Origin of the sequence: Paenibacillus amylolyticus (genome assembly GCF_051136285.1) — a bacterium.
Taxonomy (GTDB): Bacteria; Bacillota; Bacilli; order Paenibacillales; family Paenibacillaceae; genus Paenibacillus; species Paenibacillus amylolyticus_F.
Genome location: NZ_CP194938.1, coordinates 1,038,087 through 1,153,429, shown reverse-complemented (window position 1 = coordinate 1,153,429; position 115,343 = coordinate 1,038,087). Strand labels below are relative to the sequence as shown.

Here is a 115,343-nt window from a genome sequence, read left to right as displayed (position 1 = left end):
CTTCATAGCATAGACCATCCATGTAATTCAAGCAATGAAGTTTTCATTAGAGTGGCTATATAGAACGGCACAAGGGTGGCCCATATTGCACAACAATTGAAGGATAGTGTACACTCGCTTAATAGAGTAAGACTAGGGCGTGTCTTGAAACCTACTGAAGTGCATCTTTTACCGCCTTTTCGCCCCCTGCTGCGTCACTTTCCCTTGACGTGCCCCGGCACGCCTGCGGAAAACTTCCTAGCTTGGAACGAAAATTCAGCAAAATCTGCTTCTTTCAGCGTTTTCAGACACACCCTAGGTTACATGATTGGCAGAGAGGTGTGTAGATAATGAATAACATCAATGAACAAGGAAAAAACATTCCTGTATATATCCTGTCCGGTTTTTTGGGCAGCGGCAAAACAACATTGCTCGTAAAACTCATCGAATACTGGAAGCAACAGAATCTGCGTCCAGCTGTTGTGATGAATGAGCTGGGTGAAGTGAATCTGGATGGTCAGATCGTGGATGAGGAAGTGCCCATGACAGAAATGTTGGGCGGATGTATCTGCTGTACCGTACGCGGTGATCTTGGTCTTCAACTTGCTGAACTTATTCAGGAAGAGTCACCGGATGTTATCGTAATCGAGGCAACAGGTGCGGCGAATCCAATGGAGATTTTGGATGCGGTAACGGAAACTTCGTTATATATGCGTTTGGAGCTGAAAAGTTTGATCACCGTGGTGGATGCGGCTCATTTGTCCGGTCTGTATAATGAGCAAAAAGGTAAAACCTTCAAACTGATGCAGGAGCAGATTCGCTGTGCTTCCGTGCTTCTTTTAAATAAAACAGATCGGGTTCAAGCAGAGCAGCTTCAGGAATTGGAACAGCTTTTGAACAAATGGAATGGCTTTGCCCCTGTAATTCCTACGGTAAAATGCGACGTACCAATGGAACATTTGCTCCACAGCGGTGTTGACGTACACATCCAGCGGTCAGGGACAGCGGGTGACGAGTCAAACCTTGTGGTAGAGCCTCATGTGCATACAGAGGCATGTCGTACGCACGGATGCAATCATGCCCATGATCACACGGGTCATCGTGACGGTGACCAACACGAGCATTCATCCAAGCCTCACACCTCACATGAACATGTTATGGTATATACCCATTATTTCAACAAGCCTGTGAACAGCGAAGCGTTCGAACAGTTCGTGGCTGCTTTGCCGCGTGATGTATACCGCGCGAAGGGGATCCTTTCATTTAGTGATACCGCAAGCCGATTCTGGTTTCAATATGCCTATCGTGAATCGGATTACATGAAGATCACACCCCAAGGTGATGTGCCTAATGTAGCTGTATTTATTGGTGAGCATTTTGATCAAACTACCATTCGTGAACAACTACTGGAAATGGAAGCGGTAAAACAAGACTAGGCTAATGGTTCAAAGTTCCTCCCTGATGGGTATTAAGAAGCATAGCAAACTTTGCCTGGGAGGTAACTTTAAATGACACAACAACAATACCAACAATGTATCGATGCTTGCCTGGAATGTATGAATGCTTGCAACGTATGTTACATATCGAGCCTGAAAGAATATGATTTGGCGATGCTGCGTGATTGTATCCGCTTGAACCGGGAATGTGCTGACATATGTGCATTTGCTGCACAAGCCATGACTCGTGGAAGTGACTTTATTAGTGAAATTTGTGAACTGTGTGTCAAAGCCTGTGAAACCTGTGCAGCCGAATGTGGAAATCACGGGCATGCTCACTGCCAAGCCTGCGCGGAAGCTTGCCGCAAATGTGCAGAAGCTTGCCGTTTAATGGCAGTGGTTGCTTAATCAATCTGTACAATTAGACGAAATAACAGGCTTGCTAATCCTTACCAGGATAAGTATAATGATCTGAAATGATTGAAACAGAAATATCCGTGATCGGGAGAGTAACCCAGATTCAGGCCATGACAGCGAGCCGGGGCAGGTGTAAGCCGGTATGTGTTAATCTGCGTGAAGCGCACCCGTGAGATGGTTATCCGAAGCCATATAGCACTCCAATTGGAGCATGTCTGATGGATTTGAGGGTAATCCGGGATGCAACCGTTACTTGCACCGAGCGGAACAGTTCTATCTGACTATGCAGTTTGATGCATTTCAGTTGAATGTTCACTTAGAGTGGTACCGCGGGAACTGTGAACACAGCTCTCGTCTCTTATTGTTGAAGAGACGAGAGTTTTTTTGCGTTTATTTTAGATGATATACCATTTGGAGAAGGGGTGTTGGATGTGTTAATGAAACAGGCTGCAGTTCAGATTGCCCCGTTGACGGGACTAACAGAGGAAGAAGTATTGAGATTGTTGGAGGTTCCGCCGCAAGAGGAGATGGGAGATGCCGCATTTCCTTGCTTTACGTTAGCCAAGACGCTAAGGAAAGCACCGGCCGCTATTGCCAGTGAGATTGCAGCTGCACTTCAGGATGCTGGTATGCTTGCTGCGGCTGCGGGGCCTTATGTGAATATCCATTTTGACCGGGATGCTCTGGCATTACCATTGCTTGAGGAGATCGGTAGCGAAACATTTGGTAAACTACAGCTGGGACAAGGCTCACGTGTTGTGATAGATATGTCTTCGCCTAACATCGCCAAACCTTTTGGCATTGGACATTTGCGGTCCACTGTCATTGGTGCTGCATTGTATCGTCTTTATAACGAAGCGGGTTACACCTCCATCAGTGTGAATCACCTGGGGGACTGGGGGACTCAGTTTGGCAAACAAATCGCGGCATATAAACGGTGGGGAAATGAAGAAGCGCTGCAAGCAGATCCCATCCGTAATTCTCTTGAGCTATATGTTCGTTTCCATGATGAAGCAGAGCAAGATCCGTCTCTGGAGATCGAGGCAAGGGACTGGTTCCGCAAGCTGGAGCAGGGAGATGAGGAAGCACAGCAGTTATGGGCTTTCTTTGTAAATGTGAGTATGCAGGAGTTCAACCGGATGTATGAACGTTTGAATGTAGATTTTGATCATACGCTGGGTGAGAGCTTTTATAATGACAAAATGGGCGCAGTTGTCGAGGAGCTTCAAGCCAAAAGGCTGCTGGAGGAAAGTGAGGGTGCGCTCGTTGTACGGTTGGATGAGGAGAACATGCCGCCATGTCTGATCATCAAAAAGGATGGAACTACAATCTACCCAACCCGGGATTTAGCAACAGCGCTCTATCGTCATGATGTGATGCGGGCAGAACGGTTGCTATACGTCGTTGGTGGGGAGCAAAAGCTACATTTCCATCAGGTGTTTACGGTATTGTCCAAGATGGGCTATGACTGGGCAGCGAATTGTGAGCACATTCCGTTTGGTTTGATGCGTTTCGAGGGAAGGAAGATGTCCACACGTCGAGGGAAGGTTGTCTTTTTGCAGGAAGTATTAGATGAAGCAGTCGCTCGTGCCTTACAGATTATACAGGAAAAAAATCCGAATCTGGAACAAGCAGAGCAAGTCGCTGAAGCCGTTGGTGTGGGGGCTATTGTCTTTGGTGATCTACGTAACAACCGGATGAACGATATCGATTTTTCGCTGGAAGATGCGGTGAGTTTCGAAGGAGAGACCGGGCCTTATGTGCAATATACCCATGCCCGGATTCAAAGTGTGCTGGCCAAAGCCGCCAATGTGTTGAGTGAGGAACAGGAAAGTATGAATAACCATCCAGCGGCTGTTGTCGGAAATACGTCGTGGGCATTGTTGAAGTTACTTAGTGACTATCCGTCCTATCTGGAAAAAGCAGTGCTTCGCAACGAACCTTCGGTCATTGCAAAGTACACGATTGACGTTGCACAGGCTTTTAACCGCTTCTATCACGCCGAACGGATTGCGGACGCACCAGCTGACATCAAAGCTTTTCGGGTGAAGCTGGCAAAATACACCGCCGAACGTCTGGCTTATAACTTGTCCTTACTGGGTGTGCATGCTCCAGAACGGATGTAATCGATTGCTTAGTATTATTGCCGAGTGTTCGTTTGGGTATGATACACCCTAAGAAAATCCGAAGTTAGACGCCGCCCTTTCCGGCAACTTGAATGTTGTTTGCGGTTTGGTTACGATAGAGGCATAATAAACAGTCAAGGTGCACGGATGGAAAGGAGCGCTCGCATATGCATAACACGGATTTCCAGAATGATTTCATGCTGGACAGCGAACACTCCAAGGAACTGTTTGCCTATTACGGCTTGGCCGTATATTATGGACAGGCGCTGGAACAGCAACTTGTTAATCTAATTTTGTTAACTAAAATATCGCAGGGCAAGGTCGTATCCGAAGAAGATCTGGAGGAATTGTATGAGCGGAAAATGAGCAGTTCACTGGGACAACTCATTCATGAAGCACGCCATCATTTTCCGTTTTCGGAAGAAGAAACAAACCAATTGAATGAATTATGGCAGCAACGGAATCGGATCGTGCATCATTATTTCAAGGAACGCATTCATGAAACCTTCAGTCCGGAAGGTCGGACACGTATGATCAAGGAATTGGATGATTTCAAAGAACGTGCACAGGAACTGGAGATGACGCTCCAGCATTATATAACTGCCTGGATCGCAGCATTGGGATTAAATGATGAGTCTGCAGCGGCAAGGGCTGCTTTGGAACGAATGCATGCGGGAAGTCTACAAGAACGGAAACTGGATGAGGACGCATGAGAACCAGTCATCCCGTCCAACGTATATATAAATGTTGAACTGAGAGGCTGAAATTAAACTTTAAAGAGGAGTCCGTAGATTATAATAAAACCCGCTTTGACAGTAACCGGAAGGCTGCTGCACAGAGCGGGTTTTATGTGTTGGATATGTGGCTGAAAATAATATATCTGTTGCGTAACATTTGTTGAATCAAATTAGATTCAAACAGGGTTAAGCATTTCCGCCTGCGAGCGATGAAGTAGCTGCGCTGAAGGATTCTGTTGAACGGGCGGAATCATCGTTAGATGTTTCTCCTTGAGCCCCCTGTTGTAACTGATACATCTGATAGTAACGACCTTTCAGTGCCATCAGCTCCTCATGTGCGCCCTGCTCCACAATTCTTCCACGATGCAGAACGAGAATTTGATCTGCGGAGCGAATCGTTGACAGACGGTGAGCAATGATAAAGGTGGTGCGTCCTTTTTTGAGGACCTCCAGTGCGTTTTGAATCAGTGCTTCCGTTTCGGTATCAATATTGGCGGTCGCTTCGTCCAGAATGAGGATCGCTGGATCAAAGGCGAGTGCTCGGGCAAAAGAAATTAACTGCCGCTGTCCGGCAGATAACGTGCTACCTTTCTCAACAACCGGCTCGTCAAAGCCTTGTGGCAGATGGGCCAGAATACGCTCTGCCCCAACATCACGCAAGGCTTGCTCAATGCGTTCCCGGGAGATTTTTTCATCACCCAGACTGACGTTGGAAGCAATCGTACCTGTGAAGAGATAAGGGTCTTGCAACACAATGCCCATATGCTCCCGAATCCACTGTTTAGGTAGCTCTGTGACATGTTGTCCGTCAATTGTAATTTTACCTTTTTGCGGATCATAGAACCGGAACAGCAAGTTAATGATCGAGCTTTTACCTGAACCAGTGTGACCGACCAGGGCTACTGTCTGACCTTGTGATGCTTTGAACGAAATATTGTTCAGCACATAATCTTTTTTATAAGCAAACGACACATCGTCAAACACTACATTTCCTTTGTATCTCGGCATCGATCCGTCTGTAACCGGTTCTCCTTTCTCATCCATTAGCTCAAATACACGGCCAGCGGAGACAAGAGAGGAATCCAGGTTTGCGAGCTGGTTCACCATACCGATAATGGGTTGGAACAAACGTCCCAGAACATCAACAAAGGCATATAACACACCAAGTGAAATAATACTTGTGCCGGTTATTGTACCTGACCCAAAGTACCACAGAACAACGGCAAAGGCGATATTCCGCAGCACATTCACCAGGTTATGTGAGGTGAATGCGTTCAGATTCAGCATCTTGTTCTGATGTTTCATATAGTCTTCATTCAGCTCTTCGAATTCTTGCCGGGTTTGTTTCTGACGGCGGAACACTCGAATGATGGACATGCCCTGAATGGATTCATTAATGATCGCATTAATCTCACTCAGCCGCGAGCGGATGATCGTGTTGTAACGAGTAGCGAACTTGCGATACAGCACAATCCATGCAATGAGCATTGGCACAACGAACAGGGAAATCAGACCCAGGCGAATATCGAGGATGAATAGAGCAACGTATACCCCTGTAATCGTAATAATGCCAGAGAAAAAGTTGGACAGCACGGCAACAAACAGATCTTTAACCGCCTCGGTATCATTGGTGACCCGGGATACGACTTTACCTGCGGGCAGGTTATCAAAAAAGTTCACTGGTAGCCGCTGAATGTGCGCATACACATCATTGCGAAGCCACTGGATAACCTTGTTGGCAGAAGATTGCAGCCAGAAGGTTTTACCGAACTCCATAATAACGGAGATCACAAGAAAGATCAGATAATACACAATCAATTGATAGATGCTTGGCATCTCAGGTTTGTAAAAGGCAAAGAGTTCGCCGGCAGACAGCGGTACAGCCGCGTATTGCCCAGTGACTTCACCCGCGCGAGTTACCGTCAAGGTTCCGTTTGTATACGAACGGTCACCTTCTGGAGCACTGACCGGCTCGTTAACGAAATAAAAGCTTTTGCCAGCTTGCAATACCCGGACCTCGGCTCCTTTTGTTTCATCTGGTGCAAACAATCCTTCGCGTTTATAGTTTTTTCCTTGGTAGACCGCTGCTTCATTCGAAGTGGCTGTCTCATAAAACGGCTGCTCAATGGCGAGCAAATGATTATCAATCATGGATTTGGCGATAAAGGGCCCGGCGAGTTCAGCCGCAACACCAATCGTCAACATGATCAAGGCAGCGATGAATGTACCTTTGGCTTTCAAGGCATATTCCAGCAGCCTTTTACCTGTATTGGACTTCAATGAGTTAACCTCCTACGTGGACAGATTGGACTCCACCTGCTGCCGTTCATATTGTTCACGGTACCAGCCGTTCTTGGCGAGTAGTTCCTGGTGAGTGCCTTCTTCCGTAATTTTACCGTGCTCCAGCACGATGATCCGATCTGCGTGTTCAATGGCGGACAGGCGATGCGTCGAGATCAATGTTGTTTTACCTGAGCGTTTGTTGCGGATATTTTCGATGATTTTGGCTTCTGTACGAGCGTCAACGGCGGATAAGGCATCATCCAGAATGAGGATATCCGGATCAGCGATAAAGGCCCGAGCCAGGGATACCCGCTGTTTCTGTCCACCGGACAGGGCGATACCCTTCTCACCTACGAGTGTATCGAGGCCGTCAGACAATGTTCCGAGATCACCGTCAAATGCGGCCGTTCGAATGGCTTCCATAATGACATCATCAGACGCATCCGGCTTACCGTATTGAATGTTCTGACGAACCGATTTGGAGAACAACACTTGCTCCTGCGGCACATATCCAATCCAGCTGTGCAAGTCATCCTTCGCAATATCTTCGATCGAATGTCCCGAAATACTCAGTGTACCTGAACCAGCAGGATATTCATGAAGTAGCTGTTTCAGCAGTGTAGATTTTCCGCTTCCCGTACGTCCTACAATGCCAAGTGTCTGCCCACGCTGTAGTGTAACGTTGATATGACTGAGATTATCTACAGTGGAGCTCGGATACCGGAAAGTCACATCTTTCATTGAAATTTCGTCTGGCTGCGTAATGTGAACAGGGTTTTCTTTATCCTGAACAGCGGGTTCAACCGATAACGTTTCGTTCACCCGATCCAGGGAGGCGCTACCACGCTGCATCAGATTAATTAATTCGCCGATGGCAAACATCGGCCAGATCATCATCCCCAGATACATGTTAAACGATACGAGGTCTCCCAGGGTGATTTCATTGTGGAATACAAGATAAATACCATAGGCCAGTGCAATGACATAACTTAGGCCTACGAATAGTCGAATGGTTGGTTCGAACAAGGCATCCATCCGGGCAACTGCGAGGTTTTTGCGATATACATCTTCTGTAACGTCGGCAAATCGTTTCTCGTCCAGACGCTCCTGAACGTATGCGCGTACAACTCGGATGCCTGCAATGGACTCTAACACCTGATCATTCATATCACCGAATGCATCCTGTGCCAATGTATAACGTTGATGCACAGCTTTACCATAGATCATCATGGCGATGGCGATAAAAGGCAGGGGCAGAATCGCAGCCAAGGTTAGCTTCCAACTGACGAGGAAACCCATGGCGAACAGTACAGTTAAGAGAAATGCTGTTGAGTCTGTTAAGGTGAGCATGCCGAAACCGGCAGTCGTAGCAATGGAACGAAGATCATTGGTGGCACGAGCCATGAGATCACCGGTTCTGTTTTTTTCAAAAAAGGGCGGTGTCATCCGCAGCAAATGATCCATGAAGCGGGAGCGCAACAAGCGTTCTACAAGATTGGCTCCGCCGAATAATCTGTGCATCCATATGTACGTTGTCAGATAGATAATGATGACCGTGCCAAGAATAAGTGCAATGTAAAGCGTTAATGAAGCGCTTGTAATGGAGCCGCGCACGATCTCATCGATGGCGTTCCCCAAAAGGCGTGGGGGCAGCAGTTCAGCAATGCCCACAAGGATGAGCAAAATGACACCAATGAGGTATCTTTTGCGTTCCAGCCTGAAGAACCAGGCCAGGTTTTTAAGTACAGAGAACAAGTGTTATCCCTTCCTTTCAATGTCCAAGAAATGCAGATTTTCGCTCAGTTTGGCTATAAATGCTCACAAAAAAAGACACACCGCACGCAGGCGGTATGTCTTGGTTCTTCATACGGCAGCATGGACTCCGAGAGCAGAGCCGCCGCCGTACATAAGATATTGTGTGCAAACTAGGCAGGGGTCTGATAAAAAAGAGACACCTGAAGTGCTGTCTTATGAACGGAAAAATGATTTCGGGGATACTCCGGTATTTAATTGTGTATGAATGTGAACCAACTTATGTCTTTTAAACACCGTAATCACCCTTTCTTGTTAATGGAAATAAATGCAATGTAAACCTCGCATGTTTGCATCTTACCACCGGATTTTACAATCTGTCAAACATTTTTCACAATATCATAAGCGTATGTATGATTAGCATGGTTTGTGTTTAAGACGCTCTAGCGATATGATGTAACATATATATACAAAAGGAGCTGACATCATATGAGTACCATACATGTATCCGATCAAGCTGCTCGCTGGTACAAAGAAGAATTGAACCTGAATGAGGGAGACAGCATCCGCTTTTTTGCCCGTTACAGTTCTGGTGGAGGTCTTCATCCGGGTTTTTCATTGGGAATCGCCGTTGAAAAACCTAGACATCCTGCGGATCAAACGGAAGTATCCGGTATCCAGTTCTTTATGGAAGATCACGACTACTGGTATCTGAAAGGGCATCAGCTACATGTTGATGTCGTCGATGAAGGCCAGGATATTGAATATCGTTACACTGAAGTGTAGTTAACACTAGCTAATATTCAAACTTCATACACTTGAAACAACGAACATGCAGATGAGTGCGCAACTGAATATACCGTTCAATACACAGATCAACAAACCGATTAACAAACCGATTAATACACACCACTAGATGGCGAATCCATCATTGTCTATGCGCTGCTCATTACATTCTAACGATCACAGGAAGCGCTATTTGCTCGTTTTTCAGCTATTCTGCATTCTAACGATCCGTACAGACCTTATTTCCTGTGAAAGTGATGTTTTGTTTTTTCCTCGGTTTGAGCGTAAATAAGCTCTCTGGTGATCGTTAGCAGCTGGAATCATAAAGTCAGGCTTGGTTAGGGAGCATCGTGACTGGAGCTAGTTAGGGTTCGTAGCACCATCTTTTTGAAGAGGGAGGGATGAGGAGTGGATCTGCCAGCGCGGGATATAGGCCAATATATTGCCAAACGTGCGAATATAATGGTGAAAGCGGCCGTGATGGCCGCGAACGAACAGGGTAAGCTACTACTCATCCAACATGCCGAACAGGGGCATTGGCGATTGCCTGTTGGAGAGATGCGCCCTGGTGAGACCATCGAAGAGGCAGCGCATCGTGAACTTTGGGAAGAGACCGGGTGGACAACAGAGCTGATGAGTTTTGAAGCGTTGTACTCTGGCCCGGAATTGCGGAAAGTGCATGCGAACGGGGATGAGGAATACTATGTCATCGCCTTGTTCAAAGCCCGAATTATTCAGGATAATCTTGTGGAAGCGCGTGTAAACAGCGATGCTGGTTTGAAGTTTTTTGATTCGAACGCACTGCCTCCAATGAATAACATTAGCCAAACGCTACTGGAACAGTCCGGCTTGAAGTAATTTTGTGATATTTGTAAATAAACGCTCGATATACTTCTCCTCGGAGCAGCACGAACGAATACTGAAGTGACAGGATGGAACTTCAGTTCATATTTTGGTGAACGCATTGTGAAACTACGGTGTGTACAATATGCAACTGAATCGTGTAAACCCAAAAAAAGACCTCAACTGCCACTACATAGTGGAAGTCGAGGTCTTTTGATATTTTTGCGTATATGTGTTCCAAGGATTATACCTGATCCAGTGGCTCATCGTCCATGGCAAAATCGAAATCATCAATATCAAACACCTGTACGGGTGATTCTGACTCAATGATTCGGGCAATGAGTTCCACTTGATCGGTCAGGATCGGAATACCCAGACGCTGTGATGTGAGGATCAGCTCTGTCTCGATCGGGTCAAAATACTCTCCATATTGGGCGGTATCCATCGCGTTAACAATTGTAATGGAGGCTTGATCTCCAAACAGGATAGAAGGGCTTTTTGCCCACGGGACAGCCAAGGCACGTTCAATCTTTTTCTTATTCAACGGCTCCTCAAAGTAGGAGATCAATTCATTGATTTTGGTTTTAACGTGCTGGTCATCTGTGGGATTATCCATCATGGGATCAGCACTGCTCTGAAATTCGTATAGTTCAAGGATGGTGGTGTAAGGAACAATATATTCTACTGGCGCCGGCGGCGAAAGTAATTGACCGTAGATGGCCACCATCACGGCTTCGGTAACAAAGGGACGTGACATGGTTCCTGAATCCTCCTGAGGACGATAAACGTCGTGAAGTGCTGAATGAATTCATCTGACAATAAAAGAAAGATGCTCATTGCCTGTTGCAGATGCATGTACCGGATTGCATGAATAGAAGTATAGCACACAACAGTGGGGAATACAGCCAATTTGCAAAGGCATACATACTTCCTGTGCAGATCAGGATTTGCCTAAAAGCAGGGACAGGATACCCGCCGCAATCAAAGGGCCAACAGGAACACCTTTGAACAAGGCAACACCAAGAACGGTACCGATCAAGAGGCCTGCTACAACCGTTGGCTGTGTAGTCATCAGTGAAGCCCCGCGTCCACCTAGATAAGCGACAAGCAGACCAACTCCGATCGCGAGCAGTGACTTCCAGTGCAGGAACGATTCACCGATGGTCTGCAGACTCATCTTACCGCTGGCGAGAGGAGCCATTACGCCAATCGTCAGAATGATGATGCCAAGTGTGAGCCCATATTTTTCAAGCCACGGAAAGGCTTGATTCACATTCAGCACACGAAGCAGCAACAGAAATACCATCGCGACAGTTACCGGTGTATTACTGCTAATGATGCCAAGCGCCGCAAACACAAGCAACAGGAGGGAGGTCATGTCCATCGACTTCATTGCTCCTCAGACTTAGCGTAATTTTTGCCGTTCAGATCTTCTGTTTTGCTAACAATATGTTCGGCAATGTATCGTCCATGCCAGCGGCCTGACTCGATAAATACTTCATTGGCATTACGCCCGGAAGCGATAACACCGCCCACGTAGATGCCAGGCACACTGCTTTCCATTGTCTGTGGATTGTATAATGGCTTATCCATATCTTCAGACATCTGTGCACCAATGGAAGTTAATAACTGACGGTCTGGTCTGAAGCCGGTCATGGCGAGCACAAAGTCATTCTCCAGTTCAGTCTCAGAGCCGTCTGTATGAACAATACGGATCGAATCATCCAGAATTTCGTTGACACGGGAGCCAAGATGCAACGTAATGTGATTTTTCTGAACCATACTTTCGAATAACGGACGAACCCAAGGTTTGATATGCTCCGACAGACCCGTGCCGCGGTAGACCATATCAATATGAGCACCTACCCGAACAAGCTCCATAGCGGCATCGACAGCTGAATTACTTCCGCCGATGATGGCTACACGTGTGCGGGTGTACGGATGAGCTTCGCGGAAATAATGAGTCACTTTATCCTTGTCTTCACCAGGGATGCCAAGGTAATTCGGGTGATCAAAGTAGCCAGTAGCTACGACGACATGGCGGCCTTTATGAATAATGACTTCACCACGCCGATTCACCGTATGTACCTCGAAAGTGTTGTCTTCTTTACGCTGGATCTCACGGGCTTCCTCATAATTATGAACACGCAGGCCGAAATGTTCGGCTACTTTGCGATAATAGGCTAATGCTTCATAACGAAACGGCTTTTCGTTCGGGGAGCTGAACGGCACGTTTCCAATCTCAAGCAGCTCAGCAGTACTGAAAAACTGCATGTGCGTTGGATACAGATAGATGGATTGTACGATATTGTGTTTCTCAATAATGACAGCGGACAATCCTACCCGCTCACATTCAATGGCTGCAGATAGACCGCATGGGCCTCCGCCAATAATAATGACATCTTCCATGTTCTTAATCCTCCTTCATACAAGCAATATAATCCTACCGTAAATAACACTTCAATGCCAGTTCTGACGCGGACTGCAATGTGATAAAAATTCAAACTTTTAATTTGATTGACTTCCCAAAGAGGAAAGGCTAATATCTAATTAGATGATCATCTAATATTGATTGAGGTGTATAACGATGCAACTGGAGAAAATTGTGGCCTATCACAAAGCTTTGGCCGATCCAACCCGGCTTCGGATGTTGTTGCTGCTCTCGGAAGGAGAACTGAATGGACAAGGGCTGGCGGAACGACTCAATCTGTCGCAGCCGACGGTGACACATCATGCTGCGAAGCTGAGAGAAGCTGCACTCATTCAGGAGCGGCGAGAGAAAAATACGGTTTATTTTACATTGAACCCTTATTTTATTCGTGAACATGCCCAGGCTTCGGTTGATTTTATATTCAAAAGAAAGGAGAAGCCTGAGATGACAGATGTGAATGAGACCCTTAAAACGTCCATCATGAGAAACTTTTTCTCCAAAGATGGCCGGCTGCGTCAGATTCCTGCACAGTATAAGAAAAAGCTGGTTGTGCTTGAATATTTGGTGGAGCAATTAGAGTTTGGACGCAAATACAGCGAGAAAGAAATCAATACGTTTATTCAGAACTATCATGAGGACTTCGCAACCCTTCGTCGGGAGTTTGTTATGCATCAGTTTATGTATCGGGAAGACGGAGTGTATGAATTGAATCCTCGAGAAATGTGGGCGAGATGGGATCAGGTCAAATAAAGAGAGTACAGCAGCAAAAAAAGAATGGGCTTGACAAACGCGAAGCAGACTGTGTAACATGATGGCATATTCTACAAGGGAGGCGATGTTAATGACAAATCTAACGGCAGTATACGTGGAATTGAATAGGAACAGCGTCTCCGGAACGGATCAAGGTTTATCAATTTTGCTATAGCTGGATAGAGATATCCAGTCTTGGCGAATGATGAGTATACCTTCAGACAACGCCACGGGTGACGTTTCCCGTGGCTTTTTTGTATGCCTGTAAGGGGAAGATTCAGGACATTTGCATAACGGATGGGTAAATAATCGTTATTCAACTTGCTCTGAAAACTTTCTTTTATTCGTGTAACTACGTATTTCCACGGGTGTAAACAACCTTGTGGTTTTTTTGTTTAGATCTGTAATCGGAGATGTTGGAAGAAGTCGTAGACGCAAGAATGAAACGAAAAAAGTGAGATAACCATCTGGGAGGAATATTTATTTTAAATCAACGAATTGAAAAGAAGAGTATCGAAAACTATGGCTGGTCTGCGTCCTGGGAGAAGCGGTGGTCTGAGGAACAATGGGGATCGGAATCCAGACAACCTGCCCGAATTATTGCGGATCACGGGCATATGCTGCGTCTAATTACAGTTGACGGAGAATGCTGGGGCAAAGTGTCAGGAAAACTTCGGCATGATAGTTTGGAGACTGGACTGGCACCAGCTGTAGGCGATTGGGTAGTCGTGACACGTGAGTCAGGTGGGGAAGTGATCATTCATCATCTGTTGCCACGTCAAAGTCGTGTGTCCAGACAGGCGGCTGGACCTGTAACGAAAGAACAGCTCATTGCTGCGAACGTAGATACACTTCTGATCGTTACAGCGCTTAATTATGATTTTAACCTTAGAAGACTTGAAAGATATGTGTTGATGGCTTGGAATGGGGGCGTTAGACCCGTCATTGTTCTGAGTAAAAGAGATCTCTGTGACGAAGTGCAGGAACGAATCAGTGAGGTAGAGGGTATAGCACCAGGCGTGGAGGTACTGGCAATCTCGGCGGTGGAAGGACAAGGGAAAGAACTTCTGGAAACTTATTTGAAACCTGGGGTAACCGTAGCGCTCACGGGTTCTTCCGGAAGTGGTAAGTCTACACTGGTTAACTGGATGATGGGTAAGGATGTGCAGGCTACACAATCCGTTCGTGAAGGAGACAGCCGCGGAAGACACACAACGACACACCGGGAAATGTTTGTATTACCGCAGGGAGCTGTCTTGATCGATACGCCGGGTATGCGCGAACTTCATCTCTGGGACGAGGGAGAAGAAGGCCTTTCCCAAGCTTTTGGAGAAATTGAAGAGTTGTCTGGTGCGTGCAGATTTATGGACTGCAGTCATACGAAGGAAGATGGCTGTGCAGTTAAAGAGGCTATTGAAAACGGTGAACTGGATGAGAAAAGGTTGAATAATTTCCTCAAGATGCAGAAGGAATTGCAATATCAGCGGCGCAAGGAAGAGGTGGCTTCGAGAAAACGTACAGCTTCAAGCAAACCGGTCAAATCACGTAAGCTGAAGCATGCAAAGCGGGGCAAGGATTGGGAACAGGACTGAGTTGAGGCGGGGCATCCGCAATTGTCTTGCATAGGATAAGGCAGGAGGGATGTCGTGATGCCGAATTACAGAATAATCGTGGATTTGTCTGACCATATGTTATATCTACTGGATGGAGATCAAGTCGTGAAGGGGTATCCCGTAGCCATAGGCAAGATGCTTACCGGTACTCCAAACGGTGAATTTACTATTATCAACAAACAAGAGAATCCAGGAGGACCTTTTGGTGTGCTCTGGATGGGTTTGTCCAAACCGCATTACGGTATTCATGGAACCAATGAACCATGGTCAATCGGCAAATCCGTATCGCATGGCTGTATACGCATGTACAATTCGGATGTGCTGAATTTGTCCTCCAAAGTATCTGTGGGAACACGAGTTACAATCCGGCCTTAGGTCGGATTGTGCTTCTTTAATAGTGATAGTGAAAGTGAATCCAAAAAAATCTGGGGATACCAGCTACCCTCAAGGTTATTCTGTCATCGGAGTGGACTGTGTAAAATCTTTAGTTCAACTTATATAGACTATTTAATGTGAAAAGAATTCAGCTCAAAAGAAAGGGAGTAGAAAATGATGCGAATTAGACTGGCGCGTGAAGGGGACGCACAAGGGATCGCATATGTACATACAGAGAGCTGGAAAACAACATACCGGGGAATCGTGCCAGATGATGTTTTGGATCATTTGACTACAGAATCCCGATTATCCCAGTGGGAGCAGCAGTTACAATCTAGCGAAAAAGATCAGATTTTGATCGTCGCTGAGGATCAGGATGGGAAGATTGTCGGTTTTGCCTGCGGAGGTAAGGAACGCGAAGCGTTACCCTATGATGGCGAGCTGTACGCCATTTATTTGTTGCATTCTTATCAGAAGTCTGGAATTGGCAGACAACTCGTCAAACAGGTAGTTCATCACCTCAAGACATGCCAGATGCGGAGTATGATCATTTGGGCTCTGGAGCAAAATCCGGCGTGCCGTTTTTATGAAAAATTGGGGGGCATTCCTGTCGATACAAAGTGGGTTCGTGTTGGAAATATAGATCTGGCAGAGGTCGCCTATGGTTGGTCTGACCTGACTTCTTTTCATCATAGTTTAGTCCAAATGATTGGCATATTGTCCAAATCTGAGCCGCATTGAGGTTGCGCTAACCGTTTGTCTAACTTCGAACCAGGTTAATGAATGAGACATTCTTTATATATGTACATTCGAATCTTAAGATCGGAGGCGTACGTAATGACTTTAGCAGAGAACCAACATAGTGAGGCTCATGTCATGTTTGGTGGAGAGAAATCATCTGGCATCGGTCGTTTTGGCGGAGACTGGGCGATTGATAAGTTTACACGTACACGCTGGATTAGTTTACAACATTAATTTCGGGATTATCCGGGCGTGAAATAAGTCGAATATGCATGAATGGAGAGATGTAGTCATTTGCTAATCCGAGTCAGTTCGGAATGAAGCGACAGGTGGTGCGTGAAGTTCGTCTCAACACTGTGAGGAGAGGTTTTTGCATCATTTTACAACGGATGAAAATACGGCTCACAATCGAATGAAAAACTGTTTGGGCAAGTCTTCTTCTGGTTATTTATGGATACACGGAATGAAATTCTCCGTAAATATCATGGCAAAGGGGCTTGGAACTCATGTCCATTGACCGCTTTATTTTGAGGAAATTAAATACCTGTCAGGAAGAACATACACGTGCCAATCTGGTTAGATTGTTTGTCATTCGTATTCGCAAAGCCGAGATTGCGGAAGAGCATGATGCGTCCTATGTGCTGGAGAAGTTGCAGTAATGCAGAATTCGTAAAGCAATCAGTCACATGAGGGGAGCTATGGCGAAGGTAGTTCTCCTCTAATGATAACTGGGTGTAAAAGAACATGAAAAAGGAAGCTTGTCCCAGGAGGGAAGCTTCCTTTTTCATGGTAACGCATAAACGCTGGAAAATGGGCTCTTCTTCAATATAACGATAGAGCAAGAGAGTCATTTTCACTGCGGCTGTGAAGAATAGCTTCGCCGCCAACAATTTCAATACTAATCAAAGAGCGCAGACATTTTTGCAAAGCGCGTTTACCGTTACTGATCTTATGCTCAAGAGCACTGCTAAGCAATCTTAATGTTTTTTGCACAGGCTGTTTGTTTTCTTGATTGAAATATACAGGAATTGATTTGTCTTGAAAAGTTATTAGAGTTCTCACTTGAAATCACCTCACGGGAGTTATTTCATACAGGTAATATTAAATACCAATGCTTAAAATTACCTTAAAATCAGCTTATGAAAACATAAAGGTGGATAAAGTTTGAAAAGTGTTCACAATTCAATTGTGGACGAAGCAATAAAAGTCCCGAATTATCCGTTTTATTTTTCTATTAAATGGGAAATGGAATGAAATTTTCGCATCGTGGCAAATTTTAAATTGAATTATGACACGAAAGTTCTGAGTCTAATGGACGATATTTTGATGTATACGTGGGTCATATGTAACAAAATTACAGCGAATGCGTTGCAAACAAGGGTTTTATATAAGAAAATAGGATGGAATACCGTTTCACTCGCATTTTTTTGATTTAATCTGACATTAGGACAATTTACATATGAGACCTTGGGAGGGATTCACATGATTCTAACCGTGTATTCCGGCAGGGAGGAAGACGAATGGTTCGACATTGAGGTTCCGGATGAATGCACCGTTGAACATCTAAAGACATTACTCGGTGTGCGAATATTCGGACAGGCACCTGGAGATGGCATTCAGTATATATTGGAGGCTAAATTTCCGGAGGGACTGTGGTTTACTCCTCATAACGCTCAGCAGTTAATGGAGACAGGGCTTCGCCAGGGAAGCTGTGTGCGTGTACAACGCGCATTTTCAACGACTTCTGAAGAGGCGCCGATCTACGGAAGACGTTCGTTATTTCAGCAGGAGAGCAACGAATAAGGTTATACAGCGTATCATTAATTGAACAATTAAAAGGAGGTCTTTTCTTCGTGAATGTGTTATATCAGCGTTCTCCGAGAATGACACCGGTTTTGAAGGAAGAAAGCCTCGAAATCCTCAGGCCACCTGCAGAACCGAACAAACCTACGTTTTCCATGATTTCAATTGTTGTTCCCGTTATGATGACGATGGTCAGCATCGGTTTCTACGTATACATCAATATGACTGGCAAAATGAATAACAGCAATTATATGATGTTCCAGATGATGACGGTTATGATGATGCTTACATCATATACCATCCCGTTCTTTGTATATCTAAGCAATAAGAAATCGTATCGCAAAAAGATTGAGGAACGCAAAGCGATGTATCTCGCACAGCTGGATAAACATCGTGAGGAGCTGAAGGAAGCACAGGCTGAGCAGGTGAAAAGCCTGCATGAGATTCATGGTGATCCGTCTGTATGCCTGCAGGTTGTAAAGAACCGGCATAGCTCCCTCTGGGAGCGTTCTCCGGAAGATGAAGATTTTTTACAGGTGCGTGTGGGGACAGGAGAAATTCCGTTTCGTATCAAACTCCAGGTTCCACGCATTGATGGCTATGAGAAGGATGAATTGATTGAGGCTGCTCATGGACTTGCTGCTGAATTTCAGACGGTCCCCGATGCTACGATAACCCTGCCTCTGTTCGAATCCAAGGTAATGGGACTTGTGGGTGAGCGGGAAGAAGTGATGGCTTCCCTACGAGTTATTGTCTCTCAACTCACGGTAAGACACTCACCGGATGAACTGAAGCTTGCTGCATTTTATGAAGAAAAGGATACCAAGGAGTGGGAATGGCTCCGCTGGTTGCCTCATATCTGGGATGAGGATCAGGGACAGCGTTATATGGCCGACAGGCACAGCAGTGCGCATCAATTGGCGGACAGCTTGTTTTCCGTGTTGAACCGCCGTCGTAATAATAAGGAAGAGCGCTACAAAAAAGCGGTGCAAACTCCTTGTTATGTTGTTATTCTTTCGGACACTCAGCTAATTGAAGAAGAACCTTTACTTCCTTTGCTACTGGAGGCTGCGCAAGAGATTGATGTATGCACGATTGTACTGGCGAATCGTAAGCAATCACTGCCCATGCACTGTCAATTAATTATGGAGGCGTCCAAAGACAAAGGAGTCTACATTAAAAAGACGGAAGATGCGGATGTCATCTCACAAACGTATAAGCCGGATGTGATCTCCAAGGAGATGGCAGAAGCTCTATCCCGTTATATGTCACCGATTCGCCTGAAACGTTCCTCCGCTTCAGAGATTCCGCAAGTGCTCCCGTTATTCGATATGCTCAGCACTTCACATGTGGAGGATCTGGACGTGGTATCTCGCTGGGGACAAACCAGATATCCGGATACATTGCCTGTACCCATGGGGGTAAGAGCTGGTGGTAAAAAAATCTCCATTAATTTGCACGACAAAATTGAACGGCAAGGGCATGGGCCGCATGGTCTGATTGCGGGTACAACCGGTTCGGGTAAAAGTGAGGTCATCCAGTCTATCGTTGCTTCACTGGCTGCCGAGTTCCATCCGCATGATCTGGCTTTCATGCTGATCGATTACAAGGGCGGGGGCATGTCCAACACCTTTGTTGATCTGCCACATGTCGTAGGTACCATTACGAATCTGGATGGCAATTTGATTGAGCGGGCCAATGTTTCGCTTCGAGCAGAACTGGTCAGAAGACAGAAAATTCTAAATGATGCAGGCAACCTGCAGCATATTGATGAGTATTATAAAATTTTGCGTTCCAGACATGAACAACCACTGCCACATCTCGTTATTATCATTGATGAGTTCGCTCAACTGAAACGCGACCAACCGGAATTTATGGATGAGTTGATCAGCATCGCAGCGATCGGCCGAACGCTCGGCGTTCACCTTATTCTGGCAACACAAAAGCCTGCGGGCGTCGTCGATGATAAAATATGGAGTAACTCCCGTTTCCGCATCTGTCTTCGTGTACAGAGTGAGGGAGACAGCAGAGATATGATTAAAATTCCGAATGCTGCCTGGATCACCAAGCCGGGTCGAGGTTATTTTCAGGTCGGAAGTGACGAAGTTTTTGAAGAAATGCAATTTGCCTGGAGTGGTGCACCTTATAACCAGCAGGAGGATTCAACAACGGTGCTGCCTGTGATGGAAGTGCGCCTGAACGGGAAACGTGAGCCTCTGCTGACGGGAGAGCGAAGAGCTGTTCTCAAGGGAGAGGATGTGCCGAAGCAGCTGCAAGTGTTTATTGATTATGTTGCCAAAGCAGCTACAGATGCAGGAATAGAACGTTTACCTGGACCATGGCTGCCTCCGTTGCCTGAGACGCTGGAACTGGATAGTCTTCAGGAGTGGCAGGAAAAGGAGAAAAGGGAACCTCTGCTTGATGGTGGCGCTAATGGTCTCAAACCTTTGGTGGGTATGCTGGACGATCTGCCGAATCAGCGTCAGTTGCCCCTGGCACTGCCTGTGGATCAGGGTCATCTTGTCGTGTACGGCATGCCGGGCCTTGGCAAAACGACCTTTGTTCAGACGTTATTAATGTCTCTTGCATGTACGGAGCGCACAGAGCCATGGAACGGATACATTATTGATATGGGCCGTATGATGAAAGATTTTGCGGGTCTGCCGCAGATCGGCGGAGTGATGATGGCTGAGGAGGAAGATCGAATCAAGCGGTTGTTCCGTTATATTCTGAAAATTTCGGCACAGCGCAAAGATATGATCTCGGAAGCTGGGGTAAAAACGATCTCGGCTTATCGCCGGACGGCTCATGCAGCAGTACCACAGATCGTGGTGGTTATTGATGGATACATGTCCTTCCGCAATGCTTATCCCGATGAAAATGAATCGCTTGAGACCATCCTGCGAGAAGGTGGAAGTTTAGGTATTACCTTTGTGCTGACCGCTAATCGGGTCACGGATATCTTTGAGAAATTCAGAAGTAATATTCAGAACGCTATTTCATTTGAGTTGTCTGATCCGAGTGATTACTATTATGCTGTGGGACGTCCTTCCAAGGCTCCTAGCCAGCTGCCTCCTGGCCGAGGTCTTGTGAAGGGGCAAGTCCCTCCACTGATGTTCCAGGCTGCGCTGCCTTCTTCCGGAGCGGATGAGGGTGAACGCTCATCCGCATTGCGGCGGACAATTGCAGCAATTCGTCAAGGATGGACAGGGGAAGAGGCGCCGCAAATAGCACCGCTACCGGAAGAAATCATGCTCAAAGACCTGCTTGTTCGTACAGGTTCATTCGGTAAAGTATGGGAGACTTCAACGGTGAATGTACCTGTAGGTCTGCTTACGGATGATTTGGAGCCGTTTGAGCTTAATTTGCGTGAAGGGCCGCACTTTATGGTGACAAGTCCAATGGAGGGCGGTAAGACGACTTTCTTGCAAACCTGGATGTTGTCACTGGCCTATCATGCTTCACCTGAGGATGTGCATATATACACGGTAGATATGAGGTATGGCTCAGGTGGTTTGGGTGAAATCAGCAGTTTGCCCCATGTCCGCGGACATGTATCGAGGGAAGAACAGCTTGCGCCTGTCATTCAGGAGTTGTACGATGAAGTTCTAAAACGAGGTGAAATTACGGGTGGGCCGGAAATCGTGCTGGTTATAGATGATGCGGACACCTTATCCAAACAGCTCACTGATTTTATTGTAAAAGATCAGCTCGGAGTTGTTGTTCGTCAAGGCAGGGATCGGGGGATTCATGTTATACTCTCCGGAGTTCCGGCAGACTTCCCAACGTTCGGTTCCGATTGGGTAAGTGATGTAAAAGCGTCTCAAAGCGGATTGCTCTTAGGGACTTTAGACCCTAATGATCTCTCGTTCTTCCGTATACCTTATTCGGAATCCGGGGGGACCACAGGTGGGCTGAAGGTACTGCCACCGGGTCAAGGTTATTATATAAAACGCAAATATTCCAGGGTTAAAGGTGCAGTTCCGTGCGATAGCGGCTGGAATATGAATAATTGGATTACAGAAATTCGTGACCGATGGCATGTTGTAGTTTGAGGGGAGGTGGCTCATAATGTTGACGGTTCGTGATTCTATGCAAAAGGTAGTCACGCTTCAGATTAAGGAACTATTTTTCCTTGCTGGCATCCTCGGTTCAGATCGATTGCTCGGCGTGGAAGATCCGTTCCGCGGTTATATGGCAGAAGATATTGCCATGGAATGGGAGCGTGTCAAAACCTCCTTGCTGGACAAAGGTTACTTGATTCAGGATCAAGATACCAATGAGCTGATCATGACACCAACCGTTTTTTCCAGAGTAGCCATTGCCGGATTGTCCGACAGAGCATGCTGGCTCCGCTATACGATTAGCGGCAAGTCGTATGAAAGTTATATACACTGCACGGATGAACGGGTTGTTGAAGTAGCCCGCGCTTTGGATGTCCCTGATTCGTTCCGTCTAAGTGATCTGGGGAATGTTCGTGAAGCTATTGATGTTCTGATTGAACGCATGAAGTGGAGTGGTCATTCTCCAGTGGAGAAACCGGCATTGATGTGTTCCAAGAAGAAGTTTTATGATGTCATGAATGGACTGAAAGGCTGTGAAGTACAGACCGTGGCTGAGGAATTGTCACAGGAGACAAATGATCCGGAAGGTTCTTTAGCATTAGCACGTTGTCTGGTTGGCAAGCAATCTGACGGAGAGCTTAGATTACTTGTATGGGGGCAGGAGGGTTGGCAGTCACAATCGGCGGCATTTACCGCCAGTGCAGCCTCCAACTGGTTATTCCGGATGAGTACAAAGGCTTCGGATGACTGGCTTGTTGCAGCGCTGACAACAAAAGAACAGTTTCACGAAATGCTGCTGGACTGGCTTAAACAGCCTGCAGGGGAAGAGGAAAGGTGATGGTAAATGCGCATTCGTGTGGAACCGGATGTGCTTCGGGCACTGAGCAGGCAGATTCAGTATGCAGCGGAGCAAATACAGCAAAAAATGACAGTGTTGGATCAAGCGATACATTCGCTGGATTGGGATATTGAGTCCCGTGCAGCGGTGATGAGCGAATGGAATCGCAGCAAACGACTGGGGGAGGAAGCCCTTCGTCGTTTGATGGACTTAAGTGTACAGCTTGGACGCAAGGCAGTGTTATTCCAACAAGCAGACATGGAATATCGTTCCGTGCTGAGTCATGTTAATGTGGCCTATGGTAATGCGGTCAATATGCTGAATGTTCTACAGAACAGCCAAAGCGGGGAGATCCTGCCTGCTCACGCTGCTGATTTGGCTGTTGTATCTGACCCTCTCTCCGCTATGGCGGCTGTCTATCGGATACAGGACAGTGCTCCACCTGATGGTTCTCCAGCTACACTTGTTCAGGCTATGCAGCCTGAGCCTGTTGCCTGGAGATTCAGAGACCCTTCTTTTCGAGAGAGAAGAGGCACTGAACCTGTAGTTTCATAGATTACCTGACAGATGTAGTGCAGCTGAACAAAAAATAAATTGTAAATAGTCTGTTAGTTGAAGTTTCACAGGCTAAAAATGGGGTAATTAGGATTAGGTCCTTCGGCTTTTGTCCGAGTGATCCTTGTATAGTACAATTTGGACAAACAAAATAATTGCACACATCAAGGAGGAATTTAACAATGGCAGGACGTATTTTAGTTACCCCAGAACAACTAGATCAGGTTTCCAACCAATTTAAACAAAGTGGAGAACAAAGTCAGCAGATCGTATCTTCATTGACTCAATCCATCACAAGCATGGAAGGACAATGGGAAGGTATGACGAAGCAACGTTTCTTCCAGGAGTTCCAAGAAGCAAGTAAACAAATGCAATCTTTTGTTCAAACATTGAACAGCATTAGCGTAGAGCTTTCAGCAATCGCGAACAAATTCCGTACAGCAGACCAATCTCGTTAATCTGCTTTACATAGGTCAGGACGATGCGGCGTTTGATATCGCCCTGAATGTATGCGGGCAAGAAGCTGAAGATTGTACAATTACGGCAAAAACCGGGTGGATTAACACCCGGTTTTTGCCGCAACTATGACATAAAGAATGAGAGGGATGAGCATGTCTTTTCAACCGAATCCCGGGGATGAAGTGGTAATTAATGATATTGTCTATACAATTGGTCAGCATCCGGCTGCGCCGGGTCTTGCTTATGCCCAAGCCGGAAGGCAAGGAATTGTCTATCAATTAATTCCCCGCCGTGGTTCCATTCATGGGGCAAAAGCACTAAAAGTATTTTTTCCAAAATTTCGTATCCCGGCGATGGTCTATCAGTCCGAGCATATGGAGCCATATAGTGAACTGCCAGGCCTGCAGGTATGCAAGCGTGAAGTGCTCACTCCGGAAAGAAACGGAGCGCTTATTGGAGAACATCCTGATCTGTTGTATGCGGTACTGATGCCATGGGTGCAGGGTTTGACCTGGTTCGATGTGATCAGTGATCAAAAGCAACTGACGGCGGAGGAAAGCCTGAAGCTTGCCAGAGCACTTGCAGGTACAGGTTCTGCAATGGAGCAGCGCGGACTCGCACATTGTGATATGTCCGCACCCAATGTAATGATTCCGTTTTTTTCCGAAGTGCAGAACTCAGCATTGACTTCTGCGGTTGAACTTGTGGATGTGGAGCAGATGTATAGTTCCAAAATGGATCGTCCGGATGCATTGCTTGCAGGTTCGCCTGGATATGCAGCCCATCGAACGGTGCATAGTGGTCTGTGGAGTTCTTATGCAGATCGATTTGCCGGTGCTGTTATTATCGCAGAAATGCTGTGCTGGTCTGACCCCGTCATTGTAGAAAAAGCCTGGGGAGAAAGCTATTTTGATCAACATGAGATGCAAACTTCGAGTGAGCGTTATTTTGCGATGAGCAGTTCCCTTGAGCAACGCTGGGGTTCCAAATTATCGGATCTGTTTATTCGGGCGTGGGAAAGTCATGATCTGAGCAGCTGCCCAACATTTGGGGAATGGTACATTGCCCTTGCAGCTACAAATACTCAGCAGGCAGATGCTCACATGGCTGCTCTGGCAGAGGCGGAAGCAGATATGGCGGCTTCGTCAGAAGCGGATGAGCTGGCAGTTCAAGCGAATGAAGAAGCATCAAAGGACGTAAAACAAGATGCTGTGGCAGGCAATACATTAAGCGCAAAACAAGCCAAGGATCAGGAAGCGGTTGTGAACCGTCTGTTTTTGCAAGCGAGAGCGCTGGAGGATGAAGACAAACCTGCCGCTGCGCTGGAGGTTTACCGTTCTTTATATCACTTTATTCCGGATAACAGTGCGATGCAGACGGAAGTGGACGCAGCGATCAAGGAACTGGATGCGAAAATGAACGCGAAAAACGAAAGCGCAGAACCAGTGCCGATTCCTTTTTACCGATCCAGAAAATTTATGATCTCCTCGGCGGTACTTATTGTTCTGCTTGCTGGGGGCGTACCTACAGTTAAAATTCTTGCCGACCAGTCTGAGGTGAAACAGCAGGAAGCTGCGCGTCTGGCTGAAGCAAAAGCGATAAAGGATGCAGCAGACGCCAAGATCAAGCAGGAAGAGGCGGAAAAGCAAAAGGCGGCGGAAGCGGCGAAGCTTGAGGCCGAGGAAAAGAAAAAGCTTGCGGAAAAGAAGAAACAAGAGGAAGCAAGCAAAGCTTTGAAGGCTAAATACGACAAGCAGGCTAAGTACGAGGCCTATCTGGCAAAGCAAGAGCAACAGAAAAAGGAATCCGCGCGAAAAGCACTGCAGTCCAAGTATGAACAGCAAGCCAAGTACGAAGCTTATCTGGCCTGGAAGAAAGAAAATGATGCCAAGATTGCCAAGCAGAAGGCTGCCGCCGAAGCGCAGCGGAAACAGCAGTTGGCACAGAAGGAAGCTCTTAAGAAAAAGCGTGCTCAAAACGTCGTGACACTGATTGCAAGTTATAACAAGGCTTATAATGCACAAAAAGGCAGAAAAACAAGCAATGCTCTCGCGTATGCCCGCGATTTCAAAAACCTCTATAATACGGATGCTTCGTATTTCAAAGGTGTAGGAAAAGTGGCTGCACGGATGAGTGCAATCAACAAATTTTTAGGCAATTCGAAGTATTCGCTGCCTGACCTATAAACCAAATCTATATTGAATAATAGAGGTGACATACTCTAGATGAATTACACAATTCAAGCATCACAGCGAACACCTGCACTTATTATTTATTTAATTGATATTAGCGCCTCCATGAATATGGTTCTGGAGAATCGTCGCCGGATTGACATCGTGTATGATGCATTATCTTTGGCGATTCGCCAAATGGTGTTTCGTTCCACCAAAGGAAATCGGCTGACGCCGCGTTACCGTATTGCCATTTTGGCTTATAGTGATGATGTGTATGATGTATTAAACGGAATTAAAGGGATTGATGAAGTTGCAGCTGTAGGTTCGTTGCCGGATCTGACACCGAGACGTTTTTCGGATTCGGCAAAGGCGTTTTTGCAGGCAGAGAAAATTTTGCAGGCAGAAATACCGAATATGCAGGACTGTCCTGCTCCGCTCGTCTGTCATATGACTGATGGTGTAGCGACTGGAGAAGACCCGGAGCCGATTGCCAAACGCATTATGGGCATGAGTGTACCGGATGGTAACGTACTGGTTGAAAATATTTTTATAAGTGATCACCTGCTTGAAGCTCCTATTGCGGAGCCTAGACGCTGGAAAGGGATTTCTCCAGAAACCAATCTACAGGATGAACATGGGGAGAAATTGCGCAATATGTCATCCGTGCTGCCTGAAAGCTATCGGGAAATGTTGGTGGAGGCGGATTATTTGCTTGCGCCGGGGGCACTTATGATGCTACCTGGTACTTGCGCAGAACTGGTTTCTATCGGATTCCAGATGTCTGCTGCGACACCTGTAAGATAGGAGGGGAATCATGCGAGTGATGCGTATGGCGACATTGTCTACCAGTGATCGAGGAGGTCATGCCGAACAACGGCATGACAATTTTCGCTATGTAAGCGTGCAGACCGGAGAACAACCGTTAACTCGTTACCAAGGCAAGCTGAAATGCAGATATGGGTATGGACGTGCAGCGGAAACCGTAAATCAAGGTGATGCAGGGCAAGACTTTGTTGCAATCCGCATGCAAGGCAATGTCTGTCATTTTGTATTGTGTGATGGAGTCGGCATGAGTTATCTGGGTGATTTTGCTGCACGTTTTCTCGGTAGTGCCCTGCTGGAATGGCTGGAAACGACGTCATCCTTGACAGCAGAAGGAGTCGAACGGTTCCTGCAACAATTAACGGGGTCTGCATCCGAACAGCTGGAACAATTGCAGCCGCTCGATAACTCGCCGCTTTTGCTGCGGGAGGTACTGATGGAGAAGCGAAGTCAGGGAAGCCAGGCCATGTATGTATGCGGACGCATTGAACTTACTTCTGGAGGACGCAAGAGCCGAGTCTGGCTGGCTTGGCAAGGAGATTCCAGGATCCGGCTTTGGCGTAATGGTCAGGAGCAGTCGGAGCAATTCCAAAAGCATTGCAAGACCAATGAACGCTGGTCTACACGAGAAGGTTCCGTCGGTGGCAACCCGCATGTGTTTGAAATGAAAGGTTCAGGAAGTGAATCCTTTCGCCTTCAGCTCTATACGGATGGACTGAATGATCTCGATGCTGTCGGTACATATATTCCAGACGAGCATATTCAGGTGCTGCTGGACGCTGCCCACACGGGTGGACTTGAGGATGATGCCGCTTTTATCGAATTGGAGTGGTAAATGCAGTTGTGTGACAGGATCGTTCACTCTAATGAGTCGCTGTATGTGACTGTCGGGAAATGAAAAAAGTTGCGAGTGTTGATTTAAAAGCTGCTCGTTTTGGGTAATCTTGTGAAGAAATGATTGAACTCAAGTTGGATCGAATCTTCTTACATAATTTCCAAATCGAAGGAGTGAATGGGCGATGACACAACACAGCAGCAGGTCACAGTTTCAGGGCAAGGTGGCTATCATTACGGGAGCAGGTTCGGGAATCGGTAAAGCAACGGCACTCAAGCTGGCGAGTGAAGGGGCGCATGTTGCCCTGTTTGATCTGGTGAATGATCGGATTTCACAGACGGAAGCGGAGATTAATGCGATCCATGAAGGAGCTGCGCGAGCATTTGATGTGGATATTTCCGATCCGGCGCGGGTTGAGAAGGCTGTGCTGGAAACGGTGGAACTGTTCGGTGGGCTGGATATTGTTTTTGCCAATGCAGGTATTAACGGGGTGTCTGCTCCAATCGAGGAGATTCAGGTGCAAGACTGGCAGCAGATTATTACGACGAACCTTGACGGAACGTTCTTCACAGTAAAATACGCACTGCCTCACTTGAAAAAGCGCGGTGGAGGCAGCATTATTATTACGAGTTCCATCAATGGTAATCAGCGTTTCTCCAGCTTTGGCATGTCGGCTTACAGTACGTCAAAGGCAGGACAGGTTGCTTTTGCCAAAATGGCGGCTTTGGAGCTGGCGAAGTTCAAAATCAGAGTAAATGTGATCTGTCCAGGTGCGATTGCCACGAATATTGATCAAAGTACGGTCAAGACGGACGATCTGCAGAATATTATCATCCCGATAGAATTCCCCGAAGGACAGCAACCACTTGCTGACGGGCCAGGACAGCCCGAGCATGTTGCCGATCTGGTCAGTTTCCTCGCTTCCGGTTCATCGAAACATATTACTGGGGCAGAGATCGTGATTGATGGTGCGGAGTCTCTGCTCAGTTGATCTGGAAGATGATGAGACAGTAATCGGATGAGACACCGATTGTTTATAAATAGATGACTGGCTCATGAGCTGAATGTTAAGTGACTCGATGAGTGTAGGTAAACCTATAAAAGTTATCGATGTTGTACAGTCGTTCCTTCGGGACGGCTTTTTTTGTTATAATGCTAACATTCGAATATTGAACTTATAGCTTTATTAAAGTGCCAGGACATCCAATAGGAGCGATGATATGTACACTGATTTACCAATACAAGCGGTTATTCCGGAATTGCAGCAATGGTTCCGTGATCAGGACACAGGTGTTTTGATTGCAGAGCCGGGAGCAGGAAAGACAACGGTTGTACCCCTCGCGATGCTGAGGGAGCCTTGGCTGGATGGCAAAAAAATCATAATGCTGGAGCCGCGCAGGCTCGCAGCCCGTTCCGCTGCGTCGAGAATGGCAGCAACGCTGGGTGAAAAGACAGGACAGACGATTGGATACCGCGTACGGATGGACACCCGGGTAAGTCCAGCTACACGTATCGAAGTGGTCACTGAAGGTGTGTTAACACGTATGTTGCAGCAGGATCAGGGACTTGAGGATACGGCGATGATTATTTTTGACGAGTTCCATGAACGGCATCTGCATGGGGATCTGGGACTGGCTCTGGCGCTGGAATCCCGAGCGATGCTGCGCCCTGATCTGAAACTGCTTGTGATGTCGGCTACGCTTGATCCGGTTCCGGTCTGCAGTTTACTGGGAGAAGAAACCCGAGTGGTGAACTGTGCCGGGCGCACATTTCCGGTGGAGACACGATATGTTCCCAAACCTGCGGCAGTTGAACTGGAGAGTTGGACAGCTCGCACGATCATACGTGCATTGAACGAAGAAGAGGGAGATGTCTTGGTTTTTCTTCCGGGTGCACGGGAAATTCATCGCACCGAACGGGAACTGTTACAAGTATTGCAAGCTGCACTTCCTGCACAGGTGAGCATACATACGTTATATGGCAGTATGTTTGCGGAGAAGCAGGATGAGGCGATCCGGCCTGCTGTAGATGGCTGGCGCAAGGTCGTGCTGTCCACCTCCATAGCGGAGTCGAGTCTTACCCTGCCGGGGGTAAAAGTAGTGGTGGATGCCGGTCTTAGCCGGGCGTCGGCTTTCTCGCCAAGGACAGGTATGAGCCGGCTTGTGACACTGCCGGTATCCAAGGCGTCCGCCGATCAGCGTCGCGGACGTGCGGGGCGTATTGCCCCGGGGGTGTGTTACCGGCTATGGAGCGAGGAGGCTCATGGAGCGCTGCCTGAAGCAGCACGCCCGGAGATTACCTCCGCGGATCTTGCGCCGCTGGCGCTGGAGCTTGCCGCTTGGGGTGTCCAGTCCCCGGCCGAGCTGCGCTGGCTGGACACACCGCCTGATGCGGCTTACGCTCAGGCACAGGCGCTGCTGCGCCAGCTGGGCGGCTTGGATGACGCAGGCCGCATCACGCCCTTTGGGCGGCGGATGAACACGCTTGGCGTTCATCCACGGCTGGCCAGCATGCTGCTCCGCGCGGCGGAGCTTGGGCTGGCCAGCTACGCCAGCACGCTGGCGGCACTGCTGCAGGAGCCGGTTGGCTCCCGCAGCAGCAGCGCAAGTGCTGGCGGCGCGGGCACGGACTTGCGCCCGCGCGTGGAAGCGCTGCTGGCCGCAGGCCGCAGCAGCGCCATGCCGCAAGCGGCAGCAGCTGGCGCAGACGGCGCTGCCGTGCGGCGCATGCTGCAGGAGAGCCGCCAGCTATGCTCGGCGCTCGGCAGCCCGGCGGCCGATCCGGTGCGGCCGGATGAGGACAGCTGCGGATTGCTGCTGTCCTTTGCGTATCCGGACCGGATCGGGCAACGCCGGGAGGACGGCCGCTATCTGCTGAGCAGCGGCCGAGGGGTTCGGCTCGCGGCAACAGAGTCGCTGAGCCGTTCGGCCTATCTGGTCGCAGCCGAGGCAGACGACCAGGGCGCAGATGCGCGCATCCTGCTGGCTGCGCCGGTGCAGGAGCAGACGATGCTGCGTTCCGCACAGCATCTCCTGCATGAAGAGGTGCTGGTGGCTTGGGATCGCACAACGAAAAGTGTACGGGCACACAAGCGGCAGCGTATCGGAGCGCTGATCATCAAGGAAAGTACGATTGTGAAGCCACCAGAAGATCAGGTGCTGGAAGCCCTTTTATCGGGAATACGTCAGGAGGGATCGGACATCCTGCCATGGAGCAAAACATCCCGCCAACTTGCGGATCGCATGCGTTTTCTGCATCTGCACTTGCCGGACTGGCCTGATCTGATTGAGGATCACTTGACGGATGAGCTGTCCGAACAGCTTGCACCTTATTTAACAGGCATGCGCTCCGCGACTGATCTGAAGAGGCTGTCGATGCATGACGTGCTTCTAGGCGGACTCAGCTGGACGCAGCGACAGCAGCTCGATGAAGAGGCTCCCACACATATTCAGGTTCCAAGTGCTTCACGTATTCCAGTAGATTACAGTAATCCGGAAGATCCCATCCTGGCTGTTCGATTACAGGAGATGTTTGGTCAACATGAGACACCACGCATCGGGGGCGGTCGTGTTCCGGTCACACTTCATTTGTTATCCCCAGCGCAGCGTCCTGTTCAGGTTACACGGGATTTAGCCAATTTCTGGCGCGAGACCTATTTTGAAGTGAAAAAAGATTTGAAAGGACGTTATCCGAAGCATTATTGGCCGGATAATCCACTTGAAGCCGTTGCAACGAATCGGGCAAAACCGCGGTAAAAGATACACTTCCGCCTCTTCATTTTCCGTCCTTATGGCAGCTCGTTCTTTTGACCCAAATTAGTATTTATGCATATCATTATCGGCCTGGGAACGTTTGAAAGAAGGAGTGACGGGTAATAACATAGCGAAGCGAACCACTCAAAATCATGAGGAGGTATTCACTATGAAGAAGAAAATCGTAGGTGTGTTTAATACAGAGCGTGAGGCATCACAGGCTATCGAAAGTTTGAAAGCAGAAGGTTTTACGTCCGATGAAATATCTGTTGTTACGCAGGATAGAGATGAGCTGAAGGCCATCCGGGAAGAGACCGGTACGAAAGCGCCAGAGGGGGTAGCGGCAGGAGCGGCCACTGGCGGCGTGCTTGGAGGCGTAGCGGGATTACTCGCTGGAATAGGTGCGCTCGCGATTCCGGGGATCGGCCCGATTCTGGCTGCAGGACCCATTGCAGCGGCCTTTACGGGTGCAGCTGTAGGTGCAGGAGCCGGTGGACTCGTTGGTGGACTTGTCGGGCTGGGCATTCCAGAAGAAGATGCGAGAGAGTATGAGGAGTATGTGCAGAACGGTAAAATTCTGTTGCTGGTTGACTCGTCCGACCGGGATAGTACGGTATACGATGTGTTCAACATGAAGCGTCAAACTCATTCGAACATCGACCCCGTACACGGTGAAGATGTGAACGTGGCTGAGGTTCGTTCCGATCTGGATATGGAAGAGCGCCGGTTGGATGCGCAGGCCAAAGCCGCTCGTTTCGGCAACAACACCTTTTTATAAAACCGATTGACTACAGCCGGTCTCCTCTGAGGAGGCCGGTTTTTGACCCATCAAATACATACAACAGCACGGCAAGCACGATTGCAATTGCCAGGATAAACAAGAAGGGTAGGTTGAGTGATTTGCCTCGCAAAGAACGGATTACTGAAATTGAAACACTAAGAGGAATCGCTTTTGCAGCCGTGGTGCTGCAGCATTCCATTGCCCATTACTCCCTGGTTCCGCAAGCGGGACTTCAGGATGGCATCGTGCTGGCTTTGTTACTGATGCTCGCCAAGTTTGCGGTACCGCTGTTTATATTTATAACCGGGATGGTGCTGTTCTACAACACACGAGATCAGTTGCATTATGGCCAGTTTATGCGCAAAAGAGTAATGGACGTGATTTTACCCTACGTCGTCTGGTCTCTCATTTATTTTATACTTGCTCCGCGTAACTGGACAGAATTCGGCTGGCAGGACATTCCTGACCTCGCTCTGAAACTGGTGACAGGTAAAACGGCTTCGCATTTCTGGTATATTATTATGCTGATTCAGTTTTACGCGTTATTTCCGTTATTTCTGCGCGGTATCCGGTATGTATACCATCGTTACCAAGCCAAGGGGCGAATGATCGCATTGCTGGTCTCAGGCGTCTTGTTTCTGGTTCTATCCGATCAATTAAGGAACATTGCCGGATGGATGGAACAGCTGCAAATCCCCGTGTTAACCGATGCTTTTACAACCTATGCAGACCGTAATTTTATCTACTTTTTCTTTTATTTTGTACTTGGTGCTGCAGCCGGCCTGTCCGTACAACGCTGGAATGAATGGATTATTCGTTTGCGCTGGGTGTACTGGCTGGTGTTTATCACCCTGGGCCTACGGTTTATTTATCTATTAATGCTGGAGTTTCAGCAACCCGAAGGACTTCAAATCCGTTTTTATACCGTCAGCCTGATCAGGCCCGATATGATTCTGTTCCTGGTTGCTTCGATTATGGTTATGTACCAACTCGCTGGCAAGCTTCATCAACATCAAGTTCTCCATTGGTTGGGATGGATCGGTGGCATGTCGTATGGAGGTTATCTGATGCATATGCTGGTGCTCCGTTACAGTTACATTCCAGACGAATGGTTATACGTGGCGTGGGGATGGAACCCATCGGTACGCATGATCGTCACTTGGCTTGTGGCACTTGGGGTGTCTTGTATGCTGACCTGGCTGATCTCGCGTCTGAAATGGGGGAAATGGATCGTGGGCGTTGTGCCCAAGCACACGCAAGTCAGTAAAACAACTGTTTCGACCCGAAAGTGAATATATCATCATATGAAAAATTCACAATAATAAACGTCTTTGCTTTCTTACTCCAGCCGTTTTAATCCGTCTTTCATCTTGCTCATTCTCTATAGCATCCCGTCACAAGGGCAAGATCAGGAGCAAGATGGCAGGATCAGAACATATGTTTTATAATGAGAGATAGACAGGTTCTGACAGGAGGGAACGAGCATGGCTTTTATGATTGCACAGCGGGCATTTATCAAGGTTTATCTTATAACGATGGTGGAGCAGCACAGAGGCTATGGCTACGAGATGCTGGAAGCAATGAAGCAGGAATTCAAAGATTATGGGTATGTGCCGCCTCAAAGTGAGGTATATCGTGCTTTGCATGAGCTAGTCCAACAGGGAATCTTCTATCGAACCAAAAAATTAAAGGGCAATGATCCCAAAGTGGATTTTCAGGAGATCGTTCTCTATCACTTCACGGATGATGGTGCCGCCAAAGCAGAATTATACAAGAAACAGGTGAAAACCGATCTGGATCGTTGTCTCGGCATTTTGCACAAGGCAGAAGAGGATAATTACGGTACGAAAGGAAGATGAGCATGAACAGACCTCTGCAGTGGGGTGTACTGGGAACTTCAACGATTGCCAGAAATGCAGTCATTCCTGCGATTCAGCAGTCCGAACGCGGTGAAGTGCTGGCGATTGCCAGCCGCTCGAAGGAAAAAGCGGAAACGCTGGCTGAAGAGATGAATATCGCCAGATCCTATGGCAGTTACGAAGAACTTATTGCTGATCCGGATATCCAGGCCGTGTATATCCCTTTGCCGAACCATATGCATAGGGAATGGACCATTAAAGCTGCTGAGGCGGGAAAACATGTGCTATGTGAAAAACCTGCGGCTCTGAATGCCAAGGAATCCATGGAGATGATTGAGGTATGTGAACGTCATGGAGTTTTGTTCTCTGAAGCTATTATGTATCGTTATCATCCGAAGCATAGACGTGTGCAGGAGATTATCGAGAGTGGCGAGATTGGAACGGTCAGAGCCATTCATGGCAATTTTACGTGTAATACCGCAGATGACAGGGGAAATGTGAGGTTCAAAAAACATATGGGCGGCGGCTCCATCTTTGACCTCGGTGTATATCCAATCTCTGCTGCCCGGATGTATCTGGGACAGGAGCCAGAGGCCGTTACCGTTCATGCGCTATTCTCGGAGGAACATGATGGCGTCGATATGATGGCATCGGGATTGATCGAGTTTCCGGACTCGGTTGCCCTGACCTTTGACTGTGGCATGTGGGCTTCCGGACGGGCCGAGATGGAGATTCTCGGAACCGAAGGACGCATTGAGCTGCCCAAAGTATTCGGTTGGGAGAATAGTGATATTCCGCCCCAGATTATCATTCATACCGATTCGGTGAGCCGGGAGGAACGGGTTTCGGTATCCAACTCGTATGTGCTTCAGGTGGAGACGTTTGCGACGGCAGCCCTTGGGGGAGAACCGTTGCCATTCGGTCCGGACAACACCATTCGGAACATGCGTGTCATTGATGCCTGTCTGGAATCTGCTCGCATGCGTCAACGGGTGCTGGTGGATCAGAGTCCGTTCTGAATAACTACTGAAGCTGGTTGTAACGATACGACATTGGACTTAAGGCTGATACATGGAAGGCTAATCCATAAAATACATGACTTTTAGAGGACTCCATCACTATTATAACTATTGATGAGAGTCTTTTTTGTATGCTTAGATCAGCTGGACAACGCAGCCTAGCCTATTTTCAATCCAACGTTAAAAATATTTTCACGTTTGTATTGATTTTTGCGCAAACTACGTTAAAATAATATTAACATGAAAAATATTTTAACGTTGAGGAGTGGAGAGATATGAACGAAGGTGCTGTGGTTGGGAAACAAGGATTGGGTGAATTAATTCGAATTAAACCGTACATGCAGTTTATGTTGAGCAGAATGGTGTCCCGTTTGGGTGATTCCATCGATTCGATTGCGTATAGCTGGATGGTATACATTCTGACAGGTTCGAAGGTGCTGATGGGCACACTGCTAGCCGTTAATTTTCTGCCGAATATCCTGTTTGGTCTGTTCGCTGGTGCACTGGTTGACCGGTTATCTCCGAAGAAAGTCATCGTGATGACCAACACCGGACGTGGCGTCTTGGTTGGCATTACAGCTCTTTTATTCGCCCTTGGTCAGCTCGAAGTCTGGCATCTATTCCTAATCACGATCCTTAACTCCTTGCTGGAATGTTTTACGTCACCCGCTGAGGTGTCCAGTGTTCCGAGGTTGCTGCCTCAGTCGATGCTGCTCTCCGGTAACGCGATTACCTCATCGGCTGCCCGGCTGGCTGAACTGGCGGGGCTTGCTGCCGCAGGTCTCTTGATTGCAACCGTGGGTATTGCCTGGACGATCTGGATTGACGCGGCATTGTTCGCGCTGAGTGCACTCTTTATGAGCCGGGTAGTCTATCCAGAATGGATGTCACCACGAGCAACGTCTTCTGCCGCCAAAAGTCTAATCTCCGAGATGGCGGAAGCTTTTCATTTTCTGCGTAAACATGCTTTGTTACTGGTCTCCTCGGTGCTCTTCGCTTGGGTTAACTTCTGTCTAATGCCATATAATGTGCTACGTACACCTTACGTTATGGAAATACTGCAAGCGGGTGCGTGGGGATTAAGTGTGCTTAGTGGACTTTTGGTTGGGGGGATCATACTTGGGGGTCTATGGATGTCACAACGAGGAGCCCATTATCGGAAAAGCGTGCTGGTCATCACCGGTATTGTGATGCTTGGTTTCGGTTACGCAATGACAGCACTTCCGGCTTACATGACGGCATTCCAGCTTCCAGTTGCAGGGCTGTTCTGTCTGCTTATGGGTTTTGGTGTTCCGCTTGCGACAACGCCACTGATTTCTTACCTGATGGAGGTCACACCTTCCCATATGCTCGGCAGAGTATCTGCGTTGCAAAGTATGCTGGTATTAAGTGTTTCCCCACTCGGCAGTATTCTTTCAGGCTTTCTAGCAGACTGGTTTTCGATGCCTGTTCTCTTCATTCTCTTTGGTGTTTTGCTCGGTTTGTCAGCGATTTTGCTACTTGCCAGCAGAAGTTTTCGTCAGGAGATGTGAGTATATACTTTTGACCGGAGTCCTGTCCGAACGGTATAATAAAGGGAACGAAGGGCAGGCAGGTACCCCGGAAATGAGGAACCAGATATGCAGCAGTATAAAGTGCTTTCAACGATTGAAGAGATCAAAATTTATTCTGATCCGTACCGGATACAGATTATGAATATGTTTCACCGGCAGGGCAGACCTTCCACCGTCAAGGAAATCGCGGATCTGATGGGAGAGGTGCCTGCGAAGGTGCATTACCATGTGAAAAAGCTGGAGAAGATCGGCCTCCTCAGCATGGTATCGACTCGTGAAATCAACGGCATTATCGCCAAATATTATGAACCCTTCTCGGGTGAAATCCATCTGCGGCACAAGGATGAAGCGGATGAGAATTCACCGCTAAAACAGGTTTTTCGCTCCGAGACATTAAAGCTGCTGAACGAGATGTTTGAGCAGAGTCGCCAGCGCTTCATGAATCATGCAGAGCATGATAAGGATGATAAGCGTTTTATATCCGATATGAGGTTATATGCAACAGCGGATGAAGTAGAGGAGTTATATCAGAACATTGTGGAGCTTTGCAAGCCCTATTTAACCAAAGAGGGGCAGAAATCCGATCATCAAGTTTTCCAGTTATTCACGGCAATGTCCAAAGAGGAGCAAGCTGAACCGCAGGCTGGTTCCGGGTCTAAGAAGAAGAAGGCAACGGTACAGAAAAAGGACAAAGAGTCTGCTTCCAAGGCGCCTGCAAAGGCATCCACAACATCAGACATAGCGCCCGGTACAACCGAGTAGGGCGAAGAGATCTAAACGTTTTGGAAGCCGCAAGGCTTCGGATTCTTCAGATGAATAGCTGGAATAGCTGTATCAAACTTATACAGATTAGTTCTTTCTAATCCAGGATATAAGCGACCGAGTGAGAAGTAGGAACAGTAAATTCATTAATAATGTAGGAAGATCGTTGAACATAGGGCAGCATGTGATAGCAAAAAAGCCGCCATTGGCGGCTTTTTGTTATTAAATTGCGAGAGTCTATTTTATGGCAGCGTGTATCATCAAGTTTCTCCAGACCATTGGATGTCCCAGCACACGGGGAACAGTCTAAGCAATCTGAACAATCTTAAATAACATGTTTACAATAATCACTCTGCTTAGCAACCTCGGTGACCCAATAATTTGCACAATCTGGTTTAGGCAGAATTACTTGCTACTTTACATGTTCTCGTCGTAGTTCTTGACATCACGTTTGGCGGCCATCGCAGGGGAATTGGATGTACCATACTCCTCGACCGCTTCCCATGCCTCAGCTTGGTCAAACTTGCCAGCATTACGCTGTCTCCCTTCACCGGCGCCACTTGGCGGCATCGTCATGACTTCTTCCTCAACAGGACGATCATTGCTTACGTCCCGATTAGGAGTATCATCGATGCAATAGGCTGTATAAGGTATGGCTTGCAGACGTTCAAAAGGAATCTCCTTGCCACACGTAACACAGGTTCCATATGTGCCTTCTTCCATACGTTCGAGGGCATCATTGACCTGATTAAACTCATTGGTTAATGTATCGTCGATAGCAAGGTCACGGCTTCGTTCAAATGTCTCTGTTCCTGCGTCTGCCGGATGATTATCATAAGAGGACAGCTCACCTGTGGAATCTTTGAACGACTCTGCTGGTGCACCGTCCTCCATGCTGGATTCGAAATGACGTTGCAGATCCTCACGCTGTTCCAGTAACGCTTGCTGCAATTCTTTACGTTGATCCTGGGTTAATGTACTCATAAGGACATGCTCCTTTCCCACTTGAGGGGTTTGTAGTGACTTCTTACCCGAAAAGCAAGTGAAGCAATCATTTTGAACGGGATCGGGCTGTTTCGTTTTATATCTGATGAATTATGTGTTATAAAAAATAGAGAGAGAAATTGCCGTGTGTTCTCTTCCAAGGAATAGAACCGCTGCTCGGCTATAATGGAGGGGTGTCAAGATGGATGAACATATGAAACGAAGATTGGACAAACAGAGACAATTGTTCAAACAACTGGGTATACAGCTGGATGCTCTATCTATTCATGAGAAACAGTTCAATTATAAACTTCGTGGTTATGACCCGGACGAGGTAGATGCGTACCTGGATCTGGTGATTAAGGATTACGAGCGCTTTTATGCCAATATTGCGGATTTAATGGATAAATGGCAGGAACAGCAGCTGACCATTCGCGATCTGAAGAATTCGGTCAAGCCTGTCGAGGATCCCAACAAGATTGATCGTAAACAACTGGATGAGATTGTGAAGCAACTGGAATATACAGTGCGGCAGCTCAAAGTCAGAGCACGTCCTGAACAGGATCTGTTTAGAGAATAACGCTGGCATATCCGGGATTATATTAAATAAAGGTGGTTAACCATGAGTACTCATTTTTCGGTCAGTGTGCATTGTTTGTTGTTATTGTCTATCAGCGCGCCTGAACGAATTACGTCTGCTGAAATTGCGGGCAGCGTAAATACCAATCCTGTCGTTGTCAGACGTATACTGGGAGGAATGAAAAAGGCAGGCTTGGTCAACTCTTCACCAGGCACAAGAGGATTTTATCTGGCGAAGCCATCCAGTGAAATTACACTTGACATGATCTATCAGGCTGCCAAGGATGAGGGGCCGTTGTTCCCGATTCACGGAAGCTGCAATCCCAATTGCGAAGTGGGCATTCAGATGGATGGTCTACTGACGAATTTGTATCAGATCGCAGAGTCCAAAGTGGAGCAGTTTTTTGCAACGATTACACTTAAAGATATGGAGCGTACTTGCTCACAGCAGATGCAAGCTGCACAATTAGAGGCGAATCAGGAGTCTAACTAGGAAGGTGGTTTTCACATGAAAATCATAGTCATCTCCGACACACATCTACCCAAAAGAGCACGGACTTTGCCAGCACCCTTGGTTGACGCATTGTCAGGTGCGGATCTTATTCTTCATGCGGGGGACTGGTCAGATTGGAGCGTGTATGAGCTGCTAAGCCAATATGCTCCGGTTGAGGGCGTCGCAGGTAACACAGATCCATCCGAGATCGGGGAGAAACTTGGCTTTTCCCGTATTGTTGAGGCAGAAGGGCTGAGGCTGGGACTTGTGCATGGTCACCGTGGGTCAGATGGTACAGAGCAGAACGCCATTCAGACCTTTGATGGAGAGCGTCTGGATGCGGTGATTTACGGACATTCACATATTCCGGTAATGCATACCGTAGATGACCTGCTTGTATTTAATCCGGGTTCACCTACAGATCGCCGATTCCAGAAGCGGTTTTCGTTCGGAATTATGACGGCAGAAAATGGGAAACTACAGGCCGAGCATGTGTTTTTTGACCGGGAATAGATCGTGTTTTTATGGATAAACTGCTTAAACAACACTTGAATATCGTTCATATGAAGAGCGTCTCTGATCAGAATGGATTTCTGATTTGGAGATGCTTTTTTTAATTGGGCAACATGATTGGGATGTTCAGGGTTATCTCTGAATGGGGAATATGTGCGGATTGTTATCTGTCATTCATCTGTTTGCATTCTGCTCTATGGCAGTGTCTAAGAGAGTGATACAATGCGTTTACGACATAAAATGAATGCGTTTACATAAAGGGGAGGTTCAAGAACATGAAACTGTCCATATTCACCGTTGCTGTCCCTGATCTGGATGCAAACGAGCTGGCTTCCGCAGCGGCGGCAGCGGGAATCGATGGTATGGAGTGGAGATATCGCGGAATACCGGAGGATGCGTTGTCTGAACAGCCTTCGTTCTGGAGAAACAATCGTTGCTCTATTGATCCGGACAAGTGGCAGGAGCAGGTTCCGGTTTTTCGGGAAGCAGCCTTGGCTCAAGGTAGACAGTCAATTGCCCTTGTGCCGTATCTGAATTGTGGGGACATGGCTGCAACCGAGCAAGCATTCCAGGCCGCTTCTCAACTTGGTGCTTCCATGATGCGTGTCGGAGTTCCCGGTTATGACCGGAAAACAGCCTATCCAGAGTTGTATGCAAAGGCCGTTCGTTATCTAAACGAAGTTCAGGATATGGCAAAACAGTACAACATCAAAGCGATCATTGAAACACATCATCAAACCATTGCGCCCACCGCATCCCTTGCGTACCGCCTTGTACAATCTCTGAATCCCGAACATGTTGGCGTGCTCTATGATCCAGGTAATATGGTGCATGAAGGATACGAGAACCATCGGATGGGACTTGAACTGCTTGGACCGTATCTCGCCCATGTGCATGTGAAAAATGCAGGATGGTACAAGGAGAACTCCGGGAACACATCAGATCAGAGGGCGTTGGCTGCAAGCAATGACTCTGAACAATCCTTGAGCACATCTTGGCAATGCCACTGGGCTCCGCTTACGGAAGGCATGGTGGACTGGGTGCAGATGGTACGTGATCTGAGAGCGGTTGGATATGACGGTTATTATGGCATTGAAGATTTTAGCGGAGCTTTGGATTCCAAAGCAATGTTGCAGCATTTTGCCGACGTTTTTGCTGAAATTGAGCGTCGCGTACACGAGGAGGAACAAGCATGAGTATCGTTCGAGTAGCGGTCATTGGTATTGGAAATATGGGAGCGTCACATGCCAGAACATTGGTGGCTGGAGAAGTGCCGGGCGCCGAGCTGGTGGCCGTCTGTGATGTGAGAGAAGAGATGGAGAGCTGGGTAACGAGTAATCTTCCGTCCACCGTAACCTATTGGCAGGATGCAGAGCAGATGATGAGTTCGGGAACGATTGATGCTGTTATTGTGGCTACACCGCACTATGATCATCCTGAACAAGCGATTCAGGCATTCCGGCATGGTTTACATGTGATGATCGAAAAGCCAGCGGGTGTCTATACAAAGCAGGTACGGGAAATGAACGAAGCCGCAGCCGCAAGTGGTAAAGTGTTCTCCATCATGTACAACCAGCGGACGAATCCGCTGTATATCAAGCTGCGAGACCTGATTTCATCAGGTGAGCTTGGTGAAGTGAGGCGTACCAACTGGATTATTACCAACTGGTATCGTTCTCAAAGCTATTATGATTCCGGCGGCTGGCGTGCAACATGGGCAGGCGAGGGCGGCGGGGTACTGATTAACCAAGACCCGCACCAGCTGGACTTGTGGCAATGGACGATTGGTATGATGCCTGTGCGTATGCGTGCCTTCTGCTCCTTCGGCAAATACCGGAACATTGAAGTGGAAGATGATGTGACTGCCTATGTGGAATATGAAAATGGAGCGACCGGTGTGTTTGTAACCACCACGGGTGAAGCACCAGGAACGAACCGCTTTGAGGTCAGCGGCGACCGTGGCAAAATCGTCATCGAAGACGGACGGCTCACCTTCTGGCGGCTACGCGAATCGGAGCCGGAGTTCAATCAACGTTTTACCGGAGGCTTCGGACAACCCGAATGCTGGAAATGTGACGTGCCTATTACGGGCATAGAGACAGGTCATCCGGGATTAATCCGTAACTGGGTTGATGCCATTCGCACAGGTGCACCGCTGATCGCTCCCGGGCAGGATGGCATTCATGGTTTAACGTTATCCAACGCGATGCTGCTGTCCACATGGACGGATAACTGGGTCGATCTGCCGATTAATGAGGAGTTGTTCTATGAGAATCTGCAGGAGCGCATTGCCAATTCAACAACGAAGAAAGACAAGGCATATGCGGGTGGTCAGCCTGCTGATTTGAGCAAGACATTTAAATGATGATGTAGATAAGTTCAACTAGAGATTTACACGGAACACTCCGATGACAGAATAATCTGGAGAGTAGCGGTTATCCCCAGATTTTTTCTTTCCACTCCGTTTCCGTGTAAATGAAAAGACATACTTATTGATGGGTTCTGGGATATCAAAAGGCTTGATCAAAATACATTAAATACAATAAAAAAGAGGATGGGATAACATGGCGAAAGACGGAATGTTCTATGCACCTAAAAGTGCTACAAAAGAGGTTGTATGCGAACCAGGTGAATTTACTATCGCAGCTGTGGCTTTGGATCACGGACATATCTATGGGATGGTAGGCGCATTGCTGGATGCTGGAGCTACGCTCAAATGGGTGTACGATCCAGACCAGGCTAAAGTGGATGCATTCCGTAAACAGTTCCCTCAGGCACAAGTCGCCACATCGGAAGCGGAAGTGCTCGCGGATGATGAGGTGCTGCTTGTAGCAAGTGCGGCTATTACGTCAGATCGTGCACCACTTGGCATGAGAGTCATGGCGGCAGGTAAGGATTATTTTACAGACAAAGCCCCGTTCACCACGATGGAACAATTAGAACTGGCGCGTGAAGAAGTGAAGCGCACTGGCAAAAAATACATGGTGTATTACAGTGAGCGTTTGCATGTAGAAAGCGCGATCTATGCAGGGCAGCTCATCGAACAAGGTGCTATCGGCAAAGTAGTTCAAGTCATGGGCACAGGGCCACATCGCTTGAATGCCGGAGGACGACCGGACTGGTTCTTCAACCATGAGCAATATGGCGGCATTCTCTGCGATATCGGCAGTCACCAGATTGAGCAGTTCCTGACTTTTGCGTCGTGCAGTGATGCACAGGTAGCCTTCAGCCGGGTCAACAACTTCAATCATCCACAGTACCCGGAGTTGGAGGATTTCGGTGAAGCTTCCCTGATCGGTGATAACGGCGCATCCGGTTACTTCCGCGTAGACTGGTTCACACCGGATGGCCTTGGCACATGGGGTGATGGTCGTACCGTGATTCTAGGCACCGACGGTTACATCGAGCTGCGCAAGTACATCGATATTGCCCGCGAGTCGGAAGGAGATCAGGTATACTTGGTCAACCATGAAGGCGAGTTCAGATATAACGTCAAAGGCAAAGTCGGTTATCCATTCTTCGGTCAGCTCATCCGCGACTGTATAGATCGTACCGAGAACGCAATGACACAAGAGCACGCGTTCAAGGCAGCAGAGCTCTGCCTGATCGCCCAGCATAAAGCCATGAGCGAACGCGTGGTATGGAGTGTTGGTGGCAAGTAAGGTTTAGGAGTAGGGAGTAAGATGTTAGGTATTAGGCAGTAAGGCTTTAAAATAAGTCAGAGCAGTCCCGTTGTAACTGTATATTCGCTTGATAGTAAGACTAACAAGCGAAGCAGTTGTGGGACTGCTTTTCTCTATTTGTCACTTCGCAGATGGAACAAATTGGGTTATATTAGATGTAGTTCGGATATGAGTTTGAGATGAGCGGTATATACGAAGTTCGTAGATATGATGTTATAAGAAATTGGCGCAAGATATTAAGAACCGGGGTGATACCTATGAAGTTCATATTGATATTTGGCCCACAGGCCGTTGGAAAGATGACGGTTGGTCATGAATTAACGAAAATAACGGAATTGAAATTGTTTCACAATCATATGTCGATCGAGCTATTTCATCCCTTTTTTGGTTTTGGTAGTGAAACTTGGAGGTTATCAAGTATTGTAAGAAGAGAGCTTTTTGAATCGTTTGCAAGCAGCAACCAGTATGGACTTATTTTTACTTACCTTTGGGGGTTTGATCTTCAGAAGGACTGGGAATTCGTCAAGCAAACATGTAACTTGTTTGAATCGAAAGGGGCAGGAATTTATTTTGTTGAATTAGAGTCAGATATAGAAGAACGATTAAAACGAAATACAACGGCGTTTAGACTCGATCAAAAACCAACAAAAAGAAATATTGAACATTCAAAAATGGACTTAATCAAAACGATGGAAGAACATCGACTCAATTCAAAAGAGGGAGAAATTACTAGAGAGAACTATTTGAGAATCAATAATACAAATTTAAGTGCAGATGAAGTCGCAAGATTAATTAAAGATGAATTTAATTTATAGTACGTGTGAGTAATTTAAGAAGGCGCCAACATCTTATAACATAATATTCACGCTGCGGGCATACGCCCTTGGTCCGGCAGGAGCCGGACACCCAGCATACGCTGGGTCGTGAATACAGGAACGTTATAGGAAATCATCAGATATACAAATCTCATGAAAAGAATGTCAAATTATTAAGGAGGATATATGAAGATAACTATTGAAATGAGCGAAGCAGCTTATGAAGTAGCAAAGAAGGTGTATTCCCAGCAAATTACAAGAACTGAAGGAAAGATAGAAATTAATAAGGTCACAGGCATGAATGAAGGATCAGCACAAGCATTTATTACTATATTTTTGGCGATGATGAATGGAGAAGTTTATAAAAGAGCATTCAATAACGACACCAATAAATTATTATTTGAAAGTATAAAAAGAGATTATGGAAAAGAATATTTTATAAAGGCTTTAGATGCTTCTCAAAAGCATGTGGACTATTATTCAACACTAGGTAAAGGAACTCTATCAGGCCTTCAAAGCATAATAAATGAAATGCGATCTTAAAGCAGGAAGTGAATGCGCAGAAGTCGTTGACATCCTATAACATAATATTCACGCTGCGGGCATACGCCGTTGATCCGGCATTTGCCGGATACTCGACATGCGTCGAGTCGTGAATGCAACAACGTTATACGAAAGACTGCAAATTTGATAATACAGAGGAGATTACCATGAAGCTAGAAAGATGGATTGAAAATAAATTAAAGAGTAATAAGATTAAGATCTCGAAAACTTTACGACGTACTTTTGAAGAATATGAATTAGTTGAAAAGAAAAACGGACTCAATGTAGGAAGTGCATCTCTAGCGAATGGGTTTGAAACACTTAACACTGAGCTTATAGATTTAATCACACAATTTGGGAAGTTGAAGTTAATTAGAAAAAAGGAAATTATAAATCTAGAGCAAACTTTGAAAAAATATATTGACGAAAGCTCAAAAGACATTAAAAACTTTATTGATAATAAGACGCATTACGTGGTCGGGATTTCACCGTTGGAAGAAAAAATTAAAGATTCCTATGGAATAATTGAGATTAATTGCGAAATCATAAACCAGGAGAGAAAATATAAACTAATAAGTTTCTGGTGGAATACTTCAAAAATCTTGATTACTGCAATTGTGGCTGGTTTTATTGGAGCATACATTAAAGGGGTTTTTGAGTAACGCTAAGAAAAACAGTTCTTCGTATAACACAGCATTCCTACTGCAGGCATTCGCCCTTGATCGTCAAGAGGGATTTCAAAGAAGTTAATTCAGGCGATACATTCAACCAGCTAAGTCTGACGACCCGTTCCCTACGGTCATTTAAGCCGCTTGAATGTCAGGAATGCCAAACGTTATACGACAGAATCAAATGAAAAGAGAGCCGTTTGGCTCTCAATTAGAAGTTATATTTAATTCATTATGTAATTGAAGAGCATCTTTAAAACTTTGCAAGTAGATTTCACGTTCTAGGATTGTTTGAACTGAGAGGTCTGCATCATCGTAAAGAAACAGAGTTTTATGCATATCTTGAGGTAGAAGTTCATGTAGCTGTTTGAAGTAAAGATTTCGATCAGATGAGAATTGATTATAGCTGGTGTTGTTCTTGAGAAGATCACTATATAAGGCTTCAATCTGATTACGTATCAACGAATCAAGTAAGACTTCTAAGGAATTGTACATCAATGATCACTGTCCGCCATGTTTTATTTTACGGATAAAAGTTTAACTTATTAAATATTATTTTATCATAACGAAAATCATGGTCAATATATATCAAAGATATTTTTGATTAAGAAAATATATTTTCATATAATTAAAGAAAAATTCAAATCTGCTACGAAGGGATACCATATGATAAGTTATAAACCATTTCAAAAATTATTGATTGACAGGGAGATTAAGAAGCAGGATTTATTGAAAATGACGGGAATTTCATCGGCAACGATGGCAAAGCTCAACACGAATGAGTATGTATCTTTAGAAGTCATTGATAAATTATGTACGGCATTGGAATGCCAACCTGGAGATCTTTTGGAACATATAACAGACTAATGAAAGAATAGAATATATGAGGATGTTGGTTAACTCGAAGATGTGATTCCGTCGTATAACATAAAATTCAAGCTGCGGTTCCTTTAGAGCCTTGGTCTGCGGGATGGATTTTCGGAGAGGAATTACAGCTGACAACCCCTCCAGGGTTCATGAATACAGGGACGTTATCGGAAATCAGCAAACACCAGGAAAGCCCTTAAAATTCCGTTGATTATCTATAGTGCCTAGAAGATATTCACCTAACGGGCAGGATAATTCAAACTTCAGTACAAAACAAATTAAATAAAATATACTCTTGTTTTAGTTCACTCGCCGCCCTAATATGGTAATGAATGGACGGTATTCTTAGAAAGTCAATTTCATAGGGGGACATTATGAATAATCTAACAATCGAATTGTGCGAACGTAAAAACAAATTTATCATCAATAACCTGTACCCGCTGTACTTACACGATTTAGCCGAAATTCGGAATGAACTGCCCAATAAATATGGTGTTTTCGAGGATGATGACAAATATCATACACTTGAACAACAAATACCTGTATTTGATATATGGTGGGAAAAAGAGGGGGTTCTGTTTCCTTATCTAATAAAAGTCAATGGATTACCAGCAGGATTTATCTTGGTTGCGACGCCACCATATTTGTTTGATAATTGTGACTTTATGATAAACGAAATATTTATTCTAAGACCTTATAGAGGTAAAGGAATAGGCGAAAAGGGAGTAAGAGAAGTCTTCAATTTACATCGAGGAAAATGGATGCTCTTTACTACACCAACGGACAAGAACTTGAACACTATAAGTTTCTGGAGAAAAACATTATCTGGGTACACAAATAATCAATTTACCGAAGAAGATAAAGAACTGAATGAAGTCGGATTCTCCAAAGTTTTTAAATTCAATAATTAAGTTGGATACATTGGGGAATAGAGGCTCGAAAAAGATACTGGATAGATAGAAATTATCTACTATTTGTGATATTAGCGAATGTAAGAAATCGATATAATACTCAACAATCTCACTGCCAAAGGGACTGCCTCCGTTGAACTAACGGGACACGATAGTTAAAGATAACTAAAGTTGAGGAATATTTCAAAGAAGACGCTGACATCCGATAACAAAGCATTCCTACATCGTCGTATTCGCTCCTCGGCCGCCAAGGGGAATTTTCAGAGAAGTGGTTCAGGCGACACATTCAACCAGCTAAGTCTGACGACCCGTTCCCTACGGTCACTTAAGCTGTTTGAACGTCAGGAATGCACAAACATTAGACGAAACAACCTACAAACGAATAAGGGAGAATTATGAAATGGAAGAAAAAAATAAGTTTCACTCTTGGTTAACAGATAATACTAAGCTATCCGAAAGCACTAAAGTTAAGTATACGGCGGCTATTAATACAATTTCAGAGGGATTAAAACAATATAATTTAATAGAAAGTAACCTTTACTACATAAAATCATCTACTGGACTAATAGCGGCACAAAAACAATATTTTAAGATAAATGAATTCAGCAATAAAGATGAGAAAGGTAATCGAATGTATAGTAATGCTTTCAAATACTTTATTGAGTATAGAAGAGATTTATAAAGGAAGATAAAAAGTTAAGAATCTGAAAGTTTTTTCAAGATGAAGGTTGAATCGCATAACATCATATTCAAGGAGCGGCTCCTACAGGAGCCTTGGTCTGCTGGATGGATTTCGAGGAGGGATTTCAGCAGACAACCCCTTCGGGGTTCATGAATACAACAACGTTATCCGATACTCCCAATTAAGACACAAAAGATAGGAGCAATATTATGACAATCATGTTCAAAGAAATAAAAGACATTGATAAACAAGCAATTCAAGAACTGTTCCACTCGGTGGACTGGAAATCAGGAGATTTCCCAGAAGATCTTAGACAAGCAATAAAAAACTCGCATACGGTTATTACTGCATGGGATGATACCAAATTAATCGGCTTAATAAATGCACTGTCTGACGGAGTGATGACAGTATATTTTCATTACATGTTAGTACATAAAGAATATCAATCATTAGGAATTGGAAAGAGAATGATGGAAAAAATGCTTAGTCGATATTCTAATATCAAAACAAAAGTGCTTATATCGTATGATAGTGCAGAACAATTCTATGGAATATTTGGATTTAAGCCAGAAGAAGGAACTAAAGCCATGTTTATTTCAGATATGGTATAGCATTTTGTGAGTTTATCAAAGAAGTTGGGAGCATCAGATAACAAAATGTTCATGTGTCGGGTGATCGCCCCCTTGGTCCGAAAGAAGTTAGAAGTTAAATCGAAGGGGAATTTCAGTAGCGAGGAAGCATAGTCATCGGACACATCCGCACCCACCTAACCGCGTCGCGGCCAGTCGCATACGCTCCTTTAAGGTGGTGGGGCGTCATGAACACAACAACGTTATACGAAATTTCATATAGTGCGGAGGAATATATGAAAGAAGACAAACATTCAAAGAGTCTTCAGAACTATAAAGATTTTATTGATGAATTAGTTGAAATTCGGCCTGGAGTATTATCAAGATGGGTATTGACTAATGGGTGGCCAAAGACAGAAGAGAATATAAAAGTTAATGAATTCATTGGTTCGCTGTCTGAAGAACAAAAACAAATACTTGCACAAATCATTCAACAATCACGAGATGGTGGTATACATGACGTTTTGGTCTTCTTAAATGATGAAATAAACCTTAATGGAATGAAATTGATGAAAAATGACATTGAAATAGTGAAGTTTCGTATAACATTATATTCACACTTCGGAGCCTAGCGGCACCCTCGGTCCGCGGGAAGCAAAAGGAAAGGATGCATTTTCAGCAGATACATCTGCGCCGACTAACCGCATCGCGGCCAACTGGTGGTGCAGCCATAAGTCAGTGAGGCGTCGTGAATACAGGAACATTAGCCGAAAGAACCGTGAATCGTAAGAAATGAGTGTAAGAAATGAGGGGATAAATGAAAATTATTGAAGAAAAGTTCAATCGATATGGTGAACAAGATTACGACAAAGAATATATCAAATGGGGTTTTGATGACCTTGAAACCCAGATCGTTATGGCTGAAAAACTGAAAAGGCTATTTGCCGAGAATTCAAACCATATTCTGGACATTGCATGTGGAATATCTAGGTATCATCAAGTGTGGTTGAAATCAGGTTATGAGGTTACAGGTATAGACATCTCAGATACTTTCATTGAATATTCAAGGGATTACAACAGGGATTTTGAAAAGGCAAGTTACTTTGTTTGTGATTTTAATGAATTAAGTTTTGACAACAAATTTGATGTAGCGATTTGGACTGATCCAGTTGGATTAACAGGGGTATCTACGAATCGAGTGTTCAACGCTTTAAAGCCAACCGGTATCTTTATCTATGAGATGTGGAATGAAAATTATTTTAAATTCCATACTGATGAACGACACAATGACTGCTGTACTTGGACATATCGCGATGGAATTTATCGCTTGGTACGACACGAATATAATAGAGCGACATGTGTTTCGGAACACGAAGAGATAATATTTGATATACCCAATGATACGATGATTCATAAGACAGGATTGGGTGCAAAGAATGTAAACAGTTATTCTCATGTCCAAATTATGGAGGCTGCAGGTTTTAAGAAGGTGCGGTTCGTAGATTATAAGGGGCAACCATTTAATTCGGAAAACCAACAGATTAAACAGTTTTTTATGATTGGTGAGAAGTAAGCAGGAAGGATTTCGAAGAGACATTACAGTAGACAACTCTGTTGGGTTCGTGAATACAGAAATGTTATACGAAATCTGAGAAGTCATTAGTGAATAGACTTGAAAACATACCAGTTAATTCTCTTTCGCATTGCTAAATACTAGAAAAAGGCATAACTTATAAATATATTTACTTGTGTTTTTAGCTCTGTCTATATGACCATGGGTACTTTACCCGAATTCTCGTCCACAAGTACGAACGCCCAACATATTTTTATTTCCTTTCTTACCTTTGTAATTATTATGGAGGTGTTGCGTATGCAATTAAGTAACACTGTAATACAATCCATTATGACGGTTTGTGTATCTATATTTTGTGGCGTCCTAGAGAATAGAGTGTATGGGGCTTATGCAAGCCTCCATAGCTAAGAACACAAGGGTTGTCTATCATACTGATAGACAGCTTTTTTTAAATCAGCTATTTTTTTGGGGAATGTAATGAGCCTTAGTGAACAGATTATCAAGAAGTAGATCAAGATATCCCCGATATCGACTAACATCATATCCATCTATAGGAGCCTGGCGGCTCCTTGGTCCGCTAGCACGTTGGAAGTACATTGGTACCGAATCTTGCAGCCAAGCGGATCATTGATATTGATGTAGTAATCGAATCTATGGAGTACCTACCATGGGTAATCAAGAACCTAGACGAACTAGGATATGTACACGAAGGTGATTTAGGAATTAAGAACAGAGAGGCATTTGCAAGAAAGACGTTTATCTACCTTACAGTAGTACGGCTATGTAAAGCACGAAGATCATCTATACGTACGCAATAGAGAAAGTGACGAACTACACAGACATATAATGTTTCGAGACCTATTAAGGAAGCATCCCTTATTCGTATCTGAGTACTCAAATTTGAAGATCCAACTGTCATCTGAATTCAGAAACCATCGCAAAGCCTATACTGAAGGAAAGACCGAATTTGTTACGAGGATAATGAATGAGTACAAAGATGTTTTGTAGAGTATTTCAGGAAAACGAAGAGATCTGATAAACAATTATGTAAGGACGGGGATTCCAATGAGTAGCTTGTTACTAACCTCTTGTGGATTTAATACGGAAGATATTAAAAATCAATTTCTGGATTTTATAGATAGAGATATTTCTCAATTAAAGGTCGCTATTATTACAACAGGATCCCCTATGAAAGAAAATAATAGATATGCTCAAAGGGCAATGCAAGATTTCAAGGACATGGGGTTTCAGCATATTACGTTTGTAGATATCGAATTGGATGACCCGCAAATTCTCATACAAAGAGATGTTATATATATCAATGGTGGAAATCCATTTACATTATTGTATTACGCTAAGAAAAGCGGTGCTGATGAAATTATTAAAACATTGGCTTCACAGAAGAATGTAATTATAGTTGGAGTAAGTGCTGGAGCGTTAATACTGGGGCCGAATATTAACATTGTCGATTTGTTTACTCCACAGATGAATACAATGGAGCTAACGGATTTTGAGGCATTAGGTGTAACCGACAAGTTTATTTTTCCTCACTATGATCGAGAGGACCTATTTAAAGATAGTACGAATAAAACAATTGAAGAGAGAATAGTTGAATTTGAATCCATTGAGAACTGTAAGGTGACAAGACTTAAAGATGAAGATTATATTTCAATCTTATCTTAATGAACCAAGCACATCGAGGTCGAAAGTTCATTGAAAGTAGATTGAGAAGATATAAGAGAATGGAAGTGTAGAAAAGGAAGTGCAGTAATAGATGATTTTTATGAGGTATTCACATATGTAAACGAGAATTTTTATAAGCCAAATAACTTGATCGTCAAGGATATCCAGGAAGAAATCCAAAATGAAAAATATGGTTCAGGCAGATTTCGAATGAATTCCAAAACGGTTAGATTTAGGGTTGCGAGGAAAACACCCAAAAAGATAGGTCAATTTGTTGTCTGTTGGGAAAAAGGCAGTGACAACAAAAATCAAGCATATTCATATGAAGATGCTACTGATTTGTTAGTCATTAATACTTTCGGAAGTCATAACAAGTTTGGGCAATTCATTTTTCCAAAAGATATATTGTTAGAACATAATATTCTCAGAACAGATACTTCAAATGGGAAAATGGCCATAAGAGTGTATCCTAGCTGGGATACACCTACGAGTAAACACGCTATAGCAACACAAAGATGGCAATTACCCTATTTTATAAACATGGATCATGCTTCTTCTTTACAAGAATTTGGTAAGTATTTTGTAGATGATGCTGACTCTGGGTCTCACTTACCCGGATGATGCTGTGAGCAAGCCGAGCACAAGATATTTTATCTATATTAATTATCAATAATATGGATGCTGAGCACAATGCAGATATATTTATTGACGGATTGTCAAGCCAAGTGCGACAGTTCCTCTGAAAAGGATTCGTGAGCGGTTCTCCAGCTCAGGCATTTACGTGGTCTGTTATTGATCAAGTCCAGAGCGTTTTCTAGAGCCTCATCCGTGATTTGGGCAAAATCGGTCCCTTTGGGAAAAAACTCTCGCAGGAGGCCATTGGCATTTTCATTCGAGCCGCGTTGCCAGGAGGAATAGGGATCTGCAAAATACACCTGCACTCCATGAACGGCTTCCAGGCTGGTGTAACAGGCGAATTCCTTGCCACGGTCCGCGGTAGCGGTTTGAAACGCTCGGGCAGGATACTGCGAAGCCGCTACCCCAAAGGCAATCTCCATGGATAACGCAGTACGATCAAGCATGCGAATCGCTGTGTACAAGCGGGTTTTCCGTTCGATGAACGTCGCTACGCAGCCCTTGCTTTTCCCACGGCCCGAGACGACCGTATCTAGTTCCCAATGACCGAAGGTTTCCCGGTGACGAACCTCTTTCGGGCGCTGAGAGATGGGTTTACCCACAGCAAACTTGCCGCGTGTTTCTGCTGGCTTCTGCCTCTTCCCTTTGTGTCTGAGGACGGCAAGCACGCCTTTCTCCAAGCGGCCTGTATAAAGCCAACGATAGACCGTTTTAAAACATACCATCGCTTGACCTTCCTGACGTAAACGCTCTACGATCTGTTCCGGAGACCAGGTCGCCTGAAGCTTTTCTTCGATGCGACTCGCCAGTTCTGGATTCCACTTCCCTACGGAAACGGAGGCCTTACGACGCTGGACATAGCCCTCTTGAGCGTTCTCCGCGCCGTAGGGGTGTTCTGCTGTATTTCGGCGGAGTTCACGGCCAATGGTGGCATGATGTCTGCCCAGTTCTTGGGCAATTGCTCGGGTACTTTTCCCCTGCTGGTGGAGGATTTCTAGCTTGCTGCGTTCGACTATGCTAAGATGTGTGTAGCTCATGGTGGATTCTCCTTGTGTGAATGGTTGTGTGAGAACTTTCATTCTACACGAATCCGGCCATGGGCCATTTTTTATTTATTTCCAGCAGGTGTCGCACTTCATATTACAATCCGTCTTATTAATAAAAATATATTATACCCGACAGTCTTTCATGAAGAGATTAAAATAACAAAAGCGGTTGTTGATAAGAGTACATTTGATAACGAATTTTTCAATGAAACGACTTTGAAAATCAAAGAAGAGTATGTTGGCGATGATGAAAAATTACAGTCCTGGAACAGAGATTATATTTTCAAACCTAATGAGAATGACGAATGGGAATTTAGTGGGTTTTCTGGAACATTGAATTTCTCGGGAGAAGATTACAACCTGAATTATTTAGAATTAAAAAGATAAACTAGAAAGAATACATTGGATTACAGCATATTTACGCTACGGGGATAGGCTCTGTGTCTGGCATACGCCGGGCACCCAAAATACGTCTGAGCGTGTCTCACTGAATCAATGGGCAAGCAATTTGTTTGTCCTTTTTATCTTACTCCCATCTGTCAACTTTCGGATATAGCAACTATATCATATATTCTACGCTTCATTTCTGTTATGGCAATATCCTAACCCATACCAATGACTACTTTTCAATACAGGCTGAAAGGGTTCGACATGATCAAAGAAAAATTGACGAAATACTACGTTACTATGAAAATAAGGGAGTAAGATTATTGGTTTAAATGATCTAAATATCTGAGTGTAATTTTATATAAGGAGCTGATCTTAATGAATATCGAATTAGCTATATCAATTGCGTTGCAAGCTCATAAAGGACAGATCGATAAAGGCGGACACCCGTATATTTTACATCCGCTAGCTGTTATGAACAGGGTTGAAACCATGGAAGAGAAGATTGTGGCTGTTCTCCATGATGTTATTGAAGATACAGACGTCACGATTGAAGCGTTAAGAGAATACGGGTTTTCGGAAGAAATCTTAACTGCAATCCGTTTATTAACAAGATCGAAAGAGGATACGTACGAACAATTTATCGAAAAGACATTAATGAATCCAATCGCAAGAAATGTGAAGATCGCTGATATTAAAGAAAATATGAATATATCCAGAATAAAAAATCCCACGGAGCATGATTACAATCGATTAGAGAAATATAAAAAGGCTGTGGAAAGATTAGAGGAGCATACGACTGAGCCAGTGCAGTTTTTTCATGTAAATGATCCTTATAGGGGCTTGGTCATCTGAGGCATTTTTTTATGATGCATTTGAAGATACACAATTAGAATTTCATGGGGATGGCACAGGGTGTCATGCTTTTTTAAGGCCTTATGGTCAGGATATTACTTTATTCAGATGGAAGTTAATGAAGGATCGGATCGAATTTGAAGAGTATTTCCAAGTATCCATTGAAGTGAACGAGAATACAAATGAAGAGCAATACTCCACGGAATCATTGGAGAATAATTATTCAGTAAAGTTTTTCAAAGCCAGGGGCGTAAATGTTGCTAATCAAGAAATTGACGTAATCGCGTTCTATTCTCCTTTGATTGATGGGGTCAACTCACAGTCATTTGGAATGATCTCTAAAACATGGGATAAGTCATTTATCGATGTGGCAAGGAGATATGAGCAGGATATATTATAGATATTGGAAACTGCGCTGCTTAGAGCAACAAATACAAATACTCAATCTTTGGAGTTCATTATGAATAAACTGATCGCTTTATTAATAGGTGTTCTTCTACTTATAACAGGTTGTAGTACTACACATAAGGTCAATACCGATTCAACCAAAGAATTAACAAAAGAATTGAAGGAACTTTCTCCGTCCATCGAAAAAGTTCAATTTACATTTACCCGTCCAAACTTGACTTACCGAATAGACATGAGCGAAGAACCGAGTAAAGAAGAACTAGATTCGATTCTTACGGAAATTAAGAAATTTACAACAGTCGATAACATGAATGAAATTGCTCGCAGCGTTAAATGGGGACTGGAAATATCCGAAATTTATCTTGATCTGAATACGGATGAGAATACAGAAACCATTGAACATACCTATTACGCGAGGTATTTCAAAACATCTGATGCTAGTGATTACTCTGATACGAATATTGAGGGTTATAACATTTGGTATGAAATAAATGAAAAATAGAAACTTCCAGGATATCAATTTAACGTTACCCTTAACCTAAAGAACAGGAGTACAGTCAGATGGTTACTTTTAAAGAAATTTTAGATCGTGTTACTTTTGAAGCCGTTTGGGATAACTTAATTAATTACTATCCTGATATGTCTCAAATAGAGGAAAAATACTTCATAGTATGTGAGTCCCATTCGTTCACAAAGCCCCGCAAACAATGTGGAGGAAATGATTATTCATATAGATTCAATTGATTCTGATGATAAGGATAAAAACAACATCGAATATCGAGTACATGGAAAAAATAACTCTCCTGAGTGGAAGGGATATTGGGATATTTCCGCAAGTAAGTGGGGAGAATGGTTAGGTTTTTATATGGATCAACAGGTATTTGAGAAATTCACGGTTGAACAAATTGTGGCACTTTGTTTGGTTGAAATGACTTGGTTTGGTTTTTCTGAGGAACGAATCAAGGATCGGATTGATCATCTTGAAGATGAATAACAATCCGAGTAAGGAAATGCAATAATACCTACAATTCTAGAAAACTTGATATTTACCATCGGCTGCGAAAATTATGATGTGACCGGAGGGCAATCATGGAAGTAATGTTTAATGACGCGATAATTCAATTGGTTCAAGGAGATATAACCAAAATCGAAGTGGATGCAATAGTCAATGCTGCAAACACGAGTTTAATGGGGGGGGCCGAGTAGATGGTGCCATCCATAAAGCTGGAGGAAGAGCAATATTAAATGAAGAAGAAGCAACCTTAGAACAAGGATGCTTCTTTTTTCAATATTACACTTCGCAAATGGAACATTGTGGGTTATATTGGTTATGATTTGGTTGTCTGGTAGAGAAATGGTGGGAGAGCGCCCTGATTGTGAATTGAATATATACTCATCAAATTTCTAGGGGGGAATAGGAGTGCTTAACCAGGAAGGGATTTACCCGCATTGTCCCGTGGAAATAAGAGTCCTAGAAGTTGGGGGACTAAGCAAAGCGCAGCTTAAACATAAATTGCAGCAGTGTTCAATTCGAATGAATGAATACGGACATAAACTATTTGATGACGAGAAGTTTATTGTTTCTCATATAAAGAGGAGTCTAGAAACGGTCGAATTATCCGTTAAAAATCTGGGGTTTTTGAATGGAGCTACAACCTTGCAACTCTTTCAAGCAGCAGATGCTCATGGTTTGCAATTATGTCCGGTCGATTTGGGTCCCTTTTTTAGAATACAGCATTTGGATCAACCTGAGACATATACATCAAGCTCTGACAAAGGAAACCAAGCACCATCGGGTTCACTTACGATAGCGTCTGAACCACTTAGTGAAGATGATTTCTTTCCAAAAGGTTTTTATCTCAGACGTATAAATGATGAGTTATGGTTACGGGGATACACTGCGGATAATCTGCATGTGTGGAATCCCGATGACCGCTTTATCTTTTGCAGAACGGGGAGTATCCAATAGAAGACTTGGTTTAACCTGAAATCGTTAGAGAACTTCAAAACAATTCGAGGTTCATATTGGAAAGGAGATGGTTCGAGTTGAAGCCAATCCCCATGATTTTTTCGTTCATTTTCATTATTTTAGGGATCAGTATATTGTCACTTACCAAAACGATTGAAGAGGTCGTTCCCAAACTGGGATATGCCGCATTTCAGGCAGCAGGAGCAGGAAGTTATAGTCCAGGTAGCTATGAGATGAACTTGGGGCTGAATTACTGGATTGCAGGCATCTGCATCCTGATTGGAACGATCACCTTCATTCGTCCGTTTTTCTCGTCTTCAATTACCGAAATGAAAAAGAGAGACGAAGAGTTTGAAGAGAAATATAAGTGACAAGCTTTCTATAGGGAAATTTTGAGATAAAAAGTGAGGTGTAACGATGAGTTATAAAGCAATCCTTTTAGACCAGTTAAATGCGTGTTACGACGATCCGAGCTGGTTTACGCCGCTTCATGATATATTGGTTGATCTCACGGTTGAGGAGGCTGCTTATGTACAAAGCGAACAGGGTCACTCCATATGGGGTATCGTAAACCACCTTATTTTTTGGAATCAAAAATGGCTGGAGAGATATATATCCGAACATATAGAAGGAAATTATTCAGCCCAAAATGATGCTACCTTTGTTGTTGATCCGTCTGAAATCAATGATCTACAGTGGAGGGAAACCCTACATAAGCTGGAAACGGTCTTTCGTGATTGGAACAAAGCGCTTGAGGAAAGTGACGAAAACAAACTGATCCAACCCATTCCTTCTTTTTTTAATGCTCCTTGGTGGAGAGTTGTTTCAAATCTATGTACTCATAATGCGTATCATATTGGTCAGATTATGTTGCTCAAAAAAACAATGAGACAGACGTAGTACGTTGTGAAATATTTTTATAATAATACTTTAGCAAGGGAAGATAACATAATGGATAAAGGTAAAATTATATTTTTAAATGGGGTAACGAGTTCGGGGAAAACGTCTATTGTAGAGGCGATGCAGTCTTATGATGATCCGTTTTTCTATGTTGTGGCGAATGATTTATTTGAAAATACAATCGGAGATAAGCATCTCCAGACCGATTACTGGAAGTACCTGAGTGAAGCCATCATTATGATGTATCACACAGCAAAGGTATTCTCAGACCATGGCAAACATGTGCTGATCGATGGGATTCTGGTTGAAAGGCCGGAGCTTGCGCCGCATTATGAACAAGTGAAAGCCATTTTTGAAGGATATCCGCTGGAGATTGTGGAGCTTTACTGTCCTCTCGATATCTGTTGTCAGCGTAACATTGAGCGTGGTGATCGGAGAGAAGATCAATCGGAAGAGCAGCATCAAATAATGGCTTCCGACATTCAATATACGTACTCGGTGGATACGAGTCTGCATGCTCCGGAAGAATGTGCGAAGAAGATCATTAATACCTTGTTTGAAAGTGAATAATGGTTCTTTCATCATTTGAATTGAACAGAATGAATTGCCAAGCAGAATCGTCCTTATTCTCCAGCGATTGCCCTCGAATTGTAATGAAGAGAACATTGAGATATAGAAAAGTGAAACATCTTCTTAAAAGAGAGAAGGGGGACGTAGATTATGAACAAAGAATTGGAACAATTGCTTCAGGCTTTTGAAGAATGGACGTTGTTTGCCAAAACGTTGACTCATCTTGAGGAGAAAGTCTGGAATTCCAGCTTGAAGAAAGGAAAGTGGACGATAAAATCGATCGTAAGTCATATGATGTTATGGGATCGATATTTTTATAAGGAAGCGATTGAGAAGATTGCCCTGAATCAACAGATTACGTTGAGGCATCTGGATTTTGATGATTTTAATCGCAAAGCTGTGGAGTACGGAAACCGCACAGAGACGTCCGAAATCGTACATAAGGCGATCACGTACCGCCATAAAATTATGAACGATATCCGAGGGTTATCGGAGAAACAGCTTTATCAACGATATGTGGATCCAGAGAACAAGGACAATGTATTTTATATTCCCCAATACCTCAAAGATTTTATATGGCATGACCAGCATCATATGGAGCCGTTAAAACAATATCTGGCCAGGGAGGGATTGTTATGAGTATGCATACGATTACATTAGCTCAGGAACATCTGATTGGTTCATTTACCAATGAGGTATCACCCGTTTTGAACGTAAAATCAGGTGATTCCATTCGTTTTCAGACGCTGGATGCGGGCTGGGGCACGGGAGAAAGTTATGCGGAACGGATCAAACCTTTTCCACGGCAAGGTGAAAAAGATGGGGGTCACGCCTTAATTGGTCCGATTTATATCGAAGAGGCAAAGCAAGGAAAGGTACTCGAAATTATTTTCAATGAGATCGTACCCGGGAGTTACGGTTTCACTTCCGCTGGCGGATATCCGAACTGGCAGAACCAAAAGTTACATCTAACAGAGGTAGAAGAACTGTCTCTGAACTGGACACTTGATCGGCACACGATGAGCGGCTCCTGTGAGGTGGGGGGCAAGTCTTACAGCGTATCCTTAAATCCGTTCATGGGTATCGTGGGCATGCCGCCAGAATCAGGAGGAATTCATACAACATGGCCGCCCCGCTATTGTGGAGGAAACATCGACTGTAAGGAACTGGTTCAGGGGAGTAAGTTATATTTACCTGTTCCTGTGGACGGCGGTTATCTTGCGGTTGGTGATGGTCATGCACGGCAAGGCGATGGGGAAGTCAGTTGTCAGGCGATTGAATGTGCCATGGAGCTTGTAGACATCACAGTGAATGTGATAGATGATGTACAATTGACCAATCCTCGTGCGTATACGCCATCCGGCTGGATTACCTTTGGGTTCGATGAGGATCTGAATGAGGCAACCGTTCAAGCGTTGGACGGTATGTTAAACCTGATGGGTGAGCTGTATGGCTTACAACGGGTAGAAGCGATTGCGCTTGGAAGTGCGGTGATTGATCTGCGTATCACGCAAATTGTGAATGGTGTAAAAGGTGTGCACGCATGTTTGCCCCATGATGCTTTTAAGTGACGGAATTAATAGGTTAAGTAACTCATCTGGCAGGTGAAGTAGCGGTTTTATAATATCTTATACGAAACCCTCCAACGTGGCATTTAGATTGACGTTAGAGGGTTTTGGTGATTTATCCCCTTTAAGTGTTTTATTTTCCTGAAATTGTGCGGAATGAAATGGGGACGATCAAAATATTCTAAATAATAACAGAATATGTATTGACCCAAGGCTTTTTCTGATACTATAATGAAATGGGTTTCATGAAATCCGTTTCATTAACTCCGAACAACTTAGTAAGCGCTTTCTATTGAAGGGGTGATCACAGGTTTTCAAGTTCCCATCTATGGCAGCCTTGTGGTGAGTTAAGTCATTCGAGGAAGTCATCCAAGCGTTCTGCAAGCTTGATTCATCTTTATCTAACTTTGAGGGGGAGCGTGTGTAAGATGAAGTTTGTGCGAAGGAAAAGGTTTAGTCCACTAGTGATGTTTACCTTATTGGTAACCATTATGGCTGGCTGCAGCGGTGGAGGTACACCAGCTGATACAGCGAATAAGCCGCCTGCGAACGAAAACAAAGAAGCGGCGGTTGAACCTGCACAAGAGAAACAGGAGCCAGCCGTGGATCTGAAAGGCAGAGCTGTCCGAATATCGAACTGGTGGGATGCGGCTCCCAAAGGAGACTCGGAAGCAGATGAACGGGCTCGGGAACGGATCAAAAATGTTGAGAAGAAATACAACGTTAAAATTTCTTATTTAAATACGGATTACGGATCAACGTCCGAGAAAATTTCTTCATCGGTGATGGCCAACGAACCTTTTGCAGAGATTGTGCGTGTGCCTGACGGATATATCTGGGGGCTAATGCAGGGCGGATTCCTTACACCACTGGATGATTATCTGAAAGATACGCAGATTAAGCCGGATGTTATCGACTCCATGCGATTTGGCAGTGATAAAGTATATGGTCTGACAGGGTGGTATACCCCGAATGACAGCGGAATGTTTTACAACAAACGAATATTTAAGGAAGCTGGTTTGAAAGACCCACAGCAGCTGCTGGAGGAAGATAAGTGGAACTGGGATACGATGCTGGATGCAGCCAAGAAGCTGACCGTGGATAAGAACGGTGATGGCAAGATGGATCAGTATGGTCTGTCTGGTGCGTATTACGTACTTCATGAAACGCTGATCGGAAGCAACGGCGGTAAAATGTATGACGAGGCAACGCAAAAGGCAGCGTTTGATTCACCTGAATCTTTGGAAGCGCTTAACTTCCTGTATAGTCTCTACAACGACCATAAAGTCGTGAAGGCTAACGCGGGCAATGACTGGGAAGACCCTTCCAAATTTTTCTCGGAAGGCAACATTGCGATGTACCCTGGAGGATTATGGGAAGTAGAAGGTCGTATTCTGGATAAGTTAAAAGACGACTGGGGTTATGTTTACATGCCTAAAGGTCCCAAAGCCAAAACCTATCTGGATACAGTCAACAGTACCGAAAGTTTTGTTATTCCCAAGGGTGTAAAGGACGCCGATGTTATCGTCAAAATCTGGGAAGAGCTTCAGGACTTTGACAACTGGCAGGATAACCACCGTCTGTGGCTGGAGAACATTTTACCAGACGAAACTTCTATAGCTAACGCCATGAATGACAACGGACAGGTTGAACGGGTATACGGAGCACGGGCTGGTGGGTTAGGTGTCAAGGAAGCACTTGGCAGTGTGACTGAAAAGTTTGTGAAAGGTGAAGTGACCCCATCTACAGGTGTTGCTCAGATCATTGGACCTGCCCAGGCAGGAATCCAGAAAGTATTGAAGGGCGAAAAAGCAAGTAAGTAAAGTCATTTATTTGAGGGAGGCAGCCCATGTTGAAAAAAATGATGTCTAACAAAGTGATGTTATTTGTTTTATTTTCTGCATTGATCATGCTTTTGTCTGCATGCAGCGGTTCTGACAAACCGGCCGAGCCTGTTGCTAAACCAGCTGAAACAGAGACTAACACAGCACCCGCGAAGGAAGAAGTGAAGGAAGAGGCTACGCCAGCTCCTGATCTGAACGGACGGGTCATTCGAATATCGCACTGGTGGGATGCCACACCAAAAGGGGATTCGGAGTCGGATGAACTAGCACGTGAACGGATCAAAATGGTGGAAGAAAAGTATAACGTGAAGATTAAGTATCTGAACACCGAATACTGGTCTACTTCTGAAAAACTGTCTTCTTCTGTGCTCGCCAACGAGCCTTTTGCGGAAATTGTGCGTATTCCCGATGGTTTCATCTGGGGACTAATGCAGGGCGGATTTCTGACACCGCTGGATGATTATCTCAAAGACACTCGGGTGGAAAAAGATGTTGTTGATTCGATGCGCTTTGGAGGCGACAAGGTGTATGGCCTGGAAAGCTGGTATACACCGAATGAAAGTGGCATGTTCTATAACAAACGGATCTTCAAGGAAGCAGGTTTGAAAGACCCGCAGCAGTTAATGGATGAGGATAAATGGAACTGGAATACGATGTTGGATGCGGCTAAAAAGTTAACGGTTGACGGCAACGGTGACGGAAAAATGGATCAATATGGCCTGGCTGGTGCACATTACGTGCTTTCGGAGATGCTGATCGCGAGTAATGGCGGCAAATTGTACGATGAGCAGACCGGCAAAGTCACGTTTAATTCACCCGAAGCAATGGAAGCGCTTAACTTCCTGCATAGCCTATACAATGAGCATAAAGTGATCAAAGCGAACGGAGGAAACGACTGGGAAGATCCAGCCAAATACTTCGGAGAAGGTACCATTGCAATGTATCCGGGGGGACTATGGGAGATTGAAGGTCGGATCGTAGATAAGCTGAAGGATGAGTGGGGTTATGTCTATATGCCGAAGGGACCTCAAGCGAAGACATATCATGAACCATTCGGTCAGACGGCAGCTTACGTGATTCCTAAGGGAGTTAAGGATGCCGATGTAATCGTGAAGATCTGGGAAGAGCTGCAAGACTTTGATAACTGGCAAGATAATCGCCGGCTCTCCCTTGAGAATATTTTGCCGGATGAAACATCGATTGCAAATGCGATGAATGATGATGGTAAGGTACAGCGCTTGTTTGGTGGACGCTTCGGTGGTCTCGGCATCAAGGAGCAGCTAGACAGCGTAACGGAGAAGTTTGTCAAAGGTGAAGTTACACCTTCTACAGGTGTTGCACAAGTTATTGCACCTGCGCAGGCTGCGGTGAAAAAAGTATTGAGTGGAGAGCAGGACAAGAAAAAATGATTTATATAAGTTGAACTATTTATTTAGAAAAGGGAATCAAAAAAATCCGGGGATAACAGCGATGGGAGGTCATTCTGTCATCGGAGTGCTCCGTGTAAACTATCTTTAATTCAACTTATACAGCAATTTTTCGATTGATGCGATAGGAGAAGTAACGGCCTCATGTCTGTTCCCGTTAGCCGGAAAACAGTATGCGGGGCCGTCCATCTGATTAGGTTCACGAGAGTCAGTTAAAGGAGGGGCATTGGGTGAAATTCACATTATCCCGAGTGACGATTGTTGTCGTCATGTTAATGCTCGTCGTGGTGTATGCGATATTCAGTTCCGGTGCAAGCGGCAATTCGAAAACCGGAAATCGAACATCAGATCCGAGCCGTGTGATGCCGATATCGGAGTCTGCTGCTGAGGGTAGCTATGATTATTATCTGCAGCAATTCCAGAACGAAAAAAGGCCTTCCAGGGAAATTGTCATTCAGGGAGCAGATTACACAGCTGCTGAAGGAATGAAACCCGAGATGATCATGGAGCTCGGCGGCGAAACGGGCAAGTTTATACGAACAGAGGAAAGTGGTTCAGTGCAATGGGACGTGGATGTGCCGGAATCCGGGATGTATCACATGACCTTGCGCTATTATCCGATTCAAGGAAAGAGCTCTGCCATTGAACGCGAATTATGGATTGATGGGGAACTCCCTTTTAATAGTGCACGTAATATGAGCTTTCACCGTGTTTGGGTCAACGAGAAGTCTGAAATCGAGCAGGACAACAGAGGCAATGACTTGCGTCCGCGTCAGATTGAAGCACCGATGTGGCAGGAGTCCATCCTGAGAGATAAAGAAGGCTATTATGAAGAGCCGTACCAGTTTTATTTTTCAGCAGGGAAACACTCCATAAAGCTTGTATCAACACGGGAGCCGATGGTCATTGATTCGATCAAACTGCATCATTACGAAGAACCGCCATCCTACGCCGAACTGAAGCAGGAGTACGAATCGAAGGGATACGCGGCAACAAGTGGACACTTGATCAAAGTTCAAGGGGAACAAGCCGCAACCAAGTCATCACCGACATTGTATCCCATTACAGATCGATCCAGCACATCGACGGAGCCTTATGATGTTTCTAAAATCAGAATGAACACCATTGGCGGAAACAACTGGCGTGTGCCGGGGCAATGGATTGCATGGGAAATGGATGTACCGGAGGATGGATTATATAAGATTGCGATCAAAGGCAGACAGGAATTGCTGAGGGGCATATACTCCACCCGTTCGCTGCAGATTGATAACAAAATACCATTCAAAGAGATGACACAGATACCATTCTTCTATGATTCCGATTGGCAGATGAACGTCTTGGGGAATGAAGATGAGCCGTATTTATTTTATTTGACCAAAGGAAAACATAATTTGCAACTTGAGGTCAGTCTGGGAGCCATCGCGCCTCTGATCCGTCAGGTTGAAGCCAGTGTGCTTGAGATCAATGCAATGTATCGGAAAATTCTGATGATCACAGGTAATGTACCTGACCCGTATCGTGATTATCAATTAGAGAAACAGATTCCGGACATGGTGAAAGTGTTTCGTGAGCAAGGTGATATTTTGAATGCAGTATCTGAAGAGTTGATTCGTCTAACAGGAGAAAAGAGTGATAAAACGGCGATTTTGAATAAAACCGCATATCAGCTGGCCGATCTGGCCGATAAACCGGAAACCGTTCAGAAACGGTTGTCCCAATTCAAAATCAACGTCGGTAGTGTCGGTTCTTGGCTCTTGGAAGTGCGTGAGCAACCACTGGAGATTGATTATCTGCTCTTGGCCTCACCTGATGAGAAGTTGCCAAAAGCAACTGATTCGGCTTTCCGCAAAGTCGGACATGAGGTGTCGTCTTTCTTCCATTCCTTCTTCGAAGATTATGACACGATTGGTAGCACAGCCGATGAAGATAAATCCGTTACCGTCTGGATTGGTACAGGCCGCGACCAGGCGCAGGTATTAAAAGCGATGATTGATGATACATTTACGCCGCTGACTGGCATCAGTGTTAATCTCAAGCTGGTCAATGCAGATGTGTTGCTTCGTGCCTCGCTCGCAGGAGAAGGTCCGGATGTGGCTATGCAAGTAGGTAATGATGTGCCGGTTAACTTCGGCATGCGGCACGCAGCAGAGGATTTGTCCACGTATCCGGGTTATCACGAATTAATTAAACAGTTCAGAGACAGTGCAATGGTTCCTTATCAATTTGAGGATGAAGTATTTGCGCTGCCGGAACAGCAAATCTTCAACATGTTATTTTACCGAAAAGATATTCTGGAGCAGCTTGATCTGAAGCCACCGCAAACGTGGGAAGACGTGTATGCCATGATCCCGGTGCTACAGAAGCACAATATGGAAATGGCACTGCCGCTTGCTCAAACGACAGGTGTACCGGTACTCGAAGTGAACCGGGCATATGCAATGTTGCTGTACCAGATGGGCGGTTCATTTTATTTGGACCATGGTGCCAAGAGTGGCATGGATACGGAGATAGGGCTTGAGGCGTTCAAAGAGTGGACGAATTTCTATACCAGTTATAAGCTTCCGCTCACTTTTGATTTTCCGATGCGTTTTAGAACAGGAGAAATGCCGGTCGGTATTATGGATTACACGTTCTACAACTATCTGTCCGTCTCTGCTCCAGAGATCAAGGGATTATGGGAATTCGTTCCGGTTCCAGGCCTCAAGCAGAAGGATGGAAGCATCAAACGGGATGTGGCGAGTGGAGGTACGGCAACTGTAATGCTCAAGCAATCCAAGCATAAGGATGCGGCATGGGAATTCATGAAATGGTGGGTCAGCAAGGATGCACAAGTTCGATTCGGACGGGAAATGGAAGGTCTGATGGGAGCTGCTGCGCGCTATCCAACCGCCAACATTGAAGCATTACAAGAGTTACCGTGGCCAATTCGCGATTACCGCAGTTTGGAAGAACAGTGGGAGTGGGTGCAGGGGGTTCCGGAGGTTCCTGGAGGTTACTTTACAGGTCGTCATCTGGACAATGCATTGCGTGAGGTCGTCAATAACGGTACGAATTCCACTGACGCCATCTATGATTATGTGCAGGAAATTAACTATGAAATTCAGCAGAAACGAAAAGAGTTTAAATTGGACGGAATGCGCTAGGGAGGGACTCTTTTGCAAAAGGCAAACATGGTGACTAAAACCGGTTCTCAGCCCAAGCGCACGCCTGCCGGCATGCCGGGCAAATGGGAACTCTTTGTCAGAGATATGAAGCGGGATAAACATTTGTATGTCCTGCTATCACCGTATATGTTGTTATTTTTACTATTTACTGTGTTTCCCGTCATCATCTCCATCTTCTTCAGCTTCACCAATTTTAATATGTTGGAGTTTCCGCAATGGGTCGGCTGGGAGAACTACTCCAAGCTGCTCTGGAATGATGATGTTTTCTTGATCGGTCTCAAAAATACGATTATCTTCTCGGTGGTTACCGGACCGATCAGTTACATCGCCTGTTTTGTTTTTGCATGGCTGATCAATGAGCTGAATCCCAAGGTGAGAGCCTTCATGACACTGATCTTTTTTGCGCCTTCGATTTCGGGCAATGTGTTTTTCATTTGGCAAATTATTTTCTCCGGGGATTCGTACGGCATTATGAACGGATTCTTAATGAAAATAGGGGTCCTGTATGAGCCCATCCTGTGGCTTCAAGATCCTAAGTATATGCTGGCGATCATCATGCTTGTGCAACTGTGGCTCAGCTTGGGAACCAGTTTCCTGGCATTCATCGCCGGTTTGCAGACCGTGGATCGTACGCTGTATGAAGCGGGTGCTATCGATGGAGTTCAGAATCGTTGGCAGGAACTATGGTACATTACGCTACCTTCGATGCGGCCTCAGCTGATGTTTGGTGCAGTCATTCAGATTACGGCATCTCTAGCAGTTGCCGAAGTGGCTACGGCACTTGCCGGTTTCCCAAGTGTGCAGTATGGTGCGCATACGATTGTCACTCACTTGATGGATTATGGAACGATCCGCTTTGAAATGGGTTATGCGTCTGCCATTGCAACGGTGTTATTCGGTCTGATGCTGGGTTCCAACCTGCTTGTACAAAAGCTTCTGAAGAGAGTGGGGGAATAGCGGATGAAGATAGCCTTGCGTATGAAACGGAAAATCAACAGATCTTGGCAGGTCGATATCCTGCTGTTCCTTGTACTTGGCGGATTTGGCGCGTTTATGGCGGTTCCGCTCATCTACGTGATCAACAATGCGTTTAAACCGCTGGATGAGCTGTTCATTTTCCCGCCAACCTTGTTTGTTCGGAATCCAACGCTCGAAAATTATTCGGATCTGTTTCAGGTCATGAAAAATTCATGGGTTCCCTTTTCCAGATACATTTTTAATACCGTATTTATTACCGCAGCGGGTACGTTCGGTCATATCATTCTGGCCTCTGCGGCGGCATATCCACTGGCAAAACACAAGTTTCGCGGACATAAGATTTTGTTCACGGTGATTGTCTTGTCACTGATGTTCTCGCCGCATGTCACGGCCATTCCGAACTATATGATCATGTCGACACTCGGCTGGCTTGACTCGTATCAAGCGATCATTATTCCGGCTTTTGCTTATCCACTCGGCTTGTATCTGATGAAGCAGTTTATGGAGCAGATCCCGGATGCCTTGCTGGAGGCAGCTAAAATGGACGGTGCGAGCGAGTATCGGATTTTCTTACAGGTGGTTATGCCGCTAGTAAAACCGGCATGGTTAACCTTGCTCATCCTGATGATGCAGATGCTGTGGGGAACCGATGGTGGAAGCTTCATCTACAGTGAGCAGCTCAAAACGATGCATTACGCTATGGGACAGATTGTACAAGGGGGGATTGCTCGTGCGGGGGTAGGCGCTGCCGTTGCTGTCATCATGATGACAGTACCAATCGTAACGTTTGTATTGTCGCAGAGCAATGTCATTCAAACGATGGCTTCATCCGGCATGAAGGATTAAGAGAGGGTGTTAGAGATGAGAGTGAAATCATGGCTGATCGTTCTGGCAGCTTCCCTGCTGATTGCCGGACTCGGACATAACCAGGCTCATGCGGCACCGTATGAGGGATATACCTACAACTACTGGGGAGATGCGGTTAAGTCACCCATCGCGTTTCTTCCCTCCAGAGTAATCACAGGTGAAGAGGCCGGAACAGGAGCGTGGCAGTCTCCACTGGATTTATATGCTGCAAAAGATGGCTTGCTCTATGTTCTGGATTCAGGGAATGGACGGATCGTTGTCTTGAACGAAAAATGGGAAACGGTTCGTGTCATCCAGGGTTTTAAGCATGACGGTAAACAGGACAATTTTAACAATCCTGAAGGTCTCTTCGTTACGGAGGCGGGTCAAATCTACGTAGCGGATACGGAAAACAGACGAATCGTAGAGTTGAATCAGGACGGCACGTTTGTGCGTGCCATCGGTGCGCCGGAGTCGGATGTGCTGAGTGATACGTTTGAGTACTTTCCTCGAAAGGTCATCGTGGACAAAGCAGGACGGATCTATGTGGTTGGCCGCGGGGTCTTCGAAGGCTTGATTGAGTTTGATAGTGACGGACGTTTTACAGGATTTATGGGTACGAATCGCGTGCAGTTTGATCCGGTTGATCTGTTCTGGAAAACAGTATCGACCAAGGAGCAACGAGAAAAAATGATTCGTTTTATCCCGCTGGAGTTCAACAATGCTGATATCGATGACGGCGGTTTTATCTATACAACGACAGCGGACAAAAACACAGCCTCCGCGGTCAAAAGATTGAATCCGTCCGGCATAGACGTGCTTCGGGTCAACGGAGAATTTGCACCGGTCGGTGACTTGAGCATCAATCGATCCTCCTTCAGTGATATCAAAGTGTCCAGTAACGGTGTCTACCGTGCACTGGATTCAACGAGAGGACGGGTGTTCACGTATAACGAGGATGGCAATCTGCTCTATGTCATCGGTCAGCTGGGCAATCAGATCGGTACATTCAAAAATCCGGTAGCCATTGAAAGCCACGGGGATGCTATCTATGTACTGGATCGGGATCTCGGCCGGATTACAGAATTCAAGTCCACAACCTTTGGAAGCTTGGTCAATGAGGCCAATCGGTTGTACAGCTCCGGCAAACATACCGAGGCGGCAAAGTTGTGGCAGGAGGTACTGCGCCTGGATGCCAACTATGAAATGGCTTATGTCGGTATCGGCAAATCGATGCTGAGAGAAGGAAAGTACAAGGAAGCCATGACCAATCTGAAGCTGGGGAATGACCGCGAATATTATTCCAAAGCTTTAGCGAAATATCGCAGAGAATACATGCGGGAATATTTCGGCATTTATATGACGGTGGCGATTGCATTGCTAATCAGCATCATCGTCTGGCGCCGAGTCGTCAGATCAAGGAATGAGAGGGGGGTCAGAGATGTCGCTAATTAAGGAGCTCAAATACTCTCTGCATGTAGCGGTACGCCCTTTTGATGGATACTGGGATTTGAAGTATGAAAATAAAGGCAGACTGCGTGTGGCATTGCTGGTGCTGCTTGCCGTGACAGTAACGATGATCTTGAAGCGACAGTTTGCCGGATATGTTGTGAATAACAACTATCCACTTTCGCTCAACAGTATTAATGAGTTTAAGTATATTGTGCTTCCTTTTCTCCTCTGGTGTATCTCCAATTGGTCGCTGACTACACTGATGGACGGAGAAGGCAAGTTCAAAGACATTCTGATGGCAACAGGGTATGCGATGCTTCCGCTTATTCTGGTCAACATCCCTAATATTTTGCTGAGTAATGTGATTACGCTGCGCGAATCTTCTTTTTATTACTTGCTTGATTCGTTCGGTGTCATCTGGTTTGTATGGTTGCTTTTTATTGGAACCAAGACGGTACATCAGTATTCAGTCATGAAAACGATTACGACCATGCTGCTTACCCTGGTTGTCATGGGCGTTGTAATCTTCCTGGGTTTACTTTTCTTTAGTCTGATCCAACAGATCATCAGTTTTGGTTACACCCTCTTTCAAGAGATCACACTGCGCGAATAGGAGAAGAAAGGAGGTGCCTGATATGAGAAAAAAGCGTACCGCATTAGCAGCGGCCATCCTCATTGCAAGCTTGTTCATGGCTCAAAATGTCAACTATGCGGAGTCCGTATCGGAACGTGTGGTAACCACATCTGGCAATTCACAAGAGACGGATAAGAGTACGTCTGCTGAGTCGTTTGAAACACAACAAGCTTCATCATTAAAAGAGTCTACAGAAACGGTCGGTAAAAGTGAGGGAACGAAACCATCCGCTGCGACCAGCTCAGAACCGAAGGCAGCATCTGCAAATCAAGAGAATGATAAAGCCGTAGCTGTCCCGGAGGGAATGGAAGCCGTTGCAGAGAAGGATGGCTTGACTCTATATCTAAAGCCGGAAACGACAGAGATTGCAGTCAAGGATAAGCAGAACGGTGCTATGTGGTTTTCTAACCCGCAGGATCGTGAAGCGGATGCCATTGCGACCGGTTATAACAAATCCCAGCTGAATGTGCAGTTTGAATTGACGTATTACGATAATACGGGCAATGCACTCAAATACGATAATTTTACGCACAGTGTAGAGAGTGGTCAGTTCGAAGTTGAAAAAGTAGAGGACGGCCTCAACATCGTATACACGCTGGGTGAAGTCAAAAGTGATATTGAAGCTATCCCTAAATATATTAGCGAGGAACGCTTTAACACGTTGATTCTCGCGAAACTGAAAGAAAGAGACCAGAAAGAGATCGAGAAGCGCTTTAAGTACGATGAGAAGAACAAACGTTTTGAGAGACGGGACTCTTCTCTGAAAGGTGTAGGTTTGTCCAAAGTAACCCGGATTTTTGAGTCCGTTGGTTATGATGAGGCACAGATCGCGATTGATAAAGCGGCCTATGGTGAAGAAGAAAACGGACTTGCGAGTGTTGTTGTTCCTGTACATTATCGACTTGAAGACGGACGTTTGCGAGTATCGATTCCAGAGAACGGAATCCAGTATCCAGATACGATGAAGATTCAATCGTTGTCCCTGTTGCCATTTTTCGGAGCCAGTGGGCCGAAGGATAAAGGATATAGTCTGGTGCCGGACGGATCGGGATCACTGATTTATTTTAATAACAAAAAAACGTTGGTATCCCCTTATAGTACGGCTCTGTACGGGGGCGATGATGCTGTGAACCAGCTCTCCCAGATTCAGAAGGAACAGAAGGCGAGAATGCCAGTGTTCGGCATGAGTTACGGAGACAAAGGATACCTTGCTGTTATTGATAAAGGTGATGCAGTTGCATCCGTCGAGGCGGATGTTAGCGGCAGATTGAATCAGTATAATACCGTACACTCAAGCTTTACGCTGAGCAGTATGGAAGAGGTTACCCTTACGAATGGCTGGCGTTCCAGCACAGTCAAACGTTTTCAGGCGCAGCCTTTTCATAACGAGATGGCTGTTGTTTATGAATTCCTGGGTGCAGACGATGCAAGCTATTCCGGCATGGCCTCTACCTATCGGGATTATCTGACCCAGCAAAAGAAACTCATCCGTTTGGCTGATGATACCGAACTGCCTTTTTACGTCGAACTGATTGGCGGCATCCCGAAGAAAAAGTTCTTTCTTGGCATCCCGTACAACGCCTACGAACCGCTGACGACGTTTGAAGAGGCACAGGATATTTTAAAAGAGATGCAGAGCCTGGGTGTGAAGGACATCCAGCTTCGATACTCGGGATGGTTCAACGGAGGAATCCATCACGACATGCCGAAGTCCATCGACGTTGACAAGAAGCTTGGAGGCGTTAAAGGTTTCCAAAGCCTGCAAGCTTATGCACAACAGAATGGTTTTGGATTATACCCGGACGTATCATTCCTGGAGGCGTTCCCGGAAGCAAAAGGTTTCAAGAAATCGTATGCTTCACGGCAAATTACGGGCAAACTCGCTCAGTTGTTCCCGTACCGAATCTCCACCTTTATACGCGATGATGAGGTTCCTCCGGGGTATGTTATCAGTCCTGAAGCGGTGCCGGGTATCGTGAGCGGATTTTTGCGAGATTACAAAGAGATGGGACTTTCAGGGCTGTCTCTTCGTGACCTGGGTGATCAGCTGAATTCGGATTTCAACCGCGCTAAGGTGATCAATCGAGAGCAGGCCAAAGAGGTGATTATGCAGCAGCTTGAGCAGGTGCGCAGTTCAGAAGCATCACTTCTCGTGGAAGGCGGCAATAGTTATGCAAGTCCGTATGCCAGACATATCGTGGATGCACCTGTGAGCAACAGCGGGTTTAACATCACCGATGAAGCGGTGCCTTTCTTCCAGCTGGTATATCATGGCTACGTGCAGTATACAGGTATGGCCTGGAATATGGCGGATGATCAGGATTCCCATATGCAGATGCTGCGGGCGATTGAAACGGGATCGGCACCATATTATACGTGGTTCTATGCAGATCCATCTGCGATCAAACTGACGAGTTTTGACGCGTTGTACTCAGCCGATTATCGGCGCTGGATTCAGGAATCCGCTGAGCGGTATAAGGAACTGAGTAACGTACTGCAGGACGTACAGAATCAAACCATCGTTAAACATGAGAAGCTAAGCAAGGGTGTTTATCAAACGACTTTTGAAAAAGGCAAAACGGTCATTGTGAATTACAACGATGCTGCTGTGAATATAAAAGGCATAAGTGTTGCAGCGAAGAGCTACCAGGTAGGAGGTGACATGCCGGAATGAAACTCAAAAAATTATCACTAGAACAAAAAAACAGATATTACGGTTTGTATTTCATCCTACCCTGGTTCATCGGTTTCCTGCTGCTGTTCATGGTGCCGCTGATCTCTTCGTTCCGATACAGTCTGAGCAATCTTCAGGTGTCTAATGAAGGATTTACGCTGGAGTTTATTGGTTTGGCGAATTTCCGCGAAGCGCTATTCTCTCATGAATCCTATGTAAGGATGTTGACGGAATCTGTGATCAATATTGCCGTGAACACACCGTTAATTATTATCTTCAGCCTGTTTTTTGCCGTGATTCTGAATCAGAAGTTTCATGGAAGGGTGTTGGCGAGAGCCATCTTTTTCCTTCCGGTTATTCTGGCCTCAGGAATTATTGCGAGTATTGAAAACGGGGACTTGATGCAATCTGTTGTCCGTAGTGCGAACGATATGACGGGCGGTGGACTGTCCGTGATGAAAAATCTGAATCTGACCATTATGCTGCTTGAATCTGGGATGAGTCCTATTATTGTTGAATACCTGACAGGTGCGGTCAGCCGAATTTACGAGATTGTCAGTCAATCCGGCGTTCAGATTCTGATTTTCCTGGCAGGTCTGCAGTCGATCTCTCCATCGCTATATGAAGCGGCCAAAATTGAAGGATCTACAGGTTATGAAGCCTTTTGGAAAATTACGTTCCCTATGCTGAGCCCGTTGATTCTGACGAACCTGGTGTATACCATCGTGGACAGTTTCATCAGTGACCAGACAAGTCGGCTTGTGGTAGATACGGCCTTCAAGAGCTTTAATTTTGGACTCAGTGCGGCGATGTCATGGATGTACTTTGCCGTTATCGCACTGATCCTGTGGGTAACGACCGTCCTGGTATCCCGCAAGGTCTTTTATCAAAACTAGTAATCCTGAAGGAGGCCTGACATGAAGACAGAAACCGCAGCAGGGCAGCCACCAGTGAAAAAGGAATGGCTGCAGCGCCTGGGTTCCACAGCCTACTGGTTTGAAGCAATCAAGAAATGGGCGTGGATTTTGGTCAGATTTGTCCTGATCTTTGGTATCTCATTTGTCATTCTTTATCCGATTTTATTAAAAATATCGATTTCCTTTAAAAGCATGTCCGATCTGTATGATCCAACGGTGATCTGGATTCCGCGTACGTTTACGCTGGAAAACTTTAAACTGGTCTTCACGGCGATGAACTATCCCGGCGTGCTGATGAACACCCTATGGTTGTCTTCTGCGGTGATGTTACTTCAGACGATAACGTGTGTTCTGGCAGGTTACGGCTTCGCAAGAATCAAGTTCAGAGGCAGTGGTTTTCTATTTGCAGCTGTGATTTTCACCATTTTGGTGCCTTCACAGACAATCATGATTCCGCTCTATCTCAACTTTAAAAACTTTGATGTGATGGGTCTGATCGAACTATTCAGAGGCAGTCCTGCCAATCTGATTAACACGTACTGGCCATTTCTAATCTCGGCTGCGCTGGGGATGGGTGTGAAGACAGGGCTGTATGTCTACATTTTCCGCCAGTTCTTCAGAGGCATTCCACGTGAGATTGAAGAGGCGGCATACGTGGATGGTGCAGGATATTTCAAAACGTTTTGGCGTATTATTCTGCCCAATGCGATACCTTCGATGGTTACAGTCATGCTGTTTTCGTTCGTATGGCAGTGGAATGACTCATTTTTCACCAATATGTACCTGAACGAACCCAAAGTCATGTCGTCGATGATGTCTTCCTCGGGCTTTACGATTGCCACGTATCTGACGGGCGGAGGGCAAGCTGCGGCATCTTATACACAAGATCCATTTTTTATGTCCATGATGATGAATACGAGTGTGCTGATGGGGATTCTACCGCTGATTATCATTTATCTGTTCGTTCAACGTCATTTTGTCGAGAGTGTGGAACGTTCCGGTCTTGTAGGATAAGAGCAGTTAACTCATAGGAGGCTGTCTAAACAATGGCAGTCTCTTATCCATAGCAAAGCAATGGCTCGTTGGTACAGATGTCTAAAAAATAGTTCAGGAAGAGGAGGATAAGGGATGCAACGAGATGAGCCTAAAACAAAAAATAAGCCGGATGCACAAGTCACGATTGATGGGAAGACAGGTTATCAGAGCATTGACAATTTTGGTGCTTCGGATGCCTGGTCGATGGAACCGCTCGGGAAACATTGGACTGCGGAAAATAAGATCCGGATCGCCGACCTGTTATTTTGCAGAGATAAAGGAATCGGTTTGTCCGCGTGGCGTTTCAACATAGGCGCAGGCTCAACAGAATCAGATCAGGATCGCATTCCTGACCCGTGGCGACGAGCGGAAGCCTTCAAAATATCCGAGCAAGATGAATATGACTGGAGTAGACAGTCTGGCCAACAATGGTTTCTTCAGGCTGCTCATGATCGGGGCGTTGAGACCCTGATCGCGTTTGTAAACAGCCCTCCGGTGTGGATGACCCAAAATGGTCATGCTCAGCCTGATCTTGAAGTAGGTTCAACAAATCTGAAGTCAGGCTATGAGGGGAAGTTTGCGGCCTATTTAATTGATGTTTTAACGTATTTCAAGCAAAAAGGACTTGCTTTCGATTATATTAGTCCGATCAACGAGCCGACTTGGGACTGGAATCAGGCTTGGCAGGAAGCTAATCGTTATAATAATGATGACCTGAAACAAGTGATTCTGGAAATATACCGCCAGCTGCAGCAGACGGATCTACAGGCACGGATTAGTGCACCGGATGGAGTGGAAATCACGTCGCTGCTGGACGATGAATATTATCGTCAGTTTGCGGGAAGTGGCACGTATTCCAGCGGCGCTAACAAGCTGGGGACAGGGAAGTATCGGGAATACATAAAGGACATGATCGGTGATCCTCAGGTGAAAGAAGCCATAGGTAACAAAATCGCTTCTCACTCTTACTGGTCTGACTACAGCAATCCCGGAGACGATCGGTTGGTCAGATTAAGGCAGTTACTGCACAACAACATGAAACATTATGATCCGGACAGCAAGTATTGGGTCACGGAATATTGCATTTTGGGGGATTATGGCCCTGGACGGGATTTAGGCATCGAACCTGCGCTTCATGTTGCAAGAACGATTCATTTTGACCTTGTAGAAGCAAGTGCGGCTGCATGGCAATGGTGGACAGCGGTGTCCAAAGTGGATTACAAAGATGGGTTAATCTATACGGATTTTAATGAGGCTGGCGACGAGCAAAATATTCTAACCTCCAAAATGCTATGGGTACTCGGCAACTACAGCAGATTCATTCGGCCTGGTGCGAAGCGAATCGACCTGACCGGGCTTGGTGAGGAAGCCGACAGTGGTTTGCTTGGTTCTGCCTATGTCCATGCGGGAGAGCAAACGGTGACGGCCGTTTTTGTGAATCATGGTGAACAGGACAAAAGCGTTCAGGTCCACCTTCATGAGTTAGGTTTGAAGGGAACGGTCAATACAATGGAGTCTTATGTAACCAATGCGGAACTGGATCTGGTTTGTCAGGAGAAAGTTACAGCTACGGAAGAGGAGCAGTCTTTTATCGTAAACATTCCGGGGAAATCGGTTGTGACCCTCACTGGCGGTGTATAGAAAGCAAGAAGTAAAGAGTAAGTGCTTAACTCGATATCGCCCATGGCATATTGGAGCTTGGTATATGCAGAGATGTATTATTAGGTTTCAATTTTGCCATGGGCTTTTTTTGGTTGGTGCGGTATGTCCGAGCGTGGTTAAACCCCAAATTGCTTTAGATGATGATCTAAATGTTTATAGATTCCTTTTCCCCATTGTTCAGCTGTCAGTTTTCCGAAGAAAGGATGGGGATGTTGGGAGCATTGATCCGGGCCGTTGACTTGAAAAGTGTTGATCTGTTGTTTCAGCTTTTCTTTCTCAGCTATGAACACTCGATCATCATCAATAACGATTGTTGGAATAGTCGACATATTATGTGGTAAGGGCTTTTCATTATAAAACATCGGTTTGGCAAACCGTCCAACAAGTCTTCCGAGCAACCCTCTTGGTGGAAAAGTATTACCCAGGGGAATATCGTGAAAAGCCGAACAGTGAGCTAACATTTGAGAAACCCGCATCGTTCCCCACAGAGGTGTGAAATCTTCTCTGAGTTGATCAATGCGCTCTGTAATTTCAGCACCATGCCTTGGTTCAAAGATACTTTTCATCCGAACACCCCGATCCATTTTAATAACTTAAGCACCAGAAACAGTATCATTCCATTATTGAGAGGTTTGTTCTCTTATGTTCAAGAATAATAAAATATGGTAAGTTTAGTCAATGTTTCATAAAAGAATTCAGATAGAAATGGGAGGCTTTTGATGGAAAACGATGTGCAGGCGGAACGATAGAGAAACATCACAAGGTTGCTCTTTTTTTAGGCAGGAAAAAAGTGTAGGTATTTAGATTTACAATTTCAATGAAGAGCAGGAGGAGAATAAGATGGATTCGCGTTCAACTTACAGTATCCAAAGCGCAGTGTTAAGTTTTCAAGATGAACTAGAGAGGTTAAGGATACAAGCCGTTATGGGATGGACCAAAGAATTCCGTAATCTGGCGTGGTATGGGCTCAAAAATGGAATGCGTGTATTGGAGGTCGGAAGCGGACCTGGTTACATAACAGAGCAATTATTGAACAGCTTGCCAGACAGCGAGATAACCTCGCTTGAGATTGATCATACGTTACAAGCACAAGCTAAAGAACGGCTGAAAGACATTTCTTCTGAGCGACTGCAATTTGTGCAATCATCCATTTATCAGATGGATTTGCCGGATGATACGTTTGATTTTGTGGTAGCTAGACTCATCTTTCTTCACCTGGATAATCCGATCGAAGCAGCGCAACAGATTTATCGTGTGCTCAAGCCCGGTGGTCGCCTTGCTATTATTGATGTTGATGATGGTGTTTTTGGGGCAGTGAATCCGGATATACCGGCTTTGCACAACGTATTAATGAAAATTGCGGACTATGTTGCACAACATGGTGGTAATCGGTTAATTGGCAGAAGTTTGCCGCGACTGCTTTCTGAGAGCGGATACATTCATATTGACATGGATGCTGTTCTTCAACATAGCGATTTATTGGGGATAGAAGGCTTTAAACAGCAATTTAATCTGCAGCGCTTTGTACATTTTGTTGAAAAGGGGATCATTAGCCCGGAGGAGTTTGACCAGTTACAGCGAGCTTTCGAAGCCATAAATCATTCGCCAGAAGCCTATGCCATGATGAACTTTATTACCGCTTGTGGTACAAAGCCGTTGTCATAGCAGTATGAGAAAACAGTTGAATATGTGTATAGGAAAAGCAAGAAAACCATTAGGAGGAATTTTAAATGACTATTCAGGTGAGGCCTGTTACGACGGATGATTGGTTTGCTTGTACCCGTCTGGAGGTAAGTGAAGAACAGAAAAAAACGTTTCCCGCACCGGTTGTTTATTGGTTGGCTGAGTCCAGGTTTGTAACAGATTTTCAACCCATGGCAATTTATAATGATTCAGATTTGGTTGGTTTTGCAGTGTACTCCGATCAAGTTCATGACGCGGGTGACTATTGGCTTCCTGCTCTTATGATTGATAGCAAATATCAAGGCAGAGGATATGGAAAAGATGCACTTCTTGCCTTGGTTCAATGGATGCAAAAGGCATTAGACTGCAAACGCATCCTGATTGGACATAGACCTGAGAATCTGGTTGCAAATGCGCTATATGAATCAAGTGGTTTTCAACGGATCAGTGAGGAACTTATTGATGGTGAGATTGTCCAAGCTTTGGAGTGCAACTGATGGGCGATAACCGCGACAATTTATTCAAATAGGAGTTAGATTATGGATTCAATTGAATTTAAACTTGAATACTCAGAAGAACAAGAAGCTTCCGTTATTACTATTTATGTTAATAATGAATCTTTAGTTGAGCGCATGAAGCGTTACGAAGCTCAATTCGAGTCTGAAATTGCTGGTTTATATGAAGGGCTTAATATTGAGATGGTGGATCATATTGAAGCACACTTTACAGGCAGGCTACAAGAGGATGATATTTTTAATTAGGAAGGAAAAACCTTAGTCCTGGGCTGTAACTGCGGACTGCCAGGTTGCTGGCCGCTGTTGGTGAAAATCACAGAAATAGATGACTCCATAATATGGAGTCAATCTGAACAACCACATCGAACGGAAGACCCCGCAGGAGGATATTGGGATTATTCAAAGTTTCCATCTTTCCATTTTCACAAAAAAGATTATTTTGAACAGCTCAATAACATCTCTAGGCCTGAGTAAACGGATCGGGTATGTTTTTTAGAGAGGAGGTACAAACGAAAGATGAACATATTCAAAAAGCTGACCTTCTGGTTAGTCCTTTTCTCATTGCTTGTGTGTTTCAACAACCTATCTGGTAATGATGACAAAAACATTTTGATTTATTTAACAAATCCATTCAATCCATTATTAAATCCTTGGCTGACAGACATCAATATGAACCCGGAGACAACATATTTGTTTAAGCCTCTTATTTGTGGATTACATCTGCTTTTTTGGACAGGATTGGGTCTGATTATTGATCATTTAATAAAAAAGGGTAAGAACAAGAAGTGAACCGGAGGGAAACCGTTATGAGTATTGTTTACCGCATGATAGCATCTAAGCTGTCATGCGGTTTTTTGGTTTCCAGTATTTAGTGTGTGTGAAATGCTTTCTAATCATTTGCAACAATTGTGATCAACAATACAGCAATATTGTTCTGATTATGTCGAAATAACTGTGATACAATTTATTGTAAAGCGCTATCATTTTATTTTATTACACTATATTGCTTTTTTATATTCTGAGAAGGGAGATCTTTATTGATGTTAACTATACACACCCCGACGAATATAGCTTTGCAGGAAAATGAAGTTTATGTGAGATCAGAAGCGGATAATTTTCAAGATGAATGGCCTATTCATACACATAATGGATATGAGATTCATTATTTTATCCAAGGGGATGCAACCTTCTTAATCGGTGATCGAATTTATAAGCCGAAGCCCGGGGATATGTTTATATTCAGAGGTGGAGTCCCTCATCGGATTAATCCTTCGAGAGAGATTGTATACAAGAGAAGTTTTGTCAATTTTACGGAATTATTGTTATTGGACATGCTTGAACTTAGTCAATTGGAATATCTCATGTCCATATTCCGCCACCCCAACGGTTGTTGGTACATTGGTCCCCGGAGGAGCGTGAATACATTACAAGTACATTTAAGGGGATTAAAGAGGAAATGCACGCCCGAAGTGCGGGATGTAAAACGATGGTTAGAGGCAATGCAAGGTATACGGCAGGGGTTATGGATTTTTTGAATATCGTGCCCATGGAGGATGGCCTGAAGGGTTATCTCCTGGATACAGCGACTGCTCAGATCAAAGCACTGAGCAAACTGCAGCATGAGGATGGCATGTGGCACACGGTACTGGATGATTCAGACTCGTACAAAGAAACTTCCGCAACGGCAGCGTTTGGATACGGCATTCTTAAGGGAATCCGATACGGCTACCTGGACGACTCCTATCGTCATATCGGCATGAAGGCGTTTGCATCCGTGTTACACCAATTGATAAAGACGGAGTTGTACAGCAGGTGTCCTATGGAACGCCTGTGGGGCTCGATGCCCAGTTTTATAAAGGCATACCGATTAGTCCAATGGGGTATGGGCAAGCCCTTACGTTGTTTATTCTGATTGAGGGCTTGCGGGTTCAGGACGATGATATAAGATGATCCCCAGACTGAAATGATCAAATCACACCCCATAGAGCAGACCCTATAAAAGAGTCTCTCTGTGGGGTGTTTTTGATTCCTTTCAAACCATATCCTAATTTAATTCAGTGATCCCCGTATCTCTAAATTCTTCAACAGAAAGTCCCTCACTGGCACGGAGCAGTGTTTCAACAATTTTCGTTCCCCACGCGCGTTCATTTTGCGAAATGACAGCGGATAGCTGGCCATTCAGCAGTCCCTTTTCACTGATCGAGCTGTCACCAAAAGCAATGAGGTGACGGTTTAAGCCTTTGGCTTTCCAGACGAGGGCAGAGGCAGAGACAGAAACAAAATCCAGCCCAACGACTGCATTAAAATGGGGGTGGGCATCAATCATGGATTCAATATCCGCAACGGCTCGATTTTCATTGCCTTGATTGTATTTGACCTCCAGAATTTCGATGTCTGTTTCATTACGAATATAGTCAATAAATCCGTTTAGCCGCTGTTGCAAACCATACATTTCTTGCAAACCACTTTCGACTAAAATCATACCTTCGTTGTGAAGCAGCCTCGCTGTGGTTCTGGCAAACTGTTGGCCCGTCTGGTAGTTATCAGCTCCGACATAAGCAGCCCGCTTGCTGGAGGGAGCATCGGATTCGAACGTGACTACGGGAATTCCGGCTTCCTTGGCTTTATTCATTACAGGTGTGAGTGCGTCAGCATCCACAGGTGAAATGGCAATGCCATCAACGCGCTGTTTAATCATGTTCTCCACAATGCGGATTTGTTGTTCGGTGTTAGCCTCATCCGGTGCATTGACGGTTAAGGTGATATTATGCTTTTCAGCTGATTGTGCAGCATCCATCGTAATCATCTCATAAGTCGGATAGGTCATCGGGTAGATGATTCCGAAAGTTTTGTTCTCCGCAGAAGGTTCCACAGCTTTAGCGGCATACTGTATTCCTTCCTGACGTTTGGAAGATAGATCGTCTGAACTGGAAATGTTCATTGAACTCGAAGTTAGGCTCGAACATGAAGTTACAGCTAATGGCAGCAACATGATAAGCAAGATCCAGTCAGCCCATTGGAGTTTATTCATACATCGGCTCTTTTCTCATGTCCACTGACGATTCATCGAATGCCCCAATCCCTTGCGTGCGATATTCTTTGGGTGTGCTTCCCGTCGTTTTTTTGAATATATTCGAAAAATAGTGAGGATCGTTATACCCCACCTTAAACGCAATCTCAAAGGTCTTGTTGCTCGTTGTTTTCAGCAGTTCCTTGGCTTTGCCGATTCTCACTTGGGTTAAGTACTCCGTTATGGTTTGGCCGGTTTCCTGGCTGAAAATTTTGCTGAGATGACTTGGGCTGATACGGACATGTGCAGAGATCGTCTTCAATGAAACCTGCTCGTTATTATATTGCTCTGACACATACGCTTTGACCTGATCAATCACATCACTATATTTGCCAGAGGACGCTGCTCTTCGCTGCCATAAAAGATTCAACAGAGAGCAGAGGTATTGAGTACAGGCTTCCCAGCTTGTAATTCCCTGGATTTTCTGCTGCAGGCTCCTTATGTTTTCATCCGGGTCGGCCCCCATACGAAAGAGCTGATTCGCCAGTCGAAAGGATTCAAGCGTAAGATCATTTAACAAATAGAACCCATACGATGAAGACTTCCAGTCAATCGACTCTAATGGAGCAGCGAATTCCTGTACAAATCTGTCACGCAGATGTGGGTCACCAATTTTGAGAAATTCAAGAAACCGGCTACGATCCAGCAAAATATTCATTTTATCGTCCAGATGAGTCTCGCGCAGTGCAGCTTTGTTTTGTTGGGTCAAACGAGTGATATATTTGTCTTCATCCGCCTCCAGATAGGAGATATGAATGCCCTGCAGACGCTCCTGGCGGCTACCAATGCCAAGTGTAACACTGCAGTTGAACAGTTGCTCCAGTTCCAGGCGAATCGGTCCTCGAAGCTGTTCCAGATAAGCGGTAATCCTGTCTTCGGAACTGGATTTAAGCAGCATCACCAGCTCGGTTCGGCTCCGAATGTAGGGGAGAAGTTCGACATGTATGCTACAGTTTTCCTCCAAAAAATGAAGTGTATTATTGAATAACAGTTCTGAGTGCAGAGCCTCATCTTGCGACCGGATGTCAACAATGACGATGGTGTAAAATTTGGCGGAAAGAGGGAGCGAAAGTTTTTTGGCTGAATCAAGGGCATCTGTTGTACCGATGAGACCGCCGCATAGATCGGCAAGCAGTTTTTCCCGGGTCATCGTGCGGTTTGTCATTCGCTGTTCTTCTTCATCGATTTTCTGACGGACTTGATGCAATGTCTGAAGAAGCTCCGCCGCGCTCACGGGTTTAAGACAGTACTCCGTAACACCAAGCCGGATAGCCTCCTGGGCATAACTGAACTCATCATGACCGCTCATAATAATGATCTTGATCTCTGGTTTTTGCGCACGGACGATGGAGGCCAGCTCCAAACCGTTCATAAACGGCATTTTAATGTCAGTAATGAGAATATCAGGTGCCCATTCTTCAATTAGAGGTAAGGCAATTTCTCCATCCGGCGCATCTCCGCAGTAGTGAAAACCTTCCTTTTCCCAATTTACGCTACTCCGTATGTTTTCCCGAATACCGATCTCGTCATCAACAATCATCACCTTCTTCAATGCTGAACCTCCTTGCTTTTTGGAATGCGTATTTTAAAAGTACTTCCTTCCATATAGGTGCTTTCCATCTCAACGCCATAGGACGGGCCAAAATAGAGACGTATTCGATCATGCACATTCAGCAGACCAAACCCGCCTTCTTGCTCCTTTTCTTGAATGGTACGGGAGCCAGCCGGCTGTTCGAGCTCTTCTCTCAACTGAGTTAGTTTTTCAGGTGTCATGCCAATGCCGTTGTCTTGTACGGTGAGTACGATGCTCGTATCATCCACGTAACCCTGAATCGAGATGAGTCCTTGACCACGCTTGTTTTTAATGCCATGGTAGATGGCGTTTTCAATCAGGGGCTGCAGGGTCATTTTTAGAATCGGATAATCTTGAAGCTCGCGGTTCACCTTGATTTCGTATGTCAAAATATCGTGATATCTCATCTGCTGAACAACCAGATAATTGCGTGCATGCTCAAGCTCCGTTTGGATCGATACCCAGTCAAAGCCTTTGTTTAGACTCAAACGAAAAAACTTGGAGAGGGCCTGAACCAGCTTGATGACATTTTCTTTCTTTTCGGCTTCGGCCATCCAGATAATAGACTCCAGCGTATTATACAGAAAATGCGGATTAATCTGAGCTTGCAGTGTGCGTAATTCAGCGATTTTGACTTGTTCATTTTCCTGGATGCTTTTGTCGATCAAGGTTTTGATTTTCTCCAGCATGATGTTAAAGCTTTGGCCGAGATCCGCTATTTCGTCTGAGCCGGTAGGGGAGACCTTGACCTCCAGATAACCGCTCGCCGCTTTTCGCATCTTGTTCATTAGAATTTGTATCGGATGAATGAGTCTGTTATTCAGGAAAAAATATAGAGAAATAGCAAAGAAAGCGCTTAATGAAACACTGATGATAATTAACTGACGAATGCTGTTGGCTTCCGCAATGATTTCTTGAAAAGGCGCGGCACCGATGATTTTCCACCCAGTCTGCTTGGACGTACTGTATACGACAAACTGAGGTTTGGAGCCTGCCGACAGGTTAAAGCTGTCTTGCTGTGCATGGAGAGGAACGGAGTTAATCTGGTTGATAATGGCAAGAGATGCCTGGTCCGCAGGTGGTTTGAAAAGTGTTTTTCCATATTGATCATTAATATAAAAGAAACCGGAATCTTTAATTTTCGTTATTGTCAAAAAATCATCGATGAACGAATCATTCAGATCAATCACTATAAAACCGATGACTTCATGTGTAATACGCTCCTTGACCGTTGTCATGATTGAAAGCGCATTCTGTTTGGGATAAACGAATCCGTCCAAACGGTTATGCTCAGCATAGGGTGCTGTATGAGGAACTCGCAAAATGGCGTTTGGGTACTGAACCAGATATTGAAAATAGGGATTGCGAAGCGGGTTGCGTTCCAGCTTGAAGACTCCTTTTCGTTCACTAATGCCTTTGCCATAAAAGTTAACAAACGAAATATTGAGAACCTTATCGTATTTGTAGGTTTCCCGGTAGAGATTGTACGTCTGCAAAATGCCTTTGGCTTCCGTATATGACTCGGATTGAGCGTACAAATACTGTAGTACTTGCGGATTCTTGCCCAGTTCCAGCAATCGTTCGGTATCTTCAAACATGATGTCGATGTTTCTGGCGAGCTGATCAGCGGCCAGTTGTGTGGAGGCTTTGTTATGATTCGATACAACCGTATAGGACTTGTGGTAAGAAATCAATCCAACGATGATCAACGGTACAGAGCTGAGGATGATGAACATACTGAGCAATTTAAGCCTGAGGCTTGAAGTTATCCATTGGACAAGTTTCAACGTATTCCACTCCATCTGAAGGGATCATGATCAAAAGGTAGCATTATTATAACATGAATTTGAACTATGGGAGGTCATCGCAAAATAGTGCACGATAAACCAAAAAAATTACACGTTTTTATAAGATCCTCTCCACAATTACTAAATTATTACATAAAATGCACATGACATTCCATATTAGTGAGCGATGTAAGCGTTTTATAATGTGATCACACCACACAAGGTGAACTTACAAGGGAGGATCATATGATGCGAAGCAAAAAAAAGTGGGGACTTACCATCACACTGGCGATGGTTATGCTTGTCAGTACAGCTTGTAACAGCGGCAACGGGGCATCGGGTACAAATCAAGCAGGTTCGGGAGGAGAGAACGGCAGCGCACCTGCCACTTCCAAAACGATTACACTTGGTTTTTCCCAAGTTGGCGCGGAAAGCGGCTGGCGCTCAGCCAATACCAAATCGATTCAGGATTCAGCGAAAGAAGCAGGTTATGATCTGAAATTCTCCGATGCACAGCAGAAACAAGAGAATCAGATTAAAGCGTTACGCTCCTTTATCCAGCAGAAGGTAACCGTTATTGCCTTTTCTCCAGTAGTGGAGTCTGGCTGGGATACCGTTCTGAAAGAAGCGAAGGATGCAGGCATCCCTGTCATTCTGACGGACCGTGCCGTCGATTCAGCGGATAAATCGTTGTACAAGACGTTTATCGGTTCCGATTTTGTTGAAGAAGGACGCAAAGCAGGTCAATGGCTGAGCGACAAATATAAAGATACCCAAGAAGAGATCAATATCGTTGAATTGCAGGGTACAACGGGTTCTGCACCAGCAAACGATCGCAAAGAAGGTTTCATGGAGGTCATTGGTTCCAACGCCAAACTGAAGGTCATTGCGTCACAAACGGGCGACTTTACTCGTGCAAAAGGTAAAGAGGTTATGCAGGCCTTCCTCAAAGCTCACAAAAAGATTGATGTTCTCTATGCCCACAATGACGATATGGCACTGGGCGCGATTCAAGCGATCGAAGCTGCAGGTCTGAAACCAGGCGTAGATATCACGATTATCTCTGTCGATGCGGTGAAAGATGGTATGCAGGCAGCAGCCGACGGCAAGATCAATTTTATCGTGGAATGTAACCCGCTGCTCGGCCCTCAGTTAATGGAGGCAGTTCAGGCTGTGGTGGACGGGAAAGAGATTGAAGCCCGCATCGTCACGGATGAAACGACCTTCACATCGGAACAAGCCAAAGAAGCGTTACCAACACGCGAATATTAATAGTAGACGCGGTTAACACCGGAAAGTCATTTTTCGACTTGACTGTCGCTAAATGACTTTTTTCTATCTGCCGATTGTGGGTAACGGCTTCTACAATAAAGGAGAGATTTGATATGGATGATAATCACGCACCCATCCTGCAAATGACGGGCATCACCAAGCGTTTTCCGGGCGTAAAAGCACTCTCTAACGTCAGCTTTCGTCTGTTTCCGGGTGAAATTCATGCATTGATGGGTGAGAATGGGGCAGGAAAGTCCACGCTAATTAAAGTCTTGACCGGAGTTTACTCGATTGACGAAGGTACGGTCACGATGGACAATCGCACGCTTTCGATATCGGGACCACTTGAAGCCCAAAGAGCGGGGATCAGCACGGTGTACCAGGAAGTGAATCTTTGCCCGAATTTAACCGTGGCAGAGAACATTTATATCGGTCGGGAGCCGATGAAGTTTGGTCGTATTCACTGGAAACAAATGAACCGGGACGCAGAGAAGCTTTTGCGTGAACGATTGAATCTGGTGATTGACGTGAAAGCACCTTTGCAAACCTATTCAGTAGCGGTACAACAGCTTATCGCGATTGCCAGAGCACTGAGCATTTCGGCCAAAGTACTTATTCTGGATGAACCAACATCGAGTCTGGATAAAAATGAAGTGCAGCAGTTGTTTCAGATTATGCGCAAGCTGAAGAGTGAAGGGCTGGCGATTCTGTTCGTGACGCATTTTCTCGATCAAGTGTATGAAATGTCAGATCGTCTGACTGTGCTCCGCAATGGCGAACTGGAAGGGGAGTATATTGCAGCAACTCTTCCGCGTATGGAGCTTGTGCTTAAGATGATCGGTAAAGAGCTTGAAATTTTGGAGGAACTTCCAAAACAATCGGGCGAAGTGAACTCTGAGACAGGGGTGGACGCAAACGCAGGGGATATCATGATTACGGCGACGGGACTGGGACGAAAAGGTGCCATTGAGCCGTTTGACTTGACGATTCGTAAGGGTGAGGTGGTTGGTCTGGCTGGTTTGCTCGGATCGGGCCGTACCGAGATCGCTCGTCTCATCTTTGGTGCAGATCGCGCCGACGAAGGCAAATTGACTGTTGCGGATACTGGAAACACAGTGAAGTCGCCGCGACATGCGATAGATCAGCATATTGCATTCTGCTCGGAGAATCGGAAAACCGAAGGTATTATTGACGATCTGACCATCAGGGAGAACATTATTCTTGCCTATCAGGCGACACGAGGATGGTCTAAACCGATTTCTCGTAAAAAGCAGGATGAGCTCGCTGAAAAATATATCAATCTGCTGCAGATCCATCCTAAAAATCCGGAGCAGCTAATCAAAAACCTGAGTGGTGGCAACCAGCAAAAGGTATTGCTTGCACGCTGGTTATTGATGAACCCGGATCTGCTCATTCTCGATGAGCCTACACGTGGCATTGATATTGGAGCAAAAGCGGAAATACAAAAACTTGTACTTTCGTTGTCGAAGCAAGGCACGGGTGTTCTGTTCATTTCTTCAGAGCTGGAAGAAGTGATTCGGGTCAGCGACCGGGTAGCTGTGCTGCGAGACCGCAAGAAAGTCAAAGAACTTACTGGAGATCAGATCAATCAGCAGCAAATCATGAAAGCCATGGCAGGAGGTTGACGTAATGATTAGCAGGATGCGAAAACATCATTTGTTTTGGCCGCTATGTATGCTCGGATTACTTTTGTTATTTAACTTGCTCTATTCGCCCGATTTTTTCTCGCTTGTGATGCGTGAAGGCAATCTATACGGCAGCTTGATCGATATTCTCAATTTTGGAGCACCGCTGATCCTGGTATCCATCGGTATGACCTTGGTGATTGCAACCGGCGGCATTGATCTGTCCGTAGGTTCCATTGTTGCGATATCGGGGGCGATGGCATGTATGACGATCAGTAAAGGAACAGATCAAAGTTCGCTCTGGCTTGTTCTGAGTGCACTTGCATTATCCATCGGTCTTGCTCTGGTGTTGGGCGTGTGGAACGGGGCACTGGTATCAGTTGCGCGGATTCAGCCTATTATCGCAACGCTGATTCTGATGGTGGCTGGACGTGGTATTGCACAGTTGATTACCGATGGACAGATTATTACAGTGTCTAACGCGCAGTATCAGTACATTGGCGCGGGTTCACTTGCGGCTTTACCGTTTTCGATTTTTATCGTACTGGCGGTGCTACTTATTGCTGTTCTGCTCACGAGAAAAACAGCCCTTGGACTGTTCATTGAATCGGTTGGAAATAACGCTCGTGCCAGCCAGCTGGCAGGAATTCGCTCCAAAACCGTCATTCTTGCCGTGTATGTGTTCTGCGGTCTCTGTGCTGGCATTGCAGGACTGATTCTTAGTTCCAATGTCTCCAGTGCGGACGGGAACAATGCAGGGCTCTGGTATGAATTGGACGCCATTCTGGCTGTCGTGATCGGCGGGACGTCACTCAATGGCGGTCGTTTCTTTTTGATGGGTACGGTGGTTGGCGCACTGATCATTCAAACCTTAACAACTACGATCTATATGATCGGTGTACCCCCAGAAGTTACGCTGGTTGTCAAAGCCTTTGTAGTGCTCGCCGTATGTTTAATCCAATCCGAAGCTTTCCGCAAGTCTATGACAGACCGCCTGAAAAAGCGGAAGTTTCCAGCTGAACAAGGGGTGAATCGCCATGTATCTTAATCGAAAGCTTCTCCCGGTTCTGGTTACCTTCGGCTTACTGGCTGTCATGATTGCCATTGGCTCGTTCCGTTACACGGGTTTCTTTTCCACACAAGTCTTGTTTAATCTGTTGATTGATAACGCCTTTTTGATCATTACGGCGATTGGCATGACCTTTGTGATCGTATCCGGGGGTATTGATCTGTCAGTTGGGTCGGTCATCGCTCTGACCACGATTATTAGCGCGAGCCTGGTTGAAAAGCAAGGCTGGCCGCCTACCGTTGTCATCCCCATGGTGCTTGTTATGGGCGCGGTGTTTGGCACCGTGATGGGAGCCATCATTTATTATTTTAAAATCCAGCCTTTTATTGTCACATTGGCAGGGATGTTTCTGGCAAGAGGGCTCTGTTATGTCATCAGTACTGACACTATTACGATTACGAACTCGTTCTATACCGATGTAGCACAGGCCAAAATTCCGCTTCCTGGTGGCAGCTTCGTTTCGATCAATGTGATCATTGCCCTGATCGTTTTATTGCTTGCTATCTTTCTTGCACACTACACTCGTTTCGGGCGCAATGTGTATGCAATCGGTGGAAGTGAGCAATCCGCCATGCTGATGGGACTACCCGTAGCTCGGACGAAAATCTTAGTTTATACGTTCAGTGGTTTTTGTTCTGCACTGGCGGGTGTGGTTTTCACATTCTACATGTTATCCGGTTACGGATTACACGCGATGGGTCTGGAGCTGGATACGATCGCGGCGGTTGTCATTGGTGGAACACTGCTGACCGGCGGTGTGGGTTACGTGGCAGGCACGTTCCTTGGTGTATTGATCCAGGGGATTATCCAAACTATAATTAGTTTCGAAGGCACGCTCAGCTCATGGTGGACGAAGATTGTTATCGGTTTGATGCTGTTTGTCTTTATTTTGTTCCAGCGTCTTCTGAGCGAACGACGAGTATCTGCCAAGTCTCTGCATTGACCTTATTTGAACGTAACAAGTTAGAGGAGGGGGAAGGATCTGGTGAACAAAGTTGTAAGCTGGTTGTGCCTGTTGCTTCTACTGTGTCTTACCGGCTGCACTGCAGATGAGTCTGAATCAAAACCCCTTCCTGTTCCATCTAACATTGAATCCCTGCCATCTATGGAAGAATGGATGCAGTCGCTCGAATACAGCACGCCTTCCAGGGAGCCGATTATATTGGGTTTTTCGCAGCTGGGTACCGAGAGTGCCTGGCGTATGGCGAATTCGACATCGATTCAGGATGCTGCCAAGGAATCCGGAATTACACTCATTCTGAAAAATGCAGAGCAGTCTCAGACGAAACAATTTGAGGCTGTTCGTTCTTTTATCCGGCAAAAGGTGGATGTGATCGCTATTGCACCGGTGGTGGAATCGGGCTGGGATACCATTCTTCAGGAGGCGAAGCAAGCGGGCATCCCCGTAATCATTGTAGACCGATCCGTAGACGCCAAGGATACCTCGCTTTTTGTAACCACGATTGGGTCGGACTTCTATGAAGAGGGTGTGAAAGCGGGGAAGTACATTCAGGATCGGCTGCGGAATGTGCCAGGAACGATTCGAATTGCGGAACTGCAGGGCACGAGTGGATCAACACCTTCTATCCAGCGTGGGGAGGGTTTTAGAAGCATCCTGGGTGATCAAGAGCATATCTTGTTCTCACAAAGTGCTCCTGCTGATTTTACAGAGGACAAGGGCAGGCAGGTCATGAACGATTTTCTTCAAGTCCCGAAAGAGGAGAGACCGCAGGTTCTTTTTGCTCATAATGATGAAATGGCTTTTGGTGCGATCCAGGCGATTCAGGAGGCGGGCTTGAAACCCGGAGAGGACATCGTAATTGTGTCGGTAGACGGTTCGCGAAAAGCACTGGGTATCCTGGCAGACGGGCAGATTAACGCAGTGGTCGAATGCAATCCGTTGCTCGGCCCTCAACTCATGCAGGCGACCAAAGAAATAATGGCAGGACGTACGCTGCCCAAACGCATGGTGCCCCGAGAGGATATTTTTACACAAGAAAGTGCGAAGCGTGAGATGCTTAATCGAAAGTTTTAACATAATCCTGTTGGACAATTCCGACAGGATTTTGCATTTTTATGGAAGATGATTTATAGTATTTACCCGATATGATTCCATGTGAAGGAGTGATTCTTTGATCATTATGATTAATGGCGAATTTGGTTCTGGTAAGACTTCAGCAGCGAAGGCGTTACAGCATATGGACGTCTTGCTAAACGTGGAGATGAATTCGGCGGATGGCAGTATCAACAAGCACCGAAGTGTGTGGAAACATTCAAGGCAGATGTATTTGAAACCCGTATTCACACGGATCATCTGGAGACGAATGAAGTAATTGATTTTATTCTTTAGAAAGTGAAAAGGTAAAATTTCGAGGAGGTAATATGAAAAGAGGCATACAATTTCAAATTCCAAATGAATATGGGAGCTTTTTGGGAGAAATCTTGAAACCGATTAAGATCGCGGATTATGACTGGTTTGTTGGAGGGGAGGAGTCCTATTTTGTTGTTGAGGATACCTTGGGAGATAGTCTTTTCCCAGATCGGGTTATGGGCATGGCGGGAGAAGAGTTGCGGCAGATTATCGAAGATAACAAGTATTATTTGATCTTTGCCAATCTGAAGGCCTATCCGAGAGGTACTACAATCATGGATATAGAGACATATGAAGACTATGCGGAGGGTGAGTGCCAGCTCGCACTGCTTGTCATAGATAGCAGTTACGTTGCAGTATACATTAAAGATGCTGAGAAACGAGAAGAAATGTTCAAGCATATTAAGAGACTGGGATACGAAGCGCTGGATTATATTACGGATGATAATGACGTAAGAGACAGACTTTCTGTTTGGTGATAACTGCTGGCAGTTCGGGATCAGATCATCCTGAGGTTGGATAGACCGTGACATATTTTAGGAGTAAAATGGGATGTGAGGTATTGTAAGGGAAGTTTAAGGAAGTCCTTTAGATGTGTGAATGCGTTTACATGGTGGGGGGGATATCCATTGGCCGAATATTATTGGGATAACCAAATAGAGTATCTGAGAAATACACGCTGGCTTTACTATAACGATGATTATCTTGAATTTCTAGTGGAACGAGTATGGAGAATTAAGCAAGCTGTACATATGATCGATTATGGATGTGGTTTTGGTTACATGGGGCTAAAGCTGCTCCCGCTGCTACCGGTTGGTTCAAGGTACACGGGTTTAGATCAAGGATCAGAACTGATTAAACATGCGAAAGAACTCTTCGCACATACGTCGTATCAGGCCGAATTTATAGAATGTGATATTGAAACAGTGCAGGTTGAACGAGCCTATGACATTGCGATTAGCCATGCATTTTTATTACATATGTCAGAACCACGTATGATATTGGAAAAGATGATCGGCAGTGTGGTGGACGGAGGCAGGGTTATTTGTTTCGAGCCACACTGGATCGCAAATATGTCGAGTTATGTACTGAGTGGGATTGAGCAGTCCAGCTTCATGCAGCTTGGTGTGCTCCAGAAGTTGTATGAACAGGATGCCAGCCGGAGTGGCAAAGATGGAAATATAGGCATGAAAATTCCGGCTATGTTAAGCCAGTTAGGTGTAAGAGGTGTGGAATGCCGAGTAAGCGATAGGGTTAACTTTCTAGATCAGCATATGGCTGAACAGGACAAGCATACGTTGTATAACGCGTTCATAGAGGAAGGGTTAGGAGCTATGCCTGATAATCGAAACGAGATCAATGCCCAGCTGATGGAGCGAGGGTTAACTGCCGAGGAAGCCAATAATCAGTACGAGGCAGAAGTGAGTTTTGCAAAGACATTTAATGAAAACGAGTATATGACGTATGCCCCGAATATGAAAATTACAAGTGGAATTGTCAATCGATGAGTGGAATCAACTATTGAGATGGAGGCTACATCCATGATTTTATCGGAGGAAAACGTATGTTGTTGCTTCTTCTTTTGTAGCAATTACAGGAGCGTTACGATCAGCTTGGAAGACATCGCTACGCCGAAGTGTTCCAGAAGGGTATCGACATCGTTGGGAAACAAGTTGCCGTATTTTCAATCGAGGTGTAGTGGAATTTGAAAATTCGCATTATTGGTGCTTGCGGAAGCGGTAAATCGACTTTAGCTAGAGAACTGTCTCAAAAATATAACATTGCCTTCTATGAAATGGATAATCTTATTTGGGATCGAAGCGCAGAAAATAGGAGATACCCTGAAGAGGTTAGGGACAGTTCTCTGCAATGTATTGTTAGTTCAGATGCCTGGATCATTGAAGGAGCACAGCTTAAACCATGGACTTCTCCATCTATTCTCGAAGCAGATTTGATTTTTGTGCTGCATCCCCATGTGTTGGTTCGAGATTATCGGATTATTAAAAGGTTTGTGCTGTCGCGAACAGGGTTGCAGGCGTGGAATTACAAACAATCCTTTAGTAATTTGTGCAAGATGATGGTGGAATGGAACCATCAGTATCACGTTCAGGATGTCATAGAGAAGACGAGTAAACATGGCAAGGATGTAGTTGTCATTAAGAATAAGAAACAGGCTGTAGAAAAAATCAATTCTATGTATAAACTTGCAACAAAAATATTTTAAACGTTGAATGAGGAGGTTACATGAGAACACACAGCATCCAGATTCATCCCGTTACCCGAGATAATTGGGAACAGGCACTACAAATTTCGCTACATGAACATCAGGCACATCTCGTTCCAAGTGTTACAGAGGGACTCGCTTACGCCTATATCAAACCGTGGGATGAAGCACTTGATCCTTACGTTTTGCAGATAGAAGGTCACCTATTCGGATTCTTTTATTTAAGCTACACACCTGAGAGTACAGATAACTACTGGATTGGCGGCCTCCAGATTGACAAGTCGTTTCAAGGTCAAGGGATGGGGAAACGGGCTTTGAGTGCCGTGATCGACTATATCATGCAAAAACATCCGTTATGCCGCATCATTTCACTGACCGTTGAACGAGACAACTATATTGCCCAGCGCTTATATACAGGTCTGTCATTTGTAAGCGAGAATCAGACCAATTCAGATGATGAGGTTATTTACCGACTGGAAGTAAAGTGAAGTACTACATAGTTGAACTGTTCTTTTACACATCGTTTAAAGGGAGGCATGCATATGAGAACAATCGATTATAGCCAGTATTACTGGCAAGATGACAAGGTAAGGCTGAGAGCCTTTGAAGAAGCGGACTGGGAGAGCTGTTATACTGAGGGCTTTGACTCTCCTGCGCGTATTTTGCTTGAATGTGCTGTTGAACTTCCGCCAACGATCACTGGAGCCAAACGATTTGTAGAACAGAACGTAGCGTTCTCATCAACCAATGGTCGTATCATGTTTACCATTGAAAATCTTGAGGGGCATAACATAGGTGGAATCAATCTGAACAGCATTGATGAGCGGAACGGAACGTTCAGTATTGGCATTGTCATCAATCAACCTTATCGTGGCCAGGGATATGGCACAAGCGCGATGAATATTTTGCTTAGGTATGCTTTTTTGGAGCGCAGACTTCATAAGTTCAACGATTATGTGCTGGAAGGTAACGAAGGATCGGCTAGAATGATGCAGAAACTGGGGTGTGTGCAAGAGGGGATTCGTCGTCAAGTTGTTTATATTAATGGGAAACACATGGATTTTATTATGTTCGGATTAACGAAGGATGAGTATCTTGCAAATCGAGATGCAAAGCAGGGAGACTAATATGAATACCATTACATTGCAAAACATTACACTCGACAATCGGCGCGCCATATTTAATTTGGAGGTCGCGGAGGAACAGCGTCAATTCGTAGCCTCAAATCTTTCGAGTGTGGCTTCCTGTTATGTACTTTCCCAGAACGGAGGTCATCCCTTTCCTTTTGCAATCTATGCGGATGACAAACCGGTTGGTTTTGTAATGATCACCTATGGAATTACAGGGTACGACCTGCCATCAATCGCAGAAGGTAGTTACTGTATTCTGAGGCTGATGATTGACGAACAATTCCAGAATCGTGGATTCGGGCGCCAAGCGATGGAAAAGATTTTAGATTGGATTCGTACCTGTCCTGCAGGCCCTGCTCAATATTGTTGGATGTCGTACAGTGCAGAAAATGTACATGCTAAAAGGTTGTATGAAAGCTTTGGTTTCCGTGATAACGGTGAGATCTGCCATGATGAGTATATTACCGTTTTGGAGCTCTGATTATAGAGAAAGGGTTACCTGAGCAGAATCAGTACCTGAACCTTGAGGCTTAGAGGATTTAAAAAGGAGACGAAAAGAATGATTACATACCAAATCTTGAAACTGGATCATGTAAAACAGTTACATGAAGTTGACCGCTCTGAGTATATTGATCTCATCTATGAGGTAACTGAACAGGGCCTAGTTGAGCACAAACAAGATCATGAGTGCGCGAATTGGGATCAAGAGCAGCTGCAGGAAATCCAGGATCGTTACATTTATGAATTGCAGCAAGGCGGCATGGCTTATGGTGCTTTTGATGGCGTGAGATTGGTAGGATTCGGTGTGCTTGCCCATCAATTTAGGGGGAAAGAGCAGAACCAGTTGCAACTGGATCTTATGTATGTCTCCAAAGCGTACAGACGACAAGGAATTGGAAAGGAGATTCTAGTGTTTCTAAGTGAAGAGGCGAGAAAGCGCGGAGCCAAATCCTTGTATATCTCGTCTACAGAAACGAGATCAGCGGTATCTTTTTACCAAAGTCAGGGCAGTGAAATGGCGGGAGAGCTGGACGAAGAATTGTACACCAAAGAGCCCAATGATATTCATATGATAAAGGAGCTTAACGAATGACTATGGCTTGGCTGGTTGAACATTTCAGATTGGATTAAAAAGTGTAATAACCTGTCAAAATGGACAAGAAAATGAACTTTATTTACCATAATTGTGTTATTATGTTCGTGCGAACCGTTTTTTCGCTCACTCAATTCATAGAGAAGGGAGGAATATATTTTCTTATTTCTTCAATCTAATCAATTAATTTCTTTAACCATCCAGATGAATCACTAGAATAACTGCACTGCTTGTTCCAAAATAAAATAATCGGAGGTACCGTTATGTCGAAAACGTTTAAAAAATTTGGCATTGCCAGTTTAGCACTACTCTTCATGGCGACAGCAGCGTTTGCGGGTTGGAGTTCCAAAGCATCGGCCGCGGACTTGAGATCATTAACGGCTGCGCAGATTACAGCGGAGATGGGGGCAGGCTGGAATCTGGGTAACCAGCTGGAAGCTACTGTGAATGGAACACCAAATGAAACGTCATGGGGTAATCCAACGATCACACCTGAGCTGATCAAAAAGGTAAAAGCGGCAGGTTTCAAAACGATTCGTATTCCGGTCTCTTATCTCAACTATATTGGAAGCGCTCCCAATTATACAGTGAATGCATCTTGGCTTAATCGTATACAACAAGTGGTGGACTATGCGTATAACGAAGGTTTATATGTAGTCATCAATATGCATGGAGACGGATTTCACTCGATTCCGGGCTCGTGGTTACATGTGAACAGCGGCAATCAGAACGTTATTCGTGAGAAGTATCAAAAGGTGTGGCAACAAGTTGCCACAAAGTTCAGCAATTATAATGAACGTCTTATTTTTGAATCCATGAACGAAGTATTCGATGGCAATTACAACAATCCGAATACGTCTTATTATGGTAACTTGAATGCGTACAATCAGATTTTTGTGGATACCGTTCGCAAAACAGGTGGCAACAACAATGCAAGATGGTTGCTTGTTCCAGGCTGGAACACAAACATTGATTATACGGTCGGCAACTATGGTTTTGTTGTTCCAAGTGATAATTTCAGATCTTCCGCCATTCCAAGCTCTCAGAAAAGAATTATGATCTCCGCACACTACTATTCTCCATGGGATTTTGCTGGTGAAGAGAACGGAAACATTACGCAATGGGGAGCAACTGCGACGAATCCTTCCAAAAGATCAACATGGGGGCAAGAGGATTACTTGGAATCCCAGTTCAAGTCTATGCACGATAAATTTGTAACACAAGGTTATCCAGTCGTGAAGGGTGAGTTTGGTTCCATTGATAAATCTTCTTATGATTCCAGCAGCAATACGTATCGTGCAGTTTATGCCAAAGCGGTGACCGCCAAAGCGAAAAAATACAAAATGGTTCCGGTTTATTGGGACAACGGCTTTAACGGTCAGCATGGATTTGCGCTCTTCAATCGATTTAACAATACCGTAACACAGCAAAATATTATTAACGCCATCATGCAAGGCATGCAATAATTGATGCTGTCAGTAGTAAGTGTTTAGCGGCATGTTTCTTAAATTAGAAACATGCCGTTTTAGTGTGTTTTTCCACAACGATCTCCGGTGCAGCTCTCTCGATATTCCCATGAATTTTACACAAGCCGCAAGCAGAATTCATTGAATGCCACACATCCATGGTTATACTTAATTTTGCTTTGATCTAGCGAACTTGAAGGATTGGGTGGTAGACAGAATGTTGAAGAAGCGTGAGCTGCATGAATGTCAATCTCTGCACAACTTGATGATGGATCCAGCAGTTTCCCCTTATGTTCGTTATGCATGTCAGTCGCAAGAGGAATTTATGTTTTTAACGAGGCAGTTGATCGCTGAAGAAGAACAGGGAACGGCCATAACGCGTACGATTTTGAATGAGATTGGAACCGCAATCGGCACCATTGATCTCTATCACATCATCAACCACACTGGATTTCTGGCGACCTGGATCGGTACTCCCTATTTCGGACAAGGATACAGTCAGCGCGCAAAGTCCGCTTTTTTGACAGAACTATTTCTTGAACACGATATTCAGACGGTTTTTATGAAAATACGCAAGCAAAATGTTCGCTCCCGCAAAGCGGTAGAGAAACTACCTTACGTTAACCTCTCCAATGACCTGTATCCAGAGGTCACTCAGGCCATTAATGCGGAGCAGTCATTATATGATTTGTACCATGTCGAGCGTTCAGCTTTTCTCGAAAGTCATATGGCGTTGCATCACATTTTAGCTACGTAAGACAACTCGGGATTAGTAAAAGAGTATACCAGGCGCCGTCAGAGATGACGGTGTTATTTGATATACAAAGAATGCCGACCTCATGAAACTAGGTATAGCTTCATTCGTAGATGCATATGTGAAAACTCCGGGATAAAGAGCTACTAGATACCTCGTTAAAAGGGTTATGAAATTCCTTAATGGAAGAACATGGATTATAATTGAAGTGAAGTAAATTGAAGGAGGTCGTTGTTGTGGCAACGGAGGTATGGATTCCAATGGATGAGATTCAGGATCAGGAGCCGATCTGGGCAGGTACCAAAATTCGAATATATCAAGGACAGCCTATGGAATACTTGCTCTCATTCAACGCTAAAGACCTTTTTGACTGGAGTGTACAGTGAGATTCTTTTTGAATAAAGAGGGGGATTCAAGTTGTCCGACCAACCGGAGGAGAAGTTAACAGGTGGGAATGTGAATGAAGTTGTGCGCGTTGGGGATACGGTTCGCCGGAGTACCAATCTGAATCGTTATGTACATGAGTTGCTGTTGCATTTGGAAAAAGAGGGATTCCATCAGGCACCGCGGTATCTCGGCACGGATGAAACGGGCAGGGAAATACTCTCTTACCTGGACGGGCTCGTCTCAGGTAATGATTATCCAGAGATCGAGAGTTATATGTGGTCAGACGAATCCCTTATAGCAGTCGCCCGTTTATTACGAGCCTATCACGATGCAACCGTTAACTTTATCACGGTAGAACAGCCGGGCAACGATTATCCAGGGATAGCTATAGAAGAACAGTCACATGAATTAGTAGAGATATCACCAGAGGAAGCTGAAGTCGTGTGCCATAACGATTTTGCTTTATACAATATCGTTTTCAGGCATAGTTTGCCACAGGGCATTATTGATTTTGATCTGGCATGCCCGGGGCCACGGCTGTGGGATATCGCCTACACATTATATACTTGTATTCCACTAGCGAATTTCTCGCCTCCGCCTAAAGGCCAAGGTAAATCGGTTATTTCATACGATGCAGTTATGCACGCGGGGGTTCGAAAGAAACGTATTGAAATGTTTATGAAAGCTTACGGGTTACATGCTCCACCTGATCTGAAGAATTGGGTAGTGTCCCGCATTCGCTTTATGTGCCAAACATTAGAGGAACGTGCCGCAGCAGGAGAAGCTGCCTTTGTGAAGATGGTTGAAGAAGGTCATCTGGTCCACTATGAGAGAGAAGTGACTTTTCTGGAGCAACATTGGCAAGAGTGGTCATAGTTTTGTTGTATAATTCTGGGGAAAATGGTACGTAAAAATGGATTGTATTCTTTTCGTACATTGGGGGAGAAGAAAATGGAAACGAAGATCGTTACATTGGCTGCATTTCACGTTGTAGGTTATCGCATTGAAGCTACGGTGGAAGAGTTTGAAGCCGGATTGCGGCAGAGCCATTATGATAAGTTAATAGAGAAGAAGAACGAGATCAAGCACCGGAAAAACGACCAGGTTCTCTTGATGCAGCTTTATCCCTCCCATGAAGACTTTGATGCTAAAGTGGATCCATTCACGCATTTATTATGTTATGAAGTAAACAATACGGAGGGCGTGCCACCTGATATGATCATTCATCATATGCCAGCCCGTTCATACGTTACTTGTACGCATAGAGGAATAGAAACCGAAATTGGGGATACGTATGACGACATCTATGGACAGTGGTTAGATGATGCTGGACACGTACCTGAGTGTTATGATTTTGAAATCTTGGATGAACGTTACCAGCCAGAAAGTGTCGATAATGAGATTGAAGTTTATGTGGCTTTGCAATCTTAACCTCGATCAAAGTATGTGATTAGCATTAAAAATGTGGAGTAATTGGGGGACTCACCACCTTTCTCAATACAACCTGACTGACTTCGTATATAATGAGAGGTGACTCTACAAAACTACTAACTACATACTATTGCGAGGTGCAATTCGACTTATGCCAACCATTTATGATTTCACTGTGACGAGAACGAGTGGAGAGCGGTTTCCGCTCTTTCAATATGAAGGAAAGCCTGTACTGATTGTGAACACGGCAAGCAAATGCAAATATACACATCAATTTGATGACATTCAGAAGTTATATGACGAGTACAAGGATCAGGGCCTGCAAATTATCGGGTTCCCGTGCAACCAGTTTGCAGAGCAGGAGCCGGGTAGCAGTGCGGAAGCCGAGTCTTTCTGTCAGATCAACTACGGGGTGAAATTCCCGATGTTTGCGAAACTGGATGTGAATGGAGAGGCAGCGCATCCGCTCTACGACTTTTTGAAAAAGTCAGGTCCGTTTGCCGGCTTTGATGAGAGCGACATTCAGGCCAAACTGCTCAAGCTGATGGTGGCAGACAAAGCACCTGAGTGGCTGCACGGCGATGCGATCAAATGGAATTTCACTAAATTCCTCATCAATGCAGAAGGTCAAGTCGTTCGGCGCTTTGAGCCAGTTGATTCCATGGATGAGATTAAAGCGAGTATCCGGGAACTCTTATAAAATTTAACTTAACATTAGCGGGGCAACCAAGCATAAAGGGGTATCCCGCTTTCTTTTTGCACAGGAGGTGATGACGTGCCCAGCATGATGCAGTTTAATGCTCCACTGGCGTATACCTACAGAGCTACGAGTCAGTTTGATCCGGGTAATTCGGACGGATTCCATTCGCATCCGCACTATGAAATTTATTATTTTCATGATGGGGAATGTACCTATATTATCGGAGATCGTGTGTACAAACTGGAACCGGGGGATCTGGTGTTAATGCATGGGCTGACACTGCACCGGCCGCATCCTCAAGTCGGCAAACCTTACGTTCGTACGACACTTCATTTCGATCCTTCTGCCATTCGTGAAAGCTTGAACCCGGAGCGTATCCATGAAGTGCTGAAACCGTTCGATGAACTGGGCAATTGCCGGGTTAACCTCACGGGTGAGATCCGCACCGAGTTTGAAGTACTGCTGCATGATCTGCACCAGTTATCCTCTCACTCGTCCAGATTCAGGCAGGAGCGTATGAATATCCGCGTTTGTGATCTGTTATATTGTGTGGCAGAGATCTGTCAGGGGCATGTACAAGAACAGCGCTCTTCATCAGAAAAAGAAAGACATGTCCAGCATATCATTCGCTATGTCGATACTCATTATATGCATGACATCGGTCTGGATGATCTTGCTCAGGAGCTACATCTGTCCAAGCCCTATTTGGCAGGCATGTTCAAAGAGATGACTGGACTGACCATATTTAAGTATCTATATGACAGACGTATTAATCAGGCAAAACTGCTGTTTCAGTTTCAACCCCAGATGAGTGTGACCGAGGCCAGCCGATTGTCCGGCTTTAAACGTCTGTCTCATTTCAGCCGTATTTTTAAACAAAGCGTGGGCTGCTCACCTGATCTGTATCGGAGTCAGTTGCATCGGCAGCTATAGGGCCGGGGGATGAAGTTAACCTGAGCTTATCGCTTATTAGTATTAACGTAGAATAAGAGATGTCATCCAGAAGTCGACCAGTAGATTTACATGGTCGGCTTTTTTCGTTTTATTTTAAAACAAATGAACAATAGCGACCAGGAATCGGCACTCTTCACGTATCTACAGATGTTTAGACTTCCAGTGGAACAGGTAAAGAAAGGTAAGAATAGATACCAATGAACGAGGCAAGAACCGTCATATTAACCATAAACATCTTAAATAACGAGGAATGTTATTACAGGAGGCGAATAGGTATGGAAAAGCAAACACCGGCCCAGCAACAGAAAAATGACAAACGAGATCAGATGCATGATCATCCAGAGCAATATAAAACAGAACACGAAAGCATGCTGGATCAATATGAGCAAGAACAAACCGTTGACCCGATTCCGATGCAAGATCTGAATATGGAAGCACAAGAAGAGAAAAATAAGGATCAGACAAAAAGTAATTCGTCTACGGAAGAGAAGTACCGGGCAGACTATCACAAGAGAAAATAATTCAATGAAAATAAAATAGTTTATTGACTAATGTATGTTACTATATTATAGTTACCTTGTTAGCAATGAACAAACAAATGACTTAGGAGGCGTATACGAATGTCTACTTTTTTTGATGCGTTGAAGAACAGAAGATCTTATTATGGAATCAGCAAGGAATCCACAATCTCGGATGCGAAAATTCAGGAAATCGTCGAAGAAGCAGTAAAGTATACACCAACTGCATTTAACTCACAGACATCACGGGCAGTTGTATTGCTTGGTGAACAGCATGATAAACTATGGAATCACACGGAAGAGATTTTGCGTGAAATTGTGGGTAACGAAGAAACTTTCCAATCCACAGCGGAGAAAATGGCAAGTTTCCGTAGCGGCTACGGTACCGTTCTCTTTTTCGAAGACAACAATGTGGTAGCACAGCTTCAACAAAACTTTGCTGCCTATGCTGACAACTTCCCAATCTGGTCTAACCAATCCAACGGTATGTTGCAACTGGTCATCTGGACAGCACTGGAACAAGAAGGACTGGGTGCATCACTGCAACACTACAATCCATTAATTGATGAGAAAGTGAAGCAAGAATGGAACATTCCGGAGAACTGGAGACTGATTGCTCAGATGCCATTTGGTAAACCAACGGCAACACCAGGTGAGAAAGAGTTCCAGCCGATTGAAGAACGCGTGAAAGTACACAAGTAATTCTCGTCATTACCAATATTTAACCACATACGGCCTCGCTTCAATTTGATACGATGATATAGATCGTAATCTATTGAAGTGAGGCTTTTTACTGTGAAAATAATAGATGCCAATAGAGCATTTCAAGTTTTTCATCCGATGTGGAAGATGATCTTAAGTGGCGCCATTTTATTTGGTTCAGTGGCTGGCAATGGAAGCGCCGTTAACGCAGCGGGGGCTCAGCAGCCAACCTTTCAAGATACACGTACAAGCTATGCAAGAGAGGCCATTACACGTTTGGTACAAAAAGGTATTGTTACAGGAACGACGGAGTACTCGTTTGAACCCAAAAGAGCGGTCACACGAGCTGAATTCGCATCGTTTGCGGTACGTTTACTCGGACTAAAGCCCGTTTCAAACAACATTAAACCTTTTGCAGATATTTCTGTGAATGCCTGGTATTACGGTAATGTGGCCGCGATGACTAATCTATTCATTCTTGAGGGCAAGGGCCAGAGTCAGTTTCAACCGAATGCTTCCATCACAAGGGAAGAGGCATCTGCATTGCTCGTTCGTATGCTGAAACAGCGTCCTGAGGCAAACGATCTTATATCTAATACATATTCGGACGCAGCGGACATCTCAAGCTGGGCTCGTCTGTATGTACAGAAGGTGCATCTGCTTGGATTGATGCGAGGAAACAACGGGATGTTCAGACCAAGTGACCAAGTCACACGTGAAGAGGCTGCGGTTATGTTGGATGCCATTTTACAGAACAGCACATGGGCCGCACAGATCCAGCGGAAGCAGGATCATGGGATTCAACTGGGATGGCAGTATAATTCATCGGCAGCAGAATTCATAAGACAAGTTGAGCAGTCGCCTGTGAATACGGTTGTTCCACGCTGGTTTTTCTTGAATAAAGATATGAACGTTTCGGATCACGCCAATGCGACAATAATCTCTTGGGCATCTGCTTCGGGCAGAGCACTTTGGCCGATGCTTGGTAACCGTTCCAATAAGGAGATGACACATCAGATGTTGTCCAGCTCGGTGAACCGGGAAGCGGTTGTCAGCCAAGTGAGTGCTTTTGTGAAAAAATATAAACTCGGCGGCATTAATGTGGATTTTGAAAATGTGGATCCTGTCGATCGCGAAGGCTTTACTGCGTTTGTGACTTCATTAACGAAATCCCTGCACGCTCTCGGTGCTGTCGTATCCATCGATGTATCACCCAATTTGGGTTCGGATTGGACGGAAGCTTTTGACTACGTTAAGCTGGGTGTGATATCTGACTACATGGTGCTCATGAGTTATGAGGAGCATTGGGACGGCGATCTCAAGCCAGGTTCTGTAGCTTCGCTTCCGTGGGTGGAAAGAGCGCTGACCAAGATGCTGTCCGAGGTAGAGGGTGCCAAGGCGATTCTTGGACTTCCGTTATATACGCGAGATTGGTCCACCGTGAATCCGGCAGGTGCTTCCTGGGACATTACGCTTAGAGAACAAGGGATTCGAGCAGCCGCATCAGGCTCTCTAAGACACTGGGATTCACGTTTGAATCAGTATATTATCAACTATACGTCGAGTTCTGTGGCAAGAGAGATTTGGGCGGAAGAAAGTCGCTCTTTGTCAGCGAAAGTGCTGATGAGTGGTCAACAGAACATTGCAGGGCTGGCCTACTGGTATATGGGCGGAGAAACTGCGGATGTATGGAATGCGATTACCAATGCGATGCGATTCGAATCGTATCGGTTCTAACACGTTAAGACCTAAACCTGTCGTTTGATGAAACGGAGGTTTGGGTCTTTTATTTTTGGTTTAAGCTATGGAATAGGTCAGGCCGTTTAAGCCTATTTGTACGGTTTAATGTATAGAAGGACAAGAATTGTCCTGTAATTATACCATCGAAAAAGAGAAGTTATTGGATATACAGGAGGAGAATACACATGCGAGAGTTTGATTGCATTATTGTGGGCGGAGGGATCGCAGGACTTCAGGCGGCCATCCAGCTAGGACGTTATTTATCGCATCGAGTACTGGTTGTGGATGCCGGAGAGGGCAGATCAACGCTGTGCCGAACGTATCATAACATTCTCGGTTACCCGGATGGGGTGTCCGGTAAAGAGCTGCGAGCACTTGGCAGGATGCAGGCGGAGCAAACGGGAGTTTCTTTTGAAAAGGATCGAATTATAGAAGCCATACGTGTGCATGAGGAAAAGGTCAGGCTTAAAGGCTCCTCTGGAACCGTTTATGAGACCAAAACCGTGCTGCTGGCAACCGGGTTGTCGGATCGAGTACCGGATATTCCCGGTCTGAAACCTACACTTGGCAGAACTGTGTATGTATGCCCGGATTGTGATGGGTATGAAATTCAGGGGAAACGAACGATTCTGCTGGGTGCAGGTGAAGCCGGAGCTAATATGGCGATGACTTTAATTAAACGTACAGACGATCTCTTATATATCAATCATGAACAGACTGCGATTTCTGCTGACCTTCATCGTCAAATGAAGCAAGCAGGAGTCCGTTATCTCGAAGCGGCGGTTCAGGAAGTACAGCAGATGCAAGACGGTCATATTACAGGAGTATTAACAGAGGATGGGCAGATTTTCGAATCGGAACGTGGATTTATCGCGTTTGGTGGTAACCGGGTGCACTACGAGCTGGCTGAACAGCTGGGAGCTGTCATCGCGGACAATAAACATGTGGAGGCTAATCCTCGCAGTATGCAGGCGGCACCACAGGTGTGGATTGCCGGAGATCTTGGTCTTCATGCCGAGCAGGCCACCGTTGCGATGGGTGAAGGTGCTTTAGCGGCAATCTGGATTCATAAAGCGTTGCAGAAGCTGGTCAAAGGTTAAGTGGCGAGCTTATAAAATAAAACGCAGCAAAACAAGTCTTCCTACGCCATTTGGCAGAACGGAAGACTTGTTTTGCTGCGTTTTCTGAGTGTTAACGTTTATTTATCTGGTTTATCCGCTGCATTTTTGTCCGAGGAAAGATCATGTTTTTTATGAGAAAAATCTTTGCGAATGTTGTCTACGATATCGCCGACGACACCTTCGATCATATCCGTTGGCCCCGGATTTCTTTTGTCCGGTTCAATTACGGTATTCACGCCTGGTTCGAGTTCATCGTTGATTTTGTCATGTTTAGGTTTGTTATTCATGATTTTTCCTCCTTCAAATCCGTAGTCATCGATGTCTACTAAAATAACCAAACACCGACATGTATATGTAAAACGATTAACCCAACTAGCATTTTTGAAACGTATGATTAAACTTGAGCAGAACGTTTATATTATAAATGACACATGCTTGTGAAGCTTATTACAGGCTCAACATAAGCCAAAGAATAAGAAATATGCAATTAAACTGAAGGAGGTAATACGTATGAATGAACAAAATCATGTGATCCATAAAGACGGACAGGTTTCCACAGATCAGGTAGATAACGCAATTCAAAAGATTGCACCGGAGGAAAGAGATCAGATTTTACAAAATTTTGATGCATTCAAAGAATACCTCGGCAAACGGATTGCTATGGGTGAATCCATCGGTTTAAGTGAAGAACAAATGGCCAAGATTGCACAAAAAGTCGCGGATCATCTGGCGGCAAACGAAGAACCTCGTAACCGGGAAGAGAAGCTCCTGCAGGAACTTTGGAACGTCGGTAAAGAAGAAGAGCGTCATATGCTTGCTCACATGCTGGTTCGTTTGGCGCAAGACACCAGAACAAGTCATTAACAGAGTTCAGGCATAAACAGCCTGTACAAGCATAGATTAATATAGATGCAGCAGAAACCCCGAATGCAGCTGATTTGGGGTTTCTCTATGTTCATACGATGGACAAGCCTAGAAGTAGTGACGTACATTGTAACTATTTTTAATCTGGCTGATACTTTTCAGAAAGCGGTATGTCGTATGATGAGTACAACATAAACGAACCGTAAATGTATAACGTGTCCGTTTGAGAAGAAAAGCTTTCGTTTAATAATTTGGAAGAGCAAAGTTCTGTGTAAAGATATAGTGAAATAAGGAGAGATGGGCATGAAAAACGCGGCGAAAAAATGGAGATTTCAGATTATTGGTGCAGCAGTGGCTTTACTTGGCATCATCGTGCTGACTACATATTTGCTTAGCCCTGCGAATGCGGAGGAGCGTACCAATGTTCAGTCACCTTCTGCTAATAAGGCCCAGTTGGCCAATTCCGAAGTATATACGGCTTATATTGATGGAATGCGTGTGGAAGACGGTAAATTAATGCTGAATGTAGATAAAATTGGCTGGTATCAGGGCGAGGAAGCCAATACGATTTTCAAACAACGTAATCCGGATGCAGGTATAGACGAAGCACCTGACGGTTATTATATCGTTAATGATAACAAAGAGCAGGAGCAGGTTGAGGTCAAAGCTGACGCCAACGTTCTAATGCAACTGTATGATCGGGATGGAACGGTTCAAGGTGCAGAGATCCAGTGGAATGAGCCAGTAAGTTTGTCCAAGTTTGAGTCACTTTATGGGGATAAACGGATTATGGATCTGTCGGTGTTCCCTTACCACCTCACAATTCAAGATGGCAAAGTGATCAAAATTGTACAACAGTACATTCCTTAAAAAGAGATCACTCAGGATGAGATCATAAAAATCCAAAAAGCATTCTTTCCGTTCGATTAGGCGGAGGAGGATGCTTTTTGTTATGACAAATGCATGAAAGCGATTGTAATTCATTGGTGGTACATGTATCATTATAGGAATGGCGTTTTTACATCATTCAGGAGGCTTCTGATGCTTAAAGACATGATTGCTTTAACCAAGCCCGGACTGTTAAGGTTGAATGTATTTGCGGTTGCCGTCGGTTTCTGGGTTGCTTCACAATGGGATATCGCGTGGTTATCTCTGCTTATGGTCGTTATTGGGTCAACGCTCGTGATTGCTTCGGCTTGTGTCATCAATAACTATTGGGATCGTGAACTGGATCAAAAGATGGAACGAACGAAAAAAAGAATGGATTACATTAACCATCTGAAGCCTGGATTTGTTCTTGGTTACGGTTTGGTTCTCGGAGTCGCAGGTTTAGCTCTATTGTTTCTACTGGTGAATCCGCTATCCGGCTGGATGGCTTTGCTTGGCTGGTTTGCGTATATCGTGATCTACACGATGTGGCTGAAACGCACTTCGACGTGGAGCACGTCGCTGGGTGGAATTGCAGGGGCGATGCCTCCAGTGATTGGTTATACCGCTGTAACCAATGAGATTGATGCAGGAGCCTGGTTGTTGTTTGCACTGTTATTCCTGTGGCAGCCTCCACACTTCTGGTCACTGGGTATTCGCCGTGTGGAAGAGTATCGTGCTGCGGGGTTCCCACTGTTACCGGTGGTCAAAGGGGTCAAACGTACGAAATGGCAGATGATTCCTTACGTTTTTCTGCTAATTCCTGCCGTGTTCCTGCTGTATTATTTTGATTACGTTGGTCTGGTATTTCTGATTGTATCTCTGATTAGCAGCATCATCTGGTTTGTACATACGCTTAGTGGGTTGAAAACACAGGATGATGAGAAGTGGGCGAAGGTTAACTTTTTGATCTCGGTCAATTATCTCATGCTCATATTTATTGTGATGGTTGCGAACACAACGTGGTCTTAAACAGAATCGAATGAAAAGCACGAAATCGAAATACTCTTCATAGAGCACATTTTGAATGAAAGGGCGGGCAACTCTGGTAGTTCCCGTCTATCAAAATGTGCTTTTTGTTATAATTTGGTATGGGATGTGACAACAACATGAATGATTTGCAGCAAGCAATACGGTGGCGGCAAGAAGGCAAAGTGCTGGAGGCTATTGAGCTTCTGCACCGAATTACGAAGTTAGAGCCGCAACATGGGGAAGGATGGTATCAACTCGCATGGGCACATGACTCACTAGGCCTGGAACGCGAAGCTGTACCTTATTATGAAAAAGCTCTGCAACTTGAACTGTCTGCAGAAGACCGGGCGGGTGCTATTCTCGGACTTGGAAGCACCTATCGTACGCTGGGACAATACGAGCAGGCAAGGACATGGCTACTTACCGGAATGTCGGAATTCCCGGAGCACCGGGAATTCGAAGTGTTCTATGCTATGGTGCTCTATAATCTCGGTGAACACGCTGAGGCGATGCGACGGCTGCTCGTTCAGCTCGCGGATACTTCTGGAGATCAGCGAATAACGGATTACAGCCGGGCGATACGCTACTATGCAGACCAGCTAGATCGGGTCTGGGAATAAGTCAGAAGCGTGGTTAACGCGTTAGTTGAGGATGAGAAACGTTAAACTAAACTTTTCGACTAGAAATTTTCTCGGCCAGAAATGAGCCATTGCTGGACTTCTTCGATGAAACGCCGTGCCGCGGGCGACAGATTCCGAAGAGAAGCACAGGCTAAACCAATCATTCGGTAAGGGTCGCCTTCAAGCGGTATGAGCGCGAGCGATTCCGTATGATTTTGCAGCACCATCTCGGGAAGTAGACTGATACCAAGTCCGTTACGCACCATGGCCATAATGGCTTGATCCTCGGCAACTTCGTACACAACGTTTAGTTTGGCGGCATGCTGCCGAATCAAACGTTCTATTTCGTTGTCACCACCCCATTTGGGTAGGATAAAAGGCTGTTCCAACAAAAGTTCAAAGGAAACCGATTTCTTTGAAGCAAACACATGATCCCGAGGCAGGATGCACATCATCCTGTCTTTTTGCAATGTGATGGTTTCGAATGGTGAGGAGTCACCAAGGGACAGAAAGCCAAGGTCGATGGCACCACTGGCCAGCCAGTTCTCGATTTCGGCATAATCCCCTTCCCACAGCTTAATCTCAATCCCCGGATGCCGTAGTCTGAACTGTTTGAGAATGCCGGGAAGCCACTGGGTGGAGACACTGGCAAAAGTACCAATCCGCACCGTACCAATCTCGGCTCCGCGGATTAGGGAGATTTCCTGATTCATGAGTTCCGCCCAGCGGATAATCTCGCGTGTATAACCTAGAATCCGTTCACCCTCTGCGGTGAGCCGGACGCCAGAACGACTGCGATGCAACAAGGAGAAACCACATTCGCTCTCCAGACTCGCTATGGCGTGACTTACGGCAGATTGTGTAATGTTCAAGGCTTCGGATGCTTTGGTCAAACTGTCGTATTCCACAACCGTATTTAGAATTTCGTATTTAATCAGTGACATTGGATAATAACATCCTTCCAAGTTAAGCATAAATTCCTATACATGAGTTTATTTCATAATAACTATTATAAATATTCATTTTTATAATGCAAAGAGATCGTTTATACTTGCCAAGGCGAGTTAGTTTAGTACATATATACAACGTAGCTCAGACTATTATAGAAGAATGAAGGTAGAAGTTAGATGAATGGCTTACAGGGAAATCAGATTCAGGCATCGCGAAGAGCGGATGTACAGATGTTGCTTGCAACCGTTATTTGGGGTTCTTCTTATCTGTTTATGAAATCGGGACTAGCTTCAATGCAAGAACTAAATTTAATTGCTTTGCGATTTGGAATCGCCTTTGTAGCGGCAGGGCTGCTCTTTCACCGCCGTTTGGGAAGTTTAGATCGTGGTACGTTGCTTGCTGGAGGCGTGCTGGGTACAGCGTTGTTTGCTGCGTTTGTATTCATTACCTATGGGGTACAGCGAACGACAGCGTCTCAGGCGGGATTTTTAATCAGTTTGGCCGTCATTTTTGTGCCAATATTAACGACAGTCTTGCGCCGGCGATTGCCGGACAAACGTCTAAGTGTCAGTATTGTGGTCGCAGTAGCAGGGCTCGGATTATTAACGCTTCAACATGAAATGAGCCTGCATCTCGGGGATCTGTTATGTATTCTGGCGGCATTGGTTTATGCCGTTTATATTATGATCGCAGGTAAATATACACCGAATCATGATCCGCTTACACTCGGAACCATTCAACTGGGTGTAGCGGCTTTGTGGGGAATCGCAGCCACATTTCTATTTGAAACGCCACAGTTGCCGGATACACCTGAGTCATGGGCATCGATTCTCGGACTCGGGGTATTATGCAGTGGGCTTGGTTATATTTTGCAAACGTTGGCCCAGCGTCATGCTTCTCCAACGAGAACCAGTTTGATCTTTTCGTTGGAGCCGCTGTTTGCCGCTGCGTTTGCTTTTATCTTTCAGGGAGAGTCCCTTACGCTGCAAGGATACTGCGGAGCAGCATTGATGCTGGCTGGCGTATTGATTACGGAGATCAAACTGCCGCTGCATGTGTTCAGACGCAGAAAGCGCCCGGCATTATAGTGTTAAGTGATTCTGTTTGTCCAACTAAACATGTTTAGTTGAAGATATTCGCCCATAGATAAACGTTAGATAAACGAAGTTACAGGTTATTCCGTCTAACTCCGTTCTAACCTAACAAACCCCGAATGAACAAAACATGTTTTGTTCATTCGGGGTTTTATGCTACACTGGATGAAAAATCAGGAAAATCGGGTGAGCAAGATGGGCAAAAGAGTGACCATGCAGCAGATCGCAGATGCTGCAGGAGTATCCAAGTTTGCAGTTTCCCGTGCACTCACGGGTAAGCCGGGGGTTAGTGAGCATACGCGCGAGATGATTGTCAGAACCGCAGGGCAACTGGGTTATTTTAAAACAGAGCCCAAATATAATGCAATGGAGTCTCCTATTTCATCCGGCAGCACAGCGGGGAAGAAACACGAAGGTACCATATTGATTTTGTTTCCGAATATACGCTCGCAAAATCGTTCTTCCTTGTACTGGGGGCCTGTATTCGACGGGATTTCAGCGCGCTTGAATGAGAAAGGTATGGACATTTTGACACTGACAGAGCCTTCTTCGGATCATATGTTTTCGGTTCTTAATCCTGACGCCATTCGGGGTATCATTACGGTGGGTACGATCTCAACGCCGGTATTGCTCGAAATCTACCGCTTGCGTATTCCGCTTGTCATGGTGGATCATGAGGATTCGGCAATTCATACGGATACGGTATTTACTGACAACGTGAAAGGCATGAAGGAGTTAGTTCTTATGCTCGCAGCGAAGGGATACAAACGCTTCCAGTTTGCCGGACAGCTGCCTGATGCCGTCAGCTTCAGGGAACGTTGGCTGGGGTATCGGATGGGACTTGAAGAAATGCAGTTACAGTCAGATCAGCATGCAGGGCTGTTGGTGCAGGAGTATACAGAGATGCAGCAAGCAATCATAGACATGAAGCTGGAAGATATACCAGAGGTGATCGTCTGTGCGAATGATCATACCGCATTTATTATGATTGAGGCTTTACGAAGTCGCGGCGTTCAGGTGCCGGAACGGTGTGCAGTGACAGGGTTTGATAATACACGGACAGATGATCCTATCATGGCTACGGCACATATTCACAAAGAACATCTCGGAGCGCGAGCCGTGGATCAGCTATTATGGCGGATTAATACTCCCGAAGCTCCCCATGAACGCAAGCTGATTCACGCGGAACTTATTATGCGGAACGAATATCATTCGTTGTTAGCGCAATAGAATATCGTCTTTTGGTCTTTGCCGGAGTTCGGGAACAAAACACATCGAAGAGACATGGAGAAATAACTCTCTATGTCTTTTTAGTGATGAAAGAGATAATCAGATGGATTTAATTCACCAAATGCATTGACTGTTGTGTAGCTAACATGTTAATTTTGTTTTGTTGATTGTTTGCTAATATAATAACAAAACCTAACAAAATGCTTTTATCACGAACCACATGGGAGGCTGTCATGAGCATAAACCAATCGCAACTGTTTGAAAACTGGACGTTCAAGGCGTGTGAAGATCAGGAGTGGATGCCGGCTCAGGTGCCTGGATGCGTGCATACCGATCTGCTGAGATTAGGCAAAATTCCCGACCCGTTCTATGGGACGAATGAGAGGGAAGTACAGTGGATTGACAAGAAGGACTGGGAGTATCGTACAACATTTGATATTGAGGCCTCAATTTATGCGCAGGAGCGTTTGGAACTTGTTTTTGACGGACTGGATACGTATGCGGATGTATATGTGAATGACACTCATGTGTTGTCTGCGGATAATATGTTCCGGGTGTGGAAGGCAGAGGTAAAAGCATTCGTGAAGGAAAAGAATAACATACTTCGCATTCATTTTCGCTCTCCCATTCAGGAGGATATGCCGAAGCTGGATAAGCTGGGGTATGCCTTGCCTGCATCCAATGACCAATCCGATGTGGGCGGTCTGGGGGATAAACGAGTAAGTATTTTCGCTCGCAAAGCGCCATATCACTATGGCTGGGATTGGGGTCCGCGTTTTGTCACTAGTGGCATCTGGCGGGAAGTGAGGCTTGAAGGATGGACAGATGTAACAATTAATGATCTATTTATCCGGCAAAATGAAGTAAATGCCACATCGGCACAAGTAACTGCCGTGGTAGAAGTGGAAACTTCGCAGCCTCTAGATACCGTGATTCGCATAGGTGCAGATGGTCAGCGCTGGGAGAAGGCGGTATCTTTGCAACCTGGTTACCATATGGTAGAGGTTCCCGTCTTGATTGAAAATCCGAAACTCTGGTGGAGCCGTGGATTGGGCGAGGCGTATCGATATACGTTTGCTGCTGAAGTGCTTCAGGGTGAGCGTGCTGTCGCAGCGTACGAGGTTCAAACAGGACTTCGTTCCATCCGTCTTGTGCGTGATCCGGACGAAGCCGGGGCTTCCTTTTATTTTGAACTGAACGGAGTTGCGGTGTTTGCTAAAGGAGCCAACCACATTCCAAATGACAGCTTCATTACCGAAGTGACGCGGGAACGATACATGCATGAGATCATATCGGCAGCTGAGTCCAACATGAACATGCTACGTGTATGGGGCGGTGGTTTCTACGAAGAGGATGTGTTCTACGACCTTTGTGATGAATACGGTATCATGGTGTGGCAGGACTTTATGTTCGCGTGCAGTATGTATCCGGGTGATGAAGCGTTCCTGAACAATGTCCGACATGAAGCGATTGATAACGTGAAACGTCTGCGTAACCATCCGAGTATTGTACTGTGGTGTGGAAACAATGAGATTGATTCGGCTTGGGCGCATTATATTGAGAATGGTGGCTGGGGCTGGAAAAAAGATTACAATGCCGAACAGCGCGAACGCATCTGGGCAGATTACGAAGCCATTTTCCATGACCTTTTGCCAGAAGTGGTCGAAGCGTATGCACCTGGTGTGGACTACTGGCCTTCTTCCCCTATTGTATCGCTGACAGGAGATGAAAAGCAGCATGCCCATCCGTCTACATCGGAAGGGGATATCCATTATTGGGGTGTATGGCACAATGTCGAGCCTTTTGAGAATTACAATACTTATGTAGGCCGTTTTATGAGTGAGTATGGATTCCAGTCGTTTCCGGAATACAAGTCGGTACGCACGTATGCGGAGGAAGAAGACTTGGCACTGGAGTCGGAGGTCATGCTCGCACATCAGAAGAACGGTGCGGGGAATCGACTGATCAAGCAGTATATGGACATGTATTTGCATGAACCGAAGGATTTCCCATCCTTCCTATATATGAGTCAGATACTTCAAGCGGAAGCGATGAAAACGGCAATTGAAGCCCACCGCCGCCGTAAACCTTACTGTATGGGCACGCTCTACTGGCAGATGAATGATTGCTGGCCTGTCGCTTCGTGGGCGGGTATGGACTATCTTGGTCGCTGGAAGGCATTGCAATATTATGCGAAGCGTAGTTTCAATGATGTATTGGTCTCCGTGGATGGTACTCAAGAGGATGTCACAGATATCTATGTGATTTCCGATCAACTGCAACCGGTGGAGGGGCGATTACACATTCGTTTGGTTGGATTCGATGGAACGGTTCATCGGGAGGAAACATGTGAAATAAGCGTAGCACCAAATTCAGGTGAGAAGTTGTTATCTTTGCGC

At 45.2% G+C, this 115,343-nt stretch carries 117 protein-coding genes, 4 pseudogenes and 1 other annotated feature (1 of these 122 only partly in view); of the genes and pseudogenes, 107 read left to right on the top strand and 14 right to left on the bottom strand.

Features of this window, described 5'->3' with window-relative positions; all coding sequences use genetic code 11:
* Positions 1 to 329: 329 nt before the first annotated feature.
* The 4 genes from ACR8BL_RS05115 to ACR8BL_RS05100 all read left to right on the top strand — a co-directional run bounded on the left by ACR8BL_RS05115 (position 330) and on the right by ACR8BL_RS05100 (position 4,671).
* Complete coding sequence (locus ACR8BL_RS05115) at positions 330 to 1,415, top strand: CobW family GTP-binding protein (RefSeq protein WP_434751617.1); 1,086 nt, start codon at positions 330 to 332, stop codon at positions 1,413 to 1,415.
* Positions 1,416 to 1,487: 72 nt separating this feature from the next.
* Positions 1,488 to 1,823 carry a four-helix bundle copper-binding protein gene (locus tag ACR8BL_RS05110; protein WP_434751616.1) on the top strand — a complete coding sequence of 112 codons (336 nt, stop codon included), beginning with the start codon at positions 1,488 to 1,490 and terminating at the stop codon, positions 1,821 to 1,823.
* A gap of 80 nt (positions 1,824 to 1,903) precedes the next feature.
* Positions 1,904 to 2,194 (top strand) — a binding site (T-box leader).
* A 69-nt stretch (positions 2,195 to 2,263) separates the two neighbouring features.
* Positions 2,264 to 3,958, top strand: a complete 1,695-nt coding sequence (argS, locus tag ACR8BL_RS05105) for an arginine--tRNA ligase (protein ID WP_434751615.1) — start codon at positions 2,264 to 2,266, stop codon at positions 3,956 to 3,958.
* A 167-nt stretch (positions 3,959 to 4,125) separates the two neighbouring features.
* On the top strand, positions 4,126 to 4,671 hold the full coding sequence (locus ACR8BL_RS05100) for a hypothetical protein (protein ID WP_434751614.1): 546 nt from the start codon (positions 4,126 to 4,128) through the stop codon (positions 4,669 to 4,671).
* A 210-nt stretch (positions 4,672 to 4,881) separates the two neighbouring features.
* Here the strand turns inward: ACR8BL_RS05100 and ACR8BL_RS05095 are convergent, their stop codons facing one another.
* Positions 4,882 to 6,975: an ABC transporter ATP-binding protein gene (locus ACR8BL_RS05095; protein WP_434751613.1), complete on the bottom strand. Its 2,094-nt coding sequence runs from the start codon at positions 6,973 to 6,975 to the stop codon at positions 4,882 to 4,884.
* A gap of 12 nt (positions 6,976 to 6,987) precedes the next feature.
* Entirely contained in the window at positions 6,988 to 8,733 is a 1,746-nt protein-coding gene (locus tag ACR8BL_RS05090; RefSeq protein WP_434756587.1) for an ABC transporter ATP-binding protein, read from the bottom strand.
* Positions 8,734 to 9,219: 486 nt separating this feature from the next.
* Here ACR8BL_RS05090 and ACR8BL_RS05085 point away from each other — a divergent pair, with 486 nt between their 5' ends.
* On the top strand, positions 9,220 to 9,516 hold the full coding sequence (locus ACR8BL_RS05085; RefSeq protein ID WP_434751612.1) for a HesB/YadR/YfhF family protein: 297 nt from the start codon (positions 9,220 to 9,222) through the stop codon (positions 9,514 to 9,516).
* Between the two features lie 408 nt (positions 9,517 to 9,924).
* Positions 9,925 to 10,374, top strand: coding sequence for an NUDIX domain-containing protein (locus ACR8BL_RS05080; RefSeq protein WP_434751611.1), 450 nt, complete (start codon positions 9,925 to 9,927; stop codon positions 10,372 to 10,374).
* A gap of 229 nt (positions 10,375 to 10,603) precedes the next feature.
* Here the strand turns inward: ACR8BL_RS05080 and ACR8BL_RS05075 are convergent, their stop codons facing one another.
* From ACR8BL_RS05075 to ACR8BL_RS05065, 3 genes are all read right to left on the bottom strand, one after another.
* A complete protein-coding gene (locus ACR8BL_RS05075) occupies positions 10,604 to 11,116 on the bottom strand; it encodes an ADP-heptose synthase (RefSeq protein ID WP_434756586.1) in 513 nt (170 codons plus the stop codon).
* Positions 11,117 to 11,299: 183 nt separating this feature from the next.
* Positions 11,300 to 11,743 (bottom strand): DUF441 domain-containing protein, encoded by a 444-nt coding sequence (locus ACR8BL_RS05070; protein ID WP_434751610.1) that lies wholly within the window; start codon positions 11,741 to 11,743, stop codon positions 11,300 to 11,302.
* Between the two features lie 5 nt (positions 11,744 to 11,748).
* Positions 11,749 to 12,768: a YpdA family putative bacillithiol disulfide reductase gene (locus ACR8BL_RS05065; RefSeq protein ID WP_434751609.1), complete on the bottom strand. Its 1,020-nt coding sequence runs from the start codon at positions 12,766 to 12,768 to the stop codon at positions 11,749 to 11,751.
* Positions 12,769 to 12,946: 178 nt separating this feature from the next.
* Here ACR8BL_RS05065 and ACR8BL_RS05060 point away from each other — a divergent pair, with 178 nt between their 5' ends.
* The 6 genes from ACR8BL_RS05060 (at position 12,947) to ACR8BL_RS05035 (ending at position 16,928) form a co-directional block, all read left to right on the top strand.
* A complete protein-coding gene (locus ACR8BL_RS05060; protein WP_434751608.1) occupies positions 12,947 to 13,540 on the top strand; it encodes a metalloregulator ArsR/SmtB family transcription factor in 594 nt (197 codons plus the stop codon).
* Positions 13,541 to 14,157: 617 nt separating this feature from the next.
* Entirely contained in the window at positions 14,158 to 15,132 is a 975-nt protein-coding gene (gene rsgA / locus ACR8BL_RS05055) for a ribosome small subunit-dependent GTPase A (RefSeq protein ID WP_434751607.1), read from the top strand.
* 57 nt (positions 15,133 to 15,189) lie between these two features.
* A complete protein-coding gene (locus tag ACR8BL_RS05050) occupies positions 15,190 to 15,528 on the top strand; it encodes a L,D-transpeptidase (protein WP_434751606.1) in 339 nt (112 codons plus the stop codon).
* 174 nt (positions 15,529 to 15,702) lie between these two features.
* The gene (locus ACR8BL_RS05045; RefSeq protein ID WP_434751605.1) at positions 15,703 to 16,269 is read left to right on the top strand and encodes a GNAT family N-acetyltransferase; all 567 of its coding nucleotides are present in this window, start codon (positions 15,703 to 15,705) and stop codon (positions 16,267 to 16,269) included.
* Between the two features lie 96 nt (positions 16,270 to 16,365).
* The gene (locus tag ACR8BL_RS05040) at positions 16,366 to 16,503 is read left to right on the top strand and encodes an aldehyde dehydrogenase family protein (RefSeq protein ID WP_434751604.1); all 138 of its coding nucleotides are present in this window, start codon (positions 16,366 to 16,368) and stop codon (positions 16,501 to 16,503) included.
* Between the two features lie 272 nt (positions 16,504 to 16,775).
* Positions 16,776 to 16,928 carry a hypothetical protein gene (locus ACR8BL_RS05035; protein ID WP_434751603.1) on the top strand — a complete coding sequence of 51 codons (153 nt, stop codon included), beginning with the start codon at positions 16,776 to 16,778 and terminating at the stop codon, positions 16,926 to 16,928.
* Positions 16,929 to 17,091: 163 nt separating this feature from the next.
* Here ACR8BL_RS05035 and ACR8BL_RS05030 read toward each other — a convergent pair whose 3' ends face one another.
* Entirely contained in the window at positions 17,092 to 17,331 is a 240-nt protein-coding gene (locus tag ACR8BL_RS05030; protein WP_434751602.1) for a hypothetical protein, read from the bottom strand.
* Between the two features lie 420 nt (positions 17,332 to 17,751).
* Here ACR8BL_RS05030 and ACR8BL_RS05025 point away from each other — a divergent pair, with 420 nt between their 5' ends.
* The 16 genes from ACR8BL_RS05025 to ACR8BL_RS04950 all read left to right on the top strand — a co-directional run bounded on the left by ACR8BL_RS05025 (position 17,752) and on the right by ACR8BL_RS04950 (position 37,545).
* A complete protein-coding gene (locus ACR8BL_RS05025) occupies positions 17,752 to 18,072 on the top strand; it encodes a hypothetical protein (RefSeq protein WP_434751601.1) in 321 nt (106 codons plus the stop codon).
* A gap of 50 nt (positions 18,073 to 18,122) precedes the next feature.
* Positions 18,123 to 22,127 (top strand): type VII secretion protein EssC, encoded by a 4,005-nt coding sequence (gene essC / locus ACR8BL_RS05020; RefSeq protein ID WP_434756585.1) that lies wholly within the window; start codon positions 18,123 to 18,125, stop codon positions 22,125 to 22,127.
* A gap of 16 nt (positions 22,128 to 22,143) precedes the next feature.
* Positions 22,144 to 22,974: a hypothetical protein gene (locus ACR8BL_RS05015; protein ID WP_434751600.1), complete on the top strand. Its 831-nt coding sequence runs from the start codon at positions 22,144 to 22,146 to the stop codon at positions 22,972 to 22,974.
* Positions 22,975 to 22,980: 6 nt separating this feature from the next.
* Positions 22,981 to 23,529: a WXG100 family type VII secretion target gene (locus tag ACR8BL_RS05010; RefSeq protein WP_434751599.1), complete on the top strand. Its 549-nt coding sequence runs from the start codon at positions 22,981 to 22,983 to the stop codon at positions 23,527 to 23,529.
* A 182-nt stretch (positions 23,530 to 23,711) separates the two neighbouring features.
* The gene (locus ACR8BL_RS05005; RefSeq protein ID WP_434751598.1) at positions 23,712 to 23,987 is read left to right on the top strand and encodes a WXG100 family type VII secretion target; all 276 of its coding nucleotides are present in this window, start codon (positions 23,712 to 23,714) and stop codon (positions 23,985 to 23,987) included.
* Positions 23,988 to 24,140: 153 nt separating this feature from the next.
* On the top strand, positions 24,141 to 26,174 hold the full coding sequence (locus ACR8BL_RS05000) for a hypothetical protein (protein ID WP_434751597.1): 2,034 nt from the start codon (positions 24,141 to 24,143) through the stop codon (positions 26,172 to 26,174).
* A gap of 39 nt (positions 26,175 to 26,213) precedes the next feature.
* Positions 26,214 to 26,966, top strand: coding sequence for a vWA domain-containing protein (locus ACR8BL_RS04995; RefSeq protein ID WP_434751596.1), 753 nt, complete (start codon positions 26,214 to 26,216; stop codon positions 26,964 to 26,966).
* A gap of 10 nt (positions 26,967 to 26,976) precedes the next feature.
* On the top strand, positions 26,977 to 27,819 hold the full coding sequence (locus tag ACR8BL_RS04990; protein ID WP_434751595.1) for a protein phosphatase 2C domain-containing protein: 843 nt from the start codon (positions 26,977 to 26,979) through the stop codon (positions 27,817 to 27,819).
* A gap of 184 nt (positions 27,820 to 28,003) precedes the next feature.
* Positions 28,004 to 28,810 (top strand): SDR family oxidoreductase, encoded by an 807-nt coding sequence (locus tag ACR8BL_RS04985; RefSeq protein ID WP_434751594.1) that lies wholly within the window; start codon positions 28,004 to 28,006, stop codon positions 28,808 to 28,810.
* A gap of 229 nt (positions 28,811 to 29,039) precedes the next feature.
* Positions 29,040 to 31,574 carry an ATP-dependent helicase HrpB gene (hrpB, locus tag ACR8BL_RS04980; protein ID WP_434751593.1) on the top strand — a complete coding sequence of 845 codons (2,535 nt, stop codon included), beginning with the start codon at positions 29,040 to 29,042 and terminating at the stop codon, positions 31,572 to 31,574.
* A 166-nt stretch (positions 31,575 to 31,740) separates the two neighbouring features.
* Complete coding sequence (locus ACR8BL_RS04975) at positions 31,741 to 32,349, top strand: general stress protein (RefSeq protein WP_434751592.1); 609 nt, start codon at positions 31,741 to 31,743, stop codon at positions 32,347 to 32,349.
* A 113-nt stretch (positions 32,350 to 32,462) separates the two neighbouring features.
* Entirely contained in the window at positions 32,463 to 33,644 is a 1,182-nt protein-coding gene (locus ACR8BL_RS04970) for an acyltransferase (RefSeq protein WP_434751591.1), read from the top strand.
* A gap of 192 nt (positions 33,645 to 33,836) precedes the next feature.
* Positions 33,837 to 34,211 carry a helix-turn-helix transcriptional regulator gene (locus tag ACR8BL_RS04965; protein ID WP_434751590.1) on the top strand — a complete coding sequence of 125 codons (375 nt, stop codon included), beginning with the start codon at positions 33,837 to 33,839 and terminating at the stop codon, positions 34,209 to 34,211.
* Between the two features lie 2 nt (positions 34,212 to 34,213).
* A complete protein-coding gene (locus ACR8BL_RS04960; RefSeq protein ID WP_434751589.1) occupies positions 34,214 to 35,230 on the top strand; it encodes a Gfo/Idh/MocA family protein in 1,017 nt (338 codons plus the stop codon).
* Between the two features lie 275 nt (positions 35,231 to 35,505).
* On the top strand, positions 35,506 to 36,762 hold the full coding sequence (locus tag ACR8BL_RS04955; RefSeq protein ID WP_434751588.1) for an MFS transporter: 1,257 nt from the start codon (positions 35,506 to 35,508) through the stop codon (positions 36,760 to 36,762).
* A gap of 87 nt (positions 36,763 to 36,849) precedes the next feature.
* Positions 36,850 to 37,545, top strand: coding sequence for an ArsR/SmtB family transcription factor (locus ACR8BL_RS04950; protein ID WP_434751587.1), 696 nt, complete (start codon positions 36,850 to 36,852; stop codon positions 37,543 to 37,545).
* A 417-nt stretch (positions 37,546 to 37,962) separates the two neighbouring features.
* Here the strand turns inward: ACR8BL_RS04950 and ACR8BL_RS04945 are convergent, their stop codons facing one another.
* Positions 37,963 to 38,529: a TraR/DksA C4-type zinc finger protein gene (locus ACR8BL_RS04945; RefSeq protein WP_434751586.1), complete on the bottom strand. Its 567-nt coding sequence runs from the start codon at positions 38,527 to 38,529 to the stop codon at positions 37,963 to 37,965.
* Between the two features lie 202 nt (positions 38,530 to 38,731).
* Here ACR8BL_RS04945 and ACR8BL_RS04940 point away from each other — a divergent pair, with 202 nt between their 5' ends.
* The 19 genes and pseudogenes from ACR8BL_RS04940 (at position 38,732) to ACR8BL_RS04850 (ending at position 52,729) form a co-directional block, all read left to right on the top strand.
* Complete coding sequence (locus ACR8BL_RS04940; protein ID WP_434751585.1) at positions 38,732 to 39,109, top strand: DivIVA domain-containing protein; 378 nt, start codon at positions 38,732 to 38,734, stop codon at positions 39,107 to 39,109.
* Between the two features lie 42 nt (positions 39,110 to 39,151).
* Entirely contained in the window at positions 39,152 to 39,601 is a 450-nt protein-coding gene (locus ACR8BL_RS04935; RefSeq protein WP_434751584.1) for an Rrf2 family transcriptional regulator, read from the top strand.
* 15 nt (positions 39,602 to 39,616) lie between these two features.
* The gene (locus tag ACR8BL_RS04930) at positions 39,617 to 40,114 is read left to right on the top strand and encodes a metallophosphoesterase family protein (protein ID WP_434751583.1); all 498 of its coding nucleotides are present in this window, start codon (positions 39,617 to 39,619) and stop codon (positions 40,112 to 40,114) included.
* 275 nt (positions 40,115 to 40,389) lie between these two features.
* Positions 40,390 to 41,310, top strand: a complete 921-nt coding sequence (locus ACR8BL_RS04925; protein WP_434751582.1) for a sugar phosphate isomerase/epimerase family protein — start codon at positions 40,390 to 40,392, stop codon at positions 41,308 to 41,310.
* The gene (locus ACR8BL_RS04920; RefSeq protein WP_434751581.1) at positions 41,307 to 42,479 is read left to right on the top strand and encodes a Gfo/Idh/MocA family protein; all 1,173 of its coding nucleotides are present in this window, start codon (positions 41,307 to 41,309) and stop codon (positions 42,477 to 42,479) included. Before ACR8BL_RS04925 ends, ACR8BL_RS04920 begins: the two co-directional genes overlap by 4 nt.
* Positions 42,480 to 42,678: 199 nt before the next feature.
* The gene (locus tag ACR8BL_RS04915; RefSeq protein ID WP_434756582.1) at positions 42,679 to 43,776 is read left to right on the top strand and encodes a Gfo/Idh/MocA family protein; all 1,098 of its coding nucleotides are present in this window, start codon (positions 42,679 to 42,681) and stop codon (positions 43,774 to 43,776) included.
* 278 nt (positions 43,777 to 44,054) lie between these two features.
* Complete coding sequence (locus ACR8BL_RS04910; RefSeq protein WP_340966976.1) at positions 44,055 to 44,612, top strand: shikimate kinase; 558 nt, start codon at positions 44,055 to 44,057, stop codon at positions 44,610 to 44,612.
* Between the two features lie 186 nt (positions 44,613 to 44,798).
* A complete protein-coding gene (locus ACR8BL_RS04905; RefSeq protein WP_434751580.1) occupies positions 44,799 to 45,155 on the top strand; it encodes a hypothetical protein in 357 nt (118 codons plus the stop codon).
* A gap of 167 nt (positions 45,156 to 45,322) precedes the next feature.
* Complete coding sequence (locus ACR8BL_RS04900; protein WP_434751579.1) at positions 45,323 to 45,817, top strand: hypothetical protein; 495 nt, start codon at positions 45,323 to 45,325, stop codon at positions 45,815 to 45,817.
* 672 nt (positions 45,818 to 46,489) lie between these two features.
* Positions 46,490 to 46,690 (top strand): helix-turn-helix domain-containing protein, encoded by a 201-nt coding sequence (locus tag ACR8BL_RS04895; protein ID WP_154958441.1) that lies wholly within the window; start codon positions 46,490 to 46,492, stop codon positions 46,688 to 46,690.
* Between the two features lie 374 nt (positions 46,691 to 47,064).
* Entirely contained in the window at positions 47,065 to 47,601 is a 537-nt protein-coding gene (locus ACR8BL_RS04890; protein ID WP_434751578.1) for a GNAT family N-acetyltransferase, read from the top strand.
* Between the two features lie 400 nt (positions 47,602 to 48,001).
* Positions 48,002 to 48,283, top strand: a complete 282-nt coding sequence (locus tag ACR8BL_RS04885; RefSeq protein WP_434751577.1) for a hypothetical protein — start codon at positions 48,002 to 48,004, stop codon at positions 48,281 to 48,283.
* 209 nt (positions 48,284 to 48,492) lie between these two features.
* The gene (locus ACR8BL_RS04880) at positions 48,493 to 48,894 is read left to right on the top strand and encodes a GNAT family N-acetyltransferase (RefSeq protein ID WP_110899751.1); all 402 of its coding nucleotides are present in this window, start codon (positions 48,493 to 48,495) and stop codon (positions 48,892 to 48,894) included.
* A gap of 206 nt (positions 48,895 to 49,100) precedes the next feature.
* Positions 49,101 to 49,484 (top strand): DUF6547 family protein, encoded by a 384-nt coding sequence (locus ACR8BL_RS04875; RefSeq protein WP_434751576.1) that lies wholly within the window; start codon positions 49,101 to 49,103, stop codon positions 49,482 to 49,484.
* Between the two features lie 185 nt (positions 49,485 to 49,669).
* A complete protein-coding gene (locus ACR8BL_RS04870) occupies positions 49,670 to 50,425 on the top strand; it encodes a class I SAM-dependent methyltransferase (RefSeq protein ID WP_434751575.1) in 756 nt (251 codons plus the stop codon).
* A gap of 593 nt (positions 50,426 to 51,018) precedes the next feature.
* Positions 51,019 to 51,243: pseudogene (locus ACR8BL_RS04865) on the top strand (GrpB family protein); the annotation flags it as partial.
* Positions 51,233 to 51,433, top strand: a pseudogene (locus tag ACR8BL_RS04860) (GrpB family protein); the annotation flags it as partial. The pseudogenes ACR8BL_RS04865 and ACR8BL_RS04860, both read left to right, overlap by 11 nt.
* 57 nt (positions 51,434 to 51,490) lie before the next feature.
* The gene (locus ACR8BL_RS04855; protein ID WP_434751574.1) at positions 51,491 to 52,108 is read left to right on the top strand and encodes a Type 1 glutamine amidotransferase-like domain-containing protein; all 618 of its coding nucleotides are present in this window, start codon (positions 51,491 to 51,493) and stop codon (positions 52,106 to 52,108) included.
* An 87-nt stretch (positions 52,109 to 52,195) separates the two neighbouring features.
* Complete coding sequence (locus ACR8BL_RS04850; protein WP_434753018.1) at positions 52,196 to 52,729, top strand: MepB family protein; 534 nt, start codon at positions 52,196 to 52,198, stop codon at positions 52,727 to 52,729.
* Positions 52,730 to 52,824: 95 nt separating this feature from the next.
* On the opposite strand, the gene ACR8BL_RS04845 is transcribed toward ACR8BL_RS04850, so the two are convergent.
* Positions 52,825 to 53,781 carry an IS30 family transposase gene (locus ACR8BL_RS04845; RefSeq protein WP_434752279.1) on the bottom strand — a complete coding sequence of 319 codons (957 nt, stop codon included), beginning with the start codon at positions 53,779 to 53,781 and terminating at the stop codon, positions 52,825 to 52,827.
* 12 nt (positions 53,782 to 53,793) lie between these two features.
* Between ACR8BL_RS04845 and ACR8BL_RS04840 the strand changes: the two genes are divergently transcribed.
* From ACR8BL_RS04840 to ACR8BL_RS04730, 23 genes and pseudogenes are all read left to right on the top strand, one after another.
* Positions 53,794 to 54,177 (top strand): hypothetical protein, encoded by a 384-nt coding sequence (locus tag ACR8BL_RS04840; RefSeq protein WP_434751573.1) that lies wholly within the window; start codon positions 53,794 to 53,796, stop codon positions 54,175 to 54,177.
* A gap of 378 nt (positions 54,178 to 54,555) precedes the next feature.
* Complete coding sequence (locus ACR8BL_RS04835) at positions 54,556 to 55,032, top strand: GTP pyrophosphokinase (protein WP_434751572.1); 477 nt, start codon at positions 54,556 to 54,558, stop codon at positions 55,030 to 55,032.
* Positions 55,004 to 55,432 (top strand): hypothetical protein, encoded by a 429-nt coding sequence (locus ACR8BL_RS04830; RefSeq protein WP_434751571.1) that lies wholly within the window; start codon positions 55,004 to 55,006, stop codon positions 55,430 to 55,432. The genes ACR8BL_RS04835 and ACR8BL_RS04830 overlap by 29 nt, the downstream gene beginning before the upstream one ends.
* A gap of 60 nt (positions 55,433 to 55,492) precedes the next feature.
* Positions 55,493 to 55,942 (top strand): hypothetical protein, encoded by a 450-nt coding sequence (locus ACR8BL_RS04825; protein WP_434751570.1) that lies wholly within the window; start codon positions 55,493 to 55,495, stop codon positions 55,940 to 55,942.
* Between the two features lie 171 nt (positions 55,943 to 56,113).
* A complete protein-coding gene (locus ACR8BL_RS04820) occupies positions 56,114 to 56,434 on the top strand; it encodes a DUF6557 family protein (protein WP_434751569.1) in 321 nt (106 codons plus the stop codon).
* A 95-nt stretch (positions 56,435 to 56,529) separates the two neighbouring features.
* Positions 56,530 to 56,690 (top strand): annotated as a pseudogene (locus ACR8BL_RS04815) (macro domain-containing protein); the annotation flags it as partial.
* Positions 56,691 to 56,860: 170 nt separating this feature from the next.
* Positions 56,861 to 57,409 (top strand): helicase, encoded by a 549-nt coding sequence (locus ACR8BL_RS04810; RefSeq protein WP_434751568.1) that lies wholly within the window; start codon positions 56,861 to 56,863, stop codon positions 57,407 to 57,409.
* A gap of 92 nt (positions 57,410 to 57,501) precedes the next feature.
* The gene (locus ACR8BL_RS04805) at positions 57,502 to 57,780 is read left to right on the top strand and encodes a hypothetical protein (protein ID WP_434751567.1); all 279 of its coding nucleotides are present in this window, start codon (positions 57,502 to 57,504) and stop codon (positions 57,778 to 57,780) included.
* A gap of 46 nt (positions 57,781 to 57,826) precedes the next feature.
* Positions 57,827 to 58,309, top strand: a complete 483-nt coding sequence (locus ACR8BL_RS04800; RefSeq protein ID WP_434751566.1) for a DinB family protein — start codon at positions 57,827 to 57,829, stop codon at positions 58,307 to 58,309.
* Between the two features lie 51 nt (positions 58,310 to 58,360).
* Positions 58,361 to 58,879, top strand: a complete 519-nt coding sequence (locus tag ACR8BL_RS04795; RefSeq protein WP_434751565.1) for a phosphotransferase-like protein — start codon at positions 58,361 to 58,363, stop codon at positions 58,877 to 58,879.
* A 150-nt stretch (positions 58,880 to 59,029) separates the two neighbouring features.
* Complete coding sequence (locus ACR8BL_RS04790) at positions 59,030 to 59,518, top strand: DinB family protein (protein ID WP_434751564.1); 489 nt, start codon at positions 59,030 to 59,032, stop codon at positions 59,516 to 59,518.
* Positions 59,515 to 60,450 (top strand): acetamidase/formamidase family protein, encoded by a 936-nt coding sequence (locus tag ACR8BL_RS04785; RefSeq protein ID WP_434751563.1) that lies wholly within the window; start codon positions 59,515 to 59,517, stop codon positions 60,448 to 60,450. Before ACR8BL_RS04790 ends, ACR8BL_RS04785 begins: the two co-directional genes overlap by 4 nt.
* A 425-nt stretch (positions 60,451 to 60,875) precedes the next feature.
* The gene (locus ACR8BL_RS04780; RefSeq protein ID WP_434758326.1) at positions 60,876 to 62,270 is read left to right on the top strand and encodes an extracellular solute-binding protein; all 1,395 of its coding nucleotides are present in this window, start codon (positions 60,876 to 60,878) and stop codon (positions 62,268 to 62,270) included.
* 26 nt (positions 62,271 to 62,296) lie between these two features.
* Positions 62,297 to 63,700 carry an ABC transporter substrate-binding protein gene (locus ACR8BL_RS04775; RefSeq protein ID WP_434751561.1) on the top strand — a complete coding sequence of 468 codons (1,404 nt, stop codon included), beginning with the start codon at positions 62,297 to 62,299 and terminating at the stop codon, positions 63,698 to 63,700.
* A 287-nt stretch (positions 63,701 to 63,987) separates the two neighbouring features.
* Complete coding sequence (locus tag ACR8BL_RS04770) at positions 63,988 to 66,861, top strand: extracellular solute-binding protein (RefSeq protein WP_434753017.1); 2,874 nt, start codon at positions 63,988 to 63,990, stop codon at positions 66,859 to 66,861.
* A gap of 72 nt (positions 66,862 to 66,933) precedes the next feature.
* On the top strand, positions 66,934 to 67,839 hold the full coding sequence (locus ACR8BL_RS04765) for a carbohydrate ABC transporter permease (RefSeq protein ID WP_434753016.1): 906 nt from the start codon (positions 66,934 to 66,936) through the stop codon (positions 67,837 to 67,839).
* 21 nt (positions 67,840 to 67,860) lie between these two features.
* Positions 67,861 to 68,706 (top strand): carbohydrate ABC transporter permease, encoded by an 846-nt coding sequence (locus ACR8BL_RS04760; RefSeq protein ID WP_434751560.1) that lies wholly within the window; start codon positions 67,861 to 67,863, stop codon positions 68,704 to 68,706.
* Between the two features lie 15 nt (positions 68,707 to 68,721).
* Entirely contained in the window at positions 68,722 to 70,161 is a 1,440-nt protein-coding gene (locus ACR8BL_RS04755) for a gluconolactonase (RefSeq protein WP_434751559.1), read from the top strand.
* Positions 70,148 to 70,771, top strand: coding sequence for a Yip1 family protein (locus tag ACR8BL_RS04750; RefSeq protein ID WP_434751558.1), 624 nt, complete (start codon positions 70,148 to 70,150; stop codon positions 70,769 to 70,771). Before ACR8BL_RS04755 ends, ACR8BL_RS04750 begins: the two co-directional genes overlap by 14 nt.
* Positions 70,772 to 70,793: 22 nt before the next feature.
* The gene (locus ACR8BL_RS04745) at positions 70,794 to 73,466 is read left to right on the top strand and encodes a DUF5696 domain-containing protein (protein WP_434751557.1); all 2,673 of its coding nucleotides are present in this window, start codon (positions 70,794 to 70,796) and stop codon (positions 73,464 to 73,466) included.
* Positions 73,463 to 74,362, top strand: a complete 900-nt coding sequence (locus ACR8BL_RS04740) for a carbohydrate ABC transporter permease (RefSeq protein ID WP_434751556.1) — start codon at positions 73,463 to 73,465, stop codon at positions 74,360 to 74,362. The genes ACR8BL_RS04745 and ACR8BL_RS04740 overlap by 4 nt, the downstream gene beginning before the upstream one ends.
* Positions 74,363 to 74,383: 21 nt before the next feature.
* On the top strand, positions 74,384 to 75,397 hold the full coding sequence (locus tag ACR8BL_RS04735; protein WP_434756577.1) for a carbohydrate ABC transporter permease: 1,014 nt from the start codon (positions 74,384 to 74,386) through the stop codon (positions 75,395 to 75,397).
* A gap of 114 nt (positions 75,398 to 75,511) precedes the next feature.
* Positions 75,512 to 77,059: a glycoside hydrolase gene (locus ACR8BL_RS04730; protein WP_434751554.1), complete on the top strand. Its 1,548-nt coding sequence runs from the start codon at positions 75,512 to 75,514 to the stop codon at positions 77,057 to 77,059.
* Between the two features lie 137 nt (positions 77,060 to 77,196).
* Here the strand turns inward: ACR8BL_RS04730 and ACR8BL_RS04725 are convergent, their stop codons facing one another.
* The gene (locus tag ACR8BL_RS04725; RefSeq protein ID WP_434751553.1) at positions 77,197 to 77,646 is read right to left on the bottom strand and encodes a DUF1569 domain-containing protein; all 450 of its coding nucleotides are present in this window, start codon (positions 77,644 to 77,646) and stop codon (positions 77,197 to 77,199) included.
* A 274-nt stretch (positions 77,647 to 77,920) separates the two neighbouring features.
* On the opposite strand from ACR8BL_RS04725, the gene ACR8BL_RS04720 reads away from it, so the two are divergent.
* The 6 genes and pseudogenes from ACR8BL_RS04720 (at position 77,921) to ACR8BL_RS04695 (ending at position 81,190) form a co-directional block, all read left to right on the top strand.
* Positions 77,921 to 78,745, top strand: a complete 825-nt coding sequence (locus ACR8BL_RS04720; RefSeq protein WP_434751552.1) for a methyltransferase domain-containing protein — start codon at positions 77,921 to 77,923, stop codon at positions 78,743 to 78,745.
* 65 nt (positions 78,746 to 78,810) lie between these two features.
* Positions 78,811 to 79,260, top strand: a complete 450-nt coding sequence (locus tag ACR8BL_RS04715; RefSeq protein ID WP_434751551.1) for a GNAT family N-acetyltransferase — start codon at positions 78,811 to 78,813, stop codon at positions 79,258 to 79,260.
* Positions 79,261 to 79,302: 42 nt separating this feature from the next.
* Positions 79,303 to 79,524: a hypothetical protein gene (locus ACR8BL_RS04710; RefSeq protein ID WP_434751550.1), complete on the top strand. Its 222-nt coding sequence runs from the start codon at positions 79,303 to 79,305 to the stop codon at positions 79,522 to 79,524.
* A gap of 270 nt (positions 79,525 to 79,794) precedes the next feature.
* Entirely contained in the window at positions 79,795 to 80,067 is a 273-nt protein-coding gene (locus ACR8BL_RS04705; protein WP_434751549.1) for a hypothetical protein, read from the top strand.
* Between the two features lie 251 nt (positions 80,068 to 80,318).
* A pseudogene (locus ACR8BL_RS04700) lies at positions 80,319 to 80,510 on the top strand (AraC family ligand binding domain-containing protein); the annotation flags it as partial.
* A gap of 155 nt (positions 80,511 to 80,665) precedes the next feature.
* On the top strand, positions 80,666 to 81,190 hold the full coding sequence (locus tag ACR8BL_RS04695; protein WP_434751548.1) for a glycoside hydrolase family 88 protein: 525 nt from the start codon (positions 80,666 to 80,668) through the stop codon (positions 81,188 to 81,190).
* A gap of 132 nt (positions 81,191 to 81,322) precedes the next feature.
* On the opposite strand, the gene ACR8BL_RS04690 is transcribed toward ACR8BL_RS04695, so the two are convergent.
* From ACR8BL_RS04690 to ACR8BL_RS04680, 3 genes are all read right to left on the bottom strand, one after another.
* Positions 81,323 to 82,219 carry a sugar ABC transporter substrate-binding protein gene (locus ACR8BL_RS04690; RefSeq protein WP_434758325.1) on the bottom strand — a complete coding sequence of 299 codons (897 nt, stop codon included), beginning with the start codon at positions 82,217 to 82,219 and terminating at the stop codon, positions 81,323 to 81,325.
* Between the two features lie 82 nt (positions 82,220 to 82,301).
* Positions 82,302 to 83,891, bottom strand: coding sequence for a response regulator (locus ACR8BL_RS04685; RefSeq protein ID WP_434753015.1), 1,590 nt, complete (start codon positions 83,889 to 83,891; stop codon positions 82,302 to 82,304).
* A 5-nt stretch (positions 83,892 to 83,896) separates the two neighbouring features.
* The gene (locus ACR8BL_RS04680; RefSeq protein ID WP_434751546.1) at positions 83,897 to 85,708 is read right to left on the bottom strand and encodes a sensor histidine kinase; all 1,812 of its coding nucleotides are present in this window, start codon (positions 85,706 to 85,708) and stop codon (positions 83,897 to 83,899) included.
* A 249-nt stretch (positions 85,709 to 85,957) separates the two neighbouring features.
* Between ACR8BL_RS04680 and ACR8BL_RS04675 the strand changes: the two genes are divergently transcribed.
* From ACR8BL_RS04675 to ACR8BL_RS04560, 24 genes are all read left to right on the top strand, one after another.
* On the top strand, positions 85,958 to 86,980 hold the full coding sequence (locus ACR8BL_RS04675; protein ID WP_434756709.1) for a substrate-binding domain-containing protein: 1,023 nt from the start codon (positions 85,958 to 85,960) through the stop codon (positions 86,978 to 86,980).
* 113 nt (positions 86,981 to 87,093) lie between these two features.
* The gene (locus tag ACR8BL_RS04670) at positions 87,094 to 88,626 is read left to right on the top strand and encodes a sugar ABC transporter ATP-binding protein (protein WP_434751543.1); all 1,533 of its coding nucleotides are present in this window, start codon (positions 87,094 to 87,096) and stop codon (positions 88,624 to 88,626) included.
* A gap of 4 nt (positions 88,627 to 88,630) precedes the next feature.
* The gene (locus tag ACR8BL_RS04665; RefSeq protein WP_434751542.1) at positions 88,631 to 89,674 is read left to right on the top strand and encodes an ABC transporter permease; all 1,044 of its coding nucleotides are present in this window, start codon (positions 88,631 to 88,633) and stop codon (positions 89,672 to 89,674) included.
* Positions 89,664 to 90,638: a galactofuranose ABC transporter, permease protein YjfF gene (yjfF, locus tag ACR8BL_RS04660; RefSeq protein WP_434751541.1), complete on the top strand. Its 975-nt coding sequence runs from the start codon at positions 89,664 to 89,666 to the stop codon at positions 90,636 to 90,638. The genes ACR8BL_RS04665 and yjfF overlap by 11 nt, the downstream gene beginning before the upstream one ends.
* 42 nt (positions 90,639 to 90,680) lie before the next feature.
* Complete coding sequence (locus tag ACR8BL_RS04655; RefSeq protein WP_434751540.1) at positions 90,681 to 91,730, top strand: ABC transporter substrate-binding protein; 1,050 nt, start codon at positions 90,681 to 90,683, stop codon at positions 91,728 to 91,730.
* 97 nt (positions 91,731 to 91,827) lie between these two features.
* A complete protein-coding gene (locus tag ACR8BL_RS04650; protein ID WP_434751539.1) occupies positions 91,828 to 92,028 on the top strand; it encodes a hypothetical protein in 201 nt (66 codons plus the stop codon).
* A gap of 49 nt (positions 92,029 to 92,077) precedes the next feature.
* Positions 92,078 to 92,545 (top strand): DUF2691 family protein, encoded by a 468-nt coding sequence (locus tag ACR8BL_RS04645; protein WP_434751538.1) that lies wholly within the window; start codon positions 92,078 to 92,080, stop codon positions 92,543 to 92,545.
* Between the two features lie 150 nt (positions 92,546 to 92,695).
* The gene (locus tag ACR8BL_RS04640) at positions 92,696 to 93,574 is read left to right on the top strand and encodes a class I SAM-dependent methyltransferase (RefSeq protein WP_434751537.1); all 879 of its coding nucleotides are present in this window, start codon (positions 92,696 to 92,698) and stop codon (positions 93,572 to 93,574) included.
* Positions 93,575 to 93,771: 197 nt separating this feature from the next.
* Positions 93,772 to 94,290: a shikimate kinase gene (locus ACR8BL_RS04635; protein WP_434751536.1), complete on the top strand. Its 519-nt coding sequence runs from the start codon at positions 93,772 to 93,774 to the stop codon at positions 94,288 to 94,290.
* A 20-nt stretch (positions 94,291 to 94,310) separates the two neighbouring features.
* Positions 94,311 to 94,778 (top strand): GNAT family N-acetyltransferase, encoded by a 468-nt coding sequence (locus ACR8BL_RS04630; RefSeq protein ID WP_434751535.1) that lies wholly within the window; start codon positions 94,311 to 94,313, stop codon positions 94,776 to 94,778.
* A 54-nt stretch (positions 94,779 to 94,832) separates the two neighbouring features.
* A complete protein-coding gene (locus ACR8BL_RS04625) occupies positions 94,833 to 95,417 on the top strand; it encodes a GNAT family N-acetyltransferase (protein ID WP_434751534.1) in 585 nt (194 codons plus the stop codon).
* A gap of 1 nt (position 95,418) precedes the next feature.
* A complete protein-coding gene (locus tag ACR8BL_RS04620) occupies positions 95,419 to 95,901 on the top strand; it encodes a GNAT family N-acetyltransferase (protein ID WP_434751533.1) in 483 nt (160 codons plus the stop codon).
* Positions 95,902 to 95,979: 78 nt separating this feature from the next.
* The gene (locus tag ACR8BL_RS04615) at positions 95,980 to 96,513 is read left to right on the top strand and encodes a GNAT family N-acetyltransferase (RefSeq protein ID WP_434751532.1); all 534 of its coding nucleotides are present in this window, start codon (positions 95,980 to 95,982) and stop codon (positions 96,511 to 96,513) included.
* A gap of 263 nt (positions 96,514 to 96,776) precedes the next feature.
* Positions 96,777 to 97,979 carry a glycoside hydrolase family 5 protein gene (locus ACR8BL_RS04610; protein ID WP_434751531.1) on the top strand — a complete coding sequence of 401 codons (1,203 nt, stop codon included), beginning with the start codon at positions 96,777 to 96,779 and terminating at the stop codon, positions 97,977 to 97,979.
* A gap of 217 nt (positions 97,980 to 98,196) precedes the next feature.
* Positions 98,197 to 98,736: a GNAT family N-acetyltransferase gene (locus ACR8BL_RS04605; protein WP_434751530.1), complete on the top strand. Its 540-nt coding sequence runs from the start codon at positions 98,197 to 98,199 to the stop codon at positions 98,734 to 98,736.
* Between the two features lie 233 nt (positions 98,737 to 98,969).
* Positions 98,970 to 99,119: a hypothetical protein gene (locus ACR8BL_RS04600; protein WP_434751529.1), complete on the top strand. Its 150-nt coding sequence runs from the start codon at positions 98,970 to 98,972 to the stop codon at positions 99,117 to 99,119.
* Positions 99,120 to 99,150: 31 nt separating this feature from the next.
* The gene (locus ACR8BL_RS04595; protein WP_434751528.1) at positions 99,151 to 99,996 is read left to right on the top strand and encodes a phosphotransferase; all 846 of its coding nucleotides are present in this window, start codon (positions 99,151 to 99,153) and stop codon (positions 99,994 to 99,996) included.
* 75 nt (positions 99,997 to 100,071) lie between these two features.
* A complete protein-coding gene (locus tag ACR8BL_RS04590) occupies positions 100,072 to 100,551 on the top strand; it encodes a GyrI-like domain-containing protein (RefSeq protein WP_434751527.1) in 480 nt (159 codons plus the stop codon).
* 151 nt (positions 100,552 to 100,702) lie between these two features.
* Positions 100,703 to 101,251: a glutathione peroxidase gene (locus tag ACR8BL_RS04585; protein WP_434751526.1), complete on the top strand. Its 549-nt coding sequence runs from the start codon at positions 100,703 to 100,705 to the stop codon at positions 101,249 to 101,251.
* Positions 101,252 to 101,335: 84 nt separating this feature from the next.
* Complete coding sequence (locus ACR8BL_RS04580) at positions 101,336 to 102,184, top strand: AraC family transcriptional regulator (protein WP_434753014.1); 849 nt, start codon at positions 101,336 to 101,338, stop codon at positions 102,182 to 102,184.
* A gap of 296 nt (positions 102,185 to 102,480) precedes the next feature.
* A complete protein-coding gene (locus ACR8BL_RS04575) occupies positions 102,481 to 102,726 on the top strand; it encodes a hypothetical protein (RefSeq protein ID WP_434751525.1) in 246 nt (81 codons plus the stop codon).
* Between the two features lie 99 nt (positions 102,727 to 102,825).
* On the top strand, positions 102,826 to 103,425 hold the full coding sequence (locus tag ACR8BL_RS04570) for a nitroreductase family protein (RefSeq protein WP_434751524.1): 600 nt from the start codon (positions 102,826 to 102,828) through the stop codon (positions 103,423 to 103,425).
* Positions 103,426 to 103,563: 138 nt separating this feature from the next.
* Positions 103,564 to 105,162: an S-layer homology domain-containing protein gene (locus ACR8BL_RS04565; protein WP_434751523.1), complete on the top strand. Its 1,599-nt coding sequence runs from the start codon at positions 103,564 to 103,566 to the stop codon at positions 105,160 to 105,162.
* A 188-nt stretch (positions 105,163 to 105,350) separates the two neighbouring features.
* Positions 105,351 to 106,265: an NAD(P)/FAD-dependent oxidoreductase gene (locus ACR8BL_RS04560; protein WP_434751522.1), complete on the top strand. Its 915-nt coding sequence runs from the start codon at positions 105,351 to 105,353 to the stop codon at positions 106,263 to 106,265.
* A 98-nt stretch (positions 106,266 to 106,363) separates the two neighbouring features.
* On the opposite strand, the gene ACR8BL_RS04555 is transcribed toward ACR8BL_RS04560, so the two are convergent.
* Positions 106,364 to 106,573 (bottom strand): hypothetical protein, encoded by a 210-nt coding sequence (locus ACR8BL_RS04555; RefSeq protein WP_434751521.1) that lies wholly within the window; start codon positions 106,571 to 106,573, stop codon positions 106,364 to 106,366.
* Between the two features lie 223 nt (positions 106,574 to 106,796).
* Between ACR8BL_RS04555 and ACR8BL_RS04550 the strand changes: the two genes are divergently transcribed.
* From ACR8BL_RS04550 to ACR8BL_RS04535, 4 genes are all read left to right on the top strand, one after another.
* Positions 106,797 to 107,150 (top strand): DUF3243 domain-containing protein, encoded by a 354-nt coding sequence (locus ACR8BL_RS04550; RefSeq protein ID WP_434751520.1) that lies wholly within the window; start codon positions 106,797 to 106,799, stop codon positions 107,148 to 107,150.
* A gap of 303 nt (positions 107,151 to 107,453) precedes the next feature.
* Positions 107,454 to 108,020 (top strand): hypothetical protein, encoded by a 567-nt coding sequence (locus tag ACR8BL_RS04545; RefSeq protein ID WP_434751519.1) that lies wholly within the window; start codon positions 107,454 to 107,456, stop codon positions 108,018 to 108,020.
* 171 nt (positions 108,021 to 108,191) lie between these two features.
* Complete coding sequence (cyoE, locus tag ACR8BL_RS04540; RefSeq protein ID WP_434751518.1) at positions 108,192 to 109,049, top strand: heme o synthase; 858 nt, start codon at positions 108,192 to 108,194, stop codon at positions 109,047 to 109,049.
* A 137-nt stretch (positions 109,050 to 109,186) separates the two neighbouring features.
* Positions 109,187 to 109,669 carry a tetratricopeptide repeat protein gene (locus ACR8BL_RS04535; RefSeq protein ID WP_434751517.1) on the top strand — a complete coding sequence of 161 codons (483 nt, stop codon included), beginning with the start codon at positions 109,187 to 109,189 and terminating at the stop codon, positions 109,667 to 109,669.
* Between the two features lie 59 nt (positions 109,670 to 109,728).
* Here the strand turns inward: ACR8BL_RS04535 and ACR8BL_RS04530 are convergent, their stop codons facing one another.
* Positions 109,729 to 110,613 carry a LysR family transcriptional regulator gene (locus tag ACR8BL_RS04530; RefSeq protein WP_434751516.1) on the bottom strand — a complete coding sequence of 295 codons (885 nt, stop codon included), beginning with the start codon at positions 110,611 to 110,613 and terminating at the stop codon, positions 109,729 to 109,731.
* A 183-nt stretch (positions 110,614 to 110,796) separates the two neighbouring features.
* Between ACR8BL_RS04530 and ACR8BL_RS04525 the strand changes: the two genes are divergently transcribed.
* The 3 genes from ACR8BL_RS04525 to ACR8BL_RS04515 all read left to right on the top strand — a co-directional run.
* A complete protein-coding gene (locus ACR8BL_RS04525) occupies positions 110,797 to 111,708 on the top strand; it encodes a DMT family transporter (protein ID WP_434751515.1) in 912 nt (303 codons plus the stop codon).
* Between the two features lie 171 nt (positions 111,709 to 111,879).
* Positions 111,880 to 112,944: a LacI family DNA-binding transcriptional regulator gene (locus tag ACR8BL_RS04520; protein ID WP_434751514.1), complete on the top strand. Its 1,065-nt coding sequence runs from the start codon at positions 111,880 to 111,882 to the stop codon at positions 112,942 to 112,944.
* Positions 112,945 to 113,177: 233 nt separating this feature from the next.
* Positions 113,178 to 115,343, top strand: the 5' portion of a protein-coding gene (locus ACR8BL_RS04515; RefSeq protein ID WP_434751513.1) for a beta-mannosidase. 384 nt of this gene lie beyond the right edge of the window; only the first 2,166 of its 2,550 coding nucleotides appear in the window; it begins with the start codon at positions 113,178 to 113,180; the stop codon falls past the right edge of the window.

Bases quoted from the DNA above. Each gene is read 5' to 3' on its own strand.
- ACR8BL_RS05110 (WP_434751616.1), top strand. From the start codon at position 1,488: ATGACACAACAACAATACCAACAATGTATCGATGCTTGCCTGGAATGT.
- ACR8BL_RS04740 (WP_434751556.1), top strand. From the start codon at position 73,463: ATGAAACTCAAAAAATTATCACTAGAACAAAAAAACAGATATTACGGT.
- ACR8BL_RS04760 (WP_434751560.1), top strand. From the start codon at position 67,861: ATGAAACGGAAAATCAACAGATCTTGGCAGGTCGATATCCTGCTGTTC.
- ACR8BL_RS04645 (WP_434751538.1), top strand. From the start codon at position 92,078: ATGAAAAGAGGCATACAATTTCAAATTCCAAATGAATATGGGAGCTTT.
- ACR8BL_RS04770 (WP_434753017.1), top strand. From the start codon at position 63,988: ATGTTAATGCTCGTCGTGGTGTATGCGATATTCAGTTCCGGTGCAAGC.
- ACR8BL_RS04555 (WP_434751521.1), bottom strand. From the start codon at position 106,573: ATGAATAACAAACCTAAACATGACAAAATCAACGATGAACTCGAACCA.
- rsgA (WP_434751607.1), top strand. From the start codon at position 14,158: ATGCTGCGTCTAATTACAGTTGACGGAGAATGCTGGGGCAAAGTGTCA.
- ACR8BL_RS04785 (WP_434751563.1), top strand. From the start codon at position 59,515: ATGAGTATGCATACGATTACATTAGCTCAGGAACATCTGATTGGTTCA.
- ACR8BL_RS04550 (WP_434751520.1), top strand. From the start codon at position 106,797: ATGAATGAACAAAATCATGTGATCCATAAAGACGGACAGGTTTCCACA.
- ACR8BL_RS04690 (WP_434758325.1), bottom strand. From the start codon at position 82,219: ATGAACATTTCCAGTTCAGACGATCTATCTTCCAAACGTCAGGAAGGA.
- ACR8BL_RS04710 (WP_434751550.1), top strand. From the start codon at position 79,303: ATGGATTCAATTGAATTTAAACTTGAATACTCAGAAGAACAAGAAGCT.
- ACR8BL_RS04975 (WP_434751592.1), top strand. From the start codon at position 31,741: ATGAAGAAGAAAATCGTAGGTGTGTTTAATACAGAGCGTGAGGCATCA.
- ACR8BL_RS04870 (WP_434751575.1), top strand. From the start codon at position 49,670: ATGAAAATTATTGAAGAAAAGTTCAATCGATATGGTGAACAAGATTAC.
- ACR8BL_RS04930 (WP_434751583.1), top strand. From the start codon at position 39,617: ATGAAAATCATAGTCATCTCCGACACACATCTACCCAAAAGAGCACGG.
- ACR8BL_RS04915 (WP_434756582.1), top strand. From the start codon at position 42,679: ATGGCGAAAGACGGAATGTTCTATGCACCTAAAAGTGCTACAAAAGAG.
- ACR8BL_RS04670 (WP_434751543.1), top strand. From the start codon at position 87,094: ATGGATGATAATCACGCACCCATCCTGCAAATGACGGGCATCACCAAG.
- ACR8BL_RS04755 (WP_434751559.1), top strand. From the start codon at position 68,722: ATGAGAGTGAAATCATGGCTGATCGTTCTGGCAGCTTCCCTGCTGATT.
- ACR8BL_RS04530 (WP_434751516.1), bottom strand. From the start codon at position 110,613: ATGTCACTGATTAAATACGAAATTCTAAATACGGTTGTGGAATACGAC.
- ACR8BL_RS04615 (WP_434751532.1), top strand. From the start codon at position 95,980: ATGATTACATACCAAATCTTGAAACTGGATCATGTAAAACAGTTACAT.
- ACR8BL_RS05000 (WP_434751597.1), top strand. From the start codon at position 24,141: ATGTCTTTTCAACCGAATCCCGGGGATGAAGTGGTAATTAATGATATT.
- ACR8BL_RS05100 (WP_434751614.1), top strand. From the start codon at position 4,126: ATGCATAACACGGATTTCCAGAATGATTTCATGCTGGACAGCGAACAC.
- ACR8BL_RS04775 (WP_434751561.1), top strand. From the start codon at position 62,297: ATGTTGAAAAAAATGATGTCTAACAAAGTGATGTTATTTGTTTTATTT.
- ACR8BL_RS04790 (WP_434751564.1), top strand. From the start codon at position 59,030: ATGAACAAAGAATTGGAACAATTGCTTCAGGCTTTTGAAGAATGGACG.
- ACR8BL_RS04830 (WP_434751571.1), top strand. From the start codon at position 55,004: ATGATCCTTATAGGGGCTTGGTCATCTGAGGCATTTTTTTATGATGCA.
- ACR8BL_RS04945 (WP_434751586.1), bottom strand. From the start codon at position 38,529: ATGAGTACATTAACCCAGGATCAACGTAAAGAATTGCAGCAAGCGTTA.
- ACR8BL_RS04750 (WP_434751558.1), top strand. From the start codon at position 70,148: ATGTCGCTAATTAAGGAGCTCAAATACTCTCTGCATGTAGCGGTACGC.
- ACR8BL_RS05065 (WP_434751609.1), bottom strand. From the start codon at position 12,768: ATGGAAGATGTCATTATTATTGGCGGAGGCCCATGCGGTCTATCTGCA.
- hrpB (WP_434751593.1), top strand. From the start codon at position 29,040: ATGTACACTGATTTACCAATACAAGCGGTTATTCCGGAATTGCAGCAA.
- ACR8BL_RS05015 (WP_434751600.1), top strand. From the start codon at position 22,144: ATGTTGACGGTTCGTGATTCTATGCAAAAGGTAGTCACGCTTCAGATT.
- ACR8BL_RS05085 (WP_434751612.1), top strand. From the start codon at position 9,220: ATGAGTACCATACATGTATCCGATCAAGCTGCTCGCTGGTACAAAGAA.
- ACR8BL_RS04735 (WP_434756577.1), top strand. From the start codon at position 74,384: ATGAAGACAGAAACCGCAGCAGGGCAGCCACCAGTGAAAAAGGAATGG.
- ACR8BL_RS04780 (WP_434758326.1), top strand. From the start codon at position 60,876: ATGAAGTTTGTGCGAAGGAAAAGGTTTAGTCCACTAGTGATGTTTACC.
- ACR8BL_RS04890 (WP_434751578.1), top strand. From the start codon at position 47,065: ATGAATAATCTAACAATCGAATTGTGCGAACGTAAAAACAAATTTATC.
- ACR8BL_RS04560 (WP_434751522.1), top strand. From the start codon at position 105,351: ATGCGAGAGTTTGATTGCATTATTGTGGGCGGAGGGATCGCAGGACTT.
- ACR8BL_RS04580 (WP_434753014.1), top strand. From the start codon at position 101,336: ATGATGCAGTTTAATGCTCCACTGGCGTATACCTACAGAGCTACGAGT.
- ACR8BL_RS04525 (WP_434751515.1), top strand. From the start codon at position 110,797: ATGAATGGCTTACAGGGAAATCAGATTCAGGCATCGCGAAGAGCGGAT.
- ACR8BL_RS04935 (WP_434751584.1), top strand. From the start codon at position 39,152: ATGAGTACTCATTTTTCGGTCAGTGTGCATTGTTTGTTGTTATTGTCT.
- ACR8BL_RS04940 (WP_434751585.1), top strand. From the start codon at position 38,732: ATGGATGAACATATGAAACGAAGATTGGACAAACAGAGACAATTGTTC.
- ACR8BL_RS04590 (WP_434751527.1), top strand. From the start codon at position 100,072: ATGGAAACGAAGATCGTTACATTGGCTGCATTTCACGTTGTAGGTTAT.
- ACR8BL_RS04585 (WP_434751526.1), top strand. From the start codon at position 100,703: ATGCCAACCATTTATGATTTCACTGTGACGAGAACGAGTGGAGAGCGG.
- ACR8BL_RS04805 (WP_434751567.1), top strand. From the start codon at position 57,502: ATGATTTTTTCGTTCATTTTCATTATTTTAGGGATCAGTATATTGTCA.
- ACR8BL_RS04765 (WP_434753016.1), top strand. From the start codon at position 66,934: ATGCCGGGCAAATGGGAACTCTTTGTCAGAGATATGAAGCGGGATAAA.
- ACR8BL_RS05025 (WP_434751601.1), top strand. From the start codon at position 17,752: ATGATTCTAACCGTGTATTCCGGCAGGGAGGAAGACGAATGGTTCGAC.
- ACR8BL_RS04570 (WP_434751524.1), top strand. From the start codon at position 102,826: ATGTCTACTTTTTTTGATGCGTTGAAGAACAGAAGATCTTATTATGGA.
- ACR8BL_RS04920 (WP_434751581.1), top strand. From the start codon at position 41,307: ATGAGTATCGTTCGAGTAGCGGTCATTGGTATTGGAAATATGGGAGCG.
- ACR8BL_RS04995 (WP_434751596.1), top strand. From the start codon at position 26,214: ATGAATTACACAATTCAAGCATCACAGCGAACACCTGCACTTATTATT.
- ACR8BL_RS05070 (WP_434751610.1), bottom strand. From the start codon at position 11,743: ATGGACATGACCTCCCTCCTGTTGCTTGTGTTTGCGGCGCTTGGCATC.
- ACR8BL_RS04950 (WP_434751587.1), top strand. From the start codon at position 36,850: ATGCAGCAGTATAAAGTGCTTTCAACGATTGAAGAGATCAAAATTTAT.
- cyoE (WP_434751518.1), top strand. From the start codon at position 108,192: ATGCTTAAAGACATGATTGCTTTAACCAAGCCCGGACTGTTAAGGTTG.
- yjfF (WP_434751541.1), top strand. From the start codon at position 89,664: ATGTATCTTAATCGAAAGCTTCTCCCGGTTCTGGTTACCTTCGGCTTA.
- ACR8BL_RS04795 (WP_434751565.1), top strand. From the start codon at position 58,361: ATGGATAAAGGTAAAATTATATTTTTAAATGGGGTAACGAGTTCGGGG.
- ACR8BL_RS05005 (WP_434751598.1), top strand. From the start codon at position 23,712: ATGGCAGGACGTATTTTAGTTACCCCAGAACAACTAGATCAGGTTTCC.
- ACR8BL_RS05115 (WP_434751617.1), top strand. From the start codon at position 330: ATGAATAACATCAATGAACAAGGAAAAAACATTCCTGTATATATCCTG.
- ACR8BL_RS04605 (WP_434751530.1), top strand. From the start codon at position 98,197: ATGTTGAAGAAGCGTGAGCTGCATGAATGTCAATCTCTGCACAACTTG.
- ACR8BL_RS04845 (WP_434752279.1), bottom strand. From the start codon at position 53,781: ATGAGCTACACACATCTTAGCATAGTCGAACGCAGCAAGCTAGAAATC.
- ACR8BL_RS04725 (WP_434751553.1), bottom strand. From the start codon at position 77,646: ATGAAAAGTATCTTTGAACCAAGGCATGGTGCTGAAATTACAGAGCGC.
- ACR8BL_RS04565 (WP_434751523.1), top strand. From the start codon at position 103,564: ATGTGGAAGATGATCTTAAGTGGCGCCATTTTATTTGGTTCAGTGGCT.
- ACR8BL_RS04715 (WP_434751551.1), top strand. From the start codon at position 78,811: ATGACTATTCAGGTGAGGCCTGTTACGACGGATGATTGGTTTGCTTGT.
- ACR8BL_RS04960 (WP_434751589.1), top strand. From the start codon at position 34,214: ATGAACAGACCTCTGCAGTGGGGTGTACTGGGAACTTCAACGATTGCC.
- ACR8BL_RS04665 (WP_434751542.1), top strand. From the start codon at position 88,631: ATGATTAGCAGGATGCGAAAACATCATTTGTTTTGGCCGCTATGTATG.
- ACR8BL_RS04925 (WP_434751582.1), top strand. From the start codon at position 40,390: ATGAAACTGTCCATATTCACCGTTGCTGTCCCTGATCTGGATGCAAAC.
- ACR8BL_RS04875 (WP_434751576.1), top strand. From the start codon at position 49,101: ATGAACACAACAACGTTATACGAAATTTCATATAGTGCGGAGGAATAT.
- ACR8BL_RS04800 (WP_434751566.1), top strand. From the start codon at position 57,827: ATGAGTTATAAAGCAATCCTTTTAGACCAGTTAAATGCGTGTTACGAC.
- ACR8BL_RS04675 (WP_434756709.1), top strand. From the start codon at position 85,958: ATGCGAAGCAAAAAAAAGTGGGGACTTACCATCACACTGGCGATGGTT.
- ACR8BL_RS04575 (WP_434751525.1), top strand. From the start codon at position 102,481: ATGGAAAAGCAAACACCGGCCCAGCAACAGAAAAATGACAAACGAGAT.
- ACR8BL_RS05045 (WP_434751605.1), top strand. From the start codon at position 15,703: ATGATGCGAATTAGACTGGCGCGTGAAGGGGACGCACAAGGGATCGCA.
- ACR8BL_RS04625 (WP_434751534.1), top strand. From the start codon at position 94,833: ATGAGAACAATCGATTATAGCCAGTATTACTGGCAAGATGACAAGGTA.
- ACR8BL_RS05050 (WP_434751606.1), top strand. From the start codon at position 15,190: ATGCCGAATTACAGAATAATCGTGGATTTGTCTGACCATATGTTATAT.
- ACR8BL_RS04535 (WP_434751517.1), top strand. From the start codon at position 109,187: ATGAATGATTTGCAGCAAGCAATACGGTGGCGGCAAGAAGGCAAAGTG.
- ACR8BL_RS04730 (WP_434751554.1), top strand. From the start codon at position 75,512: ATGCAACGAGATGAGCCTAAAACAAAAAATAAGCCGGATGCACAAGTC.
- ACR8BL_RS04910 (WP_340966976.1), top strand. From the start codon at position 44,055: ATGAAGTTCATATTGATATTTGGCCCACAGGCCGTTGGAAAGATGACG.
- ACR8BL_RS04835 (WP_434751572.1), top strand. From the start codon at position 54,556: ATGAATATCGAATTAGCTATATCAATTGCGTTGCAAGCTCATAAAGGA.
- ACR8BL_RS05035 (WP_434751603.1), top strand. From the start codon at position 16,776: ATGTCCATTGACCGCTTTATTTTGAGGAAATTAAATACCTGTCAGGAA.
- ACR8BL_RS04885 (WP_434751577.1), top strand. From the start codon at position 48,002: ATGGAAGAAAAAAATAAGTTTCACTCTTGGTTAACAGATAATACTAAG.
- ACR8BL_RS04900 (WP_434751579.1), top strand. From the start codon at position 45,323: ATGAAGCTAGAAAGATGGATTGAAAATAAATTAAAGAGTAATAAGATT.
- ACR8BL_RS04825 (WP_434751570.1), top strand. From the start codon at position 55,493: ATGAATAAACTGATCGCTTTATTAATAGGTGTTCTTCTACTTATAACA.
- ACR8BL_RS04965 (WP_434751590.1), top strand. From the start codon at position 33,837: ATGGCTTTTATGATTGCACAGCGGGCATTTATCAAGGTTTATCTTATA.
- ACR8BL_RS04520 (WP_434751514.1), top strand. From the start codon at position 111,880: ATGAAAAATCAGGAAAATCGGGTGAGCAAGATGGGCAAAAGAGTGACC.
- ACR8BL_RS05075 (WP_434756586.1), bottom strand. From the start codon at position 11,116: ATGTCACGTCCCTTTGTTACCGAAGCCGTGATGGTGGCCATCTACGGT.
- ACR8BL_RS04705 (WP_434751549.1), top strand. From the start codon at position 79,795: ATGAACATATTCAAAAAGCTGACCTTCTGGTTAGTCCTTTTCTCATTG.
- ACR8BL_RS04895 (WP_154958441.1), top strand. From the start codon at position 46,490: ATGATAAGTTATAAACCATTTCAAAAATTATTGATTGACAGGGAGATT.
- ACR8BL_RS04630 (WP_434751535.1), top strand. From the start codon at position 94,311: ATGAGAACACACAGCATCCAGATTCATCCCGTTACCCGAGATAATTGG.
- ACR8BL_RS04955 (WP_434751588.1), top strand. From the start codon at position 35,506: ATGAACGAAGGTGCTGTGGTTGGGAAACAAGGATTGGGTGAATTAATT.
- ACR8BL_RS05060 (WP_434751608.1), top strand. From the start codon at position 12,947: ATGCAACTGGAGAAAATTGTGGCCTATCACAAAGCTTTGGCCGATCCA.
- ACR8BL_RS04745 (WP_434751557.1), top strand. From the start codon at position 70,794: ATGAGAAAAAAGCGTACCGCATTAGCAGCGGCCATCCTCATTGCAAGC.
- ACR8BL_RS04990 (WP_434751595.1), top strand. From the start codon at position 26,977: ATGCGAGTGATGCGTATGGCGACATTGTCTACCAGTGATCGAGGAGGT.
- ACR8BL_RS05040 (WP_434751604.1), top strand. From the start codon at position 16,366: ATGACTTTAGCAGAGAACCAACATAGTGAGGCTCATGTCATGTTTGGT.
- ACR8BL_RS04880 (WP_110899751.1), top strand. From the start codon at position 48,493: ATGACAATCATGTTCAAAGAAATAAAAGACATTGATAAACAAGCAATT.
- ACR8BL_RS04905 (WP_434751580.1), top strand. From the start codon at position 44,799: ATGAAGATAACTATTGAAATGAGCGAAGCAGCTTATGAAGTAGCAAAG.
- ACR8BL_RS04610 (WP_434751531.1), top strand. From the start codon at position 96,777: ATGTCGAAAACGTTTAAAAAATTTGGCATTGCCAGTTTAGCACTACTC.
- ACR8BL_RS04620 (WP_434751533.1), top strand. From the start codon at position 95,419: ATGAATACCATTACATTGCAAAACATTACACTCGACAATCGGCGCGCC.
- ACR8BL_RS04720 (WP_434751552.1), top strand. From the start codon at position 77,921: ATGGATTCGCGTTCAACTTACAGTATCCAAAGCGCAGTGTTAAGTTTT.
- ACR8BL_RS04855 (WP_434751574.1), top strand. From the start codon at position 51,491: ATGAGTAGCTTGTTACTAACCTCTTGTGGATTTAATACGGAAGATATT.
- ACR8BL_RS05010 (WP_434751599.1), top strand. From the start codon at position 22,981: ATGCGCATTCGTGTGGAACCGGATGTGCTTCGGGCACTGAGCAGGCAG.
- ACR8BL_RS04985 (WP_434751594.1), top strand. From the start codon at position 28,004: ATGACACAACACAGCAGCAGGTCACAGTTTCAGGGCAAGGTGGCTATC.
- ACR8BL_RS04545 (WP_434751519.1), top strand. From the start codon at position 107,454: ATGAAAAACGCGGCGAAAAAATGGAGATTTCAGATTATTGGTGCAGCA.